This window comes from Halostagnicola sp. A-GB9-2 (assembly GCF_030068615.1).
In the GTDB taxonomy this organism is placed as follows: Archaea; Halobacteriota; Halobacteria; order Halobacteriales; family Natrialbaceae; genus Halostagnicola.
Genome location: NZ_JASJOC010000001.1, coordinates 1 through 112,691, shown reverse-complemented (window position 1 = coordinate 112,691; position 112,691 = coordinate 1). Strand labels below are relative to the sequence as shown.

Sequence of the window (112,691 nt, the reverse complement as noted above, 5' to 3'; positions counted from 1 at the left end):
AGAACTGGATCGCCTGTTGGCAGACGGCGACGTCGAAGCCTCCGTCGGAAAACGGAAGGTCGGTCACGTCACCCTGGTGCCACTCGATTTCGGAATGAGAATCAGCGGCTGTTTGTTCTGCCACCTCGAGCATCCCCTCGTTGATGTCGATTCCGGTCACGGATCCAGAATCGCCGACGCTGTGGACTGCGTGGCGTGCCACGACCCCGGTCCCGCAGGCGACGTCGAGCACCCGATCGCCCTCCCGTACAGTGGCGCGCTCGAGTAGTCGTTCCGTCCACGGCACGAAAATCGCCGGGACGAGGTACTGTTCGTAGGCTTCGGGGGCACTTCGGTCGAGTTGCCAGCCGGTTGAGTGGTGTGCGTGTTCGTCCATGATTTACCACGAACGCGACTACGCCGCGAGCTAGCGTATAACTCTCGAGTGAAACGATTTCACGCGGTGAACGCCGGACCGTTAGCGCGATTTCGACTCAGAATTCGGCGACGAGGGTGGCAAGTCCACGGAACGAAGGTCCTCCGCGTCGTCGAGCGGCTGAGCCTCCGTGCGGTACCGTTCGATGATCGATTCCCCCCACTCGTACGCTCTCGCCGTGTCCGTATCCACGAGCGACCGTAACGTGCCCGTGTCCGGTTCGTAACAACAGATACTGAGGCGGGTGTCGGAGAGACAGATACCACACCACTCGCTGCTGGGGAGATCGTCGTGCAAGTAGACGGTGTGGGTATCCAGCTCGACTGCCTCGCAAACCACCTCCGAATTCCAGTTCAGAATCGCTTCGAACACGTGGGGCGGATAGATCATCTCGACTTCCAATCCATCGAACACGCGGTCGAAGAAGTCCTCGAGGACGCTCGCTTTTAAAAGCACCATCCCGAAACCCCGAATCGTCTCCGTTTCCTCGAGCAGGTGTTCGTTCCGCTCGAGGGGTTCGTAGGGATACCCCGGTCCCGGATACGAGACCACTGCATCGGTGAGCAAATCTACGCAGAATCCGTCGAGTTCGTAAGGCAACCACGGTGAGATATCCCGGAGCCGACGCTCAAGTGCCATCGCCTCAAGGAACTCCGCCAACCGATCGGCGACGAACTCGCCCGAACCAGTCAGTCGGTACGTGTGCCCCTCTCGTTCGATCCAGCGGCGAGTTTCGAAGTCGGAGAGAATTCGACCCATAGTCGGTGAGGACGCCCCCGTCGTTTCGCGCAGCTCGTTCCGGTCACGAGGGTGCTCCATCAGCGCGTTCAACACCCCGACGCGATGGCTCGAGCTGACGAGGAACTCGACATCCTCGAGTGCTTTAGCCATGTTCATGGTACTTGCTGACACGCAATAATCTTCTCGGCGATTTCGTATCGACGTTCCTCACAGTCACTTGACTTTGGTGCTCAAAAACTATGGCCGCTACAGGCTCCAGTTCAACTGTCGAACGAATCGACCTTTCAAGCGTGAGGCGTCCGAATTCGAGGGGTTGAAAACAGTGGTTCCAACGGGGTCCGCGTGGGAATGACCAATGAGTCTCGAACCCACCGAACCGACCGCGCACTCGAACTGTACATCGCTGACCGCGAAAACAGCGTCACCCAAGCAACCATCTACTCCCATCGCTCACGACTGGGTCATTTCATCAGGTAGTCTAACGACGAAGAGATAACGAACCTGAATGAGCTGTCCGGACGACAGCTGTGGAGCACACTCGACCGTCGGCGACTGATGAGCACGGCCGAGAGCCGCTAATTGCGACATTCCAGGGGCATGCTCATACGACTACGTTGCGCGGTGACTGCTATCGGTACACAAGGCCTTGTGTAGTAACCGGTGAGTGTCCACATGGCCGTGAGATCGAACAATGTGATCAACAGCGTATGACGGAGCTTTTGAATGCCCGTCTGTGGAGAGCCCTCATGCACTTCGTAGAGGAGGAATCACTCACGCACTTCAAGAGGGATGGCCGATGAAGGCAGTTGAGGATCGTGCGAATGTTTCAGAAACGGTACTTTCAATGCACTACGATTCACGTTCAGAGAAAGAGAAAATGGAACAGCGGAGGGACTACTTAGACGATCTCTGAGCATATTGTGGCACGCAGATGGAACTAATAGGGATTAGCAAAAGAACTCCTACACTCGTCCGTATTCTACCTGGAACCTATTAGAATGTCTATTCGAGAGACACGCGCTTATTCATTAACCCAGACTCGAACAGATCAGAATCAACTCGTCCATTGCAGCGTCTCTTACCCGTTTGCGACGGAAATAGCGCTAACCGTCTTCGGAATGAGAACCGTTAACTTTCACCATGGTCTAAGGGCGGTGAGCGTTCTTCGGTTCGGCGGGCAGTCACTGTGTACTGTGCCGACGAGTTCTCACCGAAATAAGGCCCAGTCATGACAAAAGCAACAACACCAGATACCGGTCAGGAAATGGAAACGATCACGTCAGCAGATGGGACTGAGATCGCATTCGAACGGACGGGGAGTGGGCCACCGCTTGTGCTCATCACCGGGGGAGCTACCAATGACCATACACGATGGGAACAGGCTGGCGTCCGCCCTACCTTCGCGGAACACTGTACGGTCTATGCGATGGATGGCCGTGGACGCGGCGAAAGCGGCGACGCCGACGAGTACGCCCTTGAACGCGAGGTCGAGGACGTGACCGCAGTCGTCGATGCGGTTGACGGTCCAGTAACGCTCCTTGGTCACTCCGTCGGCGCTCTCTACCCGCTGGAGGCGGCCCTGCGAACTGACAATCTCGGCAAACTGATTCTATACGAACCCCCCATCGCAGTCGGCGACCATGAACTCGGCGTGGAAGAGGTGGTCACGGAAATCGAGACGCTGCTTAACGATGGCGAGAAGGAGCAGGCGCTCGTTCTGTTCTTGCAAGCAGTCGGCGGACTGTCCCCGGAAGAACTCGACGCGCTCTGCTCGGCCCCAACCTGGCAGGATCGAGTGGACGTCGCCCACATAATACCCCGCGGATTACAAGCGGCCGACGAGTACGAGTTCGATGCCTCTCGGTTCGCCGGCCTAACCACGCCGACCTTGTTATTGTCCGGCAGCGAGAGCCCCCCGCTCTACAAAGACGGGATAGAGGCGCTCAACAAAGCACTCCCGAACAGCCGGATCGTTACCTTCGATGGGCATGCACACGTTGCGATTCTCACCGCGACAGACCGCTTCATCGACGAGGTGCTTGCGTTCACCCGTGAATCGAACTAACGAATCGAGTATTCGTTTCGGCTGCGGTTCGTATACACTCCACCCGAACTGGCAGTTTGACTCAGATTCTATGAACAATCCAACTTGCCGTGATGACTCCAGGGTGCGCATCGCTCACAGCGAGTCTACGAACCGGCCCAGTACTCGATTGAATCGCTCGGGCTCCTCAAACGGCGGGCAGTGGCCACTCGCCTCGAAGGGTTCTACTCTCGCGTTGGGAACGAGTTCCGCGACGTTTCGAACGGCGTCGACTGAGCCTCTCGTTTCGGCGGTGCCGGCACAGACCAGCATCGGGACATCCATCTCAGGGAGGACGGATCGATAGTCTCGGGTGTGCGTGTCGAACAGGATGGCGCTCTGGATTGGGGGTGGTGTCCGGGTGATTTCGTCGTACTGTAACGTTTTCGCTTCAGCCGTTGGTTCGGCGAAGACCTGTTCCGTGAATCGGTCGACGAGACCGAGCTGGTCGGACTGGGCCAGTTCGAGCAGGCTCTGAATGTCCCCTAGCCGAGCGAGCCCGTAGTCGTAGTCGTCCCACTGGAACCGGGTGGCTTCGATGTCGACATTGACCAATCCACGAATCCGGTCAGTACCAAACTGATCCACGTAGTCCCACGAGACGAATGCACCCATTGACCAACCGACGATGGTGACGTCCTTGAGGTCTAGCTGTTTGACGAACGCGTGGAGATCTCGGGCATATTGAGGGACCGTGTGGCCGAGTTCCGTCTTCTCCGACCGGCCGTGCCCCCTGAAATCGAATGCAATCGTCCGATAGTCGTCCGAGAGCCCGGCCAACTGCGGCTCGAAGAACCGGAGACCGTGCAACACACCGTGAAGGAACAGGATCGGCTCGCCCTCGCCGCGGTCTTCGTAGTAGAGGTCAGCCCCCTCACACTGGATGTACGGCATCGTTCATACTTCGGACCGTGTATCGATAACGGTTCGTGATGAATACAAACTATATTTCGGTCACGCCAATTTCAGTCGGTCAAGGATCTTCCACAGTGTTTCTCCGCGCACCTCGAAGGTCCATTACTTGGCAGTCCCGACCGCTGAAAGTAGTACGAGTTCAGGATCAAAGAGGCCACCTAAGACACTGTCAAAGGAAGACACCCACCGGCATCGCATCAAATACTCCGAACGCTCTTCTAAAGCAGATTGTTGGTAGAGAGTCTTCGGGTGGTTTCAGCAGATCGGATAGCGTCTGAAATAGGGATCGATTCGTCGATCAGAGCGGCAATAGAACCGATTTTCTGCCTACTACTGACCAGTCCTTCGGTCACCAACAATCTCCGTAACAAGAGCGTTACACAACGTTGACGGTGCAGGGAATTCGGTGAGGTTGATTGCGTTCCGAATGCGAGACATATCAATAAGTTTGTCGAGGAGTGTTCGATTGGTCGTGTTCTTCCGAACGTTGAGACACAGGAGAACGATGTGCTGATGAAGCGTGTAGCGTTGTTTCGAGAACTTCAAGGAGTATTGAGCCACGGCCCGTTGCGCTAACTGAAATACTTCCTCGACAAATCGGAGCAACCGAGACTTTAGGAGGGTCTGCATCTACTCAAACTACCGACTAAATCTGTAACTCACTACGAATTTCAACAGAGCCGAAAATCTCTAACGATAATCGTACGTCAATCGGCGATCGATTTTCTCGGCTGCAATCAGTTCGGATGTGCGCGGATTTCCGTGACACCGACTTGCTTGTTCGGCCATCGAACGAAAGCAACGAACCGGCACGTTCGACCGACAACCTCCGTGCTGTCCGGCGATTATTCTACCTCAAATGAATGGGCGCTGCAGGCTCTAGTTCGAGTGTCGAACGAATCGACCTTTCAGGTGTGAGGCGGCCGAAATAGGCCGTCTCAAAACGGTGTTTCTGACGGGGGCTCGCGTGGAGACGACCAATGAGTCTCGAACCAATCACCCCCGAAAACGCACTCGAACTGTACTTAGCCGACCGTGAAAACAGTGTAACCCAAGCGACGATCTATTCACACCGTTCACGACTTGGCCACTTCATCCGGTGGTGCAACGAGGAAGAAATCGAGAACCCGAACAAGCTGTCCGGCCGCCAGCTTCACGAGTTCCGCATCTGGCGACGCGTCGAAGGCGACCTTGCACCAGCTACTGAAAAGACACAGATGGACACGAGTCTTCATCAAGTGGCTAGAATCTATCGATAGCGTCGAACAGGATTTGCACACGAAGGTGCTGTCACCGACGCTGACCGGGAACGACAAGATCCGAGACTAATGCTGGACTCCGAACGCGCTGGACAAATCTTGGACTATCTCCAACCCCATGAATACGCATCACGACCGCATGTGGCGCTGAAGTTGATGTGGGACACGATGATACGGGTCGGTGCAGTTCACCCCCTTGATTGTGCGGACTATGATTCTGCGAATTAGTCACTCGAAGGAGTCCACCGATCAGAGACAGGACTCCATTGAAGAACGGTGAAACAGGCCAGCGATTCGTCGCACTCTCGGAAGATGTCTGTGAGGTGCTGGACGACTGGATCGAACATCGACGACTTGCAGTTATCGATGAACACGGCCGAGAACCGCTCGTGACAACGTCGGAAGGGCGCTCTCACACGACGACTCTTCGTGGAGACTGCTATCGGTACACCCGGCCGTATGTCCCGACGAGAGAATTCCCACACGGGCGTGATATCAAGGCGTGTTCAGCGGCGGACTACGACGGCGCTTCGGAGTGTCCGTCCTCTGTGAGTCCTCATGCCCTCCGTCGGGGCGGCATTACACACGCGCTCTCGAAAGACTGGCCAATGAACGCGGTTGGGGATCGGGCGAACGTCTCTGAGACGGTGCTGGAAATGCACTCCGATTCCCGCTCGGAAGAGGAGAAAATGGAACAGCGGGGAGAGTATCTAGACGATCTCTAATTCGATTCAGACGGATCAACCTAGGGAAATCAGAATCCTCTACCAATCGTTCCACGTGTTACTTTTTCGTTTTATTTTGAGTGACAGAATGAATTAGTTAACACAAGGAATTAGAAGAAAAATTCAAACACGTGGTGAATGGAGTTAATTCAACTGTCTGATGCAATCCAACATGTGGTTTGGTTGCCATCAGATTTTGTTTATTTGTTGTTAGTTTCAGATCGAGAAACGCCTAACATATATTATTATGAAAGTACATATAATTCACTATTGGATGACCATAACAAAGCGATAGGTTGCCGAAAGGGCGTGCTCAATCGGCTAATTATCTACTCCCACTTTTCAATACCTATCGTTTCAGACTCAATCTGTTTGATTTCACCACTCACGACCTCCAAGTGGTAGAAACGGAGACAGTCTTCTTCACCATCATCAGTTTCAATGGTTGAGAAAATCGGTAATACGACATCTGCCCACTCAGAATTTGCATTTGATTGCTTTTTGATCTGTTTGTATACTGGATTGGTTAACTCTCCGATTCGGCGTTGAACATAACTATAACTAGGAACAGAGACCCCCGTATCAGCCACGTATTCCTGAACGTCCCTATAGTATATTCCGCTGAGAGGATGTGAAAACGTATCATTCTCTAAGATATCCGAAAGAGAGGTGTCGTTCAACCCGCTCATCGCAAGACGACCGTTCTGTACTTCACGGGCCAACTCCGTCTGTAGCGTAGATGCACCAAGAGCCTCTTCCAAATATTCCTTCACACAGATCTCATACTGTTCTGTACTGAAGTCCACAGGAGAAATTACATTAATTACTTTCCCACTTGGATCGATTTTCCGACTCTGAGGTTTCGTTTCCGGGCAAATAAATGTCATTACATCAATGCCAAGAACAGCTGAGTAACGGTACATCTGCTTCCGGTTTGCTAAATTCCTAGTTGGATCTCGACCGTCGGAATAATATTTTGTATCCAAAATTGCAATATTCTCTCCGTTCTTCTGAAGAATATGATCTGGTTCAATATTAGTCCGTATATTGTTGAACGGTGAATATGATGGCTTATCTAAAATCTCGATATCTAACTCCTCATCTAAAGATTGTTCCGTGATTTTCGCCGCCTGTTCCTCTAATACAAGTTGGGAATAATCCTCAAAGAGCGAGTTCATATTGATCAAATAATCCATCGTGAGCTGTTCATCACCCCCGCTTAATGGGCGACCCATCGCCGAAGAGAGAATCGTCTTCGAGATTTCGATCGCCTCCCCGTAATAGCCGCGCTGTGGCGGCAGCATCCCAACCGTTATTCCTCGATATGTTTCTATTTCTGACTCTTTACTCGAAATGTTTCGCTCTTCCAGTTCCTCAACCTTGTCACGGAGATCGGAGAAAATGCTATAGTATCCTTGGTGAACGTCTGCGGGTGCATTTTGTCGGAATAAGGTGAGAAGATACTTTCCGGCCGCATGGAGTAAACTGTTTACAGGAATATTATAGTCTGTTTCTTTTGTAATAAAATGCTGTTTTGGGGTTCCGGACTTGTAATTCCAGATGCTCCTCTTGATATCGATTCGTCCGTGTGCATCAACAGCATCCACACGGCGGCTTTCAAAACTCCGTATCAATCCCCTTCGAAAAATCGGTTCAAGATTTCGGATATAATTCGCAGCGACAATAAGATAAATATCATTTAAATCTTTGTCCTCAGCGAGGAAGTTCTCGATTGGGACACCATGATAGTCGAATGTACGCTTGTACCGTCTTACTTTGAAGAAGACGTTCGAAACCTGCTCCCAATCAATCTTCGGTTCAATCTCCAGTGATGAAGAAGGAGTGAGTGGTGTAATTCCGACATGGTCACGAGCCTCAATTTCGACTTCGCTTGAACTCTCATCAATCGTGGCAGTAGCAACGACTGGATTATCTTCGTCAAACCTGGATTGTCGGCGTTTCTCGAATGTGTTCGGACCGGTTGACTCGAATGCTGCTTCTTCGAGTTGCTTTGCCACTAAATCAGGGTCTTCAACTTCATGTGTATAGCTTCCGTGCTCGGAGATACTGAGCGTGGACGGAAGATTGGCACTACTCATTGATTCCTAACTGTTGTCGGGTATTCTGCTGTCGGCGTTCAACCAAGTCAATAGCGGGAGAGAGATCAAAGTCAAATCTACTATTCAAATCTGTATAATGGTCGTGAATACGAGCCATTTGGTCGTACGAGGCTGTGTTGAGCAGCCGCGGAATAATATAGGTCCGGTACGCCTGTCCGACAGCCTCGTACGGTCTTTGTTCGTAACGCCCGTCCTCCATACAGGTGGCTTCTAAGAAAGAGAGTACGTCCCTGTAATGCATCGGCCCAAACTGCTGGATGGGTGTTCGTGTGTCGCCATCACGGTTGTTGAGCTGATCATGATCTCGTTCAAATAATTTTCGTAACATTTTACCATTGATCGGCAAATCCATCGACTCAATCCAATCATTGAACAGTTGCTGTCGTCCCTCATCTGTGAAGTGGTCAACGTCTACCATGGCGAAGCGGCGGGTGATCGCATCATCCAGTTCGTTGACTGTCCGGTCAGAGATATTCATTGTACAGATAATATTCACATTATTATCTAATTGAATGCTATTCTGATCATCAACTTCAAAGATTGTCTGCTGTGGATTTTCGATCGCAGAGTATAATGGTCCAAAGATCCGCGAAATATCGGCGCGTGTAATCTCATCCAAGATCACGGTATAGGTGTAGCCCTCATCACAGATTTTTCGCGCTTGGTCAACCGCCTGTGTAACTGCACCCAGCCGCTTGTGATAGCTCAGCCCTTCTTCTTTGTCGGTGAGCTTTGGTTCAATTCGGCCGATGATATCTTCGGCCGTCCAGGATGGTGTTGCAGTGTGTATTTCGTATCCAATATTGTTTTTGTGTTCATTCGCAAGCTGCTTGGCGAACGTCGTTTTCCCGGTTCCTGTAGGTCCATAGAGGACAACCGGTTTGCCTGCTTCGAGCGCGCCAAACGCATTATCTTGTACGTCTTGTGGAACGCGGATGTTCTGCGGCGTATCATCAGCGCGAAAGTGGATTGCCTTCTTGTGTTCTGGGTTACAATCTGAAAACAGGACAGCTTGCCTGATCTCGCCTAACCCATCTTCATGGTGAGTGTCTAAGGGTTGTGTGTATTCATCCTCGTCAAGGAACTTGACGATGCGATCGCTGGTCAAAAAATGGATGACGTCGGCATTTTCTGCGTTTTGGGCCGTACGAACCGCATCATCGTAGTGGCGGTAGAGTGTTGGTGCTTTGTCTTTCGCATCTTTGAGAGAAATAGACTGAGATCCTCGGCCTGAAGACATTGTGTATGAATATTATATTGAGTGACAATAAATCATCTGATCAAATTAGAATTAGTAGATAGGGCACTGTCTAGTTTAGCACCTCGTCAGCTGGTGTTCGTCCATCGAGCGATTGATGGGGTCTTTGATGGTTGTAGTAATGAACGAACTGTTCAATCCATTCGCGTGCGCTCGCCCGACTGCCCACCCACGAGTTATGGAAACGGTCAAGTCTCATTTTGAGCGTGTGAAACCACTTTTCGATGAGGTTTCGATCGGTATAGTCAACCCGACCGTTCAATCCGAGTCGAGCGAGGGTAGTCCGATACCCAAACTGATCGACGAGAAATAACGCCTCGGAGAAATCGTATTTCTCGCGGAGTCCATGCAGGAACACAGCTGCCAGATCGGTGCCGTGGCGTCCGAACAACTGGGCATCAAGAATTAACTTCGTGTCAAGGTCTATTGCAGCGTATAACCGAGATCATTCGCCGTTGATCTTGACAGCAGTCTCATCAACCGCGACCCGCGACGGCAAAGCCGTCGCGGGTCTGGAACGCTGTCAGCCAGCCGATGTATTCAATTCCAAACCACTCCATGAGAGCGTTTAGCGCCTAATTCGGCGAGAACCGTTGTTGTCTCCTGAAGCGAACATCCAGTTGCGTGGAGGCGGACGGCGAACGCCCTAACGGGCGTCGCCGTCCGCTCGTTCTCCCAAGCTTCTTCTAAATCCGCGTCGTAGCTCTCACTGATCAGGTCTGAGAGCATTTGTCCAAATCAACTAACGACCTGCTCACTTCTCAAACTGACTCAATTAGGCAGTGCCCTTTATATTCATTCTCCGAACACAATTTACACATCCATCCTAACGGTCGTGACCTGACTATGAATGTCATAATACCTATATCTAATCATAGGTAGCTGACGCACAGGGTTCTGTGGGTGCGCAAACCATTGGCTCTTGGCTAATCGCACGACCGAATCAATCCCCGTTATGGATAATCACGAACTCTAGCGCGCAGATGGGGTTGAATTTATAAGTAACCCTCCGCTGTCCTGTGATTCTAAGCGTGGTGAATCAGGATAGGCGCTACAGGATTTGAACCACGGTCGCAACGAAGTTGCTCCCTGATTCAAATCCTTCGCGGTCCAGTATCTGTCGCTCACGGATTTGTTCGCGACAGAAATATGGGCGCTGCAGGATTTGAACCCGCGACGGTTTGGTCCGAAGCCAAGCACTCTGTCCAGACTGAGCTAAGCGCCCTCACCTGTTTGTTCCCGACGGCTCCGTATAAGTTACTCGATTTGAACCGGCCTCGAGCACTCCCCGACCACCCCGAAGTATCGGTAGTTCTCAGTCGGTGAAAATTTTCAGACGGGTCATTAGCGAGGCGTTCGAAGACAGGGACGAGTCATGATGACGAACGAACCCTCCATCCCAGATGCGGATGAGCTCGCCAGCGATGTCCTCGAGTTGTTGACCGACGAAGACGAGACCTGGACCGCAGTGCCGGGACGATCCAACGACGACGAGAACGAGGGGCAGTGGATCTCCGTGGCACCCGATTCGCTCTGTGATCTCGAGAATTGGCAGTGAGTGGGAGCCATTCCTCGGCGGGCGACCAGTGAGTGGATAGCGACCGGCGAGGCGGTATCGGATTGTTTATCTCCCGGGCCTGACCATCCCGGGATATGACAGCGGTGGAGACGACACGTGGGTTACTCGAGCTAACGCGTCCCGTGAACGTGATCGCGGCCAGCGTGCTCACGTTTATCGGTGCGTTCGTCGCGGGTGGGATGACCGGAGAGCCGATAGCGGTCGCCGCGGCCGTCGGGGCGACCGCATTGGCCGTCGGTGCCGGCAACGCGATAAACGATTACTTCGACAGGGAAATCGACCGGATCAACCAGCCCGAGCGGGCGATTCCACGAGGCGCGGTGAGTCCACGCGGAGCGTTGATCTTCAGTATCGTGTTGTTCGTGGTTGCGGTCGGGTTAGCGCTGTTGCTCCCGCCGCTCGCGATTGCCATCGCAGGGATAAATCTGCTCGCGTTGGTCGCGTACACGGAAGTGTTCAAGGGGCTGCCGGGTATCGGCAACGCGCTCGTCGCTTACCTCGTCGGAAGCACGTTTTTGTTCGGGAGTGCGGCGGTCGGCGATATCGAGTCGGCGATAGTGCTCTTCGTGCTCGCGGCGATCGCGACCCTGACGAGAGAGATCGTCAAAGACGTCGAGGACATCGAGGGTGATCGAGCCGAAGGGCTGAACACGTTGCCGATCGCGGTCGGCGAACGACGGGCATTGTTGATCTCGCTCGGGTTACTCATAATTGGTATTCTCGCGAGTCCGCTCCCGTATCTGCTGGGATACTTCGGGGTCGCCTACCTCGTCGTCGTAATTCCGGCGGACCTGTTCATGCTTTATGCCGGCGTGAAGAGCTTCGAGGACCCGACGAGCGGCCAATCGTCGCTTAAATACGGAATGTTCCTCGCCGCGTTGGCCTTTATCGTCGGGCGCGCAGACGAGTTGTTGACCGTCTTCTGAAAAAGAGCCGCCCGGACGACAGTCCCACAGACGTTTACTAACGGGGGTTCTACACCGATGTATGCCAGTCGAGACTGACGAAGAACTTCGGACTATTCTCGAGAACGAGTCTATCGCCGTCGTCGGCTGCTCGAGTTCGCCGGGCAAGGCGGCTCACGACGTGCCGGCGTATTTGCTCGAGCACGGCTACGACGTCCACCCGATCAACCCGTTTGCCGAAGAGATATTCGACCGCCCTGTAGCCGATTCGCTGGCCGGCCTCGAGTCGGAAATCGACGTCGTCTGCGTCTTTCGACCGAGCGACGAGGTCGACGGAATCGTCGACGAGGTCCTCGAACGCGATGACGTCGACGCGGTCTGGACGCAGTTAGGAATTAGCGACGACGACGCCGCGGCCCGCGTCGAAGATGCTGGCAGGCAGGTCGTCCAGGACCGGTGTATGAAAGTGGAGCACCGGCGGCTCCTCGAGTAGCTTCGAAATCGATCGTCTCCGCTCAGCGGGAGCAGTGTGATCGACCGCGGTCCTCGGCGCTCGTGCAGGTAGTTTCGGTAGCTGGGTCATTCGCCGCCTTCGTCGTCGCCGTCTGTGCCATCACCGGCTCCACCGTTGTCATCTTCCGCATCATCTCCTGTGCCATCGTCGTCGTTGACCGCGCCGTCGTCGTCTGCTTCGTCCTCCTCGCGCTCTTGGCCGTTTCCAGTCCCTTCTTCGGATTCAGGCTCTTCGTCGCCGCCACAGCCGGCGACGAGCGCTATCGTCGCCGACGCGCCGGTGATTCGGAGGACGGTCCGTCGCGCCCACGTGCGTTCGGTTGCCATACGTCGAGAACATCGCGAGCGCGAATAAGTGACCAGCAGACACTTGCGGGGTGGACCGGCCAGTCGGAGCTGAGCGCCTTCGGATCCGTACGGAGGTTCACTCGCCAAACCTGCATCGAGGACTCCCGTTAGTTCTCCCACTCCTCGAAATCCCGGTAGATTCCCTTCGAGAGGTATCGCTCGCTCGAGTCGGGAAACACCGTGACGACGGAATCGTACGGAACGTCGATTTCGCCAGTGGCGATATCGCGTGCAACGGCTTTCGCGGCGGCGCTCGCCGCACCCGAACTCGAGGCGACGAGATGTCCCTCTTCGCGAGCGAGTCGCCGAAGCTCCTCGTGTGCGTCTCGGTCGGGAACGGCGTGGATGTCGTCGACCAGTTCGGGATCGAAGAGTTCGTTCGTTTCCGTGTTGTGCGTGCCGATCCCTTCAGTTTTGTACTCCCCTTCCTCGCGTTCCTCCTCGATAAATTCGCCGTAGAGGGAGCCTTCGGGTTCGACGGCCGCGACGTAGGTCTCCGGGTTTTGCTCGCGTGCATACGACGCGATTCCCATCAGCGTCCCCGCGGTGCCACAGCCCGCGACGATCGCACCGACTTCGCCTTCGAGCGCGTCGTAAATTTCCGGCCCCGTCGTCGCGTAGTGGGCCTCCGCGTTCAGCGGGTTCGAGAACTGCTGTGGAACGACCGCGTCGTCGAGTTCGTCCGCGAGTTGGTGCGCTCGTTCGATCGCACCGTCCATGCCGTCCTCGGTCGGCGTGTTGATGACCCTCGCGCCGAGCGCGTCCATCAGTTGCTGTTTCTCGAGACTGAACCGTTCGGGGACGACGAAAATAGCGTCTAGCCCGAGTTGCTCGGCCGCGATGGCGAACCCGATTCCCGTATTGCCCGCGGTGGGTTCGATCACGGTGCCGCCCGCTGAAACGTCACCGCGCTCGAGCATCCGTTCGAGCATGTACTGTCCGATGCGGTCTTTGACGCTCGCGCCGGGATTGAACGACTCGAGTTTCGCGTAGATCGGAACGCCGCTGGGGGCGTCGTGAATCCGAACCAGTGGCGTTTCTCCGATCGTCTCGAGCACCGAGTCCAACGGTTTCCCGTGGGTCGTCATCGTCTTGGCAAATGTTGCCCCTGTTGTTAGTGTTGTCGACAAAAGACGCGCCGGACAAGCGGTGGCGAATACCGTCGTTATTGCTCGGTTGGCGTTGCGGTTCCTTCGGCTGATTTGCTTTCGGCCGTTTCGACGCTATTCGCTTCCGATTCGGTTTCTCCGTCCGCAGTCTCCTCTGCCTCGTCGATGGCGGCTTCGGCCAGGATCTCCTCGCCGTCGATCCCCCGTTCGTCGGCGATCGCGAGCAACAGTTCGCGTTGCTCATCCAGTTGGTGGTCGAGGTTTTTGACGGTATCGTGGGTGTCGTCAACCTCTTCCTCGAGGTGAATAATCCGATTCTGGAGCTGCTGTACCTGTTTGTACATCTGTTCGGCCTTGTCCGACATCATCTGGATCTTCTTTGCAGTGCTTCCGAGTCCCATAGTCGCGTATTTGGGCCCTACCTAGTTGTTCTTTTCCTCTCATATCCCCCGATGACGAAAATGCCGGTCAGCTTGCCGAAAACGAACTGCCGATATCGGTTTCTCAAACAGTGCAGAGAAAGTAGCTCGCGCGGCCAAGAACGATTATCGTCGGCGTCGGAGACAGCACTCGAGCCCGATGAATCCGACACAACTTCACGGCGGATGGAACACCAGGCTCGGTGGTCGACCGTGCTCAACTTGAGACGGCGACTCGGCATCTACGTCGGGTCACTTCTCGTGTTTCTGGTGGCGTACACTGCCGCGTATCGGTTCGGGATGGCCTCGATCGAGGGCGAGCCACGGAACTGGGTACAGGCGTTCGAAATCGTTGTTCAGTCGATGACCACCACTGGCTACGGGCAAGACGCGCCCTGGCAGACCCTTGAGATGACGGCGCTGATGATCCTGATTCAAATAACCGGAATCGCGTACATCTTCGTCGCGTTTCCCGTACTCGTCGTTCCGTGGGTCGCGGATCTCATCGAGCCCACACCGCCCCGACAGATCGACGAGGTCGAAGACCACGTCATTATCGTGGGCTACACCGAACTGTATCAGTCCCTGATCGAAGCGCTCGAGTCGGGCGAAACGCCGTACGTAATCGTTGACCCGTCGTCGGACCGAGCCCAGCGACTCCACGAACGCGGCTACACGGTTCTCTATGGCGACCCGTCGTCCGAGGAAACGCTCGACAATGCACGGGTCGACGCCGCAGAGACGGTACTCGTCGATGCGTCGGCGGACGAATACATTCGCGTGGTGCTCGCAGCCAAAGAGCGCGATATCGAAGCGAGCATCCTTGCGCTCGTTACCGACCCCTCTCGCGCTCAGTACCTCCGATACGCCGGTGCAGACGAGGTGTTGTCGCCGAAACATCGTCTCGGAAAGTCACTCGGGGATAAAGTCCGGAACGTAATAGAGCTCCCCGAGGACACCTTCGAGCGCGGCGAGGAACTCGAGATAATCGAACTTCCGGTCGGTCCCGACGGTGACCTCTACGGAGAAACGCTCGACGCTTCCCGCCGTCTCGAACGGATCGGGGTAACGGTGCTCGGCGCATGGGTCCGCGGTGATTTCCTCGCGTCGCTGCCGGCGGATGTACACGCCGACGAGAATACGACTCTACTCGTCGTCGGCAACAGCGATGACCTCGAGACCGCCGAAGAAATCGTCGGTTCAACCAGCTATCGGTACAACACCGTTCGCGGGCCCGTCGTAATCGTCGGTGCCGGTATCGTCGGCAGAACGGCCATGGGGACGTTAGAGCGTGCCGGCGTCGAGACCAGACTCGTTGACCAAGAGGATGGTCCTTTCGTCGATGTCGTCGGTGACGCAACGACCGTGGAGACTCTTACCGAGGCGAATATCGAGGATGCAAAGACCATGCTCGTCGCGCTCGACGATGACGACGATGCGATACTGACGACGCTCGTCGCACGCTCGCTTACCGACCAACTCGAACTCATCGTCGCGAGTGACCGGGAAGAGAGCGTGAGCCGACTCCAAACGGCTGGCGCCGATGACGTCCTTAGCCTCCCGAACGTTGCCGGACGAATGATCACGCTTCGAGTGTTCGATCGGGAAATTATGACGCTCGGTGAGCGAGTAACGCTGACGCGGATCGAGACGTCGACGCTCGAGACCGACGAACTCGAGCAACTCGATCCCGAAGCGTTCCGCGCTCGGACCAACTGTTCGATTGTCGCACTCGAAGACGAGGGAGAGCTCGTCACGCACATCGAAGACCGGTCGCTCGAGCGGATTGACGCCCTCGTTATCGCCGGTACGGAAACTGCCGTCGCCGACCTTCTCGAGTAGGATACCACGACGGAGCCGCCCGATCGAGACAGTGTTCACGTGGGACTCGAGGAGACGGATTCAATCTGGTTGGGTCGCCAACCCTCGCCCGCTGTGGTCTGGTCGCTTCACAGTCCGAAATTCCGACCCATGGAAAGCAATTCGTTCGTAGAACCCGTATTAGTCGGCATGAGCGACGGAACGACTGACTTCGACCCCGAGGACCCATCGGAGAAAGAGATCGGTCGCGAGATGATCGATCAGAGCACCGGTCTCGGTTCCGTCGTGGCGCACCTGTATCGCGGCGAGATGGAGCGAACCGTCGGATGGCGCGATCGGCTGGATACGACCACTAACTGGGCGGTTACGGTAATGAGCGCGATCGTCGCGTACTCGTTCTCCGGCGAGGTATCCCACGCGGTGATTCTCGCGGGGCTCATCATGGGGACTATCTTTCTCTTTATCGAGGCGCGACGATTTTGTGACTACGATATCTGGCGCTCGAGAGTCCGGACGCTTCAGGAAAATCTCTTCGCGAACGCATTGGACCCGTCACAGGGCGTCGAAACCGACGCTTGGCGCGCCGAGTTGAGTCGAGATTACCGGGAGCCGGTAGCGAAGATCAGTTATCGCGGTGCCCTCAGCCATCGCCTGCGCCGAGTCTACCTTCCGCTGATCTCGGCAATGTTGATGGGGTGGGTGTTTCACCTCTGGGCGTTCAACCCGGACGATACGTTCGTCGAGAGCGCCTCGCTCCCCGGTATCGAGGGGACGGTCGTCGTCAGTGCAGTCGGACTCTACTACGCGGCGTTGCTCGTGTTCGCGATCCCGCTGTCGTCGAAAGAACGCGGCGAATCCGGCGAGGCGGATCACGGCGAGCTCGAGTGACCGAAAGCGAAACCGTCTTCGAACGGACGGAGCGAAAGGCCCTTAAGCCAATGGAACCTAGAAAGAAGTGGACTAGGTCGGGCAGTTAGGCCCTGCTCGTTACCCGCACTATGGTCTTTAGCGGGGGCCGATCCCCGTGGGCGTCCGGTCAGACCGACCGGGGCCCCGGGAGCCAACAGAGAAGCCTCGTCCGTCGGGGACAGCGGGCCACGATGGCCGTCCGCAGGGACGTCCCATCGTGGCTAATCGGCGACAGCCCATCAGGCGCGGAAGCGAGCAGTGGACCGCCGGACACCTGTCGCTCGACGGGTCGCGGGGTGGAGGAGGCAACTGGGATTCCCCCGGTCGGAACGCCGGGCAACCACGGGTGTCCACACTCATATCTTCATTCGTCACACTCACAGTTTCGAGCGGTGGCACTGTTTTTCCTTGAATCCGGCCAAACTGCGTTCTCTCCCATCGGGCGGAGTCACAACGAACCATCTCGAGCCTGCCGGGCCTCCTTCGGGGTCGGACTTCACCGGCACCCCCGATTGACATCCTCCCCACGCTGAAGTGCGAGGCTTTCTCCCCGATTTTCGTAAAACCGCCGTACGAGGACGGGAAACACGCAAAATCGGCAGACGGAGCGGCGTAAGACAATTCCGGAAGACGCGATTCACCCAACGGTACCCCCTACCAAATTAATTTCGTCGTACAAAATCCCGTAATTTGTCTGACAGGGATTTATACTATTCCCCGGTATAGACTGTGATCCCTATCAGTGTCCAAGACGGTCAACTGAAGGGGAACGAACGCATGACTGCATCAAGAGAGCACACTCCGATAGACGCATCAACGCCGGGAGCGGGAATGACGTTCTTCCAGTACGACTGGGATGAACACGATTCGCTCGCAGTCGAAATCGTGACGACGGTCGCCGAGATATCCGACAAGTCACCCGAAGCACTCGAGTCGATCCACAACGTGGTGGATTCAGACAGTCTCGAGACGATTTTCGAACCGCGGTCGGCACAATCCCGCCGCGATAACAACCACATCTGGTTCGCCTACGAGGGATTCGGGATCACCATCTACGGAAATGGGTTCGTGATCATCCGGCGGTTGAACTGATGCCCACGAACCGATCAGATCCGACGGCTCATCGCAGGTGATTCCCATAGCCGCTGTTCGTCCTTATTGAGGGTTGCTCCGGTCCAATGCGCTCGCATCGAGTTCGCCCTCGAGATACGCTACTCCCCGCGCAGAAACCGAATATCTGAATCCGTCGTTTTCGAGCAACCCCGCGTCGACGAGTATCCCGAGACGCTTCTGGAGATACGCAGCGCGCAGGTCGAGCGCCGCGCTTCGTTCGGCCAATTCGGAGCGAAGTTGGCGCGGTCGACGAGCGCCGTGTCGAGCGAGATGCTCGAGTATCCGGTCGTCGTTTTTCGACATCCAAGACGCATGCGTTCGCAACGGTACCATCATCGTGTGACGAGTCGTTTGTCGGTCGTCGGTTCGTTCACAACTGGTTGGGCGTGTTCGTCGCATAGTTTCACTGCAGTGTCCGTCTTTTCGAGTGAGACGGACGAGACGGCTTTGTTACCCCTTTTTTCGAGCGACGGCATCCATCGCGGGAGGGAAAAATGTCCGTCACGTTCGCAAAAGGCACATCGACGTAGCTCGTTTCGAGACACGTAGGAGAGACACTCCCCGTAGTGTTCTTTCTCACAGTTCATACACAACCCCCCGATCTCGGCCCCACCGTACAGTTCGGCAACCAGTCGATTGTATCCAGCATCGTTTCCGCAGCGTACACAGTTCATGATTTGATCCATTGAAACGTGGTAGAGATGGACGAGTAAGAACGGATTTCGTATAAATGTCTTCACCATAATGAAACTGGATGTTAGTGATTGATTTTTGACTATGGGGGAATTTGGGCCGAATTGATTCACGTCATCCAGTACCATCCGTCGTTTCAGATGGATCAAGTCCGCTATCCGAGACATTCGCTTTATCACTGTCGCAGACTATTCAGCACACAAGTCCGTATTAACCCGCTTCCCTCGTGCGTTTTCCCGTATCGATTCCACGCGAAATAGATGTTTGACACGGAGCCGGTGGTTCGTTTGAGATAATTCGGCCCCCGTTCAGTTCAACTGTAGTTAATTAATCATATCGGCTATAGCATTTCCCATATCATATGTATCCTGGCATGTTGGTAAAACGCATTTTTCACATACATTTGAACAGTCGGTAGTCGAAGGAACTGTCTCTCAGGGACACCGATCAAAAAGTAGTTCACGCACAACAGGCCGTCGTCGCAGCTCCCCCGATTATCGACTCACCAATTCGGCCAACGGCTGCTATTACGTCCAGCGGCCGCTATCACGTTCCGCAAGCACTCTTATGTCCAGCGGTCGAGCCCCGACTGCACGGCGCTTTCTTCGATTCGTTCGAAACCGCGCTCGACTTCGTCCGCATCCACCCCCCATTCATCGACGACGTACGCTCGAGCGGCCTCGATGTCTGGCTCGAGACTCGTCTCGAACTCGTAGTCGTCGGTGACGTTCGGTTCTCGGAACAGCTGGCGGACCCGGTCGCCGTACTCGACGCTCTCGCCGCGCGCTTCGAGGACGCTCCACATGTCGCCGTGTTCGCCGATCGCTTTGAGCGCCGTCTTCGGACCGATCCCGCGAACCCCTTCGTTGAAGTCCGTCCCGATGAGAATCGCGGCGTCGATGAGTTGCTCGAGGGTCAGGTCGTGATGTGCGAGCGTCGCATCGAGGTCCATCAGTTCGGGGTCGCCCTTGCTCGTCAGTTGACGGAGCGTCAGGGGCGACCCGAACAGCAACGCGTCGTAATCCTCTGAGCCGACGTAGTCGGCGTCGCCGCGACGAACCATGTGTGCCGCCTGTGCTTCCCCTTCTGCAGGCGCTTCGACCACGGGAACGTCCAGACGCTCGAAGAGTTCGCGGCTCGTCTCCTGTATCGTCTCCGTGAGCCGCTGGGTGCGCGACTCGAGTTGTGCGATAGCAACCTGATCGCCTTCTTCGCGCGCGACTTCCAGTTGGTCCTCGTAGGTCTGGCGCTGCTCCCGTCGGGATTCGATCTCGTCCGATTTGAGTTCCGAGGGTCCGCCGTCGAAGACCATCACGGGGACGATATCGTTCTCGAAAAACTTCGGAACGCCCTGAACGATGCCGAGCAAGTTCGCGACCTCCGTCCCGTCTGTCGTCGTGTACTTCCCGCTCGAGGTCCACTTAACCGTCGTCGTCAGGTACCGGTACAACCAGTTGTGCGCGTCGACCGCGACGACTCCCTCGATATCCTCGAAGGGAACGTCGTCGATGACAGCGATATCCCGTAATGCTGCGTTTCCCATTACTCTTGTATTGAGGTCCCGGGGTTTGAATCGTTGTGTTTCCCCATAGCGGAGCACCCTCTGCGTTGGCGCTCACTGGACGGAAACTCTCACTCGAGTCGGTCGTCCAGAAACGACTCCTCCTTTGAGGACAGCTCGCGCTCTCGAAACAGATCGAGTCCGTCATGATAGTCCGCCGTTTCTTGATAGGAATAAGCGGTTGTTTCTGAACTGTCGTCCACTTTGCCCCCGTTGGTCCCCCCTTCAGCGCTGTACTCGAGGACGAGTTCTGCCAACCCCGTTGTCTCGCCGGTAAACCGAAACCCGGTGCGATAGAGCGCTTCATACGCGAAGGGATTGTTGACCGCGATACGCACTCGATCGTATCCGCGTTCAATCGCCCTATCGCGAACGAATCCGAGTAACCTCGGGCCGATCCCTCCTCCCCGTCGCGACTTCGCGACAGTAACGTAACGAATCCAGAGCGTGTCTGCGTCGGTCCTGTCCTCGTTGAACGATGCTGCTGCGAGCACATCGTCGCCCTCGTCGTCGCTCGCTCTGGCAACTGCCTTGCCCGTATTCGTCATAACGAACTTCCCGGCGTAGCTAAACCGCCTGTAATCCAACCGGAGCTTCGGCCCGTCCGGCGGCCAGCCCAGTAACTCGAGTTCCACGGTAGCCCCGACTCGTTTGTGGAGCCACAAAGGTCCTCGTTTCGTCCGACGGATCGGCACCCGGATCGTTCTCGAGTAACTGATGCCGGACGAACGCTTTTGGGGCAGTTCGTGGTAGGGCCCGACAGTATGAGCGCTGAGTCTGAAGAGACGTCCACGTACGGAATCGAGAGTCGCCTCGGCTGGCCAATCGGCGGTGCGATCGCCGGCGCGATCGGCGCGGCCACCCTCGGCCTCGTTATGTGGTTGTTCGACCCGGGTATTCTGCAGGTCGCGATTCCCGCCTTTTACGGTCTCGAGGCGGGCGGCGTCGTCGGCTGGGCGATTCACATCGCTCATGGTGCCGTCCTGGGACTGCTGTTCGGATTTATCGTCACCAGGGAGATGGTCCTCGGTATTATTCGGACGAACCCCGAAACGGAAGTCCTCTCGGAAACCGGCATCATGCTTCGAGTCGTCGGTGCTGGATTCGCGTTCGGGTTGGCGGTCTGGGCAATCCTTCCGTTGATCGTGTTGCCAACCCTGGCCGGTCAAGTCGGTGGTGAGGCCGCTGCCGAGTTCCCGGGAACTGCCGTCGAAAGCCTCGCCGGTCACGCGCTGTTCGGACTCGTCCTCGGTGCCGTCTTCGCCATCATGATCGACGTGTATCAACAACCCGCGGATTCGCCCCTCGATGAATAACGGAGTTGTTTGTGTGTCTGTTAAATCGTGAATGGATTGTTGTTCCAATTGCTCGAAAAGACGTCCCTTCTGCAAGCCAAAGAGTGACTTGAGCGGATATTCTACATTAGATAGTGGCGACCGATGATCAACAACTCACAGCACTCCGACCGAGAAGCTGTTGATCCCGGCGCGATCGATAGCGTTTTCGATATCCTTCAGGAACGTGATCGTCGGTACGTACTCTACTTTCTCCTCGAGCACGACCGTGTTACGGTCCAAGATATTGCAAACGTCGTTACCGGGTGGGTGAACGCGAATTCGTCCGAGATGGCGGACAAAGACGATCGGGACGCCATTGCCACCGACCTTCGGCACCGTCACCTTCCGGTGCTGATCGAATCGAGTCTCGTCGACTACGATCGGTCGACGGAATCGGTCTCGCTCGCGCCGTGTCCAGAGCCGATTCGAGCGATTATCGAACGCGCTTGTAGCGAAGAAACCGGGTCCTGAGGATGGCACAGCCCGAACCAGCACACGTTCCGAAAACCCCAGACCGAACCACTCGAGATCGATGAGACTTGCAGACTTTCTCGAGCGCGTCGAAGAGACCAACCGATCGATCGAAATCTACGCGCCGCAGCCACAAATGGAACTCGTCGACCAGTTCGAACACCGAAACATCACCACCGAGTATCGGTCGCTTCCGGACGCCAGCGACGACGGGTTCCTCATCGTTCACGAAAACGGTACGTTCCACGCATCGATCGGGCTGTCCGCCGTTCGCGAGTTCCTTGAGCCACCGATCCCCGAACCGTGGAACGATCACTTCGTCGGAGCCGAGTACAGTCGCTTGCTCGAAATTCTCGAGAACACGCTCACGCACCCGCTCAGCAGGCGGCAATTGCTCGCGACCGCGCGAGATATCGAACACCGCGCCTGGCATATCGGGACTGGCACCCTTCGGGCTGGCTTCCAGCAGTTCTCCGCGTTCGACCACCAGCTCACAGTCTACGATCGACTCGGACGCGAAACGGACCTCGAGATTCACGTGTACGGACAGTCCGACTGGACCGCTCCGATCGCGTTGGCACCGACGATCCACACCGAGACGGCCGAGGAAATCGGCGAGTTCTGGTTTCTCGTTTACGACGGTGGCGACGACCCCCGCGGCTCGTACGCGTTGCTCGCCAAAGAGGGATCATACGGCGAGTTTACCGGCTTTTGGAGTTCGGACCCAATACTGGTCGCGGATCTCGATGCGTACCTTCTCGAGACCTACGGGTGAGTCCTCCCCACCTGGCCCTCTACACTACGTAGTGAGAAACAGAACTACTCTGGCCATCAGCCACCCGAGTTACCGTTGTTTCGAACAACGGCGAGCCAAAAGTTCTCGACTTCTTGAACGAACTCAATGAACTCTTCGGCTCCGACCGGTTTTCGGATATACTCGTCCGCCTCGAGATCGTGCGACTTTACGATATCCTTCCCGAGTTCTGAACTCGTGAGGACGACGATGGGGATGTCCGTTACTTTTGGTGTGTTATTTAGTTCCGAGAGAACTTCCATGCCGCTTTTTCCGGGTAACTGTGGCTCGAGTAAGATTATGTCCGGCTGTGGCGCCTCTTCGTATTCACCGTGTTGATTGATGAACGCAAGCGCTTCCTCACCATCAGAGACAGCGTGAATGGAGTTGAATATTTTCCCCTCCTTGAAGTTCTCCTCAAAGAGACGAACATCGCCGTGATTGGGTTCGATAAGTAAGAGGTCTATTATTTCACCGCTATCATCACTCGTTTCGTCAGCCGGAGTCATAGCTATACATGCAATCGAAGTGTGAAAACTTCGCCGCTACATGGCAACGAGTAGTCTATTCCCCCGAATGACTACTGTCGTTCGCTACTAGAATTTGTGGACCGGGATTTGAACCCGACTGCGAGACGGTCGTCCTCACTACGTTCGGACGCTGCGACTCGTATGATTCAAATCCCTCGGACGATTCCTTCGGCTCACGGATTTGTTCGCCGAAGGAATGCGCGGACCGGGATTTGAACCCGGGCCATGAGCTTGGAAGGCTCAGGTCCTACCACTAGACCATCCGCGCTCTATCAGGCGATTGGAGATACTTCCTTAAGTGCCTTCCTTTTTCGATTGTTCGCTCGAGTGGGTGCTACGACGGCCCGACGGTCGCATAGCAGTTGCCACTCGAGAGTTCGAACTCGAGTATTTCAAGATCGCTGGCCTTGAGCGTAGCTTCGAACCCAGCCGGCGAGTAAATGTGATAGAATCGATCGACCGTCTCCCCGCCCGGGAGGGTCCATTCGACAGTCGTGTCGAAGGACTCGGTTTCGTCGAACTTGTCGTGGGCGGTCGACCACGTGCTCACCAGCGCTCGAGCGCCGGGTGCAAGCACTCGAGTGAGTTCGTCCAGACTGTTTCGTCGACTCGTTTCAGTGGGTAAGTGCTGGATCGTGGCGACGTAAACCGCGAGATCGATCGCGTCGTCACGGAGGGGGAGCCGAGCGGCATCTCCCTGGAGTAAATCGACGTCAAAACCGCGTTCGGCCGCTCTCGTACGCGCCGTCTCGAGTAACCCGCCACTCGCGTCGAGGCCGATCACGCGATCGGTTCGATCAGCGAGCAGTTCCGCGTGCCGGCAGTTTCCACAGCCGAGATCGAGGCCGACGCTCGAGGATGGTGCATCTTCGACGAAGGCTTCGACCTCGGGCCAGGCGTACTCGCGCGTCGAAGCGAAGTGATCGGCGATTCGATCGTACGTGGCACGAACCTCGGCGCGATCGCTCATTCGATGTCTATCACTCTAACCAGCACGGGCAAAAGATGTTCGAACCGTCGCGGAACGTCGATCTCGAGAGGGTATCACGACGGGCGAATCACTCACGAAAACGTGAATTACCGCGCTCACGTCTGCCGGTTATCGTTCCAGTCCGTTAGACACTGCGTGCGTTACGTTCATACCGTGTGAGGTCCAAGCGATAGACACGGAATGAGGCGCGAGCACTTCACATTAGATGTCAGCAATGTCGACTGGATCGAGACCGATAGCGAGCCGCGGAAGCCGCAGGTATCGATCGAGTTTACCGGCCCGACGACGGATCTTCGCGAGCGCCTGACAGGGCCGACCGGCGATCTTCTCGAGGCGAACGAAACGGATGCGTCGCTTCGGCTCCAGTCGCCGCTCGGGGGGAACGACGAAGCGGCGGCGGTCGTCAGCGTCACGAACAGGGTGACCGGCGAGTTCATCCTCGAACTCAACGAGGATGCGTCCGATGTCCTGAAGTTCATTCAGGCCGCGCGAGGGTACGGCGAACGGACGGCCGACGAGGAGGGTCGCTACGAAGTAGCGATCAGCATCGACGGCGATCCGTTCGTCAGCTACGACAAACGAACGTTCCTCGTCTACGACGACGAGGGGAGTCTCCTACGCCAGCATAGTTTGATCCCGAGCGGCGTCGAGTTGTAACTCGGTTTTCGCACGTTCGACGATTCTGGCCGCCGGTTCCTTCGATCACTCCGGCAAAACGGATGGATCGGTAATTATAAGTGTTTTAGGCACCCCTAAACTAGGTAGATTCCGGTATTTCCGGGGGAGATAATGTCGAACGGACAACTGGTCACAACGACGGGTGAGGAACGTACTCGAGAACCCACGACGACCGAGACGGTCCTCGAACTGGACGGGATCGCAAAGCAATACGCGAGCGAAGAGGTGATAACCGATCTCTCCTTGTCCGTTCGAGACGGGGAAATTTTGACGTTACTCGGCCCCTCTGGCTGCGGAAAAACGACGACGCTCAGGCTTATCGCAGGGCTCGAGAAGCCAAACGACGGAGCGGTTCGATTGAACGGCGAGGCAGTCGCTGGGAACGGACAGTTCGTTCCGCCGGAGCACCGCGGTGTCGGTGTCGTTTTTCAGGAGTTCGCACTCTTTCCGCATATGACGGCCCGCGAAAACATCGCGTTCGGACTACAAGAGTGGGCCGAGGAAGAACGCGACGCTCGAGTGGCTTCGTTGCTCGAACTCGTCGGGCTCGAGTCTCACGGCGACCACCAGCCGGAGGAACTTTCGGGCGGTCAACAACAGCGGATCGCGCTCGCACGCTCGCTCGCACCCGAACCCGAAATGTTGTTGCTGGACGAACCGTTCTCTAACCTCGATGTCGACCTGCGTGTGGAGATGCGTGAGGAGGTACGCCAGATCATCAAGGAAGCTGGCGTCACGGCTGTTTCGGTCACCCACGATCAGGAGGAGGCGCTCTCGATTTCCGATCGGGTGGCAGTGATGAACGACGGCGATATCGAACAGGTCGACACGCCGGAACAGATCTTCCAGCAACCCGAGTCGCGTTTCGTTGCCGGCTTTCTGGGCCACGCGAGCTTTCTCTCCGGAGAAGTCCACGGCGACCACGTCGACACGGCCGTCGGGCGAGTGCTTCGGGACAACGTTCACGGCCTCGCCACCCAGTACGACGGAACGGGGATCGATTTGCTCGTCCGACCCGACGACGTAACCGCTTACCCTGCGACCGAGCAGGAGGCAAATGGAACCGTCGTTTACCGCCGCTATCTCGGTCCGACGGTCCTCTACCGGATCGAACTCGATTCGGGCGAGACCATCGAGTGCATGCACAACCACTCCGATCACATCGACCTCGACGAGCGCGTCGCCGTCCGCGTCACGGCGGAACACGAACTCGCCTGGTTTCCGGCAGGTCAGCGAACGTCGGCCGAAGAACAGACCGGCGAACCTCTCCGCGACACCTGATCGAACGCGTCGAAGGATCCAGACTGGCATATTGTATCGTTACCGCGTATTCCCCCAATCACAGCCGGTCGCGTTCGCTGAACTGCCGTGGCCCGTTTTTCCGTAGAGATCGCCCCAACAGGTTCATTTTAGCGTGAGTGATTTTCTGATGTATCCGCCCCGATACTCCTTTCGTGACGGTTTTGGGAGCGAATTGCACAAAACTCTTAAATCGAAACCGTTCGTACAGTGGCCCATGCACAAAGACGAACTCCTCGACCTCCACGAAGAACTTGTCGTCATCATGGAGTATTTTTCCCAGCGTGAGAACGTCGACGAGGAGCTTTTCGACCCGTACCGACAACTGGATGTCGATCCGTCCCACGTCCACAAATCGAAAAGCGAACACAAACATGCGGTCTTCGTCCTCGGTAACGCCCTGGCGAGTGCGATGAGCGAAGACGAGTTCTCGAGCGCCGGTCGAATCGGAAAGCGAATGGCGGAGCTCGCCGACGACGCGGAATCAAAAATATAGGCGAAACGTATTTGTTCCGGTTACGGCATGTTGGACTATGGACTCGCGCACGCAAGAGCGCGTTGAACGGTGGGATTCTCGTCCCTTCACTGGCGGTTACAACGAACTTTCAACACTCGCTGATAACGGCTTTTCTGGCGTCGTTACCGCGAGCGAGACGTGGCTGTTTATGCTCAACGGTCGAGTCGTTGGCGTCGTCGATGGCGAGATTGAAGCGTTCGAGCAGGCGTCCGGCACGATTTACGCCGCTCCACACGCTTCGCTTCCACTTCTTTGTTCGATGCACGCACAGGGCGGAGAAACACGGGCAAACTACTACACGAACGAGACGCCGCTCTCCGAAGTCGATCAGACGTTACAGGACGGTTCGTTCACCGGCTATATCGAATTGAGCGAACAAGTGCTGAGCGGCGACTACTACGCCGTCTACTACGGCGGTCGACGGATGGCCGCCGCGTACATCGGAAACGCAGAGCGTCTGCTTACGGGAGACGAGGCGTTCGAGCGCGCCGCCGACGAGGTCGGCATATACGAAGTGGTCGACGCCGAAATTAACGTCACAGATGTCCCGGAGGGCAGTAGTACTCGACCCGCATCGACGGCTGACGATCCTCAGGGGAGTTCGGCTCCGCAACCACCGGCCGATTCCGACAGCGCGCCGGTAGCGGAACCGGCGCCGTCTACAACTGACGGTTCAGCGACAACCACCGATGCGGCGGAGACGGGCGCGACGGCGGACGCTTCGAGTTCTGCGAGCACGGAAGCGACTGCCGGCTCGGATCCGGACGAGTGGGCCGACTCGAGCGAAGCAGTCGTTTCGGACGACGCCACTCGGCCGGCGTCCGCATCAGACCTTCGCGAGACGTCCGATCTGACGGATCCCTCCGGGACAGAAGGCACCGATTCCCAGCCCGATCAGGAACCTGCCACAGACGCGACCGATCAACCACCGACTGATCGGCCGCAGGTCGATCCCGAGCCAACCGAAACTGACGCCGGACGAACCGACGAATCGGACGGCACCAACGAACCACCGAACCAGCAGTCGTCGCGGAGTTCCTCGTCCGCCGATCGATCTCCCGAGTCCGATTCTGCTCCGGGCGAAGCGAGACGTTCGTCTGATCCCAGCGCGACGCCGGGCGACTCCTCGCCCGAGAGTGAAGCTGATGTGCAAGCTGAAAGCGAACAAGATCAGTCCGCCCCAGAAACACAACAGACCCAATCAGAATCTGTAACGTACGACGAGGACGAAGAACACGACGAAACGGTATCCGAGTCCGAAGAGGACGGCAAACTCGATGCGCGTCTCAAGCAAGAAGAAAAGTGGCGCGAGACGCGAAGCATTCCATCGATCGATCCCGAGAAGTCTGAGCACGTCGAAGCGATTCGCCGACAATCCGGACAGCGACCGCCCGAGCGCCCACAGGCGGACGGTCCCGCGCATAGTGAATCGAACGCGTCGGAACCACGCGACCAATCGGCGACGGAGCCCTCGACGACATCGGAAGCGGTCCAAGACTCGACCACGACGGTCGAACAGGAAGCACCGAGTCGATCCAGCACGCGCTCGCCTGTTAGCGAACAAGAGGCCTTTGACTCGGAGGCTGACTCGCTCGAGGCGGCCATCGACGAGTACGAACAGCGAATCGAGGCGCTCACCCAGCACGCTCGAAAACTCGAATCTCGGCAGGAGACACTCGAGACGGAGAACGCGAATCTCGAAGCCGAACGCGAACGGCTGCAGGCGGAAAATCAGGAGCTTACTGCGACGGTCCAGCGTCTCCGGTCGAAAGTCGACGACCTCGAAGCCGAATGTGAACAGTTGCGTAACGCGGAACCGGGTGCTGGCGAGACGACTGGGTTTGGCGGGTCGAATTCGGGTCGCCAGCTTTCAGCACACGAGGCGCTTGCAGGGACGAACCTGTTCGTCCGGTACGCGTCGAAAAGCGACTCGACGCTCCAATCGGCTCACGACGGCGACGGTGATCAGGAATCGGTGGCTTCGAACCTCCAACTCGAACAACACACGTCCTTCGACGCGTCCGACGTGACCGTCGCGGGCCAGCCCTACGAGGAGTTTCTCACCGACACGATCGAGTACAAGTTCGTCGACTGGCTCGTCGAGACGTTGCTGTTTGAAATCCGGGAGACGGGCCACGCCAACGGACTCGCCGATCTCTACGATGCTATCCCGTACGTCGACCGAGCCGAACTCCACGCGACGATTTCACTCGATGACGACGAGACCGACGACGTTCCGGACGAGGTGACGTTCGACGTCGTCGCGTTCGACAAAATGGGGAACCCGCTGATCGTCGCGAATCTCAACGACTCGCGCGACCCGGCGACCGAACAGATGCTCGCGGAACTCGAGGAGGCGGCGTCCGCCGTCACCGCGAACTACCAAGATCTCGGCGCTGCGATGGTCGTCACCTCGAGTTACTTCGAACCCGGTGCGCTCGAGGTAACCGAACAGGCGACGAGCAGCGGCTTTCTCAGCCGAGGCTCGAAGCTGAGCTACGTTAACCTCTCGCGAAAACAGGGCTATCATCTCGCGCTCGTCGAGTCACGATCGAGCGGCTTCCATATGAACGTTCCAGAACTCTAAGTACGGAGTAGAATTACGTTATCCTTCGATTTCGGTCGCGTCTTCGATCTTCATTCCGTCGAGCTTTTCGACGATTTCGTCCATTTTGCCGTCGAGTTCGTCGACGAACTCGACCGTGCGCTCGGTCTTGATCGCACCCTGGCTCGAGGGTTCGATGAGGTTTTCTTCTTCAAGCACGCGTAGCGAGTAGCGCACTTTGTGGTGTGGGTAGCCCGTTTCGTTCGACATCTTGACGATCCCGATCGGTTCGTTTTCGATAACCATCTTCAGGACCTGTAGATGTCGTTCCAGCATATCGACTTCCTTCTCAAGTCGGTCTATCATGGCATTTGTTAACTTGTCTTTCCGCCTTTTAAAAGTTACTCTCCGAAACCGGACGGAACACTTTCAATTCGATGATGGTTCTTGCGAGTAGTTAACGGTTCGTATTTCGGAACCTGTCTCTGATACATTCACAGGGACGCAAGCGTATCAATTTGGCTACTGAAAGCGCGTGGCTACCCGAGAGCGCGGGAACCGTGTTCGCGTTCGTCGTCTCGTCGCTGAATGCCTTAAGCTGCTGAACTCACCGTTGAAGCGAGGAGCGTATATCCACGTTCGTGCACAGCTTTTCCGAGATCCCCCGGCAATACCGTAATCTGTTTATCGGCCCGGCAAGAATCCGCCGCTGTTATGACCGTCACAATCGTCGGGTCGCAACTCGGCGACGAAGGCAAGGGCGGAGTCGTCGATATCTACGGCGACGCCGTCGACGTCGTCGCCCGGTATCAGGGTGGCGACAATGCCGGACACACCGTCGTTCACGACGGCACGAAGTACAAACTCTCACTCGTTCCCTCCGGTGCGGTCCGAGGGAAAATCGGCGTTCTCGGGAACGGCTGCGTCGTCAACCCCGAAACGCTATTCGACGAAATCGATACGCTCCGCGAGCGCGGTCTCGACCCGGACGTTCGGGTGGCCGAGCGGGCACACGTGATTCTGCCTTACCACCGCGCACTCGACGGAATCGAGGAGGACGAAAAAGACGACCTCGCGGCCGGGACCACCAAACGCGGAATCGGTCCGACCTACGAGGATAAGGCGGGTCGCCGGGGCGTCCGTATCGGCGACCTCCTCGAACCAGACGTGCTCCGCGAGCGACTCGAGTACGTCGTTCCTCAAAAGAAAGCGCTCGCCGAGGAGGTCTTCGGGAAAGAGACCGGCAAGGCGTTCGACATCGATCAGCTCTTCGAAACCTACCGAGAATACGGCGAGCGACTCGCCAACGAGGGGATGACCGTCGACTGCGGAACCTACCTCCAGAGTCGCATCGACGGCGGAGACAACGTCATGCTCGAGGGAGCACAGGGAACCTCGATCGACATCGACCACGGGATCTATCCATACGTCACCTCCTCGAACCCGACCGCGGGCGGCGCGACGGTCGGCAGCGGTCTCGGCCCGACGGTCGTCGGGCAGGGTGAAGTGATCGGGATCGTCAAAGCGTATCTCTCCCGCGTCGGCACCGGCCCGCTCCCGACGGAGCTGGGCGGCGTCGAGGGACAGACGCCGAACTACGACGGGGCCGCCGGAGCGGATGGAGACGCCGAAGAACTGGCGACATACATCCGCGACGAAGGTGGGGAGTACGGAACCGTCACCGGTCGCCCGCGCCGCGTCGGCTGGCTCGACATGCCGATGTTGCGCCACGCGGCGCGTGCGAACGGCTTCACCGGGCTCGCAATAAACCACATCGACGTGCTTGCCGGCCTCGAGGAAGTCAAGGTGGGCCACAGTTACGTTCTCGACGGCGAGGAAACGCTGACAATGCCTCCGACGACGGAAGCGTGGGGTCGCTGTGAGGCGACGCTCGAGACGTTCGACGGCTGGTCAAACGTCGACTGGGAGGCCGTCGCGGCCGAGGGCTACGACGCGATTCCGGAAAACGCCCGAGCCTATCTGGAGTACATTGCTGACGAACTCGAGACGCCGATTTACGCCGTCGGCGTCGGCCCGGGGCGAGAAGAGACCGTCATCGTCGAAGACCCGTACGAGTAACGCCTCCGTACGAGTAGGAATGACTTCGGCGGAGCTTTTTCGGACGCTTACGTCTCGAGAATCTCGACCAGGTTCCCCTCCGGATCGCGAAGGAACATGATCGTCGTTCCGCTGGCGGTGGTTTTCGGTTCGCTCAAGGTCTCTACATCCGCGGGAATCGTCTCCGCGAACGTCTCGAGGTCGTCCACCGCGAATCCGACGTGAGTCGCCCCCGGCTGGTTGATCGACTCCGCTCGGCTCGCCCGCGCTTCTGGCTCGTACTCGATAAGTTCGATGCGAACGTCGCCGTCGTCGGACTCGAGGTGTGCGAACGAACCGGCTGCGTCCGACACGTCGACAGCGTCTTCGAAAGCCGTCCCGGAAACGTCGAACGTGTCGACAACCGATAGCCCGAGTACGTTGCTGTAGAACGAACGAACCGTCTCGAGATCGCGAACGGTGATTCCGACGTGATGTGTCGTGTTGACTGTCACAGGTAGGGTCAGTAACTCACCCCACAAGAAGGTTCGTCGAACCCGGCGACGATATCCCGCGGATCAAGCGCCGATTCCCGCCTCCGAGGCGATGAGAATCGTGAACGACTTACAGTCGACAGTACGCGGAACTAACGGTGATGGTTGCCGTCTCGAAGGTGTACCGATCGGTTTCCCGAAACCTTTTGCTCTCGGCCGATAGCCTTCAACTATGAAGGAGTCGCTGCTTGAGATCCTCTGCTGTCCGCTCGATAAACACGACCTGGAACTCGAGGACGCCGAATACGACGGAGACGAAATCGTGTCCGGTGAACTCGTCTGTTCAGAATGTGGACAACGCTATCCGATCGAAGATGGGATTCCGAACCTCTTGCCGCCAGATATGCGCGAAGAGACGCCAGCCTAGGTGACCGAAACCGTGTCCGGGTCTGTACTCACCCTCGAGATCAACCGCGAGGCGGGAGAGTCTCTCGAGGCGCCTTCGACGACGATCGATACGGAGGGCTCGTTTGGAATCCTCCTCCGCGGTCACAACGTCCCCGCACACGCTCACTGTCGGCTCGAGGGCGAACTCTCTCGTATCGCTTCCCTCGAACAACCGAACTACTACGTAGAACCGGGCGAGGAGAAAGCGGTCCCAGTTTCGGTTCCAGAGATAGACGACCCGATAGCGGGAACGCTCGAGGTTTCGATCGGCTACGGCGCAGAAACCGTCGCGATCGACGTCGAAGTCGTTCCCAGTCCGCCGGAAGTCGATGTCGACGACTCGCTCGGCGAGCCACGACGACCTGATCCCGAGCCGTCCGCCCTCGAGGAGTTCTCGAGCGTTGGCGGGTTCGAGCCGGCGACACTCGGGGTCGTCGCACTCGCAATCGTCGCGCTCGCCGTCGCGGCCCTCACTGCCGGCTCGATCGGTGGCCCCATCGCACTCGTCGGCGTTCTCACGGTCGCCGTTGGGATCGTGGTCGCCGCAGGGCTCTTACTCTACTGACCGGGTTCGCTCGATTCGACGGCGTCCAACGAGCCGTCCTCGAACCGTTTCGCTCGAAGGTAACGCGCCCGGTAGCGGTTGGCTCCCTCGTTAACGTCCGCTTCGCGAACGTCGTCGACTCGCCCCTCTGCGACCGCGTCGATCAGTTCCTCGAGCTGATTGAGTTCGCTGGTCGTCAGCTCGAGCTCGTAGGTTTTCTCCGATTCCGACTCGAGGATCGCCCACTTGCGAGCGGCGGCGATCACCAGCGAGCACGGCTCGCGACAGGGGAATTTCCCGTCTCCGCCGTCGACGTCGAGCTGGTCGCGCTCCTCGTACTGCCACTCGCGCCGTCGAAGACACTGCGAGTCCACACAGCAGGCTTCGGCCATCCACTCGACGGCCTCGCGCGGGAGTTCGTCGATAACGTCGTAGATACCGGTCTGGCGCTCGGCGGTTTCGGTCCAGTGATCGACGTCGAGTGCACCTTCGCGTTCCCGGTGCCAGTTGGCGACCGTCGCCGGATAGAAGAAGTCGACCGCATCGACGAGTTCCGTCCCCGAGAGACCCGTAAAGGCCCAGCCCGAGCGGAGCGTCGGCGCCGTCTTCAGCGGGCGGTACTGGCCGTCCTCGTCGTAAGTCGAAATGTCTCGAGCCTCGCGGGGTTGGTCGTACACCTCGAGTTCCGACAGCGGCGTGTCGGCGTCGTCGACGTGCCAGAGGTCGTAGACGCGCTCGCCGTCAGGTTCGTCGACGTCGAGGAACCGAGCCGTAACTCGGAGTTGGCCCCACGTTCGATCGATTCCATCTCGAAGCGCCTCGTATCGGCCCGGAACCGGAAGGGACGCGTCACTCCCGTCCGCTTCGGTCGGCGCTCGTTCACACCACCGGAGAAACGCCCGTCCGGCCGTCCCGTCGCCGTCGACGGCTTCCTGCCAGTACCGCCAGTTCGTGACGTACTCGTCGACCGCCTCGAGTGCGGTTCGGAATTCGGTCTCCGTTAGCTCGGTACCCGATTCGACTGGCGTCTCGAGGACGTAGCCGTCGGGCGTTCGCTCGAGTTTGAGTCCGTCGAACTCGAAGCCGTCTTCGCTCGCCGCCCGGAGCCGTTCGAACTCGTGGTCTCGAAGTTCCACGGCTCAGTCACCCGCGACGTCGGCGTTGGTCGGTCCTGTTTCGTTCCGGTCGTGATCGATCGCCTGTTCGATATCGGCTCCGGCGTCTGCCGCTCGCTCGAGGACGACGTCGGCCAGCAGGTCCTCGGTACCGACCGCACCGGTGTACCAGATCCGGTGGCCGTCGACTTCGCCGGGCACGTCCCAGCCGGTTCGATAGTCGTCGGTGAGCCCCATATCCTCGGGAATGTCCTCCTGCGTGTGAAAGCCGTCGGCGATGAACAGCGGAACGACGACAACGTCTTCGCTGTCGAAATAGTCGGTTACGTCGTCGACCTCCGGCTCCTCGTCCATAAACAGCGCCTCGACCTCGTCGAACCGATCCATCTCGCAGATCCGTTCGGTGTGGTACTCGACGGCTTTGGCCGAGTTCTCGTTTCGCTCGGTCCCGTGACCGACCACCGCCAGTCCGAAGCCCTCCCCGACCGATGGATCGCCCGTGACGCGTTCGGCTCGACCGACAATCACGTCCGTCATCGCGTCGTGCGTTCCGACCGGACCGCAGTAGTGGACGGTCGTGTCGACGTCAGTGGCCTCGAGCGTCGCCTGCGAGGCATCGATCCCGTCCGACTCCCACAGGTCGGGGTCCCACCCCTCGAGGCGAAGCTCTCGAGGAATCACCTGCTCCGTAAAATAGCCCTCGCTGATAAAGAGCGGGACGACGAAGATTTCGTCGGCGTCGATCGTCCGAACGACCTCCCGAAAGTGCGGCTCTTCCTTCCAGAACGTTTCGCGAACGACGTCGAACGCGCCCGTCTCGCGGATCGCATCCGCGTGGGCGTACGTCGGATTCGACGCGTTCGGGTTAAGGTGTGACCCGTGTGCCGCGATGACCAGCGCTTGCATAGCCGTCGGTTAGGAGTCGAACGGGTTATTTACTTCGCTGTCGGCGACGGTCGCCGCGGGCCGTGACGAGGCGGCCGACCACGCGCGTTCGACGGCGAGAGCGTGACGCCTATACGAGATCGGTTCGAACGTAAACACGTGCAAGTGGTCGGCTACAAACGGACGGGAAACGGCTCTTCGTTGGTTCTCAGCGACGGCACCGCCGTGAACCACCAGCCGCTCGAGCCCGGCACCACCCTGTCGTACACCCTCGGGGCTCGCCACTGTGCCGGGGTCGTCGACGTCGACGAACACGTTCCGTGCGATCGGCCCAAAGCCCCCCACTGTGAGTTCCACACGAGTACGTGGGTCTGTGCTCGCTGTACCGGTACCTGCCTCAAAGACGAGATGGACTGCTACGAAGAACACGCCGTCTATATCGCCGCATTCGCGCCGGACACGTTCAAGGTCGGCGTCACGAAACGCCGGCGACTCGAGACGCGACTGCGCGAACAAGGTGCCGATCGCGCGGCCCACATCCACACGGTTTCGAACGGTCGCATCGCCCGGGAGATCGAGGCCGAAATAGCCGAGGAGCTGGTCGATCGGGTCCGAACGCCGACGAAAGTCGAGGCGCTCGCCGCGTCGGTCGATTCGGACGCCTGGGACACCCTTCTCGAACGGTTCGACGTCATCGACCGCTACGCGTTCGACCACGGGATCGACCTCGAGAGCCGACCGGTTCGAGAGACGATCGCGACCGGAACCGTCGTCGGCCTGAAGGGGCGACTCCTCGTCCTCGAGCGAGGTGGAACGACCTACGTCGTCGACCTACGAGATCTGGTCGGATACGAACTCGAAACCGGCGACTCCGAACGGAGGCTTCAATCCTCGCTTGGATCGTTCGGCTAGGGGACTCGACTTTCCTTCGGTGACAGGCGATAGGTCACAATACTTTTCCGAGCACGGGCTGAACTCAGACTCATGACAGACGAACCCGAACCCGACGCTGACGACAACGGCCCAGAGGCAGACGACGAATCGAAGTCGTTCCGCGAGCGCGTCGAAGAAATTCGCGAAAAACGAGCCGAGGAGGGCGAGGGCGAAGGAGAGCCGCCGGAGAGTCCCTTCGGTGGCGGCGGTGGCGGCCCGGGCGGCCCCGGCGGGATGGGTGGCGGCGGTAACCCATTCGCACAGATGATGGGCGGTATGATGGGTGGCGGCGGCCCGGGCGGCCCCGGCGGCCCGCCAGGTGCTGGCCCAGGCGGACGCGGCGGCGAAGAAGTCGGTAACGAGGAACTCGTCCAGGAGGTCCGACAGCTCCGCGATGAAATGCGTGATCAGACTCGAGCGCTCAAGCGAATCGCCGACGCGCTCGAAGACGAGTAACGACGCGACTCGTTCGGCTTTCGTTTTTGCAGGTTTACTCTCCACACAGTCACATCCAAGCGCCTCAAAATCCCAATAACACTATCTTATCGCTTCCGTATTCTCGAGAGATGGCCGCCGATCGAATCCGAGAGCGACCACCTGCCGACGAGGTGTTTCGAGAGCACGACGCTGATATACGCAAGGCCGATCCCTGCGATAACGTCGATTACCCAGTGAATTCCCAGGTACATCGTCGAAATCGCCACGCTGATGCCAAGGAAGAGTGCGAGCACGAACCACTTCGGATAGGCGTCGCGCGTTCGATAGGCCATGAACATGACCGTCGCGGCGAGGGACGTGTGGAGCGACGGGAAGACGTTCGTGTTTCGGTTGACCTCTCGAGTGAGGTGTTGGTACCGCGGGTACGTATCGTATAGCAACGCGTCGACGAGTTCCGGCATCACGTTTCGCGGCCCGTACGCGATGATGAAGGTGTAGAGGACGAGTCCGAGCGTGTAGTTCAACGTGTACGCCGAGAGGAGTTCGCGGAGCGATCTGGTATCTGAGAGTGCGAAGTACGCGATAACAGGAAACACCAGCAAAAAGACGTAGCCGTAGATGTAGATGAACGAGAAGTAAGCGGTGATCTCCGGCGTCGCCTGGTCCTGCATCCAGAGGATGAACTGGCCCTCGAGTTCGTAAATCGGCGTTGTTAGATTCCAGTCGATCATCCACGAGAGCTCCGGAACGACCTGTCTGGCAACGCTGTTGAATCCCAAAACGATGGCAAGGACGACCGTAACCGGTGTCATTGCTCGGACTCGAGAGCGCCACTCGACTCGGGTTTCGCCGAGACGATTTCGTCCGACGAAGACCGCAATAGAGAGGAGACTCAGCAGTGTCACGACCACGACCAGTTGCACGAGGACTTGCGTTAACATCAGCGTCTCACCAGCAGTTCTCCGTCTCCGTTGTGACTAAACCCGTTTTCAGCGAACGCCTGCCTAGCCGCACCCACATCGACTTCCCCGTCGGAGCCGAGAAACGGGGTCTCGAGTGCGCTTCCGTCCCACTCGAGACTCTCGGACATCCACTCGTCGGTCACCGGTGCTTCGACCGGCCGCGCGTACCCCTCGAAAATCTCTTCGACGACTCGCTCCCTGTCGATCAGTCGCGCACAGAGCTGGCGAAAGCGGGGGTTGCTAAACGGCGTGGTTCGGGTGTTGAATCCGAGATGGTAGAACGACCACGACCGGTCGGCGCGCAGCTCGACACCATCCCCTTCGGTCACGTCCTCGATTGCGTAGGTCTCGAGCGTCGAGAGCGTCATATCGGCGTCGTTGCTTTCGACGAGCGAAATCGCCGAGGTGCTTCGGGGGTCGATTCCGGCGTACAACTCCTCGACACTCGCTTCGGGAAGATCGACTGAATCGCGTCGGGTGAAATGGTCGTCGAACCGCTCGAGTGTGAGGTGCTCGCGCTCGGCTCGGTCGTCGAACTCGAACGGACCACTCCCGACGGCAGGGATGTTGTCCGTAACGAGCGCATCGGTCGTTCCCTCGGCGACCCGATAGCCCGGAATATCCGCGCTACTCGAGCGCTCTTCCCAGACGTGTTTCGGTAAAATCGGAACGGTTAGCGCCCATTCGGCTACGGCTTCTCCCGTCTCCACCGTAAAGGACAGTTGGTGATCGGACTCCGGTTCGACGTTGATTTCGTCGACAACGGAGACGAGACCGCGATAGATCGGCGCGGGGGATTGTACGTCGCTTTCGCCCATCGACGTGTCCGCGAGGAAGTTATACGTAAACTCGACGTCCTCGGCGGTGAGGGGCTCCCCGTCATGGAAGGTACAGTCCTCGCGGATCGTCACCTCGAGCGTGTCGTCGTTCCACTCCCAGGATTCTGCCAGCCACGGAAGCAGTTCGGTCGTCGTTGTGGCGTCATCGTCGTCTTCGTTCTCGTCGGTGTCATTCTGACCGGTTTCGGTTCCGTTCTGGATCCAGTTTTCGGTCGCCAGAGAATCGTACAACAGATCCACGAACGTATCTCCGCTTCGATACTCCGCGGCGAGCGGATTCAGATTCTGGGACGGTCGCGCGTCGATGACGACCGTCCGTAACTGGTCCGTCTCCGTCGTTGGCTCGAGGCCGAGCGGACCGAGCCGGGTCGCCGGGTGGTACTCGCCCCAGCCGTCGAACCGGTCCGTCCTGACGAGTCGGTACTCTTCGGGGACACAGACCGGGACGAACGGAACCTCGACCGCCAGCGTCTCGAGAACACTGGTTACGGCGTCCTGTCGGCCGTCGTCGTTTGCCCGGCGCTGGGCCTCGAGTAATTCGTCGAACGCGAGATTCGTGAACCCGAACGGGTTCTGCCAGCCGGATTCCTCGGCGTACAACGAGTGGAGGGCTTCGTACAGAAAGTCCGGATCCATCGAGCCGGGATGGCGTCCGACATAACAGTCGAAGTCGTGATTGATCAGAATCGCCCGCAAGAATTCTTCCTGCGAGCGCATCTCGAGGGAGACGTCGACACCGGCCGCTTCCAGGTTTGCACGGAGATGTCGAGCCAGTTGGATCCCTTCTCGGTCACCGTCCGCGGGAAGCGTCGTTATCGTCAACGAGAGTTGCTCTAGCCTGTCCCTATTGACGATACTGCGGAGCTGTCGAACACAGCCAGCTGTCGAGAGAGACGCGCCGGCCGCACCCGTCGCGAGGAGCGAGCGACGACTTACTTGCCCGACCGGAGTGTCGTTCATTAGTTCCTTCAGAAATCTTGGCCGCTCACGGTATAACAGTATTGCGCCACGGACTCGCGAGAAACTGGCGCGACGATCCACTGGTCAGACCGCCCGGCTCACTCGCGAATCGAACGCCAGGCCGAGGCTATCCAGCCCCGGATCTCCGCGAGCGTTGGCAGACGCTCGGAGCTGCGTTTCCACACCCCCCAGCGGTTGACTACGAGAACAGAGATGGCGACTGAAACGACTGCCAGAATCATACCTGCGACGACGTCGATTGCCCAGTGAATTCCCAGGTACATCGTCGAGATGGCGACGCTGATTCCGAGAAAGATACCAACCGGAGTCCACTTCGGATACTCGTCTCTTGTCCGCACTGCGAATATCCCGACGGTCATCGCCAGAGAGGTGTGTAACGACGGAAAGACGTTTCTGAACTCGTTTACCTCTCGAGTCAGGTGTTGGTATCGTGGCTGAAAGTCATAAAGTGTGGTTTCGAACATCTCCGGCATGATGTTTCTCGGACCGAACGCCATCACGAGAACGTATACGATCAGGCCGATCCCGTAATTGAGCGTATAGGCCGTGAGAAGCTGTCGAAACGGGCGAGTATCCGAGAGCGCGAAATACGCGAGGACGGGGAAAATCAGCAAGAAGACGTACGCATAGATGTAAATAAACGAAAAAAATCGAATTAATATCGTGTAATCGTAGGACTGGAACCAGATGATGAGTTCGCCCTCGATCTCGTAGAACGTCCGAGTCATCCACCATCCGTATTCAGTGGACAGATCCCCTATTTCGCGCCGGTACTGTTGGTTTACCAATAGAACAATCAGTAGAATCGCGATAATCGGAACAGAGGTTCGAATCCGTACTCGCCACTCGGACCCTGTCTCACGAATACGATCCCCTCCGATGAACAACGGAATCGAAATCGCGAGCATAACCCCGACGACGATAGCGACCTCAGTCAGAACCTCCTGTAACATCAGTAATCTACGATTTGACCGTCTTCGTTATATTGGAATCCGGCGTTCTCGAACGCCCGCTGTGCCTCTTCGATATCGACCTGGCCGAGGCGATTATCGTCTAATTCACAGAACGGCGCGAACGGCTGATGTTCGTCCCACTCTTTGTCCGTGAGTTCGATGTTACGCTCGTTCATCCACGAAATCGCCTCGTCTCTGAGCTCGTCCTCCTCCGGGAGCCACTCCTCGTTTGCGACCGGCGTCCAGATCGGTTCCGCGTATCCGGAGAAGATTTCTTCTGCAACGTACTGCCTGTCGATCACCCGTCCGACGGCGTTCCGGAAGCTCGGGCTCTGGCAGAGTCCGCTATCGGTGTTGAACCCGACGTGATAGAACGACCACGGATCCGTCTCGACGAGTATCTCTGTTTCATCGCTTTCGCCGTCGTAGACATCTTCGACGACGTGCGGTTCGATCCGCGAGGTCGTGACGTCGGCGACGCCGCCTTCGACCTGCTGGAGCGCTGACGCACTACTCGTATCGTTGAGGAACTCGAGCGCTTCGACGGTTACTTCGGGCAAACCGATGTCGTCAGCTCGAGTGAAGTGGTCGTCGAACCGCGAGAGGGTTAGACTATCCTGTTCGGCCTTTTCCTCGAATTGGAACGGACCACTGCCGACGATGAGATCCTCTTCGTCTGAACCGAGCAGACTCCACCGTCCCTGTTGTACGGGAATCTCATCTTCGTCTAACTCCGCAAGCGCACCTTCTTCGGTTCCCCAAACGTGTTTCGGAAGAATGGGGATGAGAAGTGCCTGCTCCGCTACCGCTCGGTTCGTACTGAACGATAGTGTCACTTCGAGGTTCTCCTCGTCTCCTGATTCGGTCTCATCGTCGATGTCCTCAACGACAGTGACCGATTCGACGGTAGAGGCGTGGCGACGGTAGTTCGTCGCCGGAAGCGGTGAATCGCCTAGTCCTCCCGTGGTGTCTGCGAGAAAGTCGTAGGTGAACGCGACGTCTTCGGCGGTGAGGGGTTCACCGTCGTGGAACGTACAGTCCTCGCGGATTCGGATTGTCAGTTCGGATTCGCCCCATTCTATCGATTCTGCGAGCCACGGAATGAGATCGCTTCCTTCAAAGCTCTCGGTAATGTGTTCGTCGTCGCCGTAGACGAGTGCGTCATCGATCGCCAGTGAATCATACAGGAGATCGATGTAGGTTCCGTGATTTCGATGTTCCGTCGAAAACGGATTGACGTTCCGTGTCGGACGCGAATCCATGATCAGCGATGTCAGTTCCGCCGGTGTTTCATCGTTACCGAAATAGCCTAACCGCGTGTACGGATGGAATCGTTCCCAGAGATCCGCCATCTCGGGTTGTACGGCTCGGTGTCCCTCTGGCAGACAGATCGGAATGAACGGCATCTCCCGTGCGATCTGGATGAGCAGGTCGGTGACTACCTCGTCCCTGCCGTCCTCCGTCTCGCGTTGTTCTCTCAACATTCCGTCGATGGTCGTAATGTCCTCGAATCGGAACGGATTCTGTTTCCCGGTTTCGCTCTTGTACGATGAGTGAAGCAGTTCGTACAGGAAATCGGGATCCGGCTCTGTTGGGAGGGAACCGACGTACATGTCGAAATCGTGTTCGAGCATGACCGATCGCTGAAATTCGGTGTTAGTGCGGAGGTCGAGTGAAACGTTGAAGTCGAGCGCCTCGAGGTTTCCCTCGAGCTCTCGTGCAATCTGGACGGCTTGGCGATCATTATCGGCAGGGACGGTGATGATCCGAAGGGAGGTATCGTCAGTGGTACCGCCGCTACTGCTGACCATGCTCTGGACCTGGTTAACGCAGCCAGCTGTCGCCGCGACGAGTCCGGCAGTTCCTGTGGCTAGTACCGACCGACGACTGATCCGTTCGGGGGGACCATCCGAACTTCCGGTCATTGTGTTCTATTACTCCTGTTCGAGTTCGATATATAACAATATTGCGTACTTTGTTTGGCTATAACTGTATCGTCAATCCGGTTGAACCAGCCTACCCGGTCGGATGCAATTGATGCATCCGACCGCTCGGGCGGTAGGGAGGGGCTACAGGTGTGAGAACGGGAATCGCCGAAGCGCATTGTCGAACGAATCCGCGGAATTCGGCTGGCAGACCGATCCCCGCGGCTAACCGACGCAATCGCACTCGAGAGGATGGAGGGGAGGTTTGCTGTTACGATCGGGTACACGTTTCGGCAGAACGAAGTCACTGGCTTAAAACGCATCGAAGTTACCGATAGTACATGTTCCTGTCGTCTCTCCGCAGTATCGTCTTTGTTCGGACTCTGTCCTGTGAGCGCACCGGTCGAAACAGGACGGGGCGAGAGCGCAACATCAATAGGCCAACCGACGAAAATGACCAGTGATGGATGTCGCCGCCGAGCGCATCGAACGGTTGCACGAACTCGCTCGAGCGGCGGCTTCGGCATCCGACGACGACCGCTCTCGCGAATATGTAAGACTCGCCCGTCGAGTCGCCGAGCGCAATCGATTACAGCTCCCCAGGACGTTTCGCCGGTTCACGTGCGATCGCTGTGATCGGTATCTTCGCCCGGGAACGAACGCACGCGTCCGGCTCCAAGACGGGCATGTCGTGATTACCTGTGATTGTGGGGCTCACGCACGATATCCCTACGAGACCGGTGACAAAGCGAACGAAACCAACGCTGAGGAGTGATTCCGGTCTCGCGAGAGAGAGATCAGATGGTCGGCTCCGTTCACGAAGATTGAAACCGATCGGCCCGCTAGGCGGTGCTATGGATCAACAGGAACGGAAACGCAAAGCGCACGATCTCGACGTCACAGTGTGGGTCGGCAAAAGTGGAATCGACGCCGTCGTCGACGAACTCAACGACCAACTCGCGGATCGGGACCTCGTCAAGGTCAAATTCCTTCGCGCCGCTCGAGCCGGGAGTTCGACCGAACAGAAGGCAGAGGATCTCGCAGACCGTGTGAACGCGACAGTCTTCGACACGCGAGGTCACACGGCAGTGATGTATCGATGACGGCGGGAGGAGTCTCGGCCGTGTTGGCTCCAGCGCTCGGCCCGATCGGAGCGAGACTCGAAAACATCGAAGGCGTATCAACTGAAGTTGCAGAGAGCGCTGCGGGCCTGATCCGATTTGTCGCGGCGTTCCTGGCTATCTACTTCATCGGCCGGTTCGTCGTCTTGCCGCTGGTCACTCGTGCGATGGATCGTCGAAGCCTCGACGCCCACGCACAGAAACCGCTATTGTTGATTACGCAGTTCGGCGTCGTGTTCGTCGCCATCGCAGTCGCGTTCGGCTTCGCGGACTACGGGAACTTCCTCGTCTCCATGGCCGGTATCGCCGCGGCGGGTGCGCTCGCGCTCGGGCTCGCAACGCAGAACGTCATTTCGAACTTCGTTGCCGGCATCTTCATCTACACCGACAAACCGTTCAAGATCGGCGACTGGATCGAGTGGGGCGACCACGCCGGCACCGTCGAGGACATTAGTCTGCGCGTCACCCGCGTTCGGACGTTCGACAACGAACTGCTAACGGTGCCGAACTCCGAACTCACGAACGGCGTTCTCAAAAATCCCGTCGACGGGAACAAACTACGATTAAAATTCGTCTTCGGGATCGGGTACGGCGACGATATCGAACAAGCGACCCAGATCATCGTCGAAGAAGCACAGGACCACCCCGACATTCTGGACGAGCCGGGCCCGTCGGTCCGTCTCACCGAACTTGGCGACTCCGACGTCGGCCTGCAGTCTCGGTTTTGGATCGGGGATCCCGGTCGAGCGGACTTCGTCCGAATTCGTGGCGAGTACGTCACCAGCGTCAAACAACGCTTTGACGCAGAAGGAATCGACATCCCCTACCCCGTCCGAACGCTTGAGGGCGGCCTCGAGTTGGGAAGCGGACAGCGGGTCGCGGAGCCGGCGGAGTAATCGCCTCGCTTTTTTGATGCTGTCCGTGAACTCGACATCCTCCCCGCGCTGAAGCGCGAGGCTTTCTCCTCGATTCTCCGTAAGTGACCGAAACCGGTAGTGGTCCCTCGGGCGCTGTCGACGTCATGATGCCGGCCGGGAGTGTAAAGCAGTGAATAGCGTGGCACTGGTAGATGCGGTGTGCCAGTGGAGACGTGGTGCCGGAAGGGCATCTGAAACGAAAACGAAAGCGACGAAAAAAGCGAAAACGCCCGATTTAGAACCCTTTGCCGAGCAGTTCGCGAGCGATAACGTTCTTCTGGATTTCCGACGTTCCCTCGTAGATCTGGGTGATCTTCGCATCTCGGTAGAACCGCTCGACCGGGAAGTCGTTGACGTAGCCGGCTCCGCCGTGGATCTGGACGGCCTCGTCGGCGACATCGACGGCGACGCGAGAGGCGTACTCCTTGGCCATCGACGCGAGTTTTGTGATGTCCTCGCCCTGATCGACGTTCCAGGCGGACTTGTAGGTCAGGTTCCGAGCCGCTTCGGTGTTCGTCGCCATCTCGGCGAGTTTGTGCTGGATCGCCTGGAACTCCGAAATCGACTGGCCGAACTGCTCGCGGTCCTGTGCGTACTCGAGGGCCGCTCGCGTCGCGCCTTTCGCGATACCGACGCCCTGGGCGGCGACCGCGGTTCGGGTTTCGTCGAAGAACTGCATCTGTTGCATGAACGCGGCGTCTTTGGTCCCGACGAGGTTCTCCTCGGGGACGCGGACGTCGTCGAAGATGAGTTCGGCGGTGTCCGATGCACGGATCCCGAGCTTGCCGGTGATCTTGTCAGCTTCGAACCCGTCGCGGTCGGATTCGACGATGATCTGGCTGAAGCCGTTGTATCGCCCTTCCGCATCGGGGTTCGTCTTACAGAGAACGACGAAGAAGTCGCCGACGGTCCCGTTGGTGATCCACATCTTGTTCCCGTTGATTACCCACTCGTCGCCGTCTTTCTCGGCCTGCGTCGAAACCGAAGAGACGTCGGAGCCGGTATCGGGCTCGGAGATTGCCGCGCCCGAAATCTTGTCACCGTACGCGACGGGCTCGAGGAAGCGTTCTTTCTGATCCTCGGTCCCGAAGTTCATGATCGCCTCACAGCCGAAGGAAGTCGAAACGATCGACAGCGCGATACCGGGATCGTAGGAGAACAGTTCCTCGGTGATGATCGCCGTATCGAGGATCGAGTAGCCCGCTCCGCCGTACTCCATCGGGATGTACGAGCCGGTTAGGCCCATCTCGGCGGCCTTGTCGATGACGTCGTGGGGGTACTTCTCTTCTACGTCGTACTCCTCGGCGACCGGGACGATTTCGTTCTCTGCAAACCGCGTTACCTCTTCGCGGATTTGCTGTTGTTCGTCGGATAATCCAAATTCCATATTGGATCTTTCCTGCCTGAACGATAAAGAACTTTGTAACCGTCTGTAAACTCAAATGTAGTTTCTTTTCTTTGAGAGGGAAACGTTGAAACCGGTACGGATTGCACAATGAACCATGGATCTGGAAGATATCAACACCGTCGCAGTTCTTGGTGCGGGTAACATGGGTCACGGTATCGCGGAGGTCGCCGCGATGGCCGGCTACGACGTGAACATGCGCGACATCAACGAGGAGTTCGTCCAGGACGGCTACGAACAAATCGAGTGGTCGCTGAACAAGCTCGCCGAAAACGACCAGCTCTCGCAGGAGGAAGCCGACGGAGCGCTCGAGCGCGTGACGCCGCTGGTTGACATGAGCGAGGCGGTCGGCGACGCCGATATCGTCATCGAAGCGGTTCCCGAGAAGATGGAGATCAAGAAGGATGTCTACGGCGACGTAGAGGAGGTCGCTCCCGACGATGCCATCTTCGCGACGAACACCTCGAGCCTCTCGATTACCGACCTCTCGGAGGTAACCGAACGACCCGAACGGTTCTGCGGAATGCACTTTTTCAATCCTCCGGTCCGGATGCCCCTCGTGGAGGTTATCTCCGGGGAACACACCGACGACTCCGTCCTCGAGGTCGTCGAAGGACTCGCGGAGGATTTCGGGAAGTCGCCCGTGCGCGTGCACAAAGACGAGCCCGGTTTCATCGTCAACCGCATTCTCGTCCCGCTGATGAACGAAGCGTCGTGGCTCGTCAGCAACGACGAGGCGACCATCGCGGAGGTCGACTCCACCACGAAATTCGACATGGGACTGCCGATGGGAAGCTTCGAACTCGGCGACCAGGTCGGAAACGACGTGAGCTACCACGTCCTCGAGTACATGCACGAGGTGCTCGGCGACGCCTACGAGCCGGCTCCGTTGCTTGAGGAGAAAGTCGAGAACGAAGAGCTCGGCAGGAAGACCGGCAAAGGGTTCTACGACTACGAGGACGGAGACGGCGTCGACATCCCGACCGACCAGCACTCCGAACTGGTCAAGCGACGACTGATCGCCTCGATGGCCAACGAAATCGCGAAACTGATCGGGAACGATGTCGCTCCACCCGAGTCGATCGACGAAGCCGTCATGCTCGGAGCGGGCTTCCCCGACGGCCCCGTCACTGTCGTCGATGAATTCGGCCTCGACGATGCCCTCGAGACGCTCGAGGATGCCGCCGAGATAACGGGTCACGAGCGATACGAGCCCGCGGCCTACCTCAAAGAGCGCGCGGAAGTCGGCACGTTCTACGACCCGGTTGACGAGGACGACGGTGACGCCGCCGACTTCGAAGCGATCCGCGTCGAGTATCCCGGCGAAATGGTCGGCCACATCGTCCTCGATCGACCACACCGGATGAACACTATCAGCGAACAGATCCTCGACGAACTCGTCGAAGCCGTCGACCTGTTCGAGGACGACGACGACGTTCGCGCGATTCTTATCACCGGCGAGGGCGAGAAGGCCTTCTCCGCGGGCGCGGATGTCCAGAGCATGGCCGCGGGCGGTGCGGACCCCCTCCACGGCACCGAACTGTCGAAGAAGGGCCAGTCGACGTTCGGAACGCTCGAGTCGAGTGATCTCCCGGTCGTCGCCGGCATCGACGGCTACTGTCTCGGCGGCGGGATGGAGCTGTCGATGTGTGCGGATTTGCGCGTTGCCAGCGAACGTGCCGAATTTGGCCAACCCGAACTCGACCTCGGTTTGATCCCCGGCTGGGGCGGCACCCAGCGACTGCCGAACATCGTCGGCGAGGGCCGCGCAAAGGAGATCATCCTTACCGCGGACCGATTCGATGCCGAGACGATGGAATCGTACGGTTTCGTCAACGAGGTCCACGAGAACGACGAACTCGAGGATCGCGCGTTCGAACTCGCGGCGAGCCTCGCCGGTGGCCCACCGATCGCGTCGAAGTACACCAAGCGGGCGATGCTCGCCGGTCGAAACGACACGAACGCCGGACTCGAGTACGAAGCGGCCGCGTTCGGTCAGCTCATGGGAACGGACGACCTCATGGAGGGAATCACGGCCTTCATGGGCGATGGCGATCCGGACTTCGAAGGGCAGTAAGACGGGCTTTTCGATAGCGCTGCGGTGATTCCGCCGATCCTATCCCGGTCGAAGGGTGTTCGGTTTCGGGTACTATCAAGACCCACACAGCTGATACTATCGCAGTATCTTTCTTTCGTAGAACAAAACAATCCTGTTGATTGATCTGTGTTGTCCGTCGTCACAGTCCCGTACTTTGGAAGTAAATCTGCCGTTAGTTATTTTTTATAGGACTATAAACCAGTAATCGGTATGACACCTGGTCATGAGCTTTATGACAGGGAAGCACCATTGGTTATCCGTAGGTGTGTTCGATGATGGGACAGGGGGAAACGGAGGAATCGAAGATCAATGTACTCGTCGTAGACGACGAACCACGGCTTGCCGATCTGTTCGCTGCGTGGCTGGAGCCGAACTGGAACGTAACAACAGCCTACAACGGTGAACAGGCGCTCGAGCAGGTAACCGAATCGACGGACGTCGTCCTGCTCGATCGCCGAATGCCTGGTCTCTCCGGTGACGAAGTGCTATCGTTGCTCAGAGCGAGCGGATACGACGGTGCCGTAATTATCGTGTCCGCAATAAACCCGGCTAGTGAGATTTCTAACGCCGATTTCGACGAATATCTCGTCAAACCCATCTCGAAAGTACAACTCGTCGAACAGATCGAATCCGTCTCGAGTCAAATTACTAACGGGGCGTTCGGCGAGTCATCCGAATCGATCGATCCGACAGTTAACTAATCGCTATCGGCAACAGGTAACCCTGCTCGACCAGTGTTCTTCGTTAGACGACCTCCCGGTGGCGGGACGTTTCCGAGCGGATCTCGATTCGACTCAAGTTCAGGGAGCCTGTCCGTAGATCAGATTTCGCTGGACCTCGTTCGCGCCTTCGTAGATGACCGGCACCCGAACGTCACGATAGACGCGCGCGATCCGGCGTTCGTCGAGGATCGATCGACCGCCGTGAAACTGCATTCCCTGTTCTGCAACGTCGACCGCCGTTTCCGTCGCTTTCGTCTTCGATAGTGCGGCCCAGTAACCCGCGTTTTCGTCGCTTTCGACCTTTCGACACGCTCGCCAGACCAGCGCTCGAGCGCTTTCGAACTCGACGAGCATATCCGCCAGTCCGTGCTGGACCGCCTGAAACTCGTTTATCGTCCGTCCAAACTCCTCCCGTTCGTGGGTAAACTCCCACGCCTCTTCGATAGCCGCCGCGGCGAGTCCGAGTCCGTGCCCTGAAACAACGATCCGGCCGTGGTTGAAAAAGTCCGCGAGCATCATGAACCCGGCACCCTCGTGGCCGATCAGGTTCGATTCGGGAATTGTGCAGTCGTCGAACGTGATGTGGGCCTGCTTCGAGGCGGGCATCGCCATCTTTTCGGGAATGTGTTCGGCCTCGTAGCCGTCCGTATCGGTCGGCACGATGAACATCGAGTGATTCCCGTACCGGTTGTTCCCGTCATCACCGGTTCGGGCGTAGACGGTCACCCAATCGGCCTCGACGCCGTTTCCGATCCAGTACTTCTCCCCGTTCAGGACGTACTCGTTCCCGTCTTGTTCCGCGCTGGTTTGCATGCCCGCGAGATCGCTCCCCGTTTCCGGCTCCGAGACGGCAAGCCCGGATAGCTGATCGCCTTCGGCAACGGGTCGGACGTATTCCTCACACTGTTCGTCGCTCCCGTATTCGTACGTGATTTCACAGCCGAAACTCGCCAACTGTATCGTCAACGCGATGCCGGCGTCCGCCCGGTAGAACTCCTCCGTGATCGCGAGGAGCTGTGGAAGGTCGAGCCCTCGCCCGCCCCAGGTTTCCGGGATGTCTTGCCCTGCGAGGCCCGCCTCCTGTGCGGCCTCGAGGATATCCCACGGATAGTCACCCGATTCGTAGTATTCGGCCGCGTTTGGCTCGATGTGTTCTCGAGCGAACTCGCTTGCTTCGGTCTTGACGTCGAGCGCGCGATCCGGAACGATGCTGTCCTCGAGCGGGTTCATACGCCGTTTGTCAGTACCGAGCGGGATATACTCCGGGGCAGAAGCCGCCGGCGTTTGAATTCCGGCCCCGATGGCGACACCGCTTCTCGAGTCATATCAAAAACAGACGCCAGTCTATCCCGCAAAGCCGCTCAGTAGCCACTCGCCGTCGGTATCGTCGTCGTCTGCGATCGAGGGTGCGCTCACGAGAACGAACGCGCTTTCGGTGTCGCCGTTGCGAATCTGGCGCGTCGACTCGGGCGGGATCCACAGCGCATCGCCCGTCGCCATCTCCACCGGTTCGTCGTCGACGATCACTTCCGCCTCGCCTTCGATGAGCACGTACACCTCCTCGTGGTCGTTATCGACGTGGTCGTGGGGCTGGCTCTTCCACTGCGGGTCACACCGTGCAACCGTCACGCCGACCCGCTCGGTTTCGAGCGGGTCGCTCAGAAAGTGCATCGCACTCGAGACCTGGTCGACCTCCTCGTAGTTGACCTTCGTGTAAGACATTTCGAGTAGTCCTACGAGTGGGAAATAGTAAAAGTACGCGCTCCAAGCGAATCTCGCAACTATTGGTTACTTCCAGTGGAGGCAGGCTGATCGGAGAAAACGCGCCTCGTCTCAGTGTTCTTGACTAATCGGATCGAAACTGTCGACCGGAATGACCGAGTAGTCGACGGTGAGCGCGTCCTGCGTTGCACGGATTTTGCCGACGAACGTCGAGATATCCTCGAGGGCTCCCTCGAGAACGAACAGTTCCATACAGTGGTGGTCGCCGACGTGGCTGTGGAAGTTCGACGCGACGAGATCCTCGTGTTCGTGACGCAGGTGCATCATCCGCTCTTCGACGCTGGTCGTTTCGTAGTCGAAGAGAACGGTGACGATCCCCATCAGTTCCCGGCCCTCGAGTCGCGTGTCCTCGAACTCGCCGAGAAGGTTTCGGGAGGCCTCTCTGACGACTTCGCTCCGCCCGGTATAGCCGTGGTCGTCGGCAAACTGATCGAGTCGATCCAGAAGTTCGTCCGGCATGGAGACGCTTACGACTGCCATATAACAACTCATGCCGCCATATTTATTAACCTTTATCATTCCACGGGTCGATGCTCGCCGAACTTTCACAGGAAATGGCAGATGCGGTGCTTTTACTTCCAACTATCGTCGTTCCGGGCTTCGAGATACCGCCGCGTCAGCGCACCGACTTCCGATCTGAACGACTCCATATCCACAGGAGCACTCCCGTGATAGAGCTCTTTGTGGGCTTCGCGGACGATATCCGTCACGACCCGATCGTACAGCGTCTCGAAGTTCACCGGTCGATTCCGGTCCTCGAGTTTGGCCGCGACCTTCTCGAGTCGGCGTTCCGTTACGTACCGTCCCGCCAACGCCTCGACGGGTGCGTCGACCGGAACCGTTTCGTCGACCTCTCGAAACGCAGGATGGAGGAGTTTTGCCCGCCGGCCCCGCTTGTCTCGGACGATCACTCCCTCCGCGGGGCCGTCGTACCACTTCGATTCCGGGATCGCATACGAGTCGGGGTCGAAGTCCCGCGCTCGTCGTTCCCGTTCGAAGACGTTCACCGGTCGAAGGCCGATCCGATCGAAAATCCGTTCGGCGGTATCGAGCGGGTAGAATTTCCCCGCATCGGCCGACCAGACATCGAAGCCGAGAAACGACGGCGTCCGTCCCCAATCGTACTCGATCGCGTGGCGGTGCATCGCCTCGCCGAAGAACACAATATCCTCGACGTCATCGACGGCGTTTCGAAGCGCCTCGCGATCTATGTTCTCCCGGACGTGGTCGACGGCGTGTCGATACGGGACGGGGACCTCGTCCGGGTCGTCGTAGACCCGGCTTCGGTCGCCGAACCGAACGAGCCCCGACTGTCGGAGCTGGAACCGAAAATTCGCTCCGTCGACCTTCTCGAGAAGCCACAGATGGCCCTCCTTGAGGAGGTCATCGGGCGCGTTCGCGACCCGTGGAATCGAAGGGAATTTTTTCATAACGATTGGTCATCACGTCTGGCGGTGGACGGCCCGAAAGCTACGACAATCGTTCAACTCCGTGTCACGTCAATGCTTCGCATTGGGCTGTCTCAGCGTACCGGCCGATTGTCCGTGGCCTATTCCGAGCGCTCGAGTACGCGAGCGGTCGATCCGCTATTTGATATCGCAATATGTGATATATCCCGAGAAGCCTGTGGGATCTCTCCCGTACGTACCGTTTTGCGTGCCGAAGTCGATTACCGTGTATGTACCTTCCACACCGCGCGTGGCCGGAACTCGGTGAGTACGTCGAAACCGAATCGCTAGCCGTCGTTCCGCTCGGATCAACGGAACAACACGGACCACACCTCCCCGAAGGCACTGACTCCATGATCGCGGACGCGCTCGCTCGAGCGGCTACCGACCGGACGGGCCACCTCTGTACGCCGGTGATCCCGATCGGCGTCAGCCCCCACCACCGACAGTTCCACGGAACAATGTGGGTCGACGCACCCGTCTTTCGAGACTACGTCGAGAGCCTCTCGAGAAACCTCACCTATCACGGAATCGATCGCATCGTCTTCGTCAACGCCCACGGGGGAAACGTCGCGCACCTGCGGGAGGTCGGTCGACGATTGCGCGACGACGGAACGGCCTACGCAATCGAATGGATGTGGGACGAGTCGATCCCGGAACTGATCGAGGATGTCTTCGCGACGCCCGGTCCCCATGGCGGTCCGAAAGAGACCGCGATGATCATGCACATCGCGAACGACCTCGTTCGCGAGGACCGTCTCGAGGACGCGCGCGACGGTGGAATGACGGCGTTCGAACCGGCCGCGATGGCCGTCAACGGCGCTCGAGTCACCTACGATTCGAAGGAGATCTCGGAGAATGGCGTCTTCGGGGACCAGACCGATGCGACGCCGGAAATCGGCGGCCACCTCTTCGAGGCGGCGACGGATCAACTGGTCTGTCTCCTCGAGTGGCTCGACGAGCAACCGTTTAGGGACCTCGTTCCGGAACCGCACGTCGCGCCCAAACCGGATCTATCCGGAACCTGAGCGGTTCGACCCGACTTTTCGATATGATTCTTGCTGTCGATTCACAATATCTCGCCCAGCCAATAACTATATATTCGGGCGCATGTAGGTGCCACCAACGCAGTGTCCGACGTGATCCACTCACCACTCCAATCGGATCGGTCGCTTCTGGCAGTATCGTTCGCGCTTTTTGCAGCCGCCGGAGGTATTGGCGCTACCAGCGACGAAATTCTTCCGACGGTCGCTGGCACAGCGCTCGCCGTTGGGGGCGTCTACGCCGTCGCTCGAGTCGCTACCGTCGTCAGCCGGAGACGGCTCGCGACGCTCTCGTTTGGGTTCTGGAGTAGCTTTCTCGGCGTCGCCACGCTCCACATCGTCGGCGTGGGAACGATCTCTACGGTCCTTCCGGGTTCGACGACGCTCGCGGCGATTACGGTCGGAGCGCTAACCTGGGGAACGTTGCTACTGGCCTGTGCGACGAGCGTCTTCCTCGGCTTTCGCGAGTACGGCGCAACGCCGGGGACCGAAGCGGCCGACGACCGTGTCGTCGAAAACGATTCCGATTACTCCGTTCGGTAACGCACCACAATCACTCCGTTCGGTAACTTACCGCGATCCCTTCTCCGAGCGGGAGGATGACCGTCTCGAACGCGGGGTCAGAACGGACGGCCTCGAGATACGTGGCAATTCCTCGCGTGTCTTCGTTCACTCCCGACGGTTCCCGCCCGGTATCGATCACCTCGAGTAACTTTTCGAACTGGATGCTCCCCGCCGTCATCGCGTTGTCCGCGACGAGTATTCCGCCGACTGGAACCTTTGATTTGACCGCCTCGAAGGCCTCGGGATAGCGATGTTTCTGGTGGTCGATCAACACCACGTCGAACGGGCCGTCGTAGCGGTCGACGGTCTCGAGTGCGTCTCCGAGTTCGTATCGCGCGAGGTCGTCGAAGCCGCCGGCTTTCATGTACTCTCTGGCCATCTCGAGTTCGTCCTCGTCGACTTCCGTCAGGACGACGGTGCCGTCGTCGGGGAGTCCCTTCGCGAACCAGTACGCGGAGTAGCCGTACCCCGACCCGAACTCGAAGACGCGGCGAGCACCGATCATCCGCGTAAGGAGTTCCAGAACGCCGCCGACCTCGGGACCGACGTTCGGGAACCCCTCGGCGGCGGCGTACTCGTCCATTTCGCGGAGCGTTTCGTCGGGTTCCGGTCCGGCGGCGCGAACGAAGCGAGCAATGTCGTCCCTCAGTACGTCAACCATGGTGTATAGCTACGCGGCCGATCACATCAAGTTCCGGGAGTTAGCGCGACGTTCCAGTTCGCTCGCCGTTCCCATCATCTCGACTCGTCCGGGCGGCCGTTTTTTTACGATACAGAGCGTTACTCCAACCGATATGTCCGAAGAGCATCCGCTCGCGACTCATGTCGATAACCTCGTCTACGAGCCGACGCAGGTTCATGATCAGGGAATCGATCTGACGGTGAGCGCGATTTACACCGTCGACGCCCCCGGCAAGCTCGATTTCGGCGGCGACGAACTCGAGGACGCCGAATTCGAGGCCGTCCCGACGGCCCAACAGGCCCCGAACGACGACTACGGCTGGTGGGAGCTAGACGGCGGACGGTACGTCCTTCAGCACAACGAATTTCTCACCGACGTCGAAGACCAACTCGTTCTCCAGGCGCGCAACGAACTGCTTGCTCGAGGCTGTTCCCATCCGACGGTTTGGGTCAGCTCACACCTCCCGTTGCTCCCGCTCAGCGTTCCCGAAGGCGGCGTTCAGATCAAGGAAAACGCGCGGGTGTCGACGTTGTTGTCACCGAACGCGTCGGACGCGATGGCGGAACGGACGCTTGATGACCGCTCGCCGGACGGATAGCGCGCGTCGCTCGTTCAAACGACGTCTCGGCTCACCTCGTCGAGTGTCCCCCCATCCGCACGGATCGTTTCGACGTGTGCTTTCGTCTCGTCGATCGTAACGATGTGACAGTTGTACGTTCCGCTGGCCTCGTCGATGTACCAGCGATCGGCATCCGCTTCTCGCGGCGGCCGTCCCATACAGCCGTCACCGACGTAGACGATCCCGTCCTCGTCGCGCTCGCCCTCGAGTAGCGGATGGGTCCGCTTGAACGTGTGGTCGTGACTCTCGAGGGCAAACCGGACGTCGGCGCGCTCAAAGAGCGGACACCAGTGAAACTGGGAGCGCTGATCTAGATCCAGTTCGATCTCCCGATGAGAGGGCCACGCCGGTACGTGATAGGCCGGGATGACGTGAGTCGTCTCCGAACGCTCCTCGAGAACGTCCTCGAGCCATTCGGTCTGGGTTCCGTCGATCGTGTTGGTGTGATTGCTGTCGAGAACCGGCATGCTCAGGTACTCGCCGAAATCCAACACGCCGTAGCCCGGGTGGCCGGGAAACGCAAAGACGTTGTAAAAGTACGGGGCGTACCACTCCCGCCACTCGTCCGTATCCGCTAGCTGTCGAGTTGCCTCGTGATAGTATCCGTTTCTGGTTTCGTGGTTTCCGATAGCCGAGACGATCGGAACCACGCGACCATCCTCGTCGATCAACTCCTGGTTTGCGGTCTCGAGCCACCGGTGCCAGCGCTCGAGGGAATCGTGGCTCGTCCCGCCGTCTGCGTAGGCGAAATCACCGCCGATTACCAGGAACTCGGGATCGTACGCCAGTAACTCGCTCGCGATCCGATCCCAATCCGACGCGTCGGTATCTCCACCGGCCGCGAACGTGAGCGGATCGTCCAACCGTACCGGCATCGTCCGAAACCGATACGCGGACCCAGATTCGACCTGAAACTCGTAGGTGGTTCCGGGCTCGAGACCGGTTAGTTCGACGCGGTGGATTCGTCGATCGTACTGGTCGAAGCTGTGGGAGGAACTCGAAAGCTCCCTCCAGTCGCTTTCGGCGTCGTCTGCCCGATACTCGAGGGTGTCCGGATCGTCTACGAAAGCGCCGCTCGAGTCGACGTGCCAGTCGATAGTCATCGTGGTCGTTGGGTCTCGCTGCCACGTCAGAACCAGCGCTGGCAGGTCGTGGTCGGCGGTATCAGTATCGAGACAGCCGCCGACGGTGAGCCCGACGACCCCCGTGCCGACGGCGGCGATAAACTCCCGGCGTGGGTTAGCCACGGACATACGTCGTGCTATCGGATGCGTCGCCGCTCATTTGGATGCAGGTGACGCCCCGTGGCGCAACTCCCTTGCTTCTGTGTCGGCTCGCCGGATGAACCACGCGCCTCGACCGGTCCGACCCATCATTCCCGTAACACCATTAGTATCACAAACCCCAGCGAGACGAATAAATGGCGTTCCGGGAAAGGATGACAATTTGCCTGCGCGAATATACAGCGACCGAGGGAAGTCCGACCGGCGTCGCTACTCAGCATATTTATACGTGACACCCCAAATTCAATCGAATCGATGTACCAGAACGTGCTGATTCCGACGGACGGGAGCGACGGGACCCGACGAGCGATCGATCACGGACTCACGATCGCGGATCGGTTCGACGGGACGGTTCACGCACTTTCGATCGTTCCCGAAGGGCCGCTCGGCACGACGAGCAGCGGAGCGGCCGCTTCGGAGGCGGAACGTGCCGTCAACCATGTCGAGAGCGAAGCAAGTCGGGACGATATCCCGGTGACGACAACGATCGAACGCGGGGTGCCACACGAGTGCGTTCTTGACTACGCGAGTGAGAACGACATCGACATGATTGTGATGGGAACCCAGGGCCGGACCGGTCTCGACCGCTTCCTCGTCGGGAGCGTCACCGAGCGCATCGTGCGAATGGCGGATGCACCGGTCGTCACGCTTCGAATGACCGACGACATCGAGGTCGACGACCCCGAAGAAGCGACTCGAATCGCCCGTCAATCACTCGAGAGCGCCGGGAGCGAGCAAGCGACGCTGCTCGAGGACCCACATCGAACGAGCGGCCTATGGATCGTCCCACTCGAGACGCCGGACGGTGTCGTCGATGTCCACGTCGATGCGACAACGGGCGACGTTCGTCGCACATCGACTCGGTGAGAGCGCTACCGAGCTATCGAAGCGCGATCGGCCTATCGAGACCAACAGCATCGTTACAGACGACCGCGCCCGCTCGAGCAACAACGGTTTTCACACCGGTCACTAATAGCACGCTATGTCCGTTTCCGGGGGATCGCTTTCCGAACCGGCCGTGCTCGCACACACCAAGCGGCGGCTGTTTCCCGAGGAGGAAGGAACCTACGCCGTCGTCGACACGCAGTTCGCGAGCGAGCGCTGGCTGGCGGACGAGCCTATCGATCGCTCCGTTCGCGAGACGCTCGCCCCGTTCAATCACGTCGAGATCGGCGGCGGCTATCCCGACCTCGTCGGCGTTCGAACGCTCGAGTCGGAACTGCTTGCGGTCGAACGATTCGGCGAAGAGCCGCCGTTGATCGCCGTCGAAGCAAAGGGTTACACGACCGACGGGAGCGTCGACACGCGCCGCGGAATCGTTCAGGCACACGATCGGTTACACGAGGCGAACGCGGCGTACCTCGCCGCGCCGGCAGTCGCGGTGTCCGAGACCGATCGAACGCTCGCTCGAGAGTTAAACGTCGGCGTACTCGGCGTCGATTCGGCGGGAACCGTCGACCCGCTTGAGACCCCTCGAGTCGTCGGGAACCGAACGACGTCGGAAGCGAACGCGATACGGTTTCAGGCGAGCGCGCAGGGCGTCGCCGATCAGTCGTTTTCGCTCAACCATCCGAAGAACTACCTCGGCTATCCCCTCGCACACTACGCCGACGGAGAGACGGAGACGCTCCTCTCGACGCACAGGGTCGTCAGCGCGACCGACGCCGCGCGACAGGGAGCCGAATTTCTCGATCTCGTCAGCGTTCGACCGGATCGCGTAACCCTGACCGCGCTCGGTCGGGAGGTCGTCCGATTTGGGGTTCGCCGTCACGGCTCCGCCGAGGCCGCCCTCGAGGCGTTCGAAGACTGGTACCGCTCGTCCCAGCGATTTATCGACACCGCGCCGGCATGGGGCCAGCTCGCGCGACGAGTCGTCTTCGCGTACCCCGCTACCCAGTTGATAGTGACCGAACTCGAGAATCTCCACGCGGACGGGAACCCGGCGCCGTCGTTGCCGACGCTGGTCGAGTACCTTCACGTGCTCCATCCGACGTTCACGGTCGAACTGTTCGTCCGCGGCGACGAGGCGATCCGACGCCGAGTGCTCACGCAAGACGGGAATTTACGACCCGAAGCGCTCGAGGACGGCTCGATCTATCACTCGCCGACAGTCTTCCAGCTGAAGGCGATGCTGTATCACGCCGGAGTCCTCTCCGAGCGAGGAGCCGAACCGAGTCGCCTCGAGCCGGCCGAAGACGTCTGGGCGTTGCGCGAGCGTCTCTGAATCGTGCGTGCCACCGCGGGTAGCAGCACAAAACAAGTCGAATAGTTGGTTCCGGGTCTCGAGATCGATTTACTCGAGGACGACCAGACTGTCGCCCATGTCGACACTGTCGCCTTCGTCGACCGCGATCTGTGTGACGGTCCCGCCGCGGGAAGCCACGATATCGTTTTCCATCTTCATCGCCTCGAGGACGACCAGCACGTCGCCAGCGGCGACCTCGTCGTCTTCCTCGACTTCGACCGAGAGAATCGTCCCCTGCATCTCGGCGTCGACGAGTTCGCCGTCCTCAAGTTCGATGTCGTCTCCGCCGTCGTCACCGCCTGCGACGTCCGGCGGGCTCGGCGCTGAGCCGCCTGGATTGTCCCCAGTCGGAAGCGGCGGCGCGCCGTGTTCCTCGAGGTTGACCTCGAAGCGTTTGCCGTTGACCTCGACGGTGAACTCGCGTTCGACGACCTCCTCGTCGTCCGCGTCGGTCGTCGACTCGTCGGCTCCCCACTGCTGTTGGGCTTCCTCGATGCGGTCTTCTTCCAGTTCCTCGTCGAGGTACTTCGTCGTGTGGCGACTCTGGACGAACGTTTCGTCGGTCAACATCAGCCGGTGGAAGGGGATGATCGTCGGGATCCCCTCGATATCGTACTCTCTGAGTGCGCGGAGGGATCGCTCGAGACACTCGTCGCGATCCTCGCCCCAGACGATCAGCTTCGCGATCATCGAGTCGTAGTCGGTGACGAGTTCGTCGTCCTGCCGAAGCGCGTCGTCGACGCGAACCCCGACGCCGCCCGGTGGGTCGTAGGTGGTGAGTGAGCCGCCCGAGGCCGGCTGGAAGTCGTTGGCCGCGTTCTCGGCGTTGATTCGGAACTCGATCGCGTGGCCGTCGATATCGACATCTCCCTGGCCGAAGTCGATTTCCTGGCCGGCCGCGATCTTGATCTGGCGCTTGACGATGTCGATCCCGGTGATCTGTTCCGTGACGCAGTGTTCGACCTGGATCCGCGTGTTCACCTCGAGGAAGTAGAAGTTCGTCTCCGGTCCGAGGAGGCCGTCGCGTCCCTCCTTTTCCTCGACGAGGAACTCGACGGTGCCGGCGTTCGTGTACTCGGCGGCCGCGACGCCGCGGCGGGCCGCGTCGCCGATCTGTTCGCGGAGTTCGTCCGAAAGCGCCGCAGACGGCCCCTCCTCGATGACCTTCTGGTGGCGGCGCTGGAGCGAACAGTCGCGCTCGCCCAGATGGCGGACGTTACCGTGCTGGTCGGCGACAATCTGAACTTCGATGTGGCGTGGATTCTCGAGGTAGCGCTCGAGGTAAACCGAATCGTTGTCGAAGTAGGCTTCGCCCTCGCGCTGGGCGCTCTCGAGTTGGTCCTCGACCTCGCTTTCCTCCCAGACGACCTTCATCCCGCGACCGCCGCCGCCGCCCTCGGCCTTGATCGCGATCGGATAGCCGTGCTCCTCGCCGAAGGTTTTGACTTCGTCGGGGTCGGTGACGGGTTCGGTGGTCCCCGGAACGATCGGGACCTCCGCCTCGCTCATGACGGTGCGGGCTTTGGTCTTTTCGCCGAGAGTTTCCATCGAGTCGCTCGAGGGGCCGATCCAGGTGAGCCCGTCTTCGGCTTCGACTTTGCCGGCGAACTCGGCGTTCTCCGCGAGGAAGCCGTAGCCGGGATGAATCGCGTCGGCGTCGGCTTTTCGGGCCGCCTCGATGACGCCCTCGTGGTCGAGGTACGAGTCGGCCGCGCGCGCCGGGCCGATGTTGTAGGCTTCGTCGGCGTACCTGACGTGACCCGAGTCCGTATCGGCCTCGGAGTAAACAGCCACGGTCCCGACGTTTAGCTCCTCACACGCTCGCATGACCCGTACCGCAATTTCGCCGCGGTTCGCCACGAGAACCTTCCTGAACATTCCTACAAGAACCGTCGCAAGCGCCCTACCTTACTTTTTCGCAACCGATCTCTCGGTATCGATTTCTCGTCAGTCCGTCTGGGAACCGGTCACTGTCATCTGCAGTCGGTTCGATAGCGAGATCACTCGAGATCTGGGCAGTTTGCTCGAGAACGGTAACGAAATATCGTCGTTCGTTCGATCGGAAGCGATGTCCGGAGGTGTCTCGAGGACGACCGCTCGTCGACGAGGATCCGTCGGCGGCGACAGTTGGCCATCAACACGAAGCGCCCGTCGGTCAGACGCGATCGTCGACAACACTCGGCCGGCGATCAGAACCGGTCGGTCCGGCCCGCGGCGCTCCAGGGGTTCGTGGGTGCGTCTCGGGGGACTCGAATGGTTCGTTGTTGCTGGGCTCGAACCCGGCCCGCGTAGCTCCACCGTTTTCCGTCCCAGCTATCTTCCTCATCGGCGGCCGCGGCGGCTGCGGCGAGTTCCTGGTCGCGGACGTGCGCACTAACTGCAGCCGCGATGGCCGCTGCCTCGGACTCGTCGGCGTCGTCCGGGATGTCGATTTCGATGTTCGGTGCCTCGACTGATTCTGCTGCGTCTCGCTCGTCGGCGCGGGCTCGTTGCTTGGATGCCATCTCAGAGCGGGATGTTGCCGTGTTTCTTGTCCGGGTTGTCTTCGCGCTTGGTCTCGAGCATCTCGAGGTCGGCGATCAGGCGCGGTCTGGTTTCGGTCGGGAGGATGACGTCGTCGAGGAAGCCCTTGTCCGTCGCCGTGTAGGGATTTGCAAACTCCTCGCGATACTCCTCGATGAGTTCGTCGCGGAGCTCGTCCGGGTTCTCCGCCTCCGCGAGTTCCTCGCGATAAAGGATGTTGACGGCACCTTGGGGCCCCATAACCGCGATTTCTGCTGTCGGCCAGGCGTAGTTGACGTCCGCGCCGAGGTTCTTCGAGGCCATGACGCAGTAGGCTCCGCCGTAGGCTTTGCGCGTGATAACCGTCAGCAGCGGCACGGTCGCTTCGGAGTACGCGTAGAGAAGCTTCGCGCCATGACGGATGATCCCGCGGTGTTCCTGATCGGTCCCGGGCATATAGCCGGGAACGTCGACGAAGGTAACGATCGGGATATTGAACGAATCGCAAAAACGCACGAAACGCGAGCCTTTCATTGACGCGTCGACGGTGAGCGTGCCGGCGTTGACTCGCGGCTGGTTGGCGACGATGCCGACCGAGCGGCCGTCGAGTCGGCCGAATCCGACGACGATATTCTTCGAGAAGTTGTCCGCAACCTCGAAGAACGAACCTTCGTCGACCACCGAATCGATCACGTTGGTCATGTCGTAGGGTTTCTGCGGACTCGAGGGGACGATATCCTCGAGCGCCTCATCTCGTCGATCCGGGTCGTCCCACGGCTCGACGCGCGGCGGGTCCTCGACGTTGTTCTGTGGAAGATACGAGAGCAAGCGCTTGATCTTGTCCAGTGCTTGCTCTTCGCTCTCGCAGGCGAACTCCGCGACGCCGGTCTTGTTCGCGTGGGTGACCGCCCCGCCAAGTTCCTCGTGAGTCACGTCTTCACCGGTGACGGTCTTGGTGACGCCCGGCCCGGTGATGTACATGTGACTCGTGTCCTTGACCATGAAAATGAAGTCAGTGATCGAGGGCGAGTAGACCGCACCGCCCGCACAGGGGCCCATGATCCCCGAAATCTGTGGAACGACGCCGCTTGCTTCCTGATTCCGGCGGAAGATCTCCGTGAAGCCGGCGAGGCTCTTGACGCCCTCCTGAATCCGTGCACCGGCGGAGTCGTTGAGCCCGACGATCGGTGCGCCGACCTCCATGGCCATATCCATGACCTTGCAGATCTTCTCGGCGAACACCTCGCCCAGCGAGCCGCCGAAGACGGTGAAGTCGTGAGCGAAGACGAAGACGGTTCTGCCGTCGACCTCGCCGTACCCGGTAACGACGCCGTCGCCGGGTATCTTCTTTTCCTCCATCCCGAACTCGCTCGTCTGGTGAGTGCGGAGCTGATCGAACTCGGTGAACGTCCCCTCGTCGAGGAAGTAATCGATCCGCTCGCGGGCGGTCATCTTTCCCTTCTCGTGTTGTTTCTCGATCCGGTCCTCACCGCCGCCTTTTAGTGCCTCCGCCCGAAACTCCTCCAGCTCTTCGATGCGATCCTCCATCGTCACGGCGACCACCTGCTCCGAGTCATAGCGAACAGTCGTGTAACCACTGGGAAAAAGATTTCCGTCCATTTTTCAGGCAAAATTTCTCGAGACAATTTTCCATTAATCCGTCATATCTAGTAAGTTATTAGTGGTGGGGGGGAAGATATCCCGGCCATGGCAGAACGTGAAACGTGGGCCACGAGAACAGGGTTCATACTAGCCGCGGTGGGAAGCGCCGTCGGCCTCGGGAATATATGGCGGTTCCCGTTCGTTACCGGTGAAGGGGGTGGTGCGGCCTTCTTACTGGTATACTTACTATTTATTCTGGTCGTCGGATTCCCGGCAATCCTCGTTGAGTTCGTTGTCGGTCGACACACTGAACGCAATCCGGTGGGTGCGCTCATCGAACTTGGCGGGGGAGCCTGGAAGTTCATCGGGGCAATATTCATTATGACCGGGTTTGCTATATTATCGTACTATAGCGTCGTCGCAGGCTGGTTCATCCGGTATTTCGTCGAAGGCTTTCGCGATAGCTACGCAAGCCAACTCGCAGGGTACGAAGATATTGCAGCTGAGGCTGGAGAACCATCAGCGGCCATCATGTTCGGCGAACTGTCGACTGGCCTCGATGCGTTCTTTTTCCACACGCTCTTCATGGCGTTAACGATCGGAATTGTCGCGTTGGGCATCCGTCGCGGGATCGAACTTGCAGTGAAGGTAATGGTTCCTGCGATTATTCTCCTGCTCGTCGGAATGGCCGTCTGGGCATTTACGCTGCCCGAATCCGGTGCAGGATATTCGTATTATCTGTCACCGGACTTCGCTGTAATCGCGGATAACTGGGTGGAATTACTCCCGGCAGCGGCCGGGCAGGCGTTCTTTACGCTGTCACTCGGGATGGGCGTGATGATTACGTATGCATCCTACCTCGGTGAAGACCGAAACCTCTCAAAGGACGGTGCGACAATCATCGGATTCGACACCGGAATCGCGTTCCTGACCGGACTTGTCGTGTTCCCAATCTTCTTCTCGGCCGGTATTCAGGAACCGGGAGACGGTGGCGCTGGCGCAATATTTGTGTCAATGACTGAAGCGTTTGCAACCGTTCCAGGCGGTCACATTCTCGGGGTACTGTTCTTCGGGACAGTTGCTATTGCTGCGCTCTCGAGTGCAATTTCACTGCTCGAGGTCGTGACTGCATACGTCATCGACGAGAAGGGAGTCGAACGATGGAAGGCGGCACTCGGCATGGGCGGCGTCATCTACCTTCTCGGTGTCCCTGTTACCTACGACCTAATCTTCCTCGACATGCTCGATGGACTAGTCGAGGGGATTCTTCTCGTATTCGGTGCGACGATGTTGATGATCCTCGTTGGGTGGATCGCACCGAAGTTCGCCGTCCAAGAACTCGAAAAAGGAATTGGCGACCTCGGCGGGCTGGGGACGGCGTGGATCTGGGCGGTCCGTGTCCCTCTTCTCCTCGTTCTGGTCGTTACTCTCGTGTTGGGCGTCCTCGGGTACTACGAGTTCCTTACAGGAACCGATCCCGATCAGTTGTACGGCTGGTTACAAGATCAGGGGTATCTGTAACGAACAGATCGACTAATTCCGTTCTCTTGTGTCCGTGCCTCCTCGACGGACCAACTAGCCGAGTGGGAAAATCATACTGCGCGTTCTATTGTCAGTGGCCTCAGGCTTCGCCGTAGACTGGAACAGCAGCGCCGCTCGTGACGCTCGTCGCCTCGCTACACAACGTGAGCATCGTCGCCGCGATGTCGACCGGATCGACCCACTTCTCGTGATCCGAATCCGGCATCATCTCCCGATTCATCGGCGTGTCGATCACGCTCGGCATCACGCAGTTTGCCCGCACCGTTCCGAGGTTCTCCTCTGCGAGCGTCTCCGTCAGGATCCGAATTCCGGCTTTGGTGATCCGGTACGGGCCGTCGCCCTCGCCGCCCTCGAGTCCCGAGCGCGCGCTCACGCTCACGATCGAGCCCTCCGCGTCTTGTAAGTGCGGGAGGGCGTGCTTCGAGGTCAAGAAGGCCGTCTTCAGGTTGATGTTCATCAGCGCGTCGAACTCCTCTGTGTCAGTCTCCTCAAGGTGATCCCCACCCATCCAGGTGCCGGCGATATTGAGCAGGTGATCGACCCGGCCGTGGTCCTCGTTGATCTCCTCGAAGAGCCTTGAGACGTCGTCCTCGTCGGTCAGATCCGCCTCGTAGAAGCGGACGCCCTCATCGGGCTCGAGGAGGCTGTCTTCGTCGTCCGGCTCGACGACGTCGACGGCGCAGACGGTTGCACCGGCGTCTCGAAACGCTTCGACGGCCGCACTGCCGAGCGCACCGCTCGAGCCGGTGATCACCGCGACGGTCTCTGAAAAGTCGTGCGTGACAGACATAGACACCCATTCGATGCGAAGGTGCAAAAACGGATACCCTGCGTTCGGGCGTCGAGAACGGAGTGTGACGACCGTCGGTGGCTGTTCGACGGCGCCCGTTCTACGGCGTGACGACCAACTTCCCGAAGAAGCTCTCCGAGAGCACGTCCTCGTGGGCGGAGTCGACGTCCTCGAGGTCGTACGTCCGAGCGATTTCGGCAGACAGCTTCCCGGCCGACAGCAGTTTGGCGACGCGACGAAGCACCGCGGAGATATCCGGGGTGTTGAACATGCTGATCAGGTGAATCCGCAGCTCCTTCGAGCGAGCCGCGGGCACGTTCGAGAAGCCAGCCTCCGGAACCGTGTTGCCGATGCCGACGACTCGAGTCCCCTGCTTCGCCACGTCGGCGTCGAACTGGAGGTAGTCGTCGAGTCGATGATCCAGGATCACGTCCGGCGAGCCGGCCTCGACGACGGCGTCCTCGAGGTCGTCTCGAGCGTAGTCAACTGTCGCGTCCGCGCCCAGTGACTCGAGTCGGTCGTGGTACTCCGGCGAGGCCGTCGTCGTCACGTCGGCACCGGTCGCGGCCGCGATCTGGACCGCGGCGTGGCCGACGCCGCCGCTTCCGCCGTGGACGAGACAGCGTTCGGCCGGTTCGAGGTCGGCGTGGTCGATAAGCGACCGCCAGGCGGTTACTGCGGGAACACCGAGTGCCGCCCCGACTTCGAAGGAGGTCCCCTCCGGAAGGATCGCGATCCTGTCGGTCGGCGACACGGCGTACTCCGCGCACGTGCCGGGAACGTCCTTTCCGAGTCCGGTTCCGAACACGCGGTCGCTCGGTTGAAACTCGGTTACGTCGTCCCCCACCGCCTCGACGGTGCCGGCGAAATCTGATCCCGGAATCCAGGGGAGTGACTCGGGCGCGTACGACCCTTCGCGGAAGTAGGTGTCGACAGGGTTGATTCCCGCAGCGGCGATCTCGACGCGCACCTCGCCCGCGTCGGGCTCGGGTCGGTCGACCTCCTCGAGTTCCAGTACGTCTGTTCCGCCGTGTTCGTGGTATCGAACGGCTTTCATACCAGATACTTGTGGCTCGAATGATATAGGATCACGTGATCGAACTCTGACGAGGGCGGTTAGCGTCTCGAAAGCGATAGCAGAGTGAACCAACCGAGTTGCGTATCGACCCGCTCCGCCACCTTGATAGCAGTTCGTGTGCCAGTTTAGGTACAATACTCTCATGCGGCTCATCGCTCACCGCGGCTTCGCGGCGACGGCACCCGAAAACACGATCGCGGCCGTCCAGTCGGCCGCCGAATACGCCGACGCCGTCGAGTTCGACGTCCGACGGTGTGGCTCCGGCGAACTCGTGGTCATCCACGACGAAACCGTCGACCGCGTCACCGGCGGCGTCGGCGCGGTGGCGGACAGTTCGCTCGAGGAACTCCAGACGCTCTCCGTGCTCCAGTCGGGCGAGCGCGTTCCGACGCTCGAGGAGATGCTCGAGGTCGTTCCGCCGTCGATCGAGATCAACCTCGAGATGAAGGAACTCGACATCGCGGCGGACGTGCTCGAGGCGATCGACGGGGTCGAAAATCGGGTCGTCACGACCTCTTTTCTCGAGCCCGAACTTCGGTCGATTCGAGCGCTCGATCCGAACCAACCCACCGGACTGCTGGCCAGTCGACACCTCGAGACGCCCGTGACGACCGCGGTCGAACTCGATTGTGACGTGATCGGAGCAAACTACTGGCGGTGTCTGAGCACGCTGCTCGTGGACCGAGCGAAGGCGGTCGACCTCGAGGTCCACGCGTGGTCGATCGAACGGCGGTTCACGGCAAAACTGCTCGAGCTGCGCGGCGTCGATTGTGTCTCCTCGGATCGCCCGATGCGTCTGTAGGTCGTCGTGATTAGGCGGTCTGAACACGTGATTAGCGCGATTAGAACGATCGCAGATCCAGCAGAGGGCTTTTAGGACGCAACGGCCACTCCATTATATGTGCGAACGGGGACGGCCCGCTAATGATGTGTTTTCGGACAACGTGGATGGATCCAGAGCGATCCAGCGCTATCAGACGCTCGTGAATGCGGTCAACGACGGAATCTATCAACTCGATACGGAGGGTCAGTTCGTCGCGGTCAACGATAGCATCGTCGAGGAGACGGGGTACGCTCGCGAAGAACTCCTCGGCGAGCACGTTTCTATTCTCCTCGACGAGGAGGACGTCGAGTTTCTCGAACGCGAAATCGACGCCCGGCGGGAGACCGGTGTGGACGAGGAGGACGTCGAGTTCGAAATCGAAACTGCGGATGGCGACCGCGTCCTCTGTGAGTTTCGGTTCAGCCTCCTCGTTAGCAACGGTGAGTTCGAGGGAACTGTCGGGACCGTTCAGATTATCGACGAGCGCGAGCGGGACCACGACGCACTCGCGTCGATCTGGGAGACGCACGAGTCGATCTCCTCGGTCATCGACGAAGCCGACGTCGGTGTGTTCGTCCTCGATGAGAAGTTCGACATCGCCTGGATCAACGAATCCGTCGAAGAGTACTTCGGCGTGAATCGCGCCGATCTCATCGGTAGGGACAAGTCCGCGGTTATCCAGGAGACGATCTCGAATCGTGTCGCGGATCCCGAATCGTTTGTCGAGATCGTCTCGACTACCTATGACGATAACAGCTACGTCGAACAGTTCGAGTGTCGAATTACACCCGGTCCCGGCCGTGAAGGACGTTGGCTCGAACACCGGAGCAAACCGATCGAGTCCGGCCGATACGCCGGCGGTCGCATTGAACTGTACTACGATATAACTGACCGGAAAGAGTCGGAGCAAGCCCACCAGCAAAGCGAGCACCGGTTTCAGTCGTTGGTCGATGCGGTCGAAGAGTACGCGATATTTATGCTCGACACCGAGGGCCGTGTCGTCAGCTGGAACGAAGGAGCCGAACGAATCAAAGGCTACGATGCAGAACACATACTCGGCGAACACTTTTCGGTGTTCTACACCGATACTGATCGCGCGAACGACATCCCGAAACGAAATCTCACACAGGCCAGAGAAGCGGGTACTATCGAGGACGAAGGCTGGCGCGTCCACGCCGACGGATCGACGTTCTGGGCGAACGTGACGATTACGGCAATTCGAGACGAGGGGGAGCTACAGGGGTACGCGAAGATCACCCGTGATATGACCGATCGGCGAGAACGGGAACAGCAACTACAGCGCGAACGCGACCTCACCGAGCAGATTCTGGAGACGAGCCCGGTCGGCATCGCAGTCACGAATCCGGACGGATCGGTCAGTCGGGCCAACGAACGGATGGAAACGCTTCTCGGGGTTCCATCAGGCGGCGCTTCCGAATACGTCGCCGGCCAGCGGGATGTGTTCGATGCGGACGGCGAGCTCCTCCCGGTCACCGAACGGCCTGCAATCCGAGTCTTCGACACGGGTGAGCCACTTTATGACCAGGAAATCCTCCTGAAGCAATCGGATGATCAACGGACGTGGCTGTCCGTCAATGCTACACCGATTACCGACGAACGGGGCGAGCCCAAGCAAGTCGTCACGACCGCGACGGACATCACCGACCTGAAAGAGTTGGTCGAACGGCGAAAGCAAGCACTCGAGGAGCGAGAAAAAGAACTTGCCGCTGTACAACTCGCCACGAACCTGTTCGAAACCGGCGACCAGCCGATCGACGAGTTGCTCGACGAGTTCGCAACGACGCTCCCACAATCGTTCCGATATCCTGAGCACACCGCCGCCCGCATTTCGGTCGGAGATCACGAGACAACAACCGAGGACTACGAATCCCAGATGCCGGAGCTTACTGCCCATACGAGGACGGCCAACGAGACACCGATAACGATCAGTATCGTCTTACTCGAGAACTCGAATATCGAAGCCGAAGAGTTGTTTCTCGACGAAGAACAGGTATTGATCGATACGCTCGCGACACTCGTGAAGTTCTACTTCGAACGCGGAGAGTACATCGACGAATTACAGGCGGAGACCAGACGGCTCGAGCAGTTCGCCTACGCCGCGAGCCACGATCTTCAGGAGCCGTTGCGGATGATATCGAGTTACCTTCAACTCCTCGACCGTCGGTACGGAGAGTCCCTCGACGAGGAGGGGACGGAGTTTCTCGAGTTCGCGGTCAACGGTGCTGAGCGAATGCGCGAGATGATCGACGGATTGCTCGCGTATTCTCGAGTCGAGACGCAGGGGAAGCCGTTCGAACCGATCGATCTCGACGAAGTGCTCAAAGACGCCCTCGCGGATCTCGAAGTGCGGATCGACGAACAAAACGCCAAGATTACTGCAGACTCACTCCCGGAGGTACTCGGCGACACCAGTCAGCTTCGACAGGTGTTCCAGAATCTTCTGGATAACGCGATCGAATACAGTGACGGAACCCCACGGATCCACGTCTCGGCGGAAAAACGGGACGAGGAATGGATTATATCCGTCCGCGATCAGGGGATCGGTATCGACCCCAAAAAAACCGAACACATCTTCGAGGTGTTCCATCGACTCCACAATCAAGACGAACACACGGGGACTGGTATCGGGCTCGCACTCTGTGAGCGCGTTATCGAACGACACGGCGGCGAGATCTGGGTCGAATCCGAACCCGGCGAAGGCTCGACGTTTTCGTTTACCCTGCCGGACGCGTCGGATCGCGACTGAGTGGTAACTAGGCTAGTCTGTTGTCTGTGATGTTCGAAACGAACGCAAAGCCCGTCTGCTCTAAATGACTTCTTCGAAGTCGTTGTGGCCCTGAATGTCGACGCCGTCCTCGGTGATTTCACAGAGGAAGACGCCGTTACCCGAGCCCGTGTCACGCTCGGCCGCGGACTTGATTCCCTGGGCCGCGATGGTCGTCGCCTCGTCGTTCGAGAGACCCTCTTCGTAGGTCTGTTCTAAGTGCCCGTAGGCGAGTTGCATTCCGCTCCCGGTAACGGTGTAGTCGTCTTCCATGACACCGCCGGCCGGATCGATGCTGTAGACGTGACTTCCTTCCTCGTCGACGCCGCCCAGAATCGGGTGGATCGCGAAGAACGGACCGCCTCGAGCGAAGTTTCCGGCGAGCGTCGCGAGCGCGTTCATGCTCATCCCCTCGCCACGGCGGGTCCCGAAGAGGTTGACCTCCGCGCGGAGACTCGAGATGAACGACTGTGCGCCGCCGACGCTGCCGACCATCGTCAGTGCGGCGGTCGGGTGGATCTGCTCGACCTTCTGGACGTTTTTGTTCGAGACGAAGCGGCCGCCGAGGCTGGCGCGCATGTCCGTCGCGATAACCACGCCGTCGGCAGTCGTGATTCCGATCGTCGTCGTCCCCGTCTTGTTGACGTTGTCGAGGTCGGCGCGCGAGAGATCGTTCTGGGGCATCGAACCGAGCTCAGGCCCGTACGGGTCCGTGTCGTCTGCCAACTGGTCGACCGTCCGGGAGAACTCCGAGTCGCGTGTTGGTGTTCGCATTATAGGTGTCTAACGACCGGGGCGATATAAAACATCGGCGGTCACCACTCTCGTTTCCGCTTCCGAGATGATATCGACTGTTCTCGAACGGATAGCAGACGGGAGCGCTGTCGCTTCGCGGGTCGAAGTACTCGGAAAAGACGTAATTGCTCGGAAAAACGTGATATCCGCGGTGGCGGCTTAGTCGTGCCGAGGTCGGTACAGTTGTTCGGTTTCGGTAGTCGATTTGGTGTTTCCGTATCGTCTTCTGCCTATTTCTGGGCCTTCTCGAGGGCCTCTCCGACATTTGCGAGGACCCGGTGGAGGGGGAAGTTGAGACCGATCTGGTTAGCAACGATTGCAAGCGGCATTGCGGCGATACCGACGACAATGCACAGTTGATACATTGCGAACAGCGCGGCGTTGTGTACGCGGGATTTCATCAGCGTTCATCGTCGCCCAGTCCGAGGGAGTATATAAGTCTTTGTGTCTTTCTCCGTAGCGACGATCGTTTCGCTTCGGTTCGGGTCGGCGCTGTCTTGCGATTCAACTGAGGTTGTAGAGAGGACAACCAAATGAGCGTTCGAAACGAACTACGGCTATCCTGACCGGATTCACTCCGGGTGATTCTCATAAGTTATGCTCATCATCTAACTCTCGTCCGCACCCTCAAATTGGGGCGAAATCGGCGAAAAACCGAATCGCAAGAGAGGAAACCCCCCACCACGTTTGGTTCGTATGAGCAATTATCTCGTCGCGATGGAAGCCGCGTGGCTCGTTCGTGATGTCAACGAAGTTGACGACGCAATCGGTGTCGCGGTAAGCGAAGCCGGAAAGCGACTCAATCAGGAGAACATGGAGTACGTCGAAGTCGAAGTCGGCGCGACGGGCTGTCCCGCCTGTGGCGAACCGTTCGACTCCGCGTTTATCGCCGCGGACACCGCACTCGTCGGTCTCGCCCTCGAGATGGACGTGTTTAACGCCGACAGCGAGGAACACGCCTCTCGAATCGCCAAGAGCGAGATCGGCGGCGCACTCCGTGACGTCCCCCTGTCGGTCGTCGAAGTCTTCGAAACCGAAGCCGACGACGACGAATAACTACCGCCCAAAAGTCGACACGACCCAAAGACTTTCTATAACCCGTGGTTATTTAGCCGTATGGAGCTACCGACGCCCGCGGACCTCCGACAGCGCCGTACCGACCTCGGGCTGACCCAAAGTGAACTCGCCGAGAAGGCAAGCGTCTCCCAACCGCTGATCGCCCGGATCGAAGGCGGGGACGTGGACCCGCGGCTCTCGACGCTGCGTCGAATCGTCACCGCCCTCGAGGAGGCCGAAAGCGACGTGATCCGCGCTGAGGACCTCATGAACGAGGCCGTCGTCAGCGTTTCGCCCGACGATTCGATCAGCGAGGCCGCGCGCAAGATGGAGTCCGAAGCGTACTCGCAACTCGCGGTTATCCAGGACGGCATTCCCGTCGGATCGATCAGCCAGAGCGATCTGGTTCACCTCGATTCGGAGTCCCGGGACGAAACCATCGACAACCACATGAGCGAGAGCTTCCCGACGGTCTCGAAGGACGCCACCCTCGACGAAATCAGCAACCTCCTCGAGCATTATAAGGCCGTCATGATCACAGAGGCGGGCGAAACGATCGGAATCATTACCGAGGCGGATCTCACGGCGCGACTTTCCTGAGTCTCTTCCAATTTGTGTCGTCAAAACGGGAAGCCCTCCCCTCGAGGGCGAGCAATTCACCGCCCCAGCGCTGTTTTCGACTGTCCGTTACCGATCGAGGCGTGGTCGATCGACAGCGATATATAATCCAATTATAGTAGCCAATTATATTACGCTGGAGGGGCTTGCTGTCTGCTAATGGCGTTCAGCGATCAGCTACTCGAGACCGGCGACCACATCTGGGAGGCACAGAAAGATCATCCGTTCGTGCGAGAACTCGCGACGGGTGAACTCGACGAGGAAGCGTTTCTTACCTGGGTTCGACAGGACTACCGGTATTTGCTTGACTACGCGCGCGTGTTTGCGATCGCCGGAACGAAGGCCCGCGACGAGGAGACGATGACACACTTGCTCGAGGTCGCACACACCGTTCTCGATTACGAGATGGATCTTCACCGGGAGTTTGCCGCCGACTACGGCATCGATCGGGCGGAACTCGAGTCGGTACAGAAATCGCCGACCTGTATCGCGTACACGAATTACCTCGTCCGGACCGCCCACGAGGGATCGCTGGCGGAAACCGCGGCGGCGATCTACCCCTGCGGACAGGGGTATCTCGATATCGCGGACCACATGGCGGAGATCGCACCGGAAGAACACCGCTACACGCCGTTCATCGAAAAGTACACCAGCGACGACTTTCGCGAGGCCGTCGACTGGATGCGAACGTTCGTCGATCAGTGCGGCGAACGGTACCCCGGCGAGCACGAGGCGATGGAGGAGGCGTTCCTGACCTGCGCGCGACTCGAGCACCAGTTCTGGGAGATGGCCTACACTCGAGAAGAGTGGGATCTGTAGCCCAGAAAACCGGTTTCGGCGGACGAAGTCGATAGTTGTCGGAACGAAGTCGGGAGCGTTCCGGTTCGCTCAGACCGCGAGGTACTTCGTCACAGCATCTCGAGACGCGAGCCGTTCGGGCCCGAGTTCGTCGACGATCGTTCCTTTGTCGATCGCGTAACAGCGTTCGGCGAGGTTCTGGACGACGTGGAGGTTCTGCTCGACGAAGAGGATCGTCGTTCCGAGCTCCTCGTTGACCTGCTCGAGATCCCTCGTGAGATCCTGCACGATCGAGGGCTGGACTCCCTCGGAGGGCTCATCGAGCAACAGGAGATCCGGATTGCCGATCAGCGCGCGCCCGATGGCGAGCATCTGTTGTTGACCGCCGCTCAGGGTCCCCGCATCTTGCGTACGGCGCTCCTCGAGAATCGGGAAGAACTCGTAGACGGCGTCGTACTGGAACTCGCCGGCATCGCCGTTGATCGTCTCGCCCATCTCGAGGTTCTCCTCGACGGTCAGTTCGGGGAAGACATCTCGGCCCTGGGGAATGTAGCCCATTCCCGCACGTGCGCGTTGGTCCGCGGTCGCGTCGGGAGTCAACTCCGCCGCGAGCGGGAAGAACTCGCCGAGTCGTCCGGGTGCGTTGCTGATCGGCGTCCCTGCTAGCGTCGAAGCGACCTCTTGCGGGAATGACTCCGCGCGCCAGAACGATTCCCGATTGGCCGTTGCGTCAGCGACCACTGTGTCGTCGAACGTCACTCGACCTTCGTTAATGTCTAACAGGCCGATCAGGGCCTTGACAAGCGTCGTCTTCCCGACGCCGTTTTTGCCCATGATACCGACGATCTCTCCCTGCTCGATCGAGATGTTCACATCCCTGAGTATCGGCGTTTTCCCGTACGAGACGCCGAGGTGTTCGGTCTCGAGCATCAGTGTTCCTCCCCCAGGTAGATTCGCTTGACGTCGGGATCGGCCCTGACGTCCTCGATCGTTCCCTCGGTGAAGATGCCGCCCTGATGGAGCACCGTCACGCGATCCGCGATGGATTCGACGAAATCGATGTCGTGTTCGATCACGATGAATGCGACGCCGTCGGTCTCGTTGATCGACGTCAGCAACTCGGCGATGTCTGCGGATTCCTCGACCGAGAGACCGGCCACGGGTTCGTCCAGTAGCATGAGGTCCGGCTCGAGAACCATCGCCATCCCGATCTCGAGTCGCTGCTGTTGGCCGTGCGAGAGAGACGACGCGACGGTATCGATCTCGCCTTCGAGGTTGCACCGCTGGAGTATCTCCCTGGTGCGTGATTCGTACTCCGAACTCGAGGCCACCCGCTGGAGCGGGATTCGAACGTTCTGGCGGACCGTAAACTCCTGGTAGAGACTCGGCACCTGGAACTTGATACTGATCCCGCGGTCGACCCGTTTGTGGGATTCTAGGTCGGTGATATCGCTCCCGTTGTAGTATATCGATCCGGCGGTCGGCTCGAGCACTCCGGTAATGAGGTTGAGGAACGTGCTCTTGCCGGCCCCGTTCGGTCCGATGAGACAGCGAAGTTCGCCCGCTTCGACAGCGAAATCCACGTCGTCGGTTGCCGTGAGTCCACCGAACTGTTTTCGAAGGTTTCGCGTCTGCAGTATACGATCGGTTCCGCTTCCCGTTTCATCGACGGCCTGGGTCGTCTTGACAGTTGGATCACTAGTAGCCATTAATCGGATACCTCCTCTGCTGGTGGTGATTGCCCGGATCGGTCGCGGTTCGAACGCCACTCGCCGACGGCGAGGACGAGGTTTCTGACCCGTGGCGCGATTCCGTCGGGCATCGTGAGGATGATGAGCACCAGCAACGAGCCGACGATAACGAACGCCCACTCGCCGGTCAGTTGCAGTTCGAGATACTGAATCGCGACGGCGGCCAGGATCGTCCCCGCGAACGATTTTCGACCGCCGATGCTCGCGTAGATGACGGGCATCGTGGCGGCGACGAGTTCAAACTGGCTCGGATTGATGTAGGCCCCCCAGGTGACGAAGAGAACGCCGCTGATACCGGCGATCGCGCCGCCCACCGTGAACGCGGCGAGTTTGATGAACGTCGTGTTGTAGCCGAACATCTCCGTTCTCGCTTCGTCCTCTCGAGTGGCGACCATCGCGTAGCCAAAGCGGCTGTTGACGACCGCGCGCAATAGGAGGTAGGTGACGACCAACGTGAACAAGACGACGTAGTAGTGCGCCACGCCGTCGAACGCGACCCCGGTCTCACCGAACCCGACGGCGAGGTCCTGGGGAACGTTCATTCCGTTGTATCCGCCGAGGTGTGCCTCGCCGATGGTCCACTGGGAACCGGCCGTCTGCTCCATGAACGTGTGGAGGACGAGCGCGACGACGAGCGTGAGTATCGTCACGTAGACGTCGCGAACACCGCCGTAGAACATGAAGTACCCAATCACCGCGGCGAAGGCCGTAGCGACCGCGACGGCGATGATGATACCCAGGGTCGCGCCAGTGTATGTTGGGATGTTGATCGTCACGATACCGAACGTGTAGCCGGCCACGCCGAAGAACGCGACCTGACCGAAGCTCAGGATGCCACAGAATCCCCAGATGAACGTGAGGCTGACGGCCAGCAGCGCGAAGACCAGAAACTGCGCGGGATTCAACGCGGCGTAGGGCCCGAACAGGATCGGGTAGATGGCAAACAGCAACACGGTGAGCAGAAAGCCGATCCAGAACCCGTTCGTGTTCCCGATGGTATTCGGCCCTTCGAACGGCTCCCGAAGGCGGTTCGCGAGCACTCCGATGGACGATTTGACGCTCATTCGTCTTCCCTCCGTTTCTGTCGCCAGTCCTCGAGGAGCCCGGTAATTCCTTCAGGCATAATTCGAATGGCGATGATCGCGGCGATCAAGATCATAATTTCACCGAGGAACGAGCCGCCGATCCAGGTGAACATCGCATCGATCGTCCCGAGAAGTGCGCCACCGAGTGACGTCCCGATGAGCACCGACGGTCCGCCGACAACCACAGTGACGAACGATTCGACGAGGAACTCACTTCCAATCTCCGGATCGACCGTGAATGCCGGCGTGAAGAGTGCGCCAGTTAAGCCCGCCAACGCCGCACCGAGTCCGAACGTCAGCATGTACATTCGGTCGGTGTTAACACCCATCGCGCGTGCCGTCTCGGCATCTTGCATGGTCGCTCGCGCGCGAAGACCGAACTTCGTCCGGGTGAAAACCCAGTAGAGCACGGCCAGGACGACGAGCGCGATCACCGCGAGGAGAATGCGGTACGTTCCGCTCGAGTACGGACCGTAGCTAATACTCCCCATCGAGAGGCTGACGTTGTTCGTCGTATTTCCGAAGAGGATCCGGGTTAGCTGGATGATCACAAGACTCAATCCGAACGTGGCAACCATCGAGTCGAGCAGTCGGTCGTACAGGTGGCGGATGACCGTCCGCTCGAGAATCAATCCGACGACAGTCGTCACGGCCACTCCGGTAACCATCGCGAGGGGGAGTGGCAATCCGGCGTGAAACGAGAGCGTCGTCCCGTAGGCTCCGATGAGAATAAACTCGCCGTGAGCGAGATTGATGATTCCCATCATTCCGAAGATGACCGCGAGTCCGACGGTCGCGAGGACGAGAAGCCCGAAGCTGTGGGTAAACTCGAAGAAGATTCGTAGGACAACGTACACCGCATCCGGTATGGTATCTGTTGACATGCTATATTCCGTCGTAGAAGTCGGACGGTTCGTACTGGGTCGTTTCCGATTCCTCGGTCAGGTCACAGCCGACCTCGTGAAGGAACGACGGTTCGATGTACTGCTCTTCGTCGAAGGTGATATTGTGGTCCTCGTCGGAGTGGCCGATACGCATGTGATGGGTCATGTGATGCGTTGCGGGATCGAGCTCGATCGTCCCTTCCGGCGCGTCGACTTCCATCCCGCTCTCGAGTTGGGCGATGACCTCGTCCTGGTCGAACGTCCCCGCTTCTTCGACGGCTTCCTTCCAGAGGTAGACCGAGAAGTAGTTGTTCTGGGCCTCCTGATTGACGTACTCCGCGTCCGGGTACTCGTCGTAGAACTTGTCGGTAAACTCTTCGCTCGCCTCGGTCTCGAGTTCCGGCATGTAGTTGACGCCGACGTAAATGTCGGCCAGCCCCGGCGGATCGAGCCGCTCGTGTTCGTACCCCTGGGCCATCGTGGTCGAGGAGCCGATCGGAATATCGAGCTCGTTGTCCGCGCGCTGGTCGTAGAAGTTCTCGTGATCGGAGCCGACTAACATCGACGCGATGAAGTCCGGGTCTTCGGCCTGAATGTCGTTGATGGTCGACGCGAAGTCGGTCTCGCCGAGCGGGATCTCCTCGCTTCCGACGATCTCCGCCCCTTCTTCGTCCGCCAGCAGTCGCACCCAGTCCTGGGAGATGTTCCCGAAGTTGTAATCGGCGTTGATGATGTATATCTCGTCGCCGAACTCCTCGATCATCCACGGAATCACGGCTCCGAGCTGTTGGCGGGCCGTCGCACCGACCGGGAAGACCGTCTCGTCACAAACGCCGCCCTCGTACTGAGTCGTATAGAAGTACAGCTGATCGTGATCGTTGACGATCGGTCGGATCGCCTCGCGGTCGGCGCTCGAGTAGGCCGCCCAGAGCGCATCGACCTGTTCGCTGTTGATCGCCTCTCGAGTGAGTTCCTGATAGCGTTCGTTATCCGACTGCGGATCGGGATCGTACACCTCGACCTCTTCCCCGAGGACGCCCCCGTCCGCGTTGATCTCCTCGATCGCCATCAGCGTTGCTTGCCACTTCGATTCGCCGTTCAACGCGAACTCGCCGGAACGATCCTCGAGTACCCCGATAATCGGTCCATCACTGCCGCCACCGCCGCCGAGAAGTCCGCCTTCTTCGATACAGCCGGCGGCTGCACTGACGAGTCCAACCGAGCTCCCAGCGATCACCGATCTGCGGGAAAGGCGCTGTTCACTCATCGGCCTCACCCGAAGAGTTGTCGACAGACACACAAATACAATTATTGTACACCTTATTCCCTGAATAGGCCCACGTTTGTCCAGTAGTCATCTACACCCTGACGAGTTAGAGGAGGTATAAAAGGATTCCCTCAAGATAATACTATATCCTAAGCCATCAGCAGTAGCCGTAAAGTAACAATAAACAGATTGTCTTCCCTTATAATGTGTGCATATGTTTCGTTTGTACCGCTATATATCGATACTAAAAGAAGACCGGTCTGAAATAACAAAATGTCAAATCCGCTCGATCAGTGCTTTTGGATATTACCATCCTTCCGAGGTTGGTACTCACGGACGTGAACGGCTATTTATCCCCGGTAAGAGGGCAGATAGGGGATAGACCGTGGTGAGACAGTGCGTCTCCATTTTTGGACTTTTAGACTTGCCTGTTCGGTTCCGCATGATTGGCCTCGATGACCTTTCGCAGACCGGCCTCGATTCAATTCCAATAGTTGATTTTGATATATTTGGGGACCAAATCACACGTACAGTCGTATTCTCCCAATATATGGACGAATATCAGCCGTACATCTATTTTTAGTGAGTAGTTACTGTTCTGCCAAGATATGATGGGCAAATATTGTTATTCTAGCGTAGACTTACGGTCTTTGTCTGGTAAGACGGGAGCGTGATGAACGATATCTGGAACGAGCGAACCGAACACTCGAGGAGGCCCCTTCGATGACATCGATGGTTCCCGGAGAGCTCCTCCCGGCGTCGGAACCGGTCCCGATCAACGCCGACAGAGCAACGACGTCGGTGACGGTCGAGAACACGGGCGACAGACCGGTTCAGGTCGGCTCTCACTTTCATTTCTTCGAAGCCAACCCCGGGCTGTTGTTCGACCGAAACGAGGCCTACGGCTATCGGTTGAACATCCCCGCCGGAACCGCCATCAGGTTCGAACCGGGCTGCGAGCGAGCGGTCGACCTCGTGGCTATCGGCGGCGACCGGATCGTCCACGGAATGGGCGGCCTCGTGAACGGACCGCTCGACGATGCGGAGATCCGTAGACGTGCGCTCGAGCGCGCCGAAGCGAACGGGTATCTGGGCGTGGAGCTTCCCGCGGAATCGAACGCAGACGGGTCTGAGACGGAAACGAACGAAACCGAAACTGCCGCGAAGGCGGATGACGACGGCGGAGCGTCGGAGGGATCGCAATGACTCGAGAGATGCCCCGCCGGGAGTACACCGACTTGTTCGGAGCGACGGAAGGCGACCGGGTCAGACTCGGCGATACGAATCTGCTCGCGGAGATCGAGACCGACTACGGCGTTCCCGGCGAGGAGGCGGTCTTCGGCGGCGGAAAGACGATGCGTGACGGCATGGGAATGCAGTCGGGAACGACCCAGGCCGACGGAACGCTCGATTGGGCGTTCACGAACGTCGTCATCATCGACCCGATTTTGGGAATCTGCAAGGGAGACATCGGCGTTCGCGACGGCGAAATCGTCGGCGTCGGGAAGGCAGGCAACCCCGATACGATGGACGGGGTCGACATGGTCATCGGCCCGAGTACCGACACGATTCCGGCCGACGGGCTGATCGCGACTGCCGGTGCGCTCGACATTCACGTTCACTTCAACAGCCCGCAACTCGTCGAACACGGGCTCGGATCGGGCGTCACCACGATGCTCGGGGGCGGTTTCGGCGGCGGAGCGACGACCTGTACGCCCGGACCGCGGAACATCCAGCGGTTCCTGCAGGCCGCGGAGGAGTGGCCGATGAACGTCGGCTTCTACGGCAAGGGCAACAGCAGTCGTCCGGAAGCGCTTTACGAGCAAGTCGAGGCCGGTGCCTGCGGGCTCAAACTCCACGAGGACTGGGGCTCGACGCCCGCCGCGATCGACACCTGCCTCGAGGTTGCCGACGACGAAGACGTCCAGGTCTGTATCCACACGGACACGCTCAACGAATCTGGATTCGTCGAGGAGACGTTCGACGCCATCGACGGGCGCGCGATCCACACGTTCCACATCGAGGGCGCTGGCGGCGGCCACGCCCCCGACGTGCTCGAGTTGGTCGGCCACGAGCACATGCTCCCCTCCTCAACCAACCCGTCGATGCCGTACACGGAGAACACGTTCGACGAGCACCTCGACATGGTGATGGTCTGCCATCATCTCAATCCCGACGTTCCCGAGGACGTCGCCTTCGCCGAGTCGCGGATTCGCGCCGAAACCCTCGGCGCGGAGGACGTCCTCCACGATACGGGTGCGATCAGCATGATGACGACCGACTCCCAGGCGATGGGGCGGATGGCGGAGCTCATCAGCCGAACCTGGCAAACGGCCCACAAGATGAAAAACCAGCGCGGTCCGCTTCCTGCGGACGAGGGAACCGATGCCGATAACGCACGGATCAAACGCTACGTCGCCAAGTACACGATCAATTCAGCGATCACGGCCGGCATCGACGACTACGTCGGCTCGCTCGAGCCCGGAAAGCTGGCCGACATCGCCCTCTGGGACCCCGCGTTCTTCGGGATCAAACCGAAGGCGGTCATCAAGGGCGGGTTCCCCGTCTGGTCGCAAATGGGCGAAGCGAACGGCTCGCTGATGACCTGCGAGCCGATTATCGGCCGCGAACGCGCCGGCGCACAGGGACGAGCGAAGCAGGCGTTGTCGATCTCGTTCGTCAGCGAGGCCGCCGCCGAAAACGGCGTCGGGGAAGCTTACGACCTGAAAACGCCGGTTCGGCCGGTCAGCGGAACGCGCTCGGTTCGCAAAGCCGATATGGTTCGAAACGACCGCTGTCCCGACGATATCGACATCGACGCACAGACGTTCGAAGTGTCTATCGACGGCGAACACGTCACCTGCGAACCCGCAGAAGAAGTCCCGCTCGCACAGCGATACATGCTCTAAGACGATTTATGAACGATACTACAACGACACGGAGGAGCCGACGAACGCGATCTATCAACGCCGTCGGAGAGATCGTCTCACACGGACGAACGGCGACCGCTCTCGAGGTGACCGACAGATGATGCTCTCGCCCAAGGAGATGGAACGACTCACCGTCTTCATGGCCGCAGAACTCGCCCGCCGACGAAAAAATCGGGGCGTGAAGCTAAACCATCCCGAAACGGTCGCGTACGTCTCAGATTGGGTCTGTGAACGCGCTCGAGACGGAAAATCGGTCTCTCAGATCCGCGCCGAAGCGACGCAGTTACTCACCCGCGAGGACGTGATGGACGGCGTTCCGGAGATGGTCGACATGGTCCAGATCGAACCCGTCTTCCCGGACGGGACGAAACTCGTCACGATCCACGACCCGATTCGGGCGGATACGCGCGAGCAGCTCGAAGAGTTGGACGACCTTGAGGACCCGGACGACCTCGAGGCAACCGAACGAACGGAGGTCGAATAATGGGGTACCGAGACGTCGCGAAGATCGGTATCGGCGGGCCCGTCGGCTCCGGAAAGACCGCACTCGTGAGACATCTCGTCCCGGCGCTCGTCGAGCGCGACTACGAGGTCGGCGTCATCGCGAACGACATTATGACCCAGGAGGACGCGGACGTGTTCAGGGAGTCGTTCGCGGACATGATCCCCGAGGACCTCGTTGACGGCGTCGAAACCGGTGCCTGTCCGCACACGGGGATTCGCGAGGATCCGTCGATGAACCTCGCGGCGATCGACGAGTTCACCGAGTCCCATCCGGAACTGGACGTAGTGATCGTCGAGAGCGGCGGCGACAATCTCGCCGCAACGTTTAACCCCGAACTGGCGGATTACTTCGTCTTCGTGATCAGCGTCGCGGAGGGCGAGGACATCCCCCGAAAGCGCGGTCCGGGCGTCACCCAGGCCGACCTGCTAATCGTCAACAAGACGGACCTGGCCCCTCACGTCGACGCAGACCTCGACGTGATCGAACGCGACGCGGGAGCCGTCCGCGGGGACGACCCCTTCGTCTTCACCAACTGCAAAGCCGGAGAGGGGATCGACGACGTGCTCGAGCACGTCGAACGCGAGGTGCTGTTCGCGTGAGTACGGGTGCGAAGGAGTCGCGTCGAGGCCGATTTCCGGCGCTCCCGCCCGCCTTCGAGTCCTACGCCGAAGAGTCGCTCGAGCAAGCCCCTGCTGGCGGACCGGGAAAGAACGGCCTGCTCGAGGCGACCCTCGCACGCGCGGGAACCAATAATCAAACTCGCCTCGTCCGGGATCACGTCATCGTTCCGTACCACCTGACGGGAACGCTAGAAACCGACCCGGTACCGGGGCTCACGACGCTCATCGCACAGGAACCGACGGGCGGCGTCGCGCAGGGAGATCGTCATCGGATGGAGATAGATGCCCGATCGGGTGCGCGGGCGAACGTTACCACCCAGAGCGCGACGAAGGTCCACAGTATGCGAGCGAACTACGCCCACCTGGACGCGACGCTCGAGGCCAAGTCCGGGAGTTACCTCGAGTACGTCCCGGGCCCAACGATCGTCAACGAGGATGCACGATGTCTGCAGACGGTTCGCGTGGATCTCGAGGACGACGCGATCGTGCTCGTCGGCGACGTCCTCGTTCCCGACGGCCTGAGCGAGCACGAGTCGTTCGACTTCGATCACTACCACGCTCGAGTCGAAGCCGAACACGACGGCAAATTAGTCTGTGCCGACACGGTCGACATTCGGCCGGACGAACGCGACCCGCGGGATTCGACTAGCGTCGGCGAGTACGACGTGATCGGCTCCTTGTACGTGTTCGCTCCCGACCGCGATTCGGAGGCGTTGACCGATCGGATTCACGATCGACTCGAGGAAACACCTCGAGGCGAAGCCCAACCGCGCCGCGAAAAATCGATGAGGGCGGACGAGACCGAAGGGCGGGGAGACGCGCTCGATTCCACGCTCGTCGGGGTTTCGACGCTCCCACACGAGGTCGGCGTCGTCGTCCGAGTTCTCGGCTACCGCCAACTCGACGTGACGAACGCAATCCGAGACGCGTGGGACGAGACGAGACTGGCGTTCTTCGAGGTCGGCATTCCAGCCGACCGGAGGTACTAATGAAGCAAATCGACGGCGTCCTCGGAAACGTCCACGCCGACGACGAGCTCGACCGCGAGCGAGAACGCCACGCGAAAAACGGGACGCTCGAGCGAGTCGTGATCGATGCGGACCGGCGACAGCGATCACGGTTCCGAACGACGACCGACGCCGGAACCGACGTGGGCATCGTTCTCGATACGCCGGCGTTGTCGATCGGCGACGTGTTGGTCCTCGAGGACGAGCGAATGATCGTCGTCGCGTTCGAACCGCTCGAGGCGCTCGCGGTCGAACTACCGGAACCGACGGCGGAATCGCTCGAGGCGGCCGTCGAACTCGGCCACCGCGTCGGGAATCAACACTGGGATCTCGCAATCGACGACGGAGCCGTCTACGTCCCGCTCGAGGCCGACCGCCATATCGTCGAACGGGTCGTCGTCGACGTCGTTCCCGGGTCGACCGTTCGGGAGGTAACCGTCGACGCGGAGCTGTTCGTGACCGATCTCGACGCGGAGCCTGCCGGTGGCGGGAGTTTCGACCACGAGCATACTCACGAGGACGATTCGGGTCACACTCATCACCATTCTCACGAGGGCGACGGACACGATCACGGCCACGACCACCATGGCGACTGAGCCAGCCCCCTTCCTGACCGCGCTCCGTCTCTCGGACTCGTTCCTGCCGATCGGGGGCTATACCGCGTCCTACGGTCTCGAACAGTATCTCAACGAAGACCGCATCGAAGACGCCGACGAGCTACAGGCGATCATCAGGGGTTATCTCGAGCGGATCGTCGGTCCCTGTGAAACCGTTGCGGTAGCGAGGGCACACGAAGCGTGCGACGACGAAGATTTCGACGCGCTCGTCTCCGTCGACGAGCGCCTCCACGCCGTGACGATGGCCGAAGAGTTCCGCGAGAGTTCGACCAAAGCGGGCAGACAGCTGTCCGAGCTCGTGCTCGTCGACGGGGATCGAATTCGAACGGATGAGTCGACTGATTCAGGGAGCGGTGAGCGGTCGTTCGAGCGGGTCTACGCCGAGGCGATCGACCTCGGCGAGACGCCCGGTCACTATCCGGTCGTGTTCGGCGTCGTCGCCCAACAAAGCGGATTGTCGAGGCTCGAGGGTTGTCTCGCACAAGCGTACTCGTTCGTCACCGGCGTCCTCGGTGCGACACAGCGTCTGGGCCGGTTCAGTCACACCGATATTCAGGCGATACTGGCCGACCTCCTTCCGATCGTCTCGGAAATCTGCGAGCGACACGTTGACGACGAAATCTCTGCGATGGCTTCGTTCGCGCCGCTCACCGAGATAATGGGGATGCGCCACGAGCGCGCCGGGCGGCGCTTGTTCATGAGCTAGCGGCGAGTATCATCGGCGTCTCGAGACGTCGATCCGCTATCGTCTGGCGTTCCGCGCCAGCTCCAGAGGCCGACGACCACCAGGGCCACCGCGAGCACGGCGATGAGCGTTAGCGTTTCGATATTTCCGGTCGTGAAGCCGGGCGAGGACGCGATCCGTGTCTCCTCGAGCATGAACACCGCTAACAGGAGGAGCCCGAACAGCGATGCGATCGCCACACCGATCCCCTCACGGATCATCCATTGAAACTCCTCGGCGTCGGTCTGGGCCGCCGCAGTGTGATCTTCCGGTGCCTCGCCGGCTTCATCGTATTCCGTGTAGGCGGTGTCGTCCCAGGACGTTCCAAGGAATCCGATCACATACGACAGGGTCGCTCCGCCAATCATGATGACTGCGAAGGTCGCGATCGCCATCACGGCGTTTTCCGGTGCGAGAAACACGGTGAGGACCGCGGCACCGACGACTGAACCGCCGAGCATCACGAGAAATCGTTTTACCGGAGTACTCATAGGACTCCTACGTCGCCCAACGGTATATTGGTATCACCCTGCGAGAGGCGTCGAAGTACCGATTCTGCAGATATCCGGCATTTAGACGGCTCTGGGAACAATTTTAGGAGTGGCCGGAGACGGGCACAGGCTCGTAGGGTTCTTCGAGCCACTCGAGATCGGACGAGGAAAGCGAGATCTCGAGCGCTTCGACGGCTTGCTCCAGGTGTTCGACGCTGGTCGTCCCGATGATCGGCGCGTCGACCCGGTCTTTGTGGAGCAACCAGGCTAACGAGATTTGAGCCATTGTTACGCCCTTTTCGTCGGCGAGTTCCGCGACCCGCTCGTTGATGGTCGGTCCACCGCCGTCGCGGTAGGGGTGATCGTAGAGGTGCTCCTCGGTCTCGCCGCGAGTAGTCGCGTCGACGTCCTCGTGGGGTCGCGTGAGGTACCCGCGTGCGAGCGGGGACCACGGGAGGACGCCGACGTTTTCGTTCTCACAGAGCGGAAGCATCTCCCGCTCTTCCTCGCGGTAGACGAGATTGTAGTGATTCTGCATCGTGACGAACCGATCGAGACCCAGCCGGTCGCTCGCGTGCAACGTTTCGGCGAACTGGTGGGCCCACATCGACGAAGCGCCGAGGTACCGAACCTTCTCGCGCCGAACCGCGTCGTCGAGCGCCCTCATCGTCGTCTCGATCGGCGTCTCGTCGTCCCAGCGATGGATCTGGTAGAGGTCGATCGTCTCCATGCCGAGGCGCTCCCGGCTGGCGTTGAGTTCCTGTTCGATGGCCTTTCGCGAGAGTCCGCCCGAGAACGGGTCGTCCTCGCGCATCTGGAAGTACCCTTTCGTCGCGACAACCGACTCCTCGCGGTGGCCCTCGAGTGCGTCGCCGAGAATTCGTTCGGATTCGCCGTACGAGTACATGTTCGCGGTATCGAAGAAGTTGATACCCAGATCGATCGCACGGTCGATTATCTCGTGGCTCTGTTCCTCCTCGAGGACCCACTCTCGCCAGTCGCTCGAGCCGAAACTCATACAGCCCAGACAGAGCCGGCTGACTTCCATTCCCGTCTCGCCGAGTGTCGTGTACTTCATGAGTCGGGCTACGGCGGGCGAGGGAAAAACAGTACTCCCTCTGACAGAGAATCAGCGTGTTGTTTGATGACACAGCTTTTTGTGAAAAGGGTTCTATGCCGATACATGCCGAAAGAACAAAACGGCCGAAACGCGGACCGTGACGACGACAGTGGAATCGTCTCGCGAATCAAAAGCGTATTCAACCGCGACTAACGCGCGGTATCAGCCGTTTCGTTCAACAGCCCATTTTCCGTCCGAACCGAACAACCGGCTATGCGAGTCCTCTGACGAGCGAACCGAACGCCGGAAGGCCGAATGCGCTTCCGGCCGTAATGTACACGATCGGGGTCATCTCGAGGAGCAACCACGCCGAACTCCCGAGCGTGAGAACGAACGCGATCGAGACGACCGCTCCGAACGCGATCGCGTAGCCGAACGCGCGCGGAAGCGTCGGCGAAACGAACCCGAGGAGTATCCCACCGAGGACGAGTCCGAACCAGTGTACCGAAGCCACGGCGAGCCCGATAATGGCGGCGACACCGAGCGCGAGAACGTGGATTCGGGGTTCGTTTCGAACGCGTTCGAGTCCCTCAAGCGCCCGTCTCGTTCGATTTCGGGCTGGATTCGCTTCGCTCACGTCGATCCCTCCACGAACTCGAGTTCGCGGTCACCTTCGATCGTTCGGTCCATCGGTTTGTACTCGCCGTTCACCCAGGGCTCGAACTGGTCGTCGTAGTGGGGCGAGAAGAAATCGCCGGAGTTGCCGCCGGCGATGATTCCGGTGGCTTCGCCGCCGGGTTCGACGACCATTCGCCACCCGCTTCCGACCGCCGACTCCACGCGATAGTTCTTCACCGTCGCGCTCGAGCCGTCCGCGGCGAGTTCCTCGTAGTTCAGGAAGCCGGCTTCGACGCCGAGGGGATGTTCGATCGCCCTCGTCGTGTTCCAGTCGCCGTAGATCTCCCACCCCGCGTCATCGATCTCCTCGAGAGCCGCCTCGAGTGCATCGACCATCGCCCGTCCCCGACTGGTCTCCGCAAAGAACTCGCTGTCTTCGGGAAGCGTCGCGAGGATCCAGTCGCTCGGGTAGTACGACTCGTCGAGATCGGCGTCGCCGAACTGGGGCTCGAAAACAACGCTCGCGAAGTGATCGAGCCAGCGGGCGAAGACGAGCGCTCCCTCCGATTCTCTGTCCATTCGGTATTCCCAGTTCTCGAGGAGTTCGGCGGCTTCAACGAGTTCATCGGAGAGAGTAGCGTCCGAATCAGCCGAATTGACCGATGCGCTCAATTCGGGAACGAGTTGCGAGGCGCGGCCGTCGACGGTATCCCGCTGTAAATCGCGGTGATCCTCCGGGTCGATCGGCTCTCCGTCGTCGACGCGTTCGTCCAGCACGTCGTAGATGCGACGTCCGCGGTACGGGTCCGCGTACGCGGTACCGACGTAGTGGTCGGGATCGTCGAGGACGCGCTGGTTCGCCGTCGCCAGCACGTCTGGATCGACGACGTGCGGTTTCTCCTCGAACGGGACGAACCCGTCCCAGGAGGACTCCCCGTAGGGCGTGTATCCGTCCCACTCGCCTTCGCCCGCGGAGCCGTCGAAGAGCCGATTGCCGTCCACGACCTCAGCGTCGATTCTGCGGATCGGAAGCCGACCGGTCATCGCGTACAGCGTTCGTCCGTCGGCGTCCGCATAAACCGCGTTCTGAGTCGGCGCGTCGAACAGTTCGAACGCCTCGAGCGCTTGCGCTACGCCGTCGCTTCGCCCGAGGTCGTAGATCGCCTCCGCCGTCCGGGTCGCCGAGAGGCCGGTCCAGGCGACGCCGACCGTCTCGCCCTCGCGCTCGATAACGGGTCCGTGGATCGTCTTCCGAATAGTCCGCGCCCGATCCTCGCCGCCGGCAACCGGAATATTTCGTTGTTGGGTCTCGAACTCGCGCCACTCGCCCTCGTACCTGTATCGGTCGCCGTCCTCGTTTATTTCGTACTCGTAACAGTCGAGGACGTCCGCACCAACGTTGGTGAACCCCCACGCGCCGGTGGCGTTGGCTCCGATAATGACGAACGGAATTCCGGGAAACGTCACCCCGCGGATCGACGCTTCGGGCGTTTCGATGTGTTGTTCGTACCACAGCGCCGGGGTCATCAACGCGAGGTGCGGATCGTTCGCGACGATTGGGGTTCCGCTCGAGGTGTGTTCGCCGGAGACGACCCAGCTGTTCGAGCCGACTCCCGTCGGCGATTCGAAGCGGGAGAGCCACTCCGTGACGGACGCGCCAGCCGAACGCAAGCCGCCGGAGGTGGTGTCGTTCGACGATGCAATCCCGACATCGTCTTCGCCTCGAATAATCGGCGTTTCGTGGTCCATCCGGTCAGGGAACAGCTCCTCGACGACGTCCTCGCCGAGACGGTCCGCGATGATTGCTCGCCGGAGTTCGTCGAAATTGCCCGTCAGATCCCAGGCGATCTGCTTGTCCATCAACAGCGAATCGACGGGCGTCCACTCGCGGGGAGCATAATCCAACAACCGGAACTCGAGTGGAAGGTCCTCGCGCTCCATCGCGGCGTTAACCCCGTCGGCGTACGCCGAGAGCATCGTTCCAGCCGTCGTGTCCTCGAGTTCGTCCCACGTCGCCTCCGCCGCGCCGAGGAAGTCCATGGAGACGTGAAACTCGTCGCCCTCGAGGAGGTCTTCGCCGACGACTTCCGAAAGTCGGCCGCGCATCGACCGCCGCTGCAGGTCGAGTTGAAAGAGACGGTCGAACCCCTGCACGTAGCCGACGGCGAAATAGGCGGCCTCCTCGCCATCCGCCTCGATATGCGGGACGCCGTGGTTGTCGGTGGTCACGTTTGCCTCGCCGTACGGGCTCGTCACCGACTCCGAGAGAGTTCGGTCCGCCGCCTCCCACGCGTCCCCCGACAGCGGCGCGAAGTCCTCCAGAAGGTCGTTCGCGGCCGACAGCGAGAGTCCGCCGACGCCGAGTGCGAGCGCTCCCGCGAGAACGCGTCGTCTCGAAATCGAATCTGTCACGTTCGTCTATTTTGATTGGTGAGTGATAACTTTCCTGTTCCCGGAGCGGTGACCGACGCACACGAGGCGAAAACCGATCATCGATATGAATTATCGGCTCTGTTTGTTTGGTCACAACTCAGACAAGCAGACCTCTCAACTAACAGCTTTGTGAAGTACTGAGAGTGCTACTGATGAAATGTGTTTCGGCACTCCGGCATTCTATCGTCAAGTTGGCCACGTCGGAGAAACTCTATTCGGGCCCTCAACAGCCCACAACACAGGAGTCCCAATCTGTGATATCTTCGAGGTTTTCGATGACTGTGATAGCTATTGGCTCTGCCGTCTCTTCAGCACCAATTGCAATCATGATATGCTCGGCATCAGAATCGTCAATAACAACCTCCGTATCAAGCTCTGGGGTACTTTCAATTTCACTCTCCTCATCCAGTTCGATCGAGATCGTGTACGTTCCGGACGTAGTAAGAACAGCCTCGTATCGGCTGGTTTGATCGTCATCAACGTCACCGTCCGGGGGAAGCACAGCACCACCCTCGGCATCGAATCGCTCGTCAAGGACTTGTTCATCGTTTGGATCTAGCACTTCAATCGATCCAGATCCACGACCGTCTATAGCGTTAACAATTGTAACGTCCTCGAGCGGCAGATCTCCAAAAAGGCTCATGAAATTTGTACACCCAGCAGACCCCACTAGCACAGCACTAGTTCCCAAAAGAAGGGCACGACGTGTCACGAATTCCGCACCAGATGATGCTAAATTTACCATCTTATCCAGCACTTCAACCCACTAACTATTAAAACAGATGGAGTACTGACTTAGTCACATATTGCATTTGCCGTACTAGTCATATAAGGGATGTTGCAACACTATGGGTGGCTGAAGAAACAGAGACTATGCCCTTTGAGGTAAGACGATACATAGAGAGTGCGAACTGATCGCTGGCATTCTGCCAATTTCAGATGATGTTCGTGGTGCCGTGCAAGATACACAGTGCGAATGTGGCACGAACTGAGAGCCGATCTGTGAAGTGTAGTGATCGGTCAGTACAGTACAGAGATCGATTGTAGTTATTTGAAGATGGAGGTAGCACAAGTAATACGCCGATCGCCAATTACCCGTTATTTGTCCATGACCGCGGTCAACACTGTCCGCTCGGCCTTCCGAAGCAGTTCGCCTGCCGTGCTATGTGAGCAATCGATAGCTTCGGCCACGTCGGAAACAGCCCCCTCCCGTGGTATCTCGTAGTATCCGACAGCAACTGCAGCCGCCAGTGCCTCCTCTTGCCGGTTGGTAAGCACTGATGACGATGACCACGGCCGATACTCACGGACTGCCTCAACACACACTAATGTGAGTTCTTGGAGGCGGTCATGGAGATCGTTCAGTGCTGGTGAAGAACCAACTGCGTCGAACCGAACCGTTCCGTCGCCATGGAACACGGTTGGCGGTGGGAACGCAACCACCGTGTCTGAAACAACGTCCAGCACTGCCGGCCGAAGTTTGAGGTGAGGTTGCTCAATGAGCGCGTACGTCCCCGTCGTGTCGTCGTGAAGTGACACGTCAGTAACCGTGTCGACGCTGTCTAGTATCTCCGCGACCGCTGCCGGGTTAGCGTCAAACCATACAAGTGCGGTCCCATCTGCTGTCGGGCTCCAGTACAGTAGGTCCGCCCGGGTGGTCGCAACAGCGTCATTAACGGCTGCCTGTATCGGATGCACCGGTTCAGCGTATTCCGTACGGAACGTGACGCGCTTCACATCCGGTAGTAACGTAATTTCTATATAAATAACCGTATTGATCCGGGAATAGTCTCAATCTGATTGTGGGGAAATTACTACCAATGACAGACGGGTCAACAGGGAAGGTGATGGTACGCGATCAGTCAGTTAGTTTTAACACGTTTGGCGATTCCGAAGGGGAGCCGGTTGTATTTCTTCACGGGACGCCTGGCTCGCGGCTTCTTGGCAGGATATTCGACGGTACCGCGCAACGAGCGGAACTCGAAGTACTGACGCCCGATCGACCAGGATACGGCCAATCGACCTCGTGGCCGGAGCGTACGTTGACCGATGCTGGAACGATCGTCGCTAATCTATTGGATGCCCGTGATATCAAGAACACGCGAATCATCGGCTTCTCTGGTGGAGGCCCACACGCACTTGCAGCTGCGGCGACACATCCAGACCGTATTCGTGAGGTCCATATCATATCCGGCGCAACACCACACAGAATGGGAAAACCGGTCGCAACCCAACGGCGGATCGCCATGTTGGCCCGGCGGACGCCACGACTCCTTGGAGGGTTGTTCCGCATGCAGGCGTGGTTCGCAGAACGATCTCCGTCACTCATCGTCTCGCAGTTCACTGCTAACCCGAATGAGGTGGCTGATGCAGACGCACGGTTGGTAGCGCGCGATTTCGTTGAGGCAGTTGGCAAAGGTGCGAGTGGTGCCGTTGTTGAGTTCCAGCTGTTAGCGGAACCATGGGGATTCGACCTGGGTGAGGTTGAGGTCCCTATTCAATTCTGGCACGGTGAGTACGACGTGAACGTCCCGGTTGATGGTGTCCAAGAACTGTGCGCTGAGATTCCCGACACTGAGCTGACAGTCCGTGATACGGACCACCTAACAACACTGTTAGCATATCGCGACGCGATCACGTGACTGTGGCAACTACGTGATACACATTGACGTGTATCGTGCTCATAGTTTACAAACATCATCATGAAATAAACACAGCTGCAGTGCTGAACTCTTTCTCTGTATCTCGCACGTCAACCGTGGCAAGAAACGGATAGATCGGCTTTGTTGAAACCCTCCTCACGTCTGGCGATTTTGTCTTGAGTCACTTTTCGAACGGATTGGCCAAATACCCATCTGAGGACCGTCCTACTCAATGTCCGCAACAAAGGATTTCAACAGAGCCGAATTATCTACTTCACGAACACCGAAACCCAACTTCCCTCCCGTCGTAGGGGTACCCATGACCCAACTCCGAACCGTCAGCACGTCGCGTGGCCCCCGCCTCGAGGCGTCCCACGTCCTCGAGGCCGACCCCGACGACGCCTGGGATCTGCTGGTCGACACCCGGCGGTGGCTCGAGTGGGCACCGACGGTGACCGATGTCGAAGCGAGCCACCGGCGACTCGAAGAGGGGACGACGGGGCGAGTTCGAGTTCCGCCGGGCGTCTGGATTCCGTTTACCGTCACGTCCTGTGACCCCGTCGAACGGCGGTGGACGTGGAACGTGGCCCGACTCCCCGCGACAGGTCATCGCGTCGACGACCTCGAGTCCGGACGCTGTCGAATCACGTTCGAACTGAATTCTCTCACATCCGTTCAGGCACCGGTATGCCTGCGCGCGCTCGAGCGAATCGACGAGCTACTCTCGAGCGATTCGCCCGACTGACTCGAGGACGATAGCGAGAAGCCGCCGACGGCAACGAAAAGTGAAATTAGGGCGGCCGCTCGAGTCCGAACCGATCCTGCGTCGTCGCGTACATGCTCCCGGCGAGTCGTCCGACCGCGTCGACGTTCGCGACGTCGACTTTCTCGTCGTCGCCCAGCAGGTCCTGATCGAGGTGAACGTACTGGACTTCGCCGAGGACGAGAACCGAACCGCCGACCTCGATCGTTTCGTGGTGGGTACACTCGAAGGCGGCTTTGGCGTCCGCGACCCTCGGCGGCTCGACGGTCGTCGATGCCGCACGCTCGAGGCCGACGTGGTCGAACTCGCTTTCCTCGGCGGGGAGCGTCGCGGCCGTCTCGTTCATCGGTTCGACGACGTCCTCGGTGACGAGGTTGAACACGAACTCGCCCGTTTCTTCCACGTTTTGGGGTGAATCTTTCTGGTCGTCGACCGGCGCGAACAGCAAGATCGGCGGACTGACGGAGGCGACCGTCGAAAAGCTGTATGGCGCGAGATTGTCGACGCCGTCGCTGCCGGTCGTCGACACCCACGCGATGGGACGGGGAATAACGACGCTCGAGAGAACCCGGTAGAGCGATCCCTCGAGCGTGTCCACGTCGATTTCGACGGACTCATTCTCGGCCGTTTCATCGTCTGTGGATCGCGCTCTATTGTCGTCCGTGGATCGCGCTCTATCGTCGCTCATGGAACGTGTTCTGTCGTCGCTCACCGTTAGCTTTCCTGTGGGTCGACGAACTTGTTCCCGGGTTCGTCCTCGTCGACGGTAAAGCCCGGGCCCGCGGTGGCCAGTTCGAACACCAGGCCGTCGGGATCGCTGAAGTAGATACTCTTGAAGTACGTTCGGTCCCGAACCTGCGAGACGCGGACGCCGTGGTCTTTCAGGTGTTCGCGCCACTCCAGAAGCGTCTCCTCGTCTTCGACGCCCATCGCGAAGTGGTGGCTCGCGCCGGGTCCCGGCTGCCCTCGCGAGTTCGGGTACTCGAAGTAGGTCACGTTCGTCCCCGGTTCGCCCTCCGGCGTCGACGAGAAGTAGTAGTGGAGCGTCCCCGGATCGTCGTAGTTCTCGGTCATCTTGACCGTGTGGAAGCCGAGGACCTCCTCGTAGAACTCCCTGGTCTCGTCCATGTCGGTACAGATGTTCGTCACGTGGTGCAAGCCCGTCGTGGGTGGTGTTTCGGTCATTGTGGTGCTCTCGGTACCCTGCCTGTAGTCGGTTCATCCCCGGTTCGCTAGCCGTTGTCCCGATGGCCTGTGCATGCAAAGTCTACAGCCGTCAGAGTACTAACCTCGTGTTAGCTGGTTCGTTCCCGAACCCCTATACGCTTTCGAGGCATACGGGTTACCAGGTAATCACGATGTCACCCGCCCAAAAGCACTCTACGGCCGAGGAAGTGAACGCCGAAGCCTGTCCAGTCATCCAATCGCTCGAGCAGATCGGCTCCCAGTGGCGACTCGCCGTCTTGCACGACCTCCTCGAGGGCGAGCGTCGCTTCAACGAACTCAAGCGCTCGACCGGCGCGAACGCCCGAACCCTCTCTCGAGTTCTCGACGACCTCGGGGAAACGGGCTTCGTCGATCGCCGCATCGAAGAAGACGCGCCGATCGCGACCTACTACAGCCTCACGGAGAAGGGCGAATCGCTCGAGCCGGTCTTCGAAGAGATCGATTGCTGGGCGAGTTCGTGGCTTGATCTCGAGGAAGGCGCGCTCGCGGATTGATATTCTCGGCTGTAAGTCGTTCGAGATTCTCGCCGCCTCCGTGGTGCGAGAATCTTCACAGAGGGACAGCCGAGAGTATGATCCAGGACGGATCCACTGCGACCGGCTCGGGGAACGCTGATATGATCCCGCCCACTACTTTCGGTATGCGATCGCTCGACGATACCGATCTCGAGATTCTCCAGCTCCTTTCGAACGATGCTCGACGACCCTATAGCGACATCGCGGACCACGTCGGATTGACGCCGCCCGCGGTCTCAGATCGAGTCAACCGACTCGAGGAACAGGGCGTGATTCGGGGCTTTACCGTCGACGTCGACCAATCGTTGCTCGAGCGGACGCTTCCCGTCCTGATCGAATTGCAACCGAAACCGGAGGCGGTTACTGACGTGTACGAGTCCGTCGCCGCACTCGAGGAAGCCGAACACGTGTTCGAAGGACTCGACGGATCGCTGATCGTCTACGCGACGCTCCCCGAGACGGACGCGCGGTCCTGGCTCGAGTCCGGACTCGACCTGACGCGACTGCTCGGATACGACGTGACGGTCCTCAATCGCTCGAGTCGGTCCCTCGGCGTTTCCGCGACCGGATTCTCTCTCGAGTGTGTCGTCTGCGGGAAAGCGATTACGGGCAACGGCGTCACTGCGACGGTCGACGGAGAACTCAAACAGTTCTGCTGTTCGTCCTGCGAGTCACGGTACGTCGAGCGGTACGAAACTCACCAGAACGCGCTCGAATAATTTCTTAGCCCGAATAGATATCGAAATAATATACTGAGTAATGTATTTGTGGAATTTGGGGATTAAAAGCGACTGTATGATCAATTTATGTCTTCAGCCACGAGCCTTACTGGTCGAACGGTCACTCGGAATCGCGCGCGAGCGTCGCCCCAGTTCAATTCCCAACATTATTCCCGGAATTATTCGCACGCGGGGCGATAGCTTGCTCGAGTCGGCCCGGCAGTATGGTAGCATATAGGGGAATAGTAAGGTGTATTAGGACGTTGATGTCTTGCGGTTTTGGACGTTCGACTGAGTGACACGCTCACAGCCGACGGAGAAAAAGCACTGACAGCGTTAGCTTTATATATATCGTCGCACCTCGAAACTGATACAATGTCTTCACCAGACAACGGCTCTGATACCAGTCAGGGCGGTCGAGTTCTTCCAGGGCACGTTAGATTCCACTGAAGAAATCGAAACTGCACGAGTCTTTGATACGACGCTCAGGGACGGCGAACAGTCCCCTGGAACGTCGTTTTCTTACGACGACAAGCGCCAGATCGCCTCGATTCTGGACGAGATGGGCACCCATGTGATCGAAGCTGGGTTCCCCGTCAACTCCGACGCCGAATTCGAGGCAGTCCGGGATATTGCTTCGGCCACCAACGCGACGACCTGCGGGTTAGCCCGCGTCGTCGACGGTGATATCGAAGCAGCACTTGATTCCGGCGTTGAAATGGTTCACGTCTTCGTGAGCACGAGCGATGTCCAGATCGAAGATTCGATGCACGCCACACGAGAACAAGTCGTACAGAACGCAGTCGAGTCGGTCGAACGCGTCACGGACGCGGGAGCAACGTGTATGTTCTCCCCGATGGACGCGACGCGAACCGACGAACAGTTCCTGATCGACGTGATCGAAGCGGTCACCGAAGCAGGAACCGACTGGATCAACATTCCCGACACCTGCGGCGTCGCCACGCCCGGCCGATTCCGGGCGATGATCGAGAAGGTGTGCGATCACACCGACGCACGGATCGACGTCCATGCCCACGACGACTTCGGGCTGGCGACCGCGAACGCGATCGCCGGCATCGAAGCCGGAGCCGATCAGGCGCAGGTTTCGGTCAACTCCATCGGTGAGCGAGCGGGTAACGCGGCCTACGAGGAGTTCGTCATGTCCGTCGAATCCCTCTATCAGGTCGATACCGGTATCGACACGACTCGAATCACCGAACTCTCCGACATCGTCGAGGAAAAAAGCGGGATGGAGACCCCGGGCAACAAGCCGGTCGTCGGCGACAACGCCTTCTCCCACGAGAGCGGGATCCACGCCGCAGGCGTCATCGAGAACTCCGATACGTTCGAACCGGGCGTCATGACCCCCGAAATGGTCGGCGCGGAACGCAAACTGGTCATGGGCAAACACACCGGCACTCACTCGGTCCGCGAGCGCCTGCACGAGCGCGGGTTCGATCCCACGGACGAGCAGGTTCGCGCGGTCACTCGACGGGTCAAAGATTACGGCGCCGAAAAGCGCCGCGTCACCGTCAGCGACCTCGAGCGCTTCGCCGAGGAAGCGGACGTCGAGCGCACACCAGACAAAGAGGAGGTGCGCGCCTAGGGATGTTCTCCCTGTTTGCAAGCGTTCCCGAGCATCGGCTACGGGAACCATCACGTCCGAACAAGACACAGAAGAGTTATGACGCTCGAGATGGCTACAGTCGAGGTAATGAGGTCACGCACACAGTTGGTGGTCAGTGCGGTCGACACCGGCGTGTCCGCTCAGTTCGCTATTGTAGGGGCCGTCTAGCCCCTCACACACCTCCTTCTCGTTCCGGCCTCGCATCGATTCCACAGCGACAAGTCACACAGCAGTCGACACACTATATGACAACTAATCGCCGCAAAACGGCGGGAGGACCCACATGAGCGAACGCGCTTCCTCGATCACATCACCAACCGAAACGGACGATCCGCCGACAGGGGAACAGCACGCAGACGAATCCGCGACCACACAGGATTCGAGAGCCGAATCCGACACCGAACAGGAACCCGTCACGACGGGCGCCCAGTCGGTGATTCGGGCGCTCGAGAACGCAGGCGTCGAGTACGCCTTCGGCGTTCAGGGCGGTGCGATCATGCCCGTCTACGACGCGCTCTACGATTCGGACATCTATCACGTGACGATGGCTCACGAACAGGGGGCCGCCCACGCGGCGGACGCCTATGGCATCGTCTCGGGAGAGCCGGGAATCTGCCTGGCGACCTCCGGACCGGGTGCGACGAACCTCGTCACCGGGATCGCTGACGCCGATATGGACTCAGACCCGATGCTCGCACTGACGGGGCAGGTTCCACGAGAGTTCGTCGGTAACGACGCGTTCCAGGAGACCGACACTACCGGCGTCACGACGCCGATCACGAAGGACAACACGTTCTCGGACGACCCCGACACCGTCGGCTCGGACGTGAGCGAAGCGTTCGCACTCGCCCGCGAGGGGCGACCGGGACCGACCCTGGTCGACCTGCCCAAGGACGTGACGAAAGCCGATACGGATCACGAGCCCGACGACCCGAAGGTGCCGGACACCTACGAGGTTCAAGAGCGGGCGGATCCCGAAATCGTCGAGCAAGCGGCTCGACGGATCGAGAACTCGAGCAAGCCCGCCTTGCTCCTGGGCGGCGGCGTCATCAAGGGCGAGGCCAGCGAGGCCTGTCGCGAGTTCGCCATCGAACACGAGATTCCGGTCATCACGACGATGCCCGGCATCGGTTCGTTCCCCGAAGATCACGAGCTGTCGATGGAAATGGCCGGCATGCACGGCACCGGCTACGCCAACATGGCGGTCACCCACTGCGACACGCTGATCGGCATCGGAACGCGCTTCGACGACCGCCTCACCGGCGGTATCGAGACGTTTGCGCCCGACGCCGAACTGATCCACGTCGACATCGACCCCGCGGAGATTTCGAAGAACATCCACGCGGATTATCCGCTGATCGGCGACGCCGAAACGGTCGTCACCCAACTGGCCGAGGAAATGGAAACCTCGCCGCAGGCAACCAAATGGCGAGCTCAGTGTCAGCAGTGGAAATCCGACTACTCGATGGCCTACGCCGCCCCGGAGGACCGACCGGTCCAACCGGAGTTCGTCGTCGAAGCCTTGGACGAAGCGACCAGCGACCGAGCGGTCGTGACGACCGGCGTCGGCCAACACCAGATGTGGGCCTGCCAGTACTGGACCTACACCGAACCGCGGACGTGGGTCTCGAGTCACGGCTTGGGCACGATGGGGTACGGCCTGCCGTCGGCGATCGGCGCGCGGATCGCCGCCGACGACGATCAGGAGGTCGTCTGCATCGACGGCGACGGCTCGTTCCTGATGACGCTTCAGGGCCTCTCCGTCGCAGTTCGCGAAAACCTCGACATCACCGTCGTGGTGCTTAACAACGAGTACATCGGGATGGTCCGACAGTGGCAGGACGCCTTCTTCGAGGGTCGTCACGCCGCCTCGGAGTACAACTGGATGCCCGAATTCGACAAGCTCGCCGAAGCGTTCGGCGCGCAGGGCTTCCGAATCGACGAGTACGACGAGGTCGCAGACACCATCGAGGCGGCGATCGACTACGACGGACCGTCGGTGATCGACGCGCATATCGATCCGCAGGCGAACGTCTACCCGATGGTTCCAAGCGGCGGCGACAACGGCCAGTTCGCACTGGCGGAGGATCAGCTATGAGCGGTGGACTCGACGGACCAGCCCCCGAAGAACGCCCCACGCCAAAGGGACGACGCACCGCACAGGGGATTCGCGTCGATCCCGAGGTCGAGGCTCAGCACGATCCGCGCCGAACCGTCATTTCGGCGCTCGTCGAGCACGAACCGGGCGTCCTCTCGGACGTTTCGGGGCTGTTCTCGAGGCGACAGTTCAACATCGAGAGTCTCACGGTCGGCCCGACTGAAGACGAGGACCGAGCGCGGATCACCCTCGTCGTCGAGGAACCCGACCCCGGTATCGAACAGATCAAAAAGCAACTTCGAAAGCTCGTTCCGGTCGTTTCGGTCCAGGAGCTCGAGCCCGACGCGATGCGTCGCGAACTCGCGCTCGTAAAGGTCAACGCGATGCGTCCCGATCGGGTCGCGGCTGTCGCGGATATGTTCGACGGAAAGACCGTCGACGCCACTCCCGAGACGGCGACCATCGAGATCACGGGAAGCGACCAGAAGATCGATTCGGCGATCGAAGCGTTCGGCCAGTTCGGCATCCGCGAAATCTCCCGAACCGGAACGACGGCGCTGGCGCGCGGAATGACGGACACTGCCCGCGAAGCGCCGCCGGAAGAATCGGCCCAGAACGAGCCAACCCAACCACAACAACCACACGCAGACGATGACTGAAGACTTTACCACCGAAATCTATTACGACGGAGACGTAGACGAATCGCACCTCGCAAACTCGACCGTTGCCGTCCTCGGCTACGGAAGTCAGGGCCACGCCCACGCGTTGAACCTCCACGAAAGCGGCGTCGACGTGATCGTCGGCCTCCGCGAGGATTCGTCCTCGCGCAAACCCGCCCGCGAAGAGGGCCTCGAGGTCGCGACCGCGGCCGAAGCGGCGAAACAGGCGGACGTGGTGTCCATTCTAGTTCCGGATACGGTCCAGCCGGCCGTCTACGAGGAGATCGAACCGCACCTCGAGGAGGGTGACACGCTCCAGTTCGCCCACGGCTTTAACATCCACTACAACCAGATCCAGCCGCCCGAACACGTCGACGTGACCATGATCGCGCCGAAGTCGCCGGGCCACCTGGTTCGGCGAAACTACGAGCGCGACGAGGGAACCCCCGGACTGCTCGCCGTCTACCAGGATACGACCGGAGACGCGAAGGACCGGGCGCTCGCCTACGCGAAGGGAATCGGCTGTACTCGAGCGGGCGTCGTCGAGACGACGTTCAAAGAGGAAACGGAAACGGACCTCTTCGGCGAGCAGGCCGTCCTCTGTGGCGGCATCGCCCAGCTGATCAAGGTCGGCTACGAGACGCTCGTCGACGCCGGCTACAGCGAGGAGATGGCCTACTTCGAGTGCATGAACGAGATGAAGCTCATCGTCGACCTGATGTACGAAGGCGGCCTCGGCGCGATGTGGGATTCGGTTTCCGACACCGCCGAGTACGGCGGCCTCACTCGCGGCGACGAGATCATCGACGACCACGCTCGAGAGAACATGGAAGAAGTCCTCCGACAGGTTCAGGAAGGCGAGTTCGCGACCGAGTGGGTCGCGGAGAACCAGGCCAACCGGCCGGTCTACACCCAGTTGAACCAGGCGGAGAAGAACCACGAAATCGAAGATGTCGGCGAACGACTTCGCGCCCTCTTCGCGTGGGAGGAAGCGAACGAAGAGAGCGAAGACGAGGACGAGAAAACGCGCGTTCAGGCGGACTAATCGAGGCGACCGAACACAGATGACACGAGAGACCGAAACGACGACCACCGATTCCGGGACGACGAGCGGCGCTGCTGGATCGTCGACAAACACGTCCGGAACGACGACGACGGAAACAGCGTCCGGCTCGGGTGACACGATGGGAGAGATCAGTCACACCAATCCCTACACCGACGAATCGACGGGACAGCTGTTCAGTCGCGGCCCGATCGTTGCGGCGGACGGCGGCCGATCGGAAGCCGTCGAACCGGACGACGATCAATCCGAACGAACAGCGCCGGACGAGCAAACGCCGGACGAGCAAACGCCGGACGAGCAAACGACGACGGATGAGCGGACCATGAAAACCGTCAGTCACACGCCGCCGACCGAAGAGGCGGATTCGAATCGTACGAACCGAGTCTTCGAGCGGGGGAAGGTACGAGCTGACAGTGTGGAGGATAACAAATGAGCGAGGGAACACTCTACGATAAGGTGTGGGATCGGCACAAAGTAACGACGCTACCGACCGGACAGGACCAACTGTTCGTCGGACTGCACCTCATTCACGAGGTCACCAGTCCGCAGGCGTTCGGCATGCTCGAGGAGCGAGACCTCGAGGTCGCCTACCCCGAACTGACCCATGCGACGGTCGATCACATCGTCCCGACGTCGGACCAGTCCCGCCCGTACGAGGAGGACTCGGCCGAGGAGATGATGTCCGAACTCGAGCAAAACGTTCGGGACGCGGGCATCGACTTTTCGGATCCGAACTCGGGCGACCAGGGAATCGTCCACGTCATCGGACCGGAGCAGGGACTCACCCAGCCCGGTAAAACGATCGTCTGTGGCGACTCCCACACGAGCACCCACGGCGCGTTCGGCGCGCTGGCGTTCGGTATCGGGACCTCCCAAATCCGGGACGTCCTCGCGACGGGGACGCTCGCGTTCGAGAAACAGAAGGTCCGAAAGATCGAGATCACCGGCGAGCTCAGCGATGGCGTCGAAGCGAAAGACGTCATCCTCGAGATCATCAGCCGCCTGGGAACCGAAGGCGGCGTCGGCTACGTCTACGAGTATGCCGGCGAGGCCATCGAGAGCCTCGGCATGGAAGGCCGGATGTCGATCTGTAACATGTCCATCGAGGGCGGCGCTCGAGCGGGCTACGTCAACCCCGACGAGACCACCTACGAGTGGCTCGAGCAGACTGACCACTTCCAGGAGAACCCCGAGAAGTTCGAGGAGCTCAAACCGTACTGGGAGTCGATCGCGAGCGACGACGACGCCGAGTACGACGACGTCGTCACCATCGACGGCTCGGAGCTCGAGCCCGTCGTCACCTGGGGGACGACCCCAGGCCAGGGAATCGGCATCTCCGAAGAGATTCCGGCACCCGAAGACCTCCCCGCGGACAAGGCGGACACGGCAGAACGCGCCCAGGAACACATGCGCGTCGAGCCAGGCGAGACGATGGAGGGGTACGACATCGACGTCGCCTTCCTCGGCTCGTGTACCAACGCCCGACTGCCCGACCTCCGACGCGGTGCCGAAATCGTCGAGGGTCGTCAGGTCGACGACGACGTTCGAGCGCTGGTCGTCCCCGGTAGTCAGCGCGTTCAGGAGACTGCAGAGGCAGAAGGCCTCAAGGACATATACGAGGAAGCCGGCTTCGAGTGGCGAAACGCCGGCTGTTCGATGTGTCTCGGCATGAACGAAGACCAACTCGAGGGCGACGAGGCGTGTGCCTCCTCCTCGAACCGGAACTTCGTCGGCCGGCAGGGGAGCAAGGACGGCCGTACCGTCCTGATGAATCCGCGGATGGTCGCCGCCGCGGCAATCACCGGAGAGGTTACTGACGTGCGCGAACTCAAGGAGGTGAATCTGGCGTGAGCGACGAAGTCGACATTCCGGAAGTAACCCACGAATCGGGATCCGGCGTTCCGATCGAGGGCAACGATATCGACACCGACCAGATCATCCCGGCTCGGTTCATGAAGGTCGTCACCTTCGACGGGCTCGGCGAGTTCGCTTTCTTCGACCTGCGCTTCGACGACGACGACAACCAGAAGGAACACCCGTTCAACGAGGAGCGCTACCAAGACTCCTCGGTGATGGTCGTTAACAGTAACTTCGGCTGTGGGTCCTCGAGAGAGCACGCGCCCCAGGCCCTGATGCGCTGGGGAATCGACGCGATCATCGGCGAGAGCTTCGCCGAGATTTTCGCGGGCAACTGTCTGGCGCTAGGAATTCCGACCGTCACCGCCGACAGCGAGACGATTCAGGAACTGCAGGCCTGGGTCGACGAGAACCCGAACGAAGAGATCGACGTCGACATCGAAGCGGAGACGGTTACCTACGGCGGAGAGACGATTGACGTGACCGTCGACGACGCCCAGCGAAAGGCGCTGGTTGATGGCATCTGGGACACGACGGCGCTGATGAAGTCCAACGCCGGCGAAGTCCAGAAGAAAGCCGAGGAGTTGCCGTACGTCGACGACTCGACGGCTTCGTCGTAGCCGCCACGCTCGGTTGCTCGACGATGCGTCTTCTTTGAACCGATCAGCCCGAGCGGTTTCACGGTTTTTACGAGCGTACCATCGGGGCGGCGACCAACAGGTTCAGCAACGGTCATGTGTTGCGTGCTCGCCAATCTCGCTATCGACACCCTCATTTCGGTCCCCTCGAGACGTTCAAGCATGACTCACGAAATCGCCGTTATCCCCGGAGACGGAATCGGACAGGAAGTAACGCCGGCCGCGGTCGAAGTCCTCGAATCGCTCGAGATCGGCTTCGAGTTTCGCGAGGCCGACGCGGGCGACCGCGTAAAGGAAGTCACGGGCGAGGCGCTCCCCGAGGAAACGTACGAGCTGGCGGCGTCGGCGGACGCGACGCTGTTCGGTGCGGCGGGCGAGACCGCGGCGGACGTTATTCTGCCGCTCCGAGAGGCGGTCGATTCGTTCGTGAACATTCGTCCGGCGAAAGCCTATCCCGGAATCGACGCCGTGCGCCCGGAGACGGACCTGGTCTTCCTCCGCGAAAACACCGAGGGCGTCTACGCCGGTCACGAGGACCGCCTCTCCGAGGACGTCTCGACGCTGACGCGAGTCGTCACCCAGTCGGCCTCGAGAGATCTCGGCGAGTTCGCCTGCGAGTACGTCGAGGACGGCGATCATGACGGCTTTACGATCGCCCACAAGGCGAACGTCATGCGCGAGACCGACGGCGTCTTTCGCGACACGATCAAGTCAGTCGCCGACGAGCAGGGCGTCGAAACCGACGAGGTGCTGATGGACGCCTTCGCGACGAAGGTTTGTCTCGATCCCGAGCAGTTCGACGTAGTCGTTTGTCCGAACCTGGCTGGCGACGTGCTCTCGGATCTCGCCGCGGGGCTCGTCGGCGGCCTCGGCTTGCTTCCCTCGGCGAACGTCGGCTCCGAGCGAGGTCTGTTCGAGCCCGTCCACGGCACCGCACCCGACATCGCCGGCGAAGGCGTCGCGAACCCGGCCGCGACGATCGTCTCCGCAGCGATGATGCTCGAGTTCCTCGGCCACGACGAGGAGGCCGACGCGGTGCAGGATGCGGTCGAAACGACCCTCGAGAACGGGCCACGGACTGCCGATCTCGGCGGAAGCGCCTCGACCGAGGACGTGACGGCGGCGATCATCGACGAACTGTAAGCGGGGGTTCCGATCGGCGAACAATTATTTGGGGCGGCGTGGTAGCGCCCGGTCGTGACTCGAGCGGATACACTCCCCGGCGTCGATTCGCGACTCGTCGAAACGAAACGCCTCGAGACGCACGTGCTCGAGGCTGGCGACCCCGATGGACATCCAGTCGTGTTTCTTCACGGCAACGTCTCATCGTCTCGGTTTTTCGAAGATCGATTGCGGGAACTCCCGGACGGCTATCGAGCCATCGCACCGGACTTTCGCGGATACGGCGATTCGGAGGTGAAGGCCATCGACGCGACGCGCGGGCTCGGCGATTTCGTTGCGGATCTCCGAGCGCTATGTGTGGATCTCGGCTTCGAAGACAGCGCCACGCTCGTAGGCTGGTCGAACGGCGGCGGCGTCGCCATGCAGTACACGATGGCGTACCCGGACGCCGTGGAAACGCTCGTATTGGTCAACCCGGTCTCGCCGTATGGCTTCGGCGGGACCAAAGACCTCGAGGGGACGCCCTGTTACGACGATCACGCCGGCTCCGGCGGCGGCCTCTCGACGGACGAGTTCGTCGCGGGACTCGAGAACCGAACCCGAGAACCGGCTGGCGACGGCTCTCCGCGGGCGGTGTTGCGCTCGTTCTACGTCGATCCGACGTACGATTTCGATCCGGATCGCGAGGAATCGTACGTGACCAGCATGTTGGATACGGCAACCGGTGCGAAGAACTATCCCGGAGCGGCGGTGGAGTCACCGAACTGGCCGGGCGTCGCACCCGGTGATCTCGGCGTTAACAACGCCGTCTCGCCGAAGTATTGCGACCTCTCGGCGATCGCAGAGATCGATCCGAAACTCCCGATCATGTGGCTTCGTGGCAAAACCGACCAGATCGTCTCGAACGAGTCCGTGTTCGACCTAGGAGCGCTCGGTCGACTCGGACAGGTTCCCGATTGGCCTGGTGAGGACGAGTTCCCACCGCAACCGATGGTCGACCAGACCCGCGCCGTCCTCGAGGACTACGAGGACGCAGGCGGCGAGTTCGAAGAGGTCGTCCTCTCCGGCGTTGGACACACGCCCCACGTCGAAGCGCCGACGGAATTCGGGTCGCACCTCGAGTCGGCCCTCGAGTGGTAACGACGAATCGGAGTTCGAACGGCGACTTATGCGTTGCTAGAGGGAGATGAAGGTGGGGGGCGAGGAACGGAACCATCGACGGGCGATCGCACTCGAGAACGCGAACTGGACGAACGGTAAGACCGCTTTCAGACGATATCCAGTTCCTCGCGATTCGCACCCGCGAGTTCGACCAGTGCATCGGCCTCGAGCAGGTGACAGTCTCCAGGGACCACGAGCAGGTGGAGCGGATCGCCGAACTCCCGCGAGGCGAGGTCAGTCATTGTCCCCGCTTCGACAAGTGGATCCGGACTGCCCGCTCGAGCGACGACAACGCCCACAAGGTCAGGATACTCCTCGGCGAGTAGTTCCGCGCCGACGTCGGCAGTCATGTACTCCTCTACGGCCTCGTCGGTGTCGACACGCTCGATCGCGGCCTCGTTGTCGACTTTGATATCCAGGTAGACGACGGTGTGACTCCCTTCCTCGCGGTTGTCGTCGATCGTGTTCGTCACGCTCGAGGGGAGCCCGTCCGCGCCGTGTGCGTAGGGAAACGGAAGCGTGGTGGCCGTTCCGAAGCGGTAGTTCTGGAGGCCCGTCAGGGCGCTCGTCGCAGTTTGGGCCGTGACGCCGTGGATGACCCGCGTTTCGATCCCTCGCTCGTGAGCGCGAAGTCGGAGATCGACGTGGGTCGTCGAGATCATCGTATCGCCGGCGGTCAGGAAGGCGACGTCCTCGGCCTCGGCGGCCTCGAGAATCTCTTCGGGATGTTGTTCGACGCCTGCGCGGTCGCGAACCTCGATCGAGACGTCGTGGTGTGACTCGAGGCTCTCGATCGTCGTTCCGACGAGTTTGCTGGTATAGAACTCCGCGAACGCGCGATCGGAGGCCCGGAGCGCCTCCTGGCCCTCGACGGTGATCGAGCGCTCGTCGTAGAGACCGAGACCGATGAAGGTGAGCATGGACTACCGTAGTGACGGCGACGGGGAGTAGGTTTCGAGTCGGAATCGTCTCCCGCGAAGGCACCGCCTCTGCCTCTCGAGTGTTTCGAACGCGTTCTTTGGCTACTGAAAGCGAACGTGAAAGACTGATACGTTGGACTACCGGGAAGCGCGGTGGAACAGTTCGTGGTTCGGCGAAAAATACCGTTCAAAACGTTCGAATTCCCTTGCGTACTGTACGGTGTGGCATGAGTACGCTGCCAATCGATTGGGGAAGCGATCGGCAACACAGAAGCTCGAGTCGTCAGAGTAACGACCAAATGGTGACTGATTCAGGTACCGTGACGCCATCTGCAAAGACACGTCACAGTCCATATCGCTTACCGGCCGGGTGTCACCTGGCACGACCGTAGCCGGTCAGCACTTCCGTTTTGATTGGTTCATCTCGAGTCATTGATCACCTCCATGTAATAGTCACGTCTACGCCACCCACCTTAAATTTTACCTAGCTAATCTTATTTTTAGCCTTGTCTAATATCGGCGCGGTCAGAATCGGCGTCGCTACAGTGAAATATGAGATGTCGACGACGGACCGCTGTCATCGTCGTCTTGGGTGTCATCACCATCCTCGAGCCCGCCGATATGGCCAAACGTGTACTGACGGTCGATAAGGGAGACAAATTCGACGCCTGTGGACGTACTCTCGTCGCCCGTTCGTTCGTCAGCCGCACCACCTTGCTCGCGCCCGTCGCCATCGGTCGCCTCCGCATCGTTGACGACGGCAACCTCGATGGAGACGAGCCGCGTTCCGGCGGCCTCTCCGTTGTCGCAGTCGCCCGAACAGGCGTCGAACAGCGAGCCGTGTTTCGGACAGATGAGTTCGCCATCTCGCATGGCCGCACCGAAGCCCCGATCCAGCCGCTGGGCTTCGTGCGTGCATCGGTTCACCCACGCTTCGACGCCGTCGTCGCACGGGACGAGGATGATCTCCTCCGGTTCGCCGTGAAGGTCTCGAGCGGTAAACAACCACGAACCCTCGTCGTGGACGGTTTCGACGGTCGTCAATCGAGTCTCTGTCGCCATACGCTCCGTTCGCCAGTGAGCCAAATATCAGTTGTTCCCGGGTAGCGGTCCGACGAGAATCCGCTCACACGCCCGTTTCGGAAGGACCTGCGAGTTCGGTTCGTGGTCCGGGTCGCTTTCGATGGCGATTTCGACGGACTCGAGCGGCGTTCGCTCGACGATTTCGACGGGGACGCCGGGCGTGATTCCGCAGTCGGCCAGATACCGGAGCCGTTCGCCGTCGGCGCGGACGCGTTCAACCCGATGGGACACGCCCGCCTCGGCCTCGCTCAACCGAATCCACGACCGGGTCGGCGCAGCCAGTGCTTCGTCCGGGATCGGATCTCCGTGCGGATCGCTGGAAGGGTGCTCGAGCATCGCCGTCAGGCGATCGACGAACTGATCGCTGACGTAGTGTTCGAGGCGATCTGCCTCGGCGTGGACTTCGTCCCACTCGTACTCGAGATAGTCGGCGAGAAACGTCTCGAGCAGTCTGTGATTTCTGATAACACCGAGCGCGACGTTCTCGCCCGTTTCGGTGAGCGTCACGGGGCGGTGTTTCTCCCGGTGGATCAACCCGCGGCGCTCGAGTTTCTCGAGCATGCTCGAGACCGTCGGCGGAGTCACCTCGAGACTGTCGGCGATCCTCGAGGTCCAGACCGCTCCGTCACGGTCGTACTGGAGTTCGTAAATCGTTTTCAGGTAATCTTCCATCACCGGCGTGACGGTGTCCGAATCCGGAACGTGCTCCGAACGTGACGACTCCGCAGCGTCGGGCGTGTTTGGTTCAGTCGTCATCGTCGAGCGGTCCCCGGGACATCTGTGGACGGTTCATCCGAGTCATACTATCACCGACCAGAGATAGAGCGCGATCGCGACGAGGATGATCATCGCGCCCGTGGCGACATCCCACTGGTAGGACAGAAAGATCCCGCCGAAGACGGCGACCTGGCCGAAGACGACCGAGAGGACGAGCCCTCGGTTGAAGCTGTTCGTGAACTGCATCGCCGCGGCGACGGGGATTACGAGCATACCGGCGACGAGGATCGCACCGAGTATCTGCATCGCGGCGACGACGACGAGCGCGGTGAGGACGATCAACAGCGTATCGTAGAACCTGACGTTGATCCGGGCCAGCCGCGCCGCCTCCCGGTCGAAAGTGATGAACAGGAGCTGTTTGTGCGTCAGGGCGACCGTCCCGATAACCAGCATCGTGAGCCCGACCATAAGCTGGACGTTCTCGAAGGGGACGAAGAGGATGTCCCCGAACAGGTAGCTCTCGACGGTCGCGTGAAACGTCACGCCGTAGGAGATGACGGCGATCCCGAGGGCGAATCCGCCCGTAAGCATGACCGCGATGGGGATATCCGCATAGCCGTCCGTCCGAATTGCGATGTACTGCATGCAAAGCGCGGCGAGGGTCGCGGCGACGAGCGCGAACAGGAGCGGGTAATCCAGGCTGGGGACGGCAGCGCCGACGAACAGTCCGACCGCCACCCCGCCGAAGGCCATGTGTGCGAGCGCTTCGCCGATCAGCGCCATCTGACGGTTCACGAGATACGCGCCGACAATTGGCGCGGTGATTCCGATAAGAATCCCCGCGGTGAACCCCCGCTGCAGAAAACCGCTGCAAACCAACCACGTGTCGAAGGTGCCACACGTTGCTCCCCAAAACCCGTCGAACAGCGGCGGGAACAGGACGTAGATAAGCACGTAAAACGCGGCCACGACGACCGGCACCGCCGCGAGCAAGCCGATGGGCCGGTTCCACGACTCGAGGCGTTCGATCGACATTTCAATCACCCGTCGCGTACTCGGCGGACGAGTGATCGGCGGATCGTAATACGCGTGCCGAACTGTAGGCTTTCTCGAGGGCACCGCTCTCGAGGAACCGATCCGTTTCACAGTGTTCGTACAGCTCGCAGTCGAGACAGGCCATCGTGTCCGCGTACTCCGCGACGACGCCGATGTCGTGTTCGATCAGAACGATCGTCATTCCACCTTCGTTGAGTTCGGTGAGTAGATCGTAGAACTGATCGACCGAGTCGGCATCGACGCCGACGGTGGGTTCGTCGAGGGCAAGCAAGTCCGCCTCGGACGCGAGCGCTCGAGCGATGTACGCCCGCTGTTTCTGTCCGCCGGAGACCTGATTGATTCGTCTGTCTGCGAGGTCGACGATACCGACCTGCTCGAGTGCGTCGTCGACGACCCGGTGATCGTCGTCGTTCAATCGTCGTAACCCGGCGTGGGGGTATCGACCCATCTCGATGACTTCGCGGACGGTGACCGGCATCATCGAGTCAGCTTCGGAGGATTGCTGTGAAACGTACCCGAGCCGGGTTCCGTCGGTAAACTTCGAGGCGGGAGTGCCAAAGAGTTCGACCGCTCCCGAATCCGGCTGCTCCAACCCGAGCAGTATCTTCAACAGGGTGGTTTTGCCCGATCCGTTCGGGCCAATCAAGCCGAGGAACTCCCCCTTCTCGATGGAGAGCGAGACGTCTTCGACCACGGGTCGGTCGTCGTACGCGAACGTGACGTTTTCGACGGCGGCTACGGAGCTCATATGCGGTAAGTACGATGCCGATGTAATTTATCCTTTGTCATGGCAATCTATTATATTTGATTAGGCTAATTATTTGTAGTTGCCGCCAGTTACTGTACGCCCAGAGCCACCTCGAGCGTTGGAAAATTGATCTCCCGGTAGTGATCGACGTAGCCCCAGTCGTTCTCGTCGTACTCGGGAAGTTGCGTTTCGACGGGCGAGATCGGAAGCACTTCGGCGTCGATTTCGTCGGCGATCGATTCCGCGAGGTCGTCGGGCTCGCCGACGTCGTAGACGACGTGTTCGATCCCGTGTTCGTCCATGATCCCTTCGATCTCCTCGATCTCCTGAGCTGAGGGTTCGGAATCGGGAGACGTTCCGATCGGCGAGTGGATATCGAGGCCGTACTGACGATGCCACCACTGGAAAGAATCGTGCGTTCCGACGATCAACTGATCGATCTCGGCGCCTTCGACGAGGGCTTCGAACTCCTCGTGGAGTTCCTGCAGTTCGTCGTTGAACGCATCCGCGTTCGCTTCGTACTCGTCGGCGTTGTCGGGATCGACTTCCGATAGCTCCGCCGCGATGTGATCGACTGCGGACTGGCACCTGACCGGATCCATCCAAAAGTGTTCGTCGTCGTCCTCGGCCGGGCTATCGAAGAACTCGATGTCGTCGGCCGCTTCGATCACGTACACGTCGTCATCTCCCTCGAGTTCGGCCGCCGCGTCATCCTGCCAACTCGCGAAGTCGCGGAGGTAGATGAATACGTCAGAGTCTTCGATCTCCGAGACGACGCCCGTTCCGGGATCGAATTCGTGTCCGTGCTCTCCGGTCGGAACGAGATCGATCACGTCCATTTGCTCTCCGGCAACGTTCCGCGTGATGTCCCAGAGCGCAAGGAATCCGGTCGAAACGGTGTACTCCGCATCACTGGTATCGTCCTGCGGATCGTCACCGAGACAGCCCGCCATCGCCGCGAAACCGAGACCGGCCGCGCCAGTGATCGTTTGGCGTCGTGTCAACCCGCTCGGTTCGTCGCTTGCGTGTTTCATCATCGTCATCAGAAGGTAGCACCAGCAATAGATATAGTTGTTATGGTCTAAGAAATAGTTTAGGCGGGGCTAATTCCCGATCAGCGTCGTCTCTCGAGAGTCATTGATGTGAAAGCTCCGCTCGTTCGCAGAAAACGAGTTATCGTTCGAGACGGAAACGTCAGCGTTACGGCGGCTCACCGGCGAGTTCGTGCATGAACGTTCCGTGCGTCCGCGTGCCGCCTGCGAACGGAGAAGCGACGCGTCAGGAACTCACTGACGGAGATTTCATCGCCGACGGGTACGAGATCATCGTCGAGGACGGCTGGCTCTACATTCCGGTCACGGACCCGGATGTCGTTTCCGAAGCGTTCGAGGACCTCGAGATCGTCTCCTACGACCTCCCCGAGCGCGAAACGCAAACGACGCCGGCGGATCTTCTGGGGTTTGATCCCTCCTACGAACGAATCGGCGATGTCGCATTGCTCGACGAAGGAGACGACAGTGTGGGGGCCGACGAAGACAACCGCGACGAAGACGAACGGCAACCGGCCGAAATCGCTCGAGCGATCGTCGATTCCGACCTACCGGTCGAGACCGTCCTGAACAAGGCCTCAAAGATCAAAGGCGAAACGCGAACTCGCGACTGGGAGGTAATAGAGGGCGACGGAACCGAGACGGTCCATCGCGAGTACGGCGCCGCGTTCGAACTCGACCTCGCCGAGGTCTACTTCTCTCCGCGGTTGGCGACCGAACGCAATCGGGTCGCCGAACAGGTGGTATCCGGCGAAAACGCGTTCGACATGTTCGCGGGGGTCGGCCCGTTCGTCGTCCCGTTCGCGAAACGCGGCGCGACCTGCGTCGGCGTCGATATCAACGAAACGGCAATCAACTATCTGCGCGAAAACGCCCGTCGAAACGGCGTCGAGGACCGCGTCACGGCGATCTGTGACGACGTTCGGTCGGTAGCACCCGAGTACGAAGGGTGGGCCGACCGGGTCGTAATGAATCTCCCGCACAGCGCCAACGAATTCCTCGGGCCCGCTGTCCAGATTGCGGGCGAGGAATGCGTGCTACACTATTACGATATCCAGCACGAAGACGATCCGTTCGACCCCGGGGAGCGAGCGATTCGCGACGCCGCCGAACCGCAGTACAACGTAACCGTCGAAACTTCTCGAGTGGTCAGATCCTACGCGCCACACGAACTCAACGTCTGTCTGGACGTGCGACTCGAGGGGTAATCGTGTGATAATCCACCTCACGGCGGGGCGGTCGAGATTCGCAACCCTTATGGCCTGTTTCGGACCTACGTAAGAATAGCACACGTCAGTGCCGGTGTAGCTCAGACTGGCAGAGCGAATCCTTCGTAAGGATTAGGTCGAGGGTTCAAATCCCTCCACCGGCTTGGATCCTGAGGTTCAAAGCCTCACTACTTATACCCCGTTTACACCCGTCCAGTACGGATGGGTTTCGTCGGGCACTAAACAACATAAATCTGATACTGCGATAGCTTCGTCTAACGGCGGTGAGAAAGCGTGGTAGCTGGCCGTCGGTCATACTCCGGCACCTCGATCGACGCCACCTACCAGGCGATCACCGAGCGCCCTGAGCTCGACAAACAGGCCGAAAGCGTCGAGTACGCCACCGATCCCGAACCCGTCGGCGAAGAGCGGACCGAGGGCGTCCCAGAGATCGGTGACGACCAGGACATCGACCGGCCGAACGTCGACGGTCAGACCTCGTTCGAGGACTGGGGGTGGTCGGCGTGACGACCGGTTACGTGGTCAACCTCGGAAACGGCCACAACGGGTTCTGCGTCGAGGGCCTCGTTGGCTTCACCTACTGCGGACGCACGTTTGATCCCGAGGCCGTAGATCGCGAACTCTATTCGATCGGTCGCGATGCGGATCACCCACACAACTACCTCTGCTACGACTGCTCGAAAGCCAATTCACGTAGAGTCCGCGGTGCGGTACGAGGTGAGATCGCGTGAGCGACCGACAGTCCCTCGAGGAACAGGTCGAGCGGTACCTCGAGGCCAACCCCGATGCGTCGGTCCCGGAAGTCGCAGGAGCGCTCGGAGAGTCACCCGCTGCGATCGCGGAGGTCGTCACCGACGAGACGCCGGAACCGGCCGAAGACTCAAATAATAGGGCCAGAGACCACCTGAGAAGGTCACGAACGCGGTCACGGACGGACCTTCGCACACGGTTCTCGAAATGGGCCGATGCCGACTTCGCGAACCCCGAGTCGAACAGTTGGCCCGACGAACTGCTCGAACGTGAGCAGTGGATGGGGCACGTCGATAAGAAGCCGTTCGCCCCGTGGGCTGACCGCGATCACCCCGAGGCCGACGTCGACGAAGACGCTCGCTGGAAGTGGGGCCTCGAGGAGAACTACGGCGACGGTGAAACCATCGCGATGGCCGAGATCGATCCCCGACTCGACGGCCGTGCGTTCCTCCAGACCGAGAGCGATCCGTACGTCTACGTCGATGGTGACGACGTCCGCTGTCCCGAGACCGGCGACGTCCACCCGGCGTTCGTTGCT

112 protein-coding genes, 3 tRNA genes, 1 other RNA gene and 5 pseudogenes (1 of these 121 running past the window's edge) are annotated in these 112,691 nt (G+C 59.5%); 63 read left to right on the top strand and 58 right to left on the bottom strand.

Annotated features, from left to right (window positions below; translation table 11 throughout):
* Both QNM96_RS00600 and QNM96_RS00595 read right to left on the bottom strand, forming a co-directional pair.
* Positions 1-376, bottom strand: the 5' end (the start) of a protein-coding gene (locus QNM96_RS00600; RefSeq protein ID WP_283834065.1) for a methyltransferase domain-containing protein. Its footprint begins 446 nt before the window's first position; the window shows 376 of its 822 coding nt (coding positions 1-376); its start codon is at positions 374-376; its stop codon lies beyond the left edge, outside the window.
* Between the two features lie 81 nt (positions 377-457).
* A complete protein-coding gene (locus tag QNM96_RS00595) occupies positions 458-1,306 on the bottom strand; it encodes a transcriptional regulator (protein ID WP_283834064.1) in 849 nt (282 codons plus the stop codon).
* Between the two features lie 205 nt (positions 1,307-1,511).
* Between QNM96_RS00595 and QNM96_RS22895 the strand changes: the two are divergent.
* Both QNM96_RS22895 and QNM96_RS00590 read left to right on the top strand, forming a co-directional pair.
* Positions 1,512-2,069: pseudogene (locus QNM96_RS22895) on the top strand (hypothetical protein).
* 315 nt (positions 2,070-2,384) lie between these two features.
* Positions 2,385-3,221, top strand: coding sequence for an alpha/beta hydrolase (locus QNM96_RS00590; RefSeq protein WP_283834063.1), 837 nt, complete (start codon positions 2,385-2,387; stop codon positions 3,219-3,221).
* Positions 3,222-3,335: 114 nt separating this feature from the next.
* Here the strand turns inward: QNM96_RS00590 and QNM96_RS00585 are convergent, their stop codons facing one another.
* Complete coding sequence (locus tag QNM96_RS00585; RefSeq protein ID WP_283834062.1) at positions 3,336-4,133, bottom strand: alpha/beta hydrolase; 798 nt, start codon at positions 4,131-4,133, stop codon at positions 3,336-3,338.
* Between the two features lie 393 nt (positions 4,134-4,526).
* Positions 4,527-4,784: pseudogene (locus QNM96_RS00580) on the bottom strand (IS5/IS1182 family transposase); the annotation flags it as partial.
* Positions 4,785-5,134: 350 nt separating this feature from the next.
* On the opposite strand from QNM96_RS00580, the pseudogene QNM96_RS00575 reads away from it, so the two are divergent.
* Positions 5,135-6,138, top strand: a pseudogene (locus QNM96_RS00575) (site-specific integrase).
* 329 nt (positions 6,139-6,467) lie between these two features.
* Here QNM96_RS00575 and QNM96_RS00570 read toward each other — a convergent pair.
* The 4 genes and pseudogenes from QNM96_RS00570 to QNM96_RS00555 form a co-directional block, all read right to left on the bottom strand.
* A complete protein-coding gene (locus QNM96_RS00570; protein ID WP_283834061.1) occupies positions 6,468-8,237 on the bottom strand; it encodes a hypothetical protein in 1,770 nt (589 codons plus the stop codon).
* The gene (locus QNM96_RS00565; protein WP_283834060.1) at positions 8,230-9,498 is read right to left on the bottom strand and encodes an AAA family ATPase; all 1,269 of its coding nucleotides are present in this window, start codon (positions 9,496-9,498) and stop codon (positions 8,230-8,232) included. Before QNM96_RS00565 ends, QNM96_RS00570 begins: the two co-directional genes overlap by 8 nt.
* A 70-nt stretch (positions 9,499-9,568) precedes the next feature.
* Positions 9,569-10,245: pseudogene (locus tag QNM96_RS00560) on the bottom strand (IS6 family transposase).
* A 421-nt stretch (positions 10,246-10,666) separates the two neighbouring features.
* A tRNA-Arg gene (locus QNM96_RS00555) sits at positions 10,667-10,741 on the bottom strand.
* Between the two features lie 153 nt (positions 10,742-10,894).
* Here QNM96_RS00555 and QNM96_RS00550 point away from each other — a divergent pair.
* The 3 genes from QNM96_RS00550 (at position 10,895) to QNM96_RS00540 (ending at position 12,493) form a co-directional block, all read left to right on the top strand.
* A complete protein-coding gene (locus QNM96_RS00550; protein WP_345782507.1) occupies positions 10,895-11,074 on the top strand; it encodes a hypothetical protein in 180 nt (59 codons plus the stop codon).
* A 95-nt stretch (positions 11,075-11,169) separates the two neighbouring features.
* Positions 11,170-12,021, top strand: a complete 852-nt coding sequence (locus tag QNM96_RS00545) for a geranylgeranylglycerol-phosphate geranylgeranyltransferase (protein ID WP_283834058.1) — start codon at positions 11,170-11,172, stop codon at positions 12,019-12,021.
* Positions 12,022-12,082: 61 nt separating this feature from the next.
* Positions 12,083-12,493, top strand: coding sequence for a CoA-binding protein (locus tag QNM96_RS00540; protein ID WP_283834057.1), 411 nt, complete (start codon positions 12,083-12,085; stop codon positions 12,491-12,493).
* 86 nt (positions 12,494-12,579) lie between these two features.
* Here QNM96_RS00540 and QNM96_RS00535 read toward each other — a convergent pair whose 3' ends face one another.
* The 3 genes from QNM96_RS00535 to QNM96_RS00525 all read right to left on the bottom strand — a co-directional run bounded on the left by QNM96_RS00535 (position 12,580) and on the right by QNM96_RS00525 (position 14,371).
* Complete coding sequence (locus tag QNM96_RS00535) at positions 12,580-12,840, bottom strand: hypothetical protein (protein ID WP_283834056.1); 261 nt, start codon at positions 12,838-12,840, stop codon at positions 12,580-12,582.
* A gap of 128 nt (positions 12,841-12,968) precedes the next feature.
* Complete coding sequence (locus QNM96_RS00530) at positions 12,969-13,949, bottom strand: PLP-dependent cysteine synthase family protein (protein ID WP_283834055.1); 981 nt, start codon at positions 13,947-13,949, stop codon at positions 12,969-12,971.
* Positions 13,950-14,026: 77 nt separating this feature from the next.
* The gene (locus QNM96_RS00525) at positions 14,027-14,371 is read right to left on the bottom strand and encodes a DUF5798 family protein (RefSeq protein WP_283834054.1); all 345 of its coding nucleotides are present in this window, start codon (positions 14,369-14,371) and stop codon (positions 14,027-14,029) included.
* Positions 14,372-14,602: 231 nt separating this feature from the next.
* Between QNM96_RS00525 and QNM96_RS00520 the strand changes: the two genes are divergently transcribed.
* The 4 genes from QNM96_RS00520 (at position 14,603) to QNM96_RS00505 (ending at position 18,211) form a co-directional block, all read left to right on the top strand.
* Positions 14,603-16,231 carry an NAD-binding protein gene (locus QNM96_RS00520; RefSeq protein WP_283834053.1) on the top strand — a complete coding sequence of 543 codons (1,629 nt, stop codon included), beginning with the start codon at positions 14,603-14,605 and terminating at the stop codon, positions 16,229-16,231.
* A gap of 168 nt (positions 16,232-16,399) precedes the next feature.
* The gene (locus QNM96_RS00515; RefSeq protein WP_283834052.1) at positions 16,400-17,098 is read left to right on the top strand and encodes a DUF2270 domain-containing protein; all 699 of its coding nucleotides are present in this window, start codon (positions 16,400-16,402) and stop codon (positions 17,096-17,098) included.
* Positions 17,099-17,163: 65 nt separating this feature from the next.
* Positions 17,164-17,475: signal recognition particle sRNA (ffs, locus tag QNM96_RS00510), an RNA gene on the top strand.
* A 421-nt stretch (positions 17,476-17,896) separates the two neighbouring features.
* On the top strand, positions 17,897-18,211 hold the full coding sequence (locus QNM96_RS00505; protein ID WP_283834051.1) for a HalOD1 output domain-containing protein: 315 nt from the start codon (positions 17,897-17,899) through the stop codon (positions 18,209-18,211).
* Between the two features lie 63 nt (positions 18,212-18,274).
* Here QNM96_RS00505 and QNM96_RS00500 read toward each other — a convergent pair whose 3' ends face one another.
* The 3 genes from QNM96_RS00500 to QNM96_RS00490 all read right to left on the bottom strand — a co-directional run bounded on the left by QNM96_RS00500 (position 18,275) and on the right by QNM96_RS00490 (position 21,121).
* Positions 18,275-18,535, bottom strand: a complete 261-nt coding sequence (locus QNM96_RS00500; protein WP_283834050.1) for an ArsR family transcriptional regulator — start codon at positions 18,533-18,535, stop codon at positions 18,275-18,277.
* A 955-nt stretch (positions 18,536-19,490) separates the two neighbouring features.
* Positions 19,491-20,468 (bottom strand): flap endonuclease-1, encoded by a 978-nt coding sequence (gene fen, locus QNM96_RS00495; protein ID WP_283834049.1) that lies wholly within the window; start codon positions 20,466-20,468, stop codon positions 19,491-19,493.
* Between the two features lie 89 nt (positions 20,469-20,557).
* Positions 20,558-21,121 (bottom strand): GNAT family N-acetyltransferase, encoded by a 564-nt coding sequence (locus tag QNM96_RS00490; RefSeq protein WP_283834048.1) that lies wholly within the window; start codon positions 21,119-21,121, stop codon positions 20,558-20,560.
* A 129-nt stretch (positions 21,122-21,250) separates the two neighbouring features.
* Between QNM96_RS00490 and QNM96_RS00485 the strand changes: the two genes are divergently transcribed.
* The 3 genes from QNM96_RS00485 to QNM96_RS00475 all read left to right on the top strand — a co-directional run bounded on the left by QNM96_RS00485 (position 21,251) and on the right by QNM96_RS00475 (position 23,069).
* Entirely contained in the window at positions 21,251-21,802 is a 552-nt protein-coding gene (locus QNM96_RS00485; protein WP_283834047.1) for a hypothetical protein, read from the top strand.
* Positions 21,803-21,925: 123 nt separating this feature from the next.
* Entirely contained in the window at positions 21,926-22,294 is a 369-nt protein-coding gene (locus QNM96_RS00480) for a hypothetical protein (RefSeq protein WP_283834046.1), read from the top strand.
* A gap of 61 nt (positions 22,295-22,355) precedes the next feature.
* Positions 22,356-23,069, top strand: a complete 714-nt coding sequence (locus QNM96_RS00475) for a DICT sensory domain-containing protein (RefSeq protein ID WP_283834045.1) — start codon at positions 22,356-22,358, stop codon at positions 23,067-23,069.
* A gap of 56 nt (positions 23,070-23,125) precedes the next feature.
* On the opposite strand, the gene QNM96_RS00470 is transcribed toward QNM96_RS00475, so the two are convergent.
* The 3 genes from QNM96_RS00470 to QNM96_RS00460 all read right to left on the bottom strand — a co-directional run bounded on the left by QNM96_RS00470 (position 23,126) and on the right by QNM96_RS00460 (position 24,587).
* The gene (locus QNM96_RS00470) at positions 23,126-23,596 is read right to left on the bottom strand and encodes a response regulator (RefSeq protein ID WP_283834044.1); all 471 of its coding nucleotides are present in this window, start codon (positions 23,594-23,596) and stop codon (positions 23,126-23,128) included.
* Positions 23,597-23,814: 218 nt separating this feature from the next.
* Positions 23,815-23,885, bottom strand: a tRNA-Gly gene (locus QNM96_RS00465).
* 66 nt (positions 23,886-23,951) lie between these two features.
* Positions 23,952-24,587, bottom strand: a complete 636-nt coding sequence (locus QNM96_RS00460; RefSeq protein ID WP_283834043.1) for a class I SAM-dependent methyltransferase — start codon at positions 24,585-24,587, stop codon at positions 23,952-23,954.
* Positions 24,588-24,788: 201 nt separating this feature from the next.
* On the opposite strand from QNM96_RS00460, the gene QNM96_RS00455 reads away from it, so the two are divergent.
* From QNM96_RS00455 to QNM96_RS00440, 4 genes are all read left to right on the top strand, one after another.
* Entirely contained in the window at positions 24,789-25,265 is a 477-nt protein-coding gene (locus tag QNM96_RS00455; RefSeq protein WP_283834042.1) for a DUF5793 family protein, read from the top strand.
* Positions 25,266-25,397: 132 nt separating this feature from the next.
* On the top strand, positions 25,398-26,567 hold the full coding sequence (locus QNM96_RS00450) for an ABC transporter ATP-binding protein (protein ID WP_283834041.1): 1,170 nt from the start codon (positions 25,398-25,400) through the stop codon (positions 26,565-26,567).
* Positions 26,568-26,802: 235 nt separating this feature from the next.
* Positions 26,803-27,081 (top strand): UPF0058 family protein, encoded by a 279-nt coding sequence (locus tag QNM96_RS00445; protein ID WP_283834040.1) that lies wholly within the window; start codon positions 26,803-26,805, stop codon positions 27,079-27,081.
* 37 nt (positions 27,082-27,118) lie between these two features.
* On the top strand, positions 27,119-29,689 hold the full coding sequence (locus tag QNM96_RS00440; RefSeq protein ID WP_283834039.1) for a transcriptional regulator: 2,571 nt from the start codon (positions 27,119-27,121) through the stop codon (positions 29,687-29,689).
* Positions 29,690-29,707: 18 nt separating this feature from the next.
* On the opposite strand, the gene QNM96_RS00435 is transcribed toward QNM96_RS00440, so the two are convergent.
* Positions 29,708-30,013 (bottom strand): hypothetical protein, encoded by a 306-nt coding sequence (locus QNM96_RS00435; protein WP_283834038.1) that lies wholly within the window; start codon positions 30,011-30,013, stop codon positions 29,708-29,710.
* Positions 30,014-30,361: 348 nt separating this feature from the next.
* Between QNM96_RS00435 and QNM96_RS00430 the strand changes: the two genes are divergently transcribed.
* The gene (locus QNM96_RS00430; protein ID WP_283834037.1) at positions 30,362-31,726 is read left to right on the top strand and encodes an adenylosuccinate synthase; all 1,365 of its coding nucleotides are present in this window, start codon (positions 30,362-30,364) and stop codon (positions 31,724-31,726) included.
* A 47-nt stretch (positions 31,727-31,773) separates the two neighbouring features.
* On the opposite strand, the gene QNM96_RS00425 is transcribed toward QNM96_RS00430, so the two are convergent.
* Entirely contained in the window at positions 31,774-32,199 is a 426-nt protein-coding gene (locus tag QNM96_RS00425; protein ID WP_283834036.1) for a VOC family protein, read from the bottom strand.
* 211 nt (positions 32,200-32,410) lie between these two features.
* Between QNM96_RS00425 and QNM96_RS00420 the strand changes: the two genes are divergently transcribed.
* Positions 32,411-32,605: a methytransferase partner Trm112 gene (locus QNM96_RS00420; RefSeq protein WP_283834035.1), complete on the top strand. Its 195-nt coding sequence runs from the start codon at positions 32,411-32,413 to the stop codon at positions 32,603-32,605.
* A 12-nt stretch (positions 32,606-32,617) separates the two neighbouring features.
* Positions 32,618-33,190, top strand: coding sequence for a hypothetical protein (locus tag QNM96_RS00415; RefSeq protein WP_283834034.1), 573 nt, complete (start codon positions 32,618-32,620; stop codon positions 33,188-33,190).
* Here QNM96_RS00415 and QNM96_RS00410 read toward each other — a convergent pair.
* Entirely contained in the window at positions 33,184-34,305 is a 1,122-nt protein-coding gene (locus QNM96_RS00410; RefSeq protein ID WP_283834033.1) for a DR2241 family protein, read from the bottom strand. The two genes, QNM96_RS00415 and QNM96_RS00410, sit on opposite strands and share 7 nt — an antisense overlap.
* A gap of 3 nt (positions 34,306-34,308) precedes the next feature.
* Positions 34,309-35,190 (bottom strand): CbiX/SirB N-terminal domain-containing protein, encoded by an 882-nt coding sequence (locus QNM96_RS00405; RefSeq protein ID WP_283834032.1) that lies wholly within the window; start codon positions 35,188-35,190, stop codon positions 34,309-34,311.
* 138 nt (positions 35,191-35,328) lie between these two features.
* On the opposite strand from QNM96_RS00405, the gene QNM96_RS00400 reads away from it, so the two are divergent.
* A complete protein-coding gene (locus tag QNM96_RS00400; protein ID WP_283834031.1) occupies positions 35,329-36,081 on the top strand; it encodes a DUF2797 domain-containing protein in 753 nt (250 codons plus the stop codon).
* Positions 36,082-36,153: 72 nt separating this feature from the next.
* Positions 36,154-36,558, top strand: a complete 405-nt coding sequence (locus QNM96_RS00395; protein WP_283834030.1) for a hypothetical protein — start codon at positions 36,154-36,156, stop codon at positions 36,556-36,558.
* 86 nt (positions 36,559-36,644) lie between these two features.
* Here the strand turns inward: QNM96_RS00395 and QNM96_RS00390 are convergent, their stop codons facing one another.
* The 4 genes from QNM96_RS00390 to QNM96_RS00375 form a co-directional block, all read right to left on the bottom strand.
* Positions 36,645-37,481 carry a phosphatase PAP2 family protein gene (locus QNM96_RS00390; RefSeq protein ID WP_283834029.1) on the bottom strand — a complete coding sequence of 279 codons (837 nt, stop codon included), beginning with the start codon at positions 37,479-37,481 and terminating at the stop codon, positions 36,645-36,647.
* Positions 37,481-39,301 carry an ABC transporter substrate-binding protein gene (locus QNM96_RS00385; protein WP_283834028.1) on the bottom strand — a complete coding sequence of 607 codons (1,821 nt, stop codon included), beginning with the start codon at positions 39,299-39,301 and terminating at the stop codon, positions 37,481-37,483. Before QNM96_RS00385 ends, QNM96_RS00390 begins: the two co-directional genes overlap by 1 nt.
* Before the next feature lie 98 nt (positions 39,302-39,399).
* A complete protein-coding gene (locus tag QNM96_RS00380; protein WP_283834027.1) occupies positions 39,400-40,050 on the bottom strand; it encodes a phosphatase PAP2 family protein in 651 nt (216 codons plus the stop codon).
* A 224-nt stretch (positions 40,051-40,274) separates the two neighbouring features.
* Positions 40,275-42,200 (bottom strand): ABC transporter substrate-binding protein, encoded by a 1,926-nt coding sequence (locus QNM96_RS00375; RefSeq protein WP_283834026.1) that lies wholly within the window; start codon positions 42,198-42,200, stop codon positions 40,275-40,277.
* 463 nt (positions 42,201-42,663) lie between these two features.
* Between QNM96_RS00375 and QNM96_RS00370 the strand changes: the two genes are divergently transcribed.
* The 3 genes from QNM96_RS00370 (at position 42,664) to QNM96_RS00360 (ending at position 44,217) form a co-directional block, all read left to right on the top strand.
* Positions 42,664-42,975: a ribonuclease P gene (locus QNM96_RS00370; RefSeq protein ID WP_283834025.1), complete on the top strand. Its 312-nt coding sequence runs from the start codon at positions 42,664-42,666 to the stop codon at positions 42,973-42,975.
* Positions 42,976-43,054: 79 nt separating this feature from the next.
* On the top strand, positions 43,055-43,303 hold the full coding sequence (locus QNM96_RS00365) for a YhbY family RNA-binding protein (protein WP_283834024.1): 249 nt from the start codon (positions 43,055-43,057) through the stop codon (positions 43,301-43,303).
* Entirely contained in the window at positions 43,300-44,217 is a 918-nt protein-coding gene (locus tag QNM96_RS00360) for a mechanosensitive ion channel family protein (RefSeq protein ID WP_283834023.1), read from the top strand. Before QNM96_RS00365 ends, QNM96_RS00360 begins: the two co-directional genes overlap by 4 nt.
* A 256-nt stretch (positions 44,218-44,473) precedes the next feature.
* Here QNM96_RS00360 and QNM96_RS00355 read toward each other — a convergent pair whose 3' ends face one another.
* Entirely contained in the window at positions 44,474-45,625 is a 1,152-nt protein-coding gene (locus QNM96_RS00355) for an acyl-CoA dehydrogenase family protein (RefSeq protein WP_283834022.1), read from the bottom strand.
* Positions 45,626-45,740: 115 nt separating this feature from the next.
* Between QNM96_RS00355 and QNM96_RS00350 the strand changes: the two genes are divergently transcribed.
* Positions 45,741-47,720, top strand: coding sequence for a 3-hydroxyacyl-CoA dehydrogenase/enoyl-CoA hydratase family protein (locus QNM96_RS00350; protein ID WP_283834021.1), 1,980 nt, complete (start codon positions 45,741-45,743; stop codon positions 47,718-47,720).
* A gap of 296 nt (positions 47,721-48,016) precedes the next feature.
* Positions 48,017-48,442, top strand: coding sequence for a response regulator (locus QNM96_RS00345; protein WP_283834020.1), 426 nt, complete (start codon positions 48,017-48,019; stop codon positions 48,440-48,442).
* A 99-nt stretch (positions 48,443-48,541) separates the two neighbouring features.
* Here the strand turns inward: QNM96_RS00345 and QNM96_RS00340 are convergent, their stop codons facing one another.
* The 4 genes from QNM96_RS00340 to QNM96_RS00325 form a co-directional block, all read right to left on the bottom strand.
* Positions 48,542-49,693, bottom strand: a complete 1,152-nt coding sequence (locus QNM96_RS00340; RefSeq protein WP_283834019.1) for an acyl-CoA dehydrogenase family protein — start codon at positions 49,691-49,693, stop codon at positions 48,542-48,544.
* A gap of 114 nt (positions 49,694-49,807) precedes the next feature.
* Positions 49,808-50,185 (bottom strand): cupin domain-containing protein, encoded by a 378-nt coding sequence (locus tag QNM96_RS00335; protein WP_283834018.1) that lies wholly within the window; start codon positions 50,183-50,185, stop codon positions 49,808-49,810.
* Positions 50,186-50,296: 111 nt separating this feature from the next.
* Positions 50,297-50,725, bottom strand: a complete 429-nt coding sequence (gene nikR, locus QNM96_RS00330; protein WP_283834017.1) for a nickel-responsive transcriptional regulator NikR — start codon at positions 50,723-50,725, stop codon at positions 50,297-50,299.
* A 92-nt stretch (positions 50,726-50,817) separates the two neighbouring features.
* Positions 50,818-51,675: an RNA ligase family protein gene (locus QNM96_RS00325; protein ID WP_283834016.1), complete on the bottom strand. Its 858-nt coding sequence runs from the start codon at positions 51,673-51,675 to the stop codon at positions 50,818-50,820.
* 248 nt (positions 51,676-51,923) lie between these two features.
* On the opposite strand from QNM96_RS00325, the gene QNM96_RS00320 reads away from it, so the two are divergent.
* Together QNM96_RS00320 and QNM96_RS00315 are read left to right on the top strand one after the other, a co-directional pair.
* Positions 51,924-52,721, top strand: coding sequence for a creatininase family protein (locus QNM96_RS00320; protein ID WP_283834015.1), 798 nt, complete (start codon positions 51,924-51,926; stop codon positions 52,719-52,721).
* 102 nt (positions 52,722-52,823) lie between these two features.
* Entirely contained in the window at positions 52,824-53,279 is a 456-nt protein-coding gene (locus tag QNM96_RS00315) for a hypothetical protein (RefSeq protein WP_283834014.1), read from the top strand.
* Between the two features lie 10 nt (positions 53,280-53,289).
* On the opposite strand, the gene QNM96_RS00310 is transcribed toward QNM96_RS00315, so the two are convergent.
* Complete coding sequence (locus QNM96_RS00310) at positions 53,290-53,961, bottom strand: O-methyltransferase (RefSeq protein ID WP_283834013.1); 672 nt, start codon at positions 53,959-53,961, stop codon at positions 53,290-53,292.
* Positions 53,962-54,094: 133 nt separating this feature from the next.
* On the opposite strand from QNM96_RS00310, the gene QNM96_RS00305 reads away from it, so the two are divergent.
* On the top strand, positions 54,095-54,580 hold the full coding sequence (locus tag QNM96_RS00305; RefSeq protein ID WP_283834012.1) for a dCTP deaminase: 486 nt from the start codon (positions 54,095-54,097) through the stop codon (positions 54,578-54,580).
* Positions 54,581-54,594: 14 nt separating this feature from the next.
* Here QNM96_RS00305 and QNM96_RS00300 read toward each other — a convergent pair whose 3' ends face one another.
* Positions 54,595-55,848: a fibronectin type III domain-containing protein gene (locus QNM96_RS00300; protein WP_283834011.1), complete on the bottom strand. Its 1,254-nt coding sequence runs from the start codon at positions 55,846-55,848 to the stop codon at positions 54,595-54,597.
* Positions 55,849-56,139: 291 nt separating this feature from the next.
* On the opposite strand from QNM96_RS00300, the gene QNM96_RS00295 reads away from it, so the two are divergent.
* Positions 56,140-56,751, top strand: coding sequence for a universal stress protein (locus QNM96_RS00295; protein WP_283834010.1), 612 nt, complete (start codon positions 56,140-56,142; stop codon positions 56,749-56,751).
* Between the two features lie 115 nt (positions 56,752-56,866).
* Positions 56,867-58,108, top strand: a complete 1,242-nt coding sequence (locus QNM96_RS00290; RefSeq protein ID WP_283834009.1) for a hypothetical protein — start codon at positions 56,867-56,869, stop codon at positions 58,106-58,108.
* A gap of 69 nt (positions 58,109-58,177) precedes the next feature.
* On the opposite strand, the gene QNM96_RS00285 is transcribed toward QNM96_RS00290, so the two are convergent.
* From QNM96_RS00285 to QNM96_RS00275, 3 genes are all read right to left on the bottom strand, one after another.
* Entirely contained in the window at positions 58,178-60,007 is a 1,830-nt protein-coding gene (locus tag QNM96_RS00285) for an acetyl-CoA carboxylase biotin carboxylase subunit (RefSeq protein WP_283834008.1), read from the bottom strand.
* Between the two features lie 311 nt (positions 60,008-60,318).
* Complete coding sequence (locus tag QNM96_RS00280; RefSeq protein WP_283834007.1) at positions 60,319-60,633, bottom strand: hypothetical protein; 315 nt, start codon at positions 60,631-60,633, stop codon at positions 60,319-60,321.
* 1 nt (position 60,634) lies between these two features.
* Entirely contained in the window at positions 60,635-62,179 is a 1,545-nt protein-coding gene (locus QNM96_RS00275) for an acyl-CoA carboxylase subunit beta (protein ID WP_283834967.1), read from the bottom strand.
* A gap of 159 nt (positions 62,180-62,338) precedes the next feature.
* Here QNM96_RS00275 and QNM96_RS00270 point away from each other — a divergent pair, with 159 nt between their 5' ends.
* Positions 62,339-63,754 (top strand): sodium-dependent transporter, encoded by a 1,416-nt coding sequence (locus QNM96_RS00270; RefSeq protein WP_283834006.1) that lies wholly within the window; start codon positions 62,339-62,341, stop codon positions 63,752-63,754.
* A gap of 100 nt (positions 63,755-63,854) precedes the next feature.
* On the opposite strand, the gene QNM96_RS00265 is transcribed toward QNM96_RS00270, so the two are convergent.
* Together QNM96_RS00265 and QNM96_RS00260 are read right to left on the bottom strand one after the other, a co-directional pair.
* Positions 63,855-64,565, bottom strand: coding sequence for an SDR family oxidoreductase (locus QNM96_RS00265; protein ID WP_283834005.1), 711 nt, complete (start codon positions 64,563-64,565; stop codon positions 63,855-63,857).
* 100 nt (positions 64,566-64,665) lie between these two features.
* Complete coding sequence (locus QNM96_RS00260) at positions 64,666-65,622, bottom strand: NADPH:quinone reductase (protein WP_283834004.1); 957 nt, start codon at positions 65,620-65,622, stop codon at positions 64,666-64,668.
* A 163-nt stretch (positions 65,623-65,785) separates the two neighbouring features.
* On the opposite strand from QNM96_RS00260, the gene QNM96_RS00255 reads away from it, so the two are divergent.
* Together QNM96_RS00255 and QNM96_RS00250 are read left to right on the top strand one after the other, a co-directional pair.
* Complete coding sequence (locus tag QNM96_RS00255; RefSeq protein ID WP_283834003.1) at positions 65,786-66,445, top strand: glycerophosphodiester phosphodiesterase family protein; 660 nt, start codon at positions 65,786-65,788, stop codon at positions 66,443-66,445.
* Between the two features lie 97 nt (positions 66,446-66,542).
* Entirely contained in the window at positions 66,543-69,233 is a 2,691-nt protein-coding gene (locus QNM96_RS00250; protein ID WP_283834002.1) for a PAS domain S-box protein, read from the top strand.
* Between the two features lie 60 nt (positions 69,234-69,293).
* On the opposite strand, the gene psmB is transcribed toward QNM96_RS00250, so the two are convergent.
* Together psmB and QNM96_RS00240 are read right to left on the bottom strand one after the other, a co-directional pair.
* Complete coding sequence (gene psmB / locus QNM96_RS00245; RefSeq protein ID WP_283834001.1) at positions 69,294-70,025, bottom strand: archaeal proteasome endopeptidase complex subunit beta; 732 nt, start codon at positions 70,023-70,025, stop codon at positions 69,294-69,296.
* A 251-nt stretch (positions 70,026-70,276) separates the two neighbouring features.
* On the bottom strand, positions 70,277-70,447 hold the full coding sequence (locus QNM96_RS00240; protein ID WP_283834000.1) for a hypothetical protein: 171 nt from the start codon (positions 70,445-70,447) through the stop codon (positions 70,277-70,279).
* Positions 70,448-70,742: 295 nt separating this feature from the next.
* Here QNM96_RS00240 and QNM96_RS00235 point away from each other — a divergent pair, with 295 nt between their 5' ends.
* The 3 genes from QNM96_RS00235 (at position 70,743) to tenA (ending at position 72,539) form a co-directional block, all read left to right on the top strand.
* Entirely contained in the window at positions 70,743-71,102 is a 360-nt protein-coding gene (locus tag QNM96_RS00235) for a DUF555 domain-containing protein (protein WP_283833999.1), read from the top strand.
* Positions 71,103-71,162: 60 nt separating this feature from the next.
* Positions 71,163-71,702 carry a CBS domain-containing protein gene (locus QNM96_RS00230; protein ID WP_283833998.1) on the top strand — a complete coding sequence of 180 codons (540 nt, stop codon included), beginning with the start codon at positions 71,163-71,165 and terminating at the stop codon, positions 71,700-71,702.
* 177 nt (positions 71,703-71,879) lie between these two features.
* On the top strand, positions 71,880-72,539 hold the full coding sequence (gene tenA, locus QNM96_RS00225; RefSeq protein WP_283833997.1) for a thiaminase II: 660 nt from the start codon (positions 71,880-71,882) through the stop codon (positions 72,537-72,539).
* A gap of 69 nt (positions 72,540-72,608) precedes the next feature.
* On the opposite strand, the gene QNM96_RS00220 is transcribed toward tenA, so the two are convergent.
* Genes QNM96_RS00220 through QNM96_RS00200 form a run of 5 tightly spaced genes read right to left on the bottom strand, consistent with a single transcriptional unit; the run spans position 72,609 to position 77,505 of the window.
* On the bottom strand, positions 72,609-73,448 hold the full coding sequence (locus QNM96_RS00220; protein WP_283833996.1) for an ABC transporter ATP-binding protein: 840 nt from the start codon (positions 73,446-73,448) through the stop codon (positions 72,609-72,611).
* A complete protein-coding gene (locus QNM96_RS00215; protein WP_283833995.1) occupies positions 73,448-74,227 on the bottom strand; it encodes an ABC transporter ATP-binding protein in 780 nt (259 codons plus the stop codon). The genes QNM96_RS00220 and QNM96_RS00215 overlap by 1 nt, the downstream gene beginning before the upstream one ends.
* The gene (locus tag QNM96_RS00210; protein ID WP_283833994.1) at positions 74,227-75,333 is read right to left on the bottom strand and encodes an urea ABC transporter permease; all 1,107 of its coding nucleotides are present in this window, start codon (positions 75,331-75,333) and stop codon (positions 74,227-74,229) included. Before QNM96_RS00210 ends, QNM96_RS00215 begins: the two co-directional genes overlap by 1 nt.
* Positions 75,330-76,238, bottom strand: a complete 909-nt coding sequence (urtB, locus tag QNM96_RS00205) for an urea ABC transporter, permease protein UrtB (RefSeq protein WP_283833993.1) — start codon at positions 76,236-76,238, stop codon at positions 75,330-75,332. The genes QNM96_RS00210 and urtB overlap by 4 nt, the downstream gene beginning before the upstream one ends.
* A 1-nt stretch (position 76,239) precedes the next feature.
* Positions 76,240-77,505, bottom strand: coding sequence for an urea ABC transporter substrate-binding protein (locus tag QNM96_RS00200; RefSeq protein WP_283833992.1), 1,266 nt, complete (start codon positions 77,503-77,505; stop codon positions 76,240-76,242).
* A gap of 723 nt (positions 77,506-78,228) precedes the next feature.
* Here QNM96_RS00200 and QNM96_RS00195 point away from each other — a divergent pair.
* From QNM96_RS00195 to QNM96_RS00165, 7 genes are all read left to right on the top strand, one after another.
* The gene (locus tag QNM96_RS00195) at positions 78,229-78,711 is read left to right on the top strand and encodes an urease subunit beta (protein WP_283833991.1); all 483 of its coding nucleotides are present in this window, start codon (positions 78,229-78,231) and stop codon (positions 78,709-78,711) included.
* The gene (ureC, locus tag QNM96_RS00190) at positions 78,708-80,414 is read left to right on the top strand and encodes an urease subunit alpha (protein ID WP_283833990.1); all 1,707 of its coding nucleotides are present in this window, start codon (positions 78,708-78,710) and stop codon (positions 80,412-80,414) included. The genes QNM96_RS00195 and ureC overlap by 4 nt, the downstream gene beginning before the upstream one ends.
* 118 nt (positions 80,415-80,532) lie before the next feature.
* Positions 80,533-80,919: an urease subunit gamma gene (locus QNM96_RS00185; protein ID WP_283833989.1), complete on the top strand. Its 387-nt coding sequence runs from the start codon at positions 80,533-80,535 to the stop codon at positions 80,917-80,919.
* Positions 80,919-81,539, top strand: a complete 621-nt coding sequence (ureG, locus tag QNM96_RS00180; RefSeq protein WP_283833988.1) for an urease accessory protein UreG — start codon at positions 80,919-80,921, stop codon at positions 81,537-81,539. The genes QNM96_RS00185 and ureG overlap by 1 nt, the downstream gene beginning before the upstream one ends.
* Positions 81,536-82,549, top strand: coding sequence for an urease accessory protein UreD (locus tag QNM96_RS00175; protein ID WP_283833987.1), 1,014 nt, complete (start codon positions 81,536-81,538; stop codon positions 82,547-82,549). The genes ureG and QNM96_RS00175 overlap by 4 nt, the downstream gene beginning before the upstream one ends.
* Positions 82,549-83,163 (top strand): urease accessory protein UreE, encoded by a 615-nt coding sequence (gene ureE / locus QNM96_RS00170; protein ID WP_283833986.1) that lies wholly within the window; start codon positions 82,549-82,551, stop codon positions 83,161-83,163. The genes QNM96_RS00175 and ureE overlap by 1 nt, the downstream gene beginning before the upstream one ends.
* Positions 83,153-83,890: an urease accessory UreF family protein gene (locus tag QNM96_RS00165; RefSeq protein ID WP_283833985.1), complete on the top strand. Its 738-nt coding sequence runs from the start codon at positions 83,153-83,155 to the stop codon at positions 83,888-83,890. The genes ureE and QNM96_RS00165 overlap by 11 nt, the downstream gene beginning before the upstream one ends.
* Here the strand turns inward: QNM96_RS00165 and QNM96_RS00160 are convergent.
* The 6 genes from QNM96_RS00160 to QNM96_RS00135 all read right to left on the bottom strand — a co-directional run bounded on the left by QNM96_RS00160 (position 83,887) and on the right by QNM96_RS00135 (position 90,247).
* On the bottom strand, positions 83,887-84,399 hold the full coding sequence (locus QNM96_RS00160; RefSeq protein ID WP_283833984.1) for a hypothetical protein: 513 nt from the start codon (positions 84,397-84,399) through the stop codon (positions 83,887-83,889). The two genes, QNM96_RS00165 and QNM96_RS00160, sit on opposite strands and share 4 nt — an antisense overlap.
* Before the next feature lie 103 nt (positions 84,400-84,502).
* On the bottom strand, positions 84,503-85,477 hold the full coding sequence (locus QNM96_RS00155; RefSeq protein ID WP_283833983.1) for an aldo/keto reductase: 975 nt from the start codon (positions 85,475-85,477) through the stop codon (positions 84,503-84,505).
* A 253-nt stretch (positions 85,478-85,730) separates the two neighbouring features.
* On the bottom strand, positions 85,731-86,096 hold the full coding sequence (locus QNM96_RS00150) for a hypothetical protein (RefSeq protein WP_283833982.1): 366 nt from the start codon (positions 86,094-86,096) through the stop codon (positions 85,731-85,733).
* Positions 86,093-88,489: a penicillin acylase family protein gene (locus QNM96_RS00145; RefSeq protein WP_283833981.1), complete on the bottom strand. Its 2,397-nt coding sequence runs from the start codon at positions 88,487-88,489 to the stop codon at positions 86,093-86,095. Before QNM96_RS00145 ends, QNM96_RS00150 begins: the two co-directional genes overlap by 4 nt.
* 244 nt (positions 88,490-88,733) lie before the next feature.
* On the bottom strand, positions 88,734-89,153 hold the full coding sequence (locus tag QNM96_RS00140; RefSeq protein ID WP_283833980.1) for a hypothetical protein: 420 nt from the start codon (positions 89,151-89,153) through the stop codon (positions 88,734-88,736).
* A gap of 455 nt (positions 89,154-89,608) precedes the next feature.
* Positions 89,609-90,247, bottom strand: coding sequence for a helix-turn-helix domain-containing protein (locus QNM96_RS00135; RefSeq protein ID WP_283833979.1), 639 nt, complete (start codon positions 90,245-90,247; stop codon positions 89,609-89,611).
* Between the two features lie 83 nt (positions 90,248-90,330).
* On the opposite strand from QNM96_RS00135, the gene QNM96_RS00130 reads away from it, so the two are divergent.
* Both QNM96_RS00130 and QNM96_RS00125 read left to right on the top strand, forming a co-directional pair.
* Positions 90,331-91,152 carry an alpha/beta hydrolase gene (locus QNM96_RS00130; RefSeq protein WP_283833978.1) on the top strand — a complete coding sequence of 274 codons (822 nt, stop codon included), beginning with the start codon at positions 90,331-90,333 and terminating at the stop codon, positions 91,150-91,152.
* A gap of 319 nt (positions 91,153-91,471) precedes the next feature.
* On the top strand, positions 91,472-91,897 hold the full coding sequence (locus QNM96_RS00125) for an SRPBCC family protein (RefSeq protein WP_283833977.1): 426 nt from the start codon (positions 91,472-91,474) through the stop codon (positions 91,895-91,897).
* Between the two features lie 46 nt (positions 91,898-91,943).
* On the opposite strand, the gene QNM96_RS00120 is transcribed toward QNM96_RS00125, so the two are convergent.
* Both QNM96_RS00120 and QNM96_RS00115 read right to left on the bottom strand, forming a co-directional pair.
* The gene (locus QNM96_RS00120) at positions 91,944-92,603 is read right to left on the bottom strand and encodes a flavin reductase family protein (protein WP_283833976.1); all 660 of its coding nucleotides are present in this window, start codon (positions 92,601-92,603) and stop codon (positions 91,944-91,946) included.
* A 26-nt stretch (positions 92,604-92,629) separates the two neighbouring features.
* The gene (locus QNM96_RS00115) at positions 92,630-93,100 is read right to left on the bottom strand and encodes a VOC family protein (protein WP_283833975.1); all 471 of its coding nucleotides are present in this window, start codon (positions 93,098-93,100) and stop codon (positions 92,630-92,632) included.
* A 173-nt stretch (positions 93,101-93,273) separates the two neighbouring features.
* On the opposite strand from QNM96_RS00115, the gene QNM96_RS00110 reads away from it, so the two are divergent.
* The 11 genes from QNM96_RS00110 to QNM96_RS00060 all read left to right on the top strand — a co-directional run bounded on the left by QNM96_RS00110 (position 93,274) and on the right by QNM96_RS00060 (position 104,580).
* A complete protein-coding gene (locus tag QNM96_RS00110) occupies positions 93,274-93,636 on the top strand; it encodes a helix-turn-helix domain-containing protein (RefSeq protein WP_283833974.1) in 363 nt (120 codons plus the stop codon).
* Between the two features lie 146 nt (positions 93,637-93,782).
* Entirely contained in the window at positions 93,783-94,376 is a 594-nt protein-coding gene (locus QNM96_RS00105) for an AsnC family transcriptional regulator (protein WP_283833973.1), read from the top strand.
* 397 nt (positions 94,377-94,773) lie between these two features.
* Positions 94,774-95,982, top strand: a complete 1,209-nt coding sequence (locus tag QNM96_RS00100; RefSeq protein ID WP_283834966.1) for a 2-isopropylmalate synthase — start codon at positions 94,774-94,776, stop codon at positions 95,980-95,982.
* Between the two features lie 304 nt (positions 95,983-96,286).
* Positions 96,287-98,101, top strand: a complete 1,815-nt coding sequence (gene ilvB / locus QNM96_RS00095) for a biosynthetic-type acetolactate synthase large subunit (protein WP_283833972.1) — start codon at positions 96,287-96,289, stop codon at positions 98,099-98,101.
* Entirely contained in the window at positions 98,098-98,760 is a 663-nt protein-coding gene (gene ilvN, locus QNM96_RS00090) for an acetolactate synthase small subunit (protein WP_283833971.1), read from the top strand. The genes ilvB and ilvN overlap by 4 nt, the downstream gene beginning before the upstream one ends.
* On the top strand, positions 98,753-99,805 hold the full coding sequence (ilvC, locus tag QNM96_RS00085; RefSeq protein ID WP_283833970.1) for a ketol-acid reductoisomerase: 1,053 nt from the start codon (positions 98,753-98,755) through the stop codon (positions 99,803-99,805). Before ilvN ends, ilvC begins: the two co-directional genes overlap by 8 nt.
* A 19-nt stretch (positions 99,806-99,824) precedes the next feature.
* Entirely contained in the window at positions 99,825-100,256 is a 432-nt protein-coding gene (locus tag QNM96_RS00080) for a hypothetical protein (RefSeq protein WP_283833969.1), read from the top strand.
* The gene (leuC, locus tag QNM96_RS00075) at positions 100,253-101,674 is read left to right on the top strand and encodes a 3-isopropylmalate dehydratase large subunit (RefSeq protein ID WP_283833968.1); all 1,422 of its coding nucleotides are present in this window, start codon (positions 100,253-100,255) and stop codon (positions 101,672-101,674) included. The genes QNM96_RS00080 and leuC overlap by 4 nt, the downstream gene beginning before the upstream one ends.
* Positions 101,671-102,300: a 3-isopropylmalate dehydratase small subunit gene (leuD, locus tag QNM96_RS00070; protein WP_283833967.1), complete on the top strand. Its 630-nt coding sequence runs from the start codon at positions 101,671-101,673 to the stop codon at positions 102,298-102,300. Before leuC ends, leuD begins: the two co-directional genes overlap by 4 nt.
* A 180-nt stretch (positions 102,301-102,480) precedes the next feature.
* Positions 102,481-103,461: an isocitrate/isopropylmalate family dehydrogenase gene (locus tag QNM96_RS00065; protein ID WP_283833966.1), complete on the top strand. Its 981-nt coding sequence runs from the start codon at positions 102,481-102,483 to the stop codon at positions 103,459-103,461.
* A 54-nt stretch (positions 103,462-103,515) separates the two neighbouring features.
* Positions 103,516-104,580, top strand: coding sequence for an alpha/beta hydrolase (locus tag QNM96_RS00060; RefSeq protein ID WP_283833965.1), 1,065 nt, complete (start codon positions 103,516-103,518; stop codon positions 104,578-104,580).
* Between the two features lie 128 nt (positions 104,581-104,708).
* On the opposite strand, the gene dph5 is transcribed toward QNM96_RS00060, so the two are convergent.
* From dph5 to QNM96_RS00030, 6 genes are all read right to left on the bottom strand, one after another.
* On the bottom strand, positions 104,709-105,521 hold the full coding sequence (dph5, locus tag QNM96_RS00055) for a diphthine synthase (RefSeq protein WP_283833964.1): 813 nt from the start codon (positions 105,519-105,521) through the stop codon (positions 104,709-104,711).
* Positions 105,522-106,061: 540 nt separating this feature from the next.
* Positions 106,062-106,583, bottom strand: a complete 522-nt coding sequence (locus tag QNM96_RS00050; protein ID WP_283833963.1) for a Rieske (2Fe-2S) protein — start codon at positions 106,581-106,583, stop codon at positions 106,062-106,064.
* 27 nt (positions 106,584-106,610) lie between these two features.
* Positions 106,611-107,360, bottom strand: coding sequence for a metal-dependent transcriptional regulator (locus QNM96_RS00045; RefSeq protein ID WP_283833962.1), 750 nt, complete (start codon positions 107,358-107,360; stop codon positions 106,611-106,613).
* A 42-nt stretch (positions 107,361-107,402) separates the two neighbouring features.
* Positions 107,403-108,356 (bottom strand): metal ABC transporter permease, encoded by a 954-nt coding sequence (locus tag QNM96_RS00040; RefSeq protein WP_283833961.1) that lies wholly within the window; start codon positions 108,354-108,356, stop codon positions 107,403-107,405.
* A 1-nt stretch (position 108,357) separates the two neighbouring features.
* Positions 108,358-109,125 (bottom strand): metal ABC transporter ATP-binding protein, encoded by a 768-nt coding sequence (locus QNM96_RS00035; RefSeq protein WP_283833960.1) that lies wholly within the window; start codon positions 109,123-109,125, stop codon positions 108,358-108,360.
* An 89-nt stretch (positions 109,126-109,214) separates the two neighbouring features.
* Complete coding sequence (locus tag QNM96_RS00030; RefSeq protein WP_283834965.1) at positions 109,215-110,159, bottom strand: metal ABC transporter substrate-binding protein; 945 nt, start codon at positions 110,157-110,159, stop codon at positions 109,215-109,217.
* A gap of 194 nt (positions 110,160-110,353) precedes the next feature.
* Between QNM96_RS00030 and QNM96_RS00025 the strand changes: the two genes are divergently transcribed.
* The 5 genes and pseudogenes from QNM96_RS00025 to QNM96_RS00005 all read left to right on the top strand — a co-directional run.
* Complete coding sequence (locus QNM96_RS00025) at positions 110,354-111,382, top strand: class I SAM-dependent methyltransferase family protein (protein ID WP_283833959.1); 1,029 nt, start codon at positions 110,354-110,356, stop codon at positions 111,380-111,382.
* 90 nt (positions 111,383-111,472) lie between these two features.
* A tRNA-Thr gene (locus QNM96_RS00020) sits at positions 111,473-111,546 on the top strand.
* A gap of 130 nt (positions 111,547-111,676) precedes the next feature.
* Positions 111,677-111,910 carry a hypothetical protein gene (locus QNM96_RS00015; RefSeq protein ID WP_283833958.1) on the top strand — a complete coding sequence of 78 codons (234 nt, stop codon included), beginning with the start codon at positions 111,677-111,679 and terminating at the stop codon, positions 111,908-111,910.
* Positions 111,907-112,134, top strand: coding sequence for a hypothetical protein (locus QNM96_RS00010; RefSeq protein ID WP_283833957.1), 228 nt, complete (start codon positions 111,907-111,909; stop codon positions 112,132-112,134). Before QNM96_RS00015 ends, QNM96_RS00010 begins: the two co-directional genes overlap by 4 nt.
* Positions 112,131-112,691 (top strand): annotated as a pseudogene (locus QNM96_RS00005) (hypothetical protein); the annotation flags it as partial. The gene QNM96_RS00010 and the pseudogene QNM96_RS00005, both read left to right, overlap by 4 nt.

Bases quoted from the DNA above. Each gene is read 5' to 3' on its own strand.
- QNM96_RS00320 (WP_283834015.1), top strand. From the start codon at position 51,924: ATGTACCTTCCACACCGCGCGTGGCCGGAACTCGGTGAGTACGTCGAA.
- QNM96_RS00195 (WP_283833991.1), top strand. From the start codon at position 78,229: ATGACATCGATGGTTCCCGGAGAGCTCCTCCCGGCGTCGGAACCGGTC.
- QNM96_RS00485 (WP_283834047.1), top strand. From the start codon at position 21,251: ATGAGCGCTGAGTCTGAAGAGACGTCCACGTACGGAATCGAGAGTCGC.
- QNM96_RS00155 (WP_283833983.1), bottom strand. From the start codon at position 85,477: ATGAAGTACACGACACTCGGCGAGACGGGAATGGAAGTCAGCCGGCTC.
- QNM96_RS00540 (WP_283834057.1), top strand. From the start codon at position 12,083: ATGCCAGTCGAGACTGACGAAGAACTTCGGACTATTCTCGAGAACGAG.
- QNM96_RS00550 (WP_345782507.1), top strand. From the start codon at position 10,895: ATGACGAACGAACCCTCCATCCCAGATGCGGATGAGCTCGCCAGCGAT.
- QNM96_RS00280 (WP_283834007.1), bottom strand. From the start codon at position 60,633: ATGGCATCCAAGCAACGAGCCCGCGCCGACGAGCGAGACGCAGCAGAA.
- QNM96_RS00270 (WP_283834006.1), top strand. From the start codon at position 62,339: ATGGCAGAACGTGAAACGTGGGCCACGAGAACAGGGTTCATACTAGCC.
- QNM96_RS00350 (WP_283834021.1), top strand. From the start codon at position 45,741: ATGGATCTGGAAGATATCAACACCGTCGCAGTTCTTGGTGCGGGTAAC.
- QNM96_RS00265 (WP_283834005.1), bottom strand. From the start codon at position 64,565: ATGTCTGTCACGCACGACTTTTCAGAGACCGTCGCGGTGATCACCGGC.
- QNM96_RS00080 (WP_283833969.1), top strand. From the start codon at position 99,825: ATGACACGAGAGACCGAAACGACGACCACCGATTCCGGGACGACGAGC.
- QNM96_RS00125 (WP_283833977.1), top strand. From the start codon at position 91,472: ATGACCCAACTCCGAACCGTCAGCACGTCGCGTGGCCCCCGCCTCGAG.
- QNM96_RS00210 (WP_283833994.1), bottom strand. From the start codon at position 75,333: ATGAGCGTCAAATCGTCCATCGGAGTGCTCGCGAACCGCCTTCGGGAG.
- QNM96_RS00595 (WP_283834064.1), bottom strand. From the start codon at position 1,306: ATGGCTAAAGCACTCGAGGATGTCGAGTTCCTCGTCAGCTCGAGCCAT.
- QNM96_RS00475 (WP_283834045.1), top strand. From the start codon at position 22,356: ATGAGACTTGCAGACTTTCTCGAGCGCGTCGAAGAGACCAACCGATCG.
- QNM96_RS00435 (WP_283834038.1), bottom strand. From the start codon at position 30,013: ATGATAGACCGACTTGAGAAGGAAGTCGATATGCTGGAACGACATCTA.
- QNM96_RS00110 (WP_283833974.1), top strand. From the start codon at position 93,274: ATGTCACCCGCCCAAAAGCACTCTACGGCCGAGGAAGTGAACGCCGAA.
- QNM96_RS00285 (WP_283834008.1), bottom strand. From the start codon at position 60,007: ATGTTCAGGAAGGTTCTCGTGGCGAACCGCGGCGAAATTGCGGTACGG.
- QNM96_RS00130 (WP_283833978.1), top strand. From the start codon at position 90,331: ATGACAGACGGGTCAACAGGGAAGGTGATGGTACGCGATCAGTCAGTT.
- QNM96_RS00215 (WP_283833995.1), bottom strand. From the start codon at position 74,227: ATGGCTACTAGTGATCCAACTGTCAAGACGACCCAGGCCGTCGATGAA.
- QNM96_RS00230 (WP_283833998.1), top strand. From the start codon at position 71,163: ATGGAGCTACCGACGCCCGCGGACCTCCGACAGCGCCGTACCGACCTC.
- ilvN (WP_283833971.1), top strand. From the start codon at position 98,098: ATGAGCGGTGGACTCGACGGACCAGCCCCCGAAGAACGCCCCACGCCA.
- QNM96_RS00390 (WP_283834029.1), bottom strand. From the start codon at position 37,481: ATGTTAACGCAAGTCCTCGTGCAACTGGTCGTGGTCGTGACACTGCTG.
- ureE (WP_283833986.1), top strand. From the start codon at position 82,549: ATGAAGCAAATCGACGGCGTCCTCGGAAACGTCCACGCCGACGACGAG.
- QNM96_RS00355 (WP_283834022.1), bottom strand. From the start codon at position 45,625: ATGGAATTTGGATTATCCGACGAACAACAGCAAATCCGCGAAGAGGTA.
- QNM96_RS00455 (WP_283834042.1), top strand. From the start codon at position 24,789: ATGAGGCGCGAGCACTTCACATTAGATGTCAGCAATGTCGACTGGATC.
- QNM96_RS00565 (WP_283834060.1), bottom strand. From the start codon at position 9,498: ATGTCTTCAGGCCGAGGATCTCAGTCTATTTCTCTCAAAGATGCGAAA.
- QNM96_RS00040 (WP_283833961.1), bottom strand. From the start codon at position 108,356: ATGTCGATCGAACGCCTCGAGTCGTGGAACCGGCCCATCGGCTTGCTC.
- QNM96_RS00445 (WP_283834040.1), top strand. From the start codon at position 26,803: ATGCACAAAGACGAACTCCTCGACCTCCACGAAGAACTTGTCGTCATC.
- QNM96_RS00160 (WP_283833984.1), bottom strand. From the start codon at position 84,399: ATGAGTACTCCGGTAAAACGATTTCTCGTGATGCTCGGCGGTTCAGTC.
- QNM96_RS00375 (WP_283834026.1), bottom strand. From the start codon at position 42,200: ATGACCGGAAGTTCGGATGGTCCCCCCGAACGGATCAGTCGTCGGTCG.
- QNM96_RS00450 (WP_283834041.1), top strand. From the start codon at position 25,398: ATGTCGAACGGACAACTGGTCACAACGACGGGTGAGGAACGTACTCGA.
- QNM96_RS00255 (WP_283834003.1), top strand. From the start codon at position 65,786: ATGCGGCTCATCGCTCACCGCGGCTTCGCGGCGACGGCACCCGAAAAC.
- QNM96_RS00325 (WP_283834016.1), bottom strand. From the start codon at position 51,675: ATGAAAAAATTCCCTTCGATTCCACGGGTCGCGAACGCGCCCGATGAC.
- psmB (WP_283834001.1), bottom strand. From the start codon at position 70,025: ATGCGAACACCAACACGCGACTCGGAGTTCTCCCGGACGGTCGACCAG.
- fen (WP_283834049.1), bottom strand. From the start codon at position 20,468: ATGGGAAACGCAGCATTACGGGATATCGCTGTCATCGACGACGTTCCC.
- QNM96_RS00165 (WP_283833985.1), top strand. From the start codon at position 83,153: ATGGCGACTGAGCCAGCCCCCTTCCTGACCGCGCTCCGTCTCTCGGAC.
- QNM96_RS00345 (WP_283834020.1), top strand. From the start codon at position 48,017: ATGGGACAGGGGGAAACGGAGGAATCGAAGATCAATGTACTCGTCGTA.
- QNM96_RS00420 (WP_283834035.1), top strand. From the start codon at position 32,411: ATGAAGGAGTCGCTGCTTGAGATCCTCTGCTGTCCGCTCGATAAACAC.
- tenA (WP_283833997.1), top strand. From the start codon at position 71,880: ATGGCGTTCAGCGATCAGCTACTCGAGACCGGCGACCACATCTGGGAG.
- QNM96_RS00430 (WP_283834037.1), top strand. From the start codon at position 30,362: ATGACCGTCACAATCGTCGGGTCGCAACTCGGCGACGAAGGCAAGGGC.
- QNM96_RS00050 (WP_283833963.1), bottom strand. From the start codon at position 106,583: ATGGCGACAGAGACTCGATTGACGACCGTCGAAACCGTCCACGACGAG.
- QNM96_RS00360 (WP_283834023.1), top strand. From the start codon at position 43,300: ATGACGGCGGGAGGAGTCTCGGCCGTGTTGGCTCCAGCGCTCGGCCCG.
- QNM96_RS00370 (WP_283834025.1), top strand. From the start codon at position 42,664: ATGGATGTCGCCGCCGAGCGCATCGAACGGTTGCACGAACTCGCTCGA.
- QNM96_RS00545 (WP_283834058.1), top strand. From the start codon at position 11,170: ATGACAGCGGTGGAGACGACACGTGGGTTACTCGAGCTAACGCGTCCC.
- ureC (WP_283833990.1), top strand. From the start codon at position 78,708: ATGACTCGAGAGATGCCCCGCCGGGAGTACACCGACTTGTTCGGAGCG.
- QNM96_RS00535 (WP_283834056.1), bottom strand. From the start codon at position 12,840: ATGGCAACCGAACGCACGTGGGCGCGACGGACCGTCCTCCGAATCACC.
- QNM96_RS00290 (WP_283834009.1), top strand. From the start codon at position 56,867: ATGTCCGTTTCCGGGGGATCGCTTTCCGAACCGGCCGTGCTCGCACAC.
- QNM96_RS00505 (WP_283834051.1), top strand. From the start codon at position 17,897: ATGACTGCATCAAGAGAGCACACTCCGATAGACGCATCAACGCCGGGA.
- QNM96_RS00405 (WP_283834032.1), bottom strand. From the start codon at position 35,190: ATGCAAGCGCTGGTCATCGCGGCACACGGGTCACACCTTAACCCGAAC.
- QNM96_RS00240 (WP_283834000.1), bottom strand. From the start codon at position 70,447: ATGAAATCCCGCGTACACAACGCCGCGCTGTTCGCAATGTATCAACTG.
- QNM96_RS00115 (WP_283833975.1), bottom strand. From the start codon at position 93,100: ATGACCGAAACACCACCCACGACGGGCTTGCACCACGTGACGAACATC.
- QNM96_RS00340 (WP_283834019.1), bottom strand. From the start codon at position 49,693: ATGAACCCGCTCGAGGACAGCATCGTTCCGGATCGCGCGCTCGACGTC.
- QNM96_RS00570 (WP_283834061.1), bottom strand. From the start codon at position 8,237: ATGAGTAGTGCCAATCTTCCGTCCACGCTCAGTATCTCCGAGCACGGA.
- dph5 (WP_283833964.1), bottom strand. From the start codon at position 105,521: ATGCTCACCTTCATCGGTCTCGGTCTCTACGACGAGCGCTCGATCACC.
- QNM96_RS00260 (WP_283834004.1), bottom strand. From the start codon at position 65,622: ATGAAAGCCGTTCGATACCACGAACACGGCGGAACAGACGTACTGGAA.
- QNM96_RS00275 (WP_283834967.1), bottom strand. From the start codon at position 62,179: ATGGAGGATCGCATCGAAGAGCTGGAGGAGTTTCGGGCGGAGGCACTA.
- QNM96_RS00305 (WP_283834012.1), top strand. From the start codon at position 54,095: ATGTCCGAAGAGCATCCGCTCGCGACTCATGTCGATAACCTCGTCTAC.
- QNM96_RS00590 (WP_283834063.1), top strand. From the start codon at position 2,385: ATGACAAAAGCAACAACACCAGATACCGGTCAGGAAATGGAAACGATC.
- nikR (WP_283834017.1), bottom strand. From the start codon at position 50,725: ATGGCAGTCGTAAGCGTCTCCATGCCGGACGAACTTCTGGATCGACTC.
- leuC (WP_283833968.1), top strand. From the start codon at position 100,253: ATGAGCGAGGGAACACTCTACGATAAGGTGTGGGATCGGCACAAAGTA.
- QNM96_RS00515 (WP_283834052.1), top strand. From the start codon at position 16,400: ATGAGCGACGGAACGACTGACTTCGACCCCGAGGACCCATCGGAGAAA.
- QNM96_RS00220 (WP_283833996.1), bottom strand. From the start codon at position 73,448: ATGCTCGAGACCGAACACCTCGGCGTCTCGTACGGGAAAACGCCGATA.
- QNM96_RS00460 (WP_283834043.1), bottom strand. From the start codon at position 24,587: ATGAGCGATCGCGCCGAGGTTCGTGCCACGTACGATCGAATCGCCGAT.
- QNM96_RS00385 (WP_283834028.1), bottom strand. From the start codon at position 39,301: ATGAACGACACTCCGGTCGGGCAAGTAAGTCGTCGCTCGCTCCTCGCG.
- QNM96_RS00310 (WP_283834013.1), bottom strand. From the start codon at position 53,961: ATGGTTGACGTACTGAGGGACGACATTGCTCGCTTCGTTCGCGCCGCC.
- QNM96_RS00530 (WP_283834055.1), bottom strand. From the start codon at position 13,949: ATGACGACCCACGGGAAACCGTTGGACTCGGTGCTCGAGACGATCGGA.
- QNM96_RS00480 (WP_283834046.1), top strand. From the start codon at position 21,926: ATGATCAACAACTCACAGCACTCCGACCGAGAAGCTGTTGATCCCGGC.
- ilvC (WP_283833970.1), top strand. From the start codon at position 98,753: ATGACTGAAGACTTTACCACCGAAATCTATTACGACGGAGACGTAGAC.
- QNM96_RS00025 (WP_283833959.1), top strand. From the start codon at position 110,354: ATGAACGTTCCGTGCGTCCGCGTGCCGCCTGCGAACGGAGAAGCGACG.
- QNM96_RS00185 (WP_283833989.1), top strand. From the start codon at position 80,533: ATGATGCTCTCGCCCAAGGAGATGGAACGACTCACCGTCTTCATGGCC.
- QNM96_RS00380 (WP_283834027.1), bottom strand. From the start codon at position 40,050: ATGACTCGGACGTTCTACGAGATCGAGGGCGAACTCATCATCTGGTTC.
- QNM96_RS00585 (WP_283834062.1), bottom strand. From the start codon at position 4,133: ATGCCGTACATCCAGTGTGAGGGGGCTGACCTCTACTACGAAGACCGC.
- QNM96_RS00440 (WP_283834039.1), top strand. From the start codon at position 27,119: ATGGACTCGCGCACGCAAGAGCGCGTTGAACGGTGGGATTCTCGTCCC.
- ureG (WP_283833988.1), top strand. From the start codon at position 80,919: ATGGGGTACCGAGACGTCGCGAAGATCGGTATCGGCGGGCCCGTCGGC.
- QNM96_RS00140 (WP_283833980.1), bottom strand. From the start codon at position 89,153: ATGAGCCTTTTTGGAGATCTGCCGCTCGAGGACGTTACAATTGTTAAC.
- QNM96_RS00035 (WP_283833960.1), bottom strand. From the start codon at position 109,125: ATGAGCTCCGTAGCCGCCGTCGAAAACGTCACGTTCGCGTACGACGAC.
- QNM96_RS00250 (WP_283834002.1), top strand. From the start codon at position 66,543: ATGTGCGAACGGGGACGGCCCGCTAATGATGTGTTTTCGGACAACGTG.
- QNM96_RS00065 (WP_283833966.1), top strand. From the start codon at position 102,481: ATGACTCACGAAATCGCCGTTATCCCCGGAGACGGAATCGGACAGGAA.
- QNM96_RS00235 (WP_283833999.1), top strand. From the start codon at position 70,743: ATGAGCAATTATCTCGTCGCGATGGAAGCCGCGTGGCTCGTTCGTGAT.
- QNM96_RS00525 (WP_283834054.1), bottom strand. From the start codon at position 14,371: ATGGGACTCGGAAGCACTGCAAAGAAGATCCAGATGATGTCGGACAAG.
- QNM96_RS00500 (WP_283834050.1), bottom strand. From the start codon at position 18,535: ATGTCGAAAAACGACGACCGGATACTCGAGCATCTCGCTCGACACGGC.
- QNM96_RS00045 (WP_283833962.1), bottom strand. From the start codon at position 107,360: ATGACGACTGAACCAAACACGCCCGACGCTGCGGAGTCGTCACGTTCG.
- QNM96_RS00200 (WP_283833992.1), bottom strand. From the start codon at position 77,505: ATGAGTGAACAGCGCCTTTCCCGCAGATCGGTGATCGCTGGGAGCTCG.
- urtB (WP_283833993.1), bottom strand. From the start codon at position 76,238: ATGTCAACAGATACCATACCGGATGCGGTGTACGTTGTCCTACGAATC.
- QNM96_RS00395 (WP_283834030.1), top strand. From the start codon at position 36,154: ATGACAGACGAACCCGAACCCGACGCTGACGACAACGGCCCAGAGGCA.
- QNM96_RS00105 (WP_283833973.1), top strand. From the start codon at position 93,783: ATGCGATCGCTCGACGATACCGATCTCGAGATTCTCCAGCTCCTTTCG.
- QNM96_RS00120 (WP_283833976.1), bottom strand. From the start codon at position 92,603: ATGAGCGACGATAGAGCGCGATCCACGGACGACAATAGAGCGCGATCC.
- QNM96_RS00030 (WP_283834965.1), bottom strand. From the start codon at position 110,159: ATGAAACACGCAAGCGACGAACCGAGCGGGTTGACACGACGCCAAACG.
- QNM96_RS00365 (WP_283834024.1), top strand. From the start codon at position 43,055: ATGGATCAACAGGAACGGAAACGCAAAGCGCACGATCTCGACGTCACA.
- ilvB (WP_283833972.1), top strand. From the start codon at position 96,287: ATGAGCGAACGCGCTTCCTCGATCACATCACCAACCGAAACGGACGAT.
- QNM96_RS00470 (WP_283834044.1), bottom strand. From the start codon at position 23,596: ATGACTCCGGCTGACGAAACGAGTGATGATAGCGGTGAAATAATAGAC.
- QNM96_RS00295 (WP_283834010.1), top strand. From the start codon at position 56,140: ATGTACCAGAACGTGCTGATTCCGACGGACGGGAGCGACGGGACCCGA.
- QNM96_RS00335 (WP_283834018.1), bottom strand. From the start codon at position 50,185: ATGTCTTACACGAAGGTCAACTACGAGGAGGTCGACCAGGTCTCGAGT.